This window comes from Amycolatopsis sp. NPDC114478 (assembly GCF_055633805.1).
Window position 1 is genome coordinate 163,828 of the sequence record NZ_JBVKDO010000002.1, and the last position, 113,291, is coordinate 277,118.

Annotated in this window: 103 protein-coding genes, 1 tRNA gene and 4 pseudogenes (2 of these 108 only partly in view); 68 read left to right on the plus strand and 40 right to left on the minus strand. The window is 72.5% G+C overall.

Annotated elements, in window-relative coordinates; all coding sequences use genetic code 11:
• On the minus strand, positions 1–484 hold the beginning of the coding sequence (locus tag ACZ7OH_RS05435) for a carbohydrate ABC transporter permease (protein ID WP_470279733.1). Its footprint begins 506 nt before the window's first position; only the first 484 of its 990 coding nucleotides appear in the window; its start codon is at positions 482–484; its stop codon lies off the left edge, out of view.
• A 4-nt stretch (positions 485–488) separates the two neighbouring features.
• Complete coding sequence (locus ACZ7OH_RS05440; RefSeq protein ID WP_470279734.1) at positions 489–1,787, minus strand: ABC transporter substrate-binding protein; 1,299 nt, start codon at positions 1,785–1,787, stop codon at positions 489–491.
• 250 nt (positions 1,788–2,037) lie between these two features.
• Between ACZ7OH_RS05440 and ACZ7OH_RS05445 the strand changes: the two genes are divergently transcribed.
• The 4 genes from ACZ7OH_RS05445 (at position 2,038) to ACZ7OH_RS05460 (ending at position 9,685) form a co-directional block, all read left to right on the plus strand.
• Positions 2,038–3,033 carry a LacI family DNA-binding transcriptional regulator gene (locus tag ACZ7OH_RS05445; RefSeq protein ID WP_470280310.1) on the plus strand — a complete coding sequence of 332 codons (996 nt, stop codon included), beginning with the start codon at positions 2,038–2,040 and terminating at the stop codon, positions 3,031–3,033.
• A 353-nt stretch (positions 3,034–3,386) separates the two neighbouring features.
• Positions 3,387–6,314 carry a glycoside hydrolase family 48 protein gene (locus tag ACZ7OH_RS05450; RefSeq protein ID WP_470279735.1) on the plus strand — a complete coding sequence of 976 codons (2,928 nt, stop codon included), beginning with the start codon at positions 3,387–3,389 and terminating at the stop codon, positions 6,312–6,314.
• Between the two features lie 10 nt (positions 6,315–6,324).
• Positions 6,325–7,845 carry a cellulase family glycosylhydrolase gene (locus tag ACZ7OH_RS05455; protein WP_470279736.1) on the plus strand — a complete coding sequence of 507 codons (1,521 nt, stop codon included), beginning with the start codon at positions 6,325–6,327 and terminating at the stop codon, positions 7,843–7,845.
• Between the two features lie 31 nt (positions 7,846–7,876).
• Positions 7,877–9,685 carry a glycoside hydrolase family 6 protein gene (locus tag ACZ7OH_RS05460; protein ID WP_470279737.1) on the plus strand — a complete coding sequence of 603 codons (1,809 nt, stop codon included), beginning with the start codon at positions 7,877–7,879 and terminating at the stop codon, positions 9,683–9,685.
• Positions 9,686–9,739: 54 nt separating this feature from the next.
• On the opposite strand, the gene ACZ7OH_RS05465 is transcribed toward ACZ7OH_RS05460, so the two are convergent.
• Positions 9,740–10,264: a GNAT family N-acetyltransferase gene (locus tag ACZ7OH_RS05465; protein ID WP_470279738.1), complete on the minus strand. Its 525-nt coding sequence runs from the start codon at positions 10,262–10,264 to the stop codon at positions 9,740–9,742.
• A gap of 274 nt (positions 10,265–10,538) precedes the next feature.
• Complete coding sequence (locus tag ACZ7OH_RS05470; RefSeq protein WP_470279739.1) at positions 10,539–11,810, minus strand: ABC transporter substrate-binding protein; 1,272 nt, start codon at positions 11,808–11,810, stop codon at positions 10,539–10,541.
• A 116-nt stretch (positions 11,811–11,926) separates the two neighbouring features.
• Here ACZ7OH_RS05470 and ACZ7OH_RS05475 point away from each other — a divergent pair.
• A pseudogene (locus ACZ7OH_RS05475) lies at positions 11,927–13,624 on the plus strand (LacI family DNA-binding transcriptional regulator).
• A 23-nt stretch (positions 13,625–13,647) separates the two neighbouring features.
• Here ACZ7OH_RS05475 and ACZ7OH_RS05480 read toward each other — a convergent pair.
• Positions 13,648–14,676 (minus strand): lytic polysaccharide monooxygenase auxiliary activity family 9 protein, encoded by a 1,029-nt coding sequence (locus tag ACZ7OH_RS05480; RefSeq protein WP_470279740.1) that lies wholly within the window; start codon positions 14,674–14,676, stop codon positions 13,648–13,650.
• Positions 14,677–14,866: 190 nt separating this feature from the next.
• Between ACZ7OH_RS05480 and ACZ7OH_RS05485 the strand changes: the two genes are divergently transcribed.
• The gene (locus ACZ7OH_RS05485; RefSeq protein WP_470279741.1) at positions 14,867–16,060 is read left to right on the plus strand and encodes an AGE family epimerase/isomerase; all 1,194 of its coding nucleotides are present in this window, start codon (positions 14,867–14,869) and stop codon (positions 16,058–16,060) included.
• A 31-nt stretch (positions 16,061–16,091) separates the two neighbouring features.
• Positions 16,092–17,087, plus strand: a complete 996-nt coding sequence (gene mgrA / locus ACZ7OH_RS05490; RefSeq protein WP_470279742.1) for an L-glyceraldehyde 3-phosphate reductase — start codon at positions 16,092–16,094, stop codon at positions 17,085–17,087.
• Here mgrA and ACZ7OH_RS05495 read toward each other — a convergent pair.
• Positions 17,084–18,223: a cellulose-binding domain-containing protein gene (locus ACZ7OH_RS05495; protein ID WP_470279743.1), complete on the minus strand. Its 1,140-nt coding sequence runs from the start codon at positions 18,221–18,223 to the stop codon at positions 17,084–17,086. The genes mgrA and ACZ7OH_RS05495 overlap by 4 nt on opposite strands.
• A gap of 424 nt (positions 18,224–18,647) precedes the next feature.
• On the opposite strand from ACZ7OH_RS05495, the gene ACZ7OH_RS05500 reads away from it, so the two are divergent.
• Positions 18,648–20,147 carry a cellulase family glycosylhydrolase gene (locus ACZ7OH_RS05500; protein ID WP_470279744.1) on the plus strand — a complete coding sequence of 500 codons (1,500 nt, stop codon included), beginning with the start codon at positions 18,648–18,650 and terminating at the stop codon, positions 20,145–20,147.
• A gap of 60 nt (positions 20,148–20,207) precedes the next feature.
• On the opposite strand, the gene ACZ7OH_RS05505 is transcribed toward ACZ7OH_RS05500, so the two are convergent.
• On the minus strand, positions 20,208–22,916 hold the full coding sequence (locus ACZ7OH_RS05505) for a cellulose binding domain-containing protein (RefSeq protein WP_470279745.1): 2,709 nt from the start codon (positions 22,914–22,916) through the stop codon (positions 20,208–20,210).
• 345 nt (positions 22,917–23,261) lie between these two features.
• On the opposite strand from ACZ7OH_RS05505, the gene ACZ7OH_RS05510 reads away from it, so the two are divergent.
• Positions 23,262–24,647 carry a sugar porter family MFS transporter gene (locus tag ACZ7OH_RS05510; RefSeq protein ID WP_470279746.1) on the plus strand — a complete coding sequence of 462 codons (1,386 nt, stop codon included), beginning with the start codon at positions 23,262–23,264 and terminating at the stop codon, positions 24,645–24,647.
• Between the two features lie 98 nt (positions 24,648–24,745).
• The gene (locus ACZ7OH_RS05515; protein WP_470279747.1) at positions 24,746–25,930 is read left to right on the plus strand and encodes a GNAT family N-acetyltransferase; all 1,185 of its coding nucleotides are present in this window, start codon (positions 24,746–24,748) and stop codon (positions 25,928–25,930) included.
• 7 nt (positions 25,931–25,937) lie between these two features.
• Here ACZ7OH_RS05515 and ACZ7OH_RS05520 read toward each other — a convergent pair whose 3' ends face one another.
• A complete protein-coding gene (locus tag ACZ7OH_RS05520; RefSeq protein ID WP_470279748.1) occupies positions 25,938–26,792 on the minus strand; it encodes a TIGR03619 family F420-dependent LLM class oxidoreductase in 855 nt (284 codons plus the stop codon).
• 300 nt (positions 26,793–27,092) lie between these two features.
• Here ACZ7OH_RS05520 and metH point away from each other — a divergent pair, with 300 nt between their 5' ends.
• The gene (metH, locus tag ACZ7OH_RS05525) at positions 27,093–30,722 is read left to right on the plus strand and encodes a methionine synthase (RefSeq protein ID WP_470279749.1); all 3,630 of its coding nucleotides are present in this window, start codon (positions 27,093–27,095) and stop codon (positions 30,720–30,722) included.
• Here the strand turns inward: metH and ACZ7OH_RS05530 are convergent.
• Positions 30,704–31,861 (minus strand): FAD-dependent monooxygenase, encoded by a 1,158-nt coding sequence (locus tag ACZ7OH_RS05530; RefSeq protein ID WP_470279750.1) that lies wholly within the window; start codon positions 31,859–31,861, stop codon positions 30,704–30,706. The genes metH and ACZ7OH_RS05530 overlap by 19 nt on opposite strands.
• A gap of 200 nt (positions 31,862–32,061) precedes the next feature.
• On the opposite strand from ACZ7OH_RS05530, the gene ACZ7OH_RS05535 reads away from it, so the two are divergent.
• The gene (locus ACZ7OH_RS05535; RefSeq protein ID WP_470279751.1) at positions 32,062–33,945 is read left to right on the plus strand and encodes a hypothetical protein; all 1,884 of its coding nucleotides are present in this window, start codon (positions 32,062–32,064) and stop codon (positions 33,943–33,945) included.
• A gap of 4 nt (positions 33,946–33,949) precedes the next feature.
• Here the strand turns inward: ACZ7OH_RS05535 and ACZ7OH_RS05540 are convergent, their stop codons facing one another.
• The gene (locus ACZ7OH_RS05540) at positions 33,950–35,356 is read right to left on the minus strand and encodes a PI-PLC domain-containing protein (RefSeq protein WP_470279752.1); all 1,407 of its coding nucleotides are present in this window, start codon (positions 35,354–35,356) and stop codon (positions 33,950–33,952) included.
• A 129-nt stretch (positions 35,357–35,485) separates the two neighbouring features.
• Here ACZ7OH_RS05540 and ACZ7OH_RS05545 point away from each other — a divergent pair, with 129 nt between their 5' ends.
• The 15 genes and pseudogenes from ACZ7OH_RS05545 (at position 35,486) to ACZ7OH_RS05615 (ending at position 51,483) form a co-directional block, all read left to right on the plus strand.
• Positions 35,486–35,917 (plus strand): LppU/SCO3897 family protein, encoded by a 432-nt coding sequence (locus ACZ7OH_RS05545; RefSeq protein ID WP_470279753.1) that lies wholly within the window; start codon positions 35,486–35,488, stop codon positions 35,915–35,917.
• A 4-nt stretch (positions 35,918–35,921) separates the two neighbouring features.
• Positions 35,922–36,527 carry a hypothetical protein gene (locus tag ACZ7OH_RS05550; protein WP_470279754.1) on the plus strand — a complete coding sequence of 202 codons (606 nt, stop codon included), beginning with the start codon at positions 35,922–35,924 and terminating at the stop codon, positions 36,525–36,527.
• A 201-nt stretch (positions 36,528–36,728) separates the two neighbouring features.
• Positions 36,729–39,293, plus strand: a complete 2,565-nt coding sequence (locus ACZ7OH_RS05555; protein WP_470279755.1) for an AAA family ATPase — start codon at positions 36,729–36,731, stop codon at positions 39,291–39,293.
• A 129-nt stretch (positions 39,294–39,422) separates the two neighbouring features.
• Positions 39,423–40,706 carry a glycoprotein gene (locus ACZ7OH_RS05560; protein ID WP_470279756.1) on the plus strand — a complete coding sequence of 428 codons (1,284 nt, stop codon included), beginning with the start codon at positions 39,423–39,425 and terminating at the stop codon, positions 40,704–40,706.
• Positions 40,707–40,759: 53 nt separating this feature from the next.
• Complete coding sequence (locus ACZ7OH_RS05565; protein ID WP_470279757.1) at positions 40,760–42,613, plus strand: dynamin family protein; 1,854 nt, start codon at positions 40,760–40,762, stop codon at positions 42,611–42,613.
• A complete protein-coding gene (locus ACZ7OH_RS05570; RefSeq protein WP_470279758.1) occupies positions 42,610–44,085 on the plus strand; it encodes a dynamin family protein in 1,476 nt (491 codons plus the stop codon). The genes ACZ7OH_RS05565 and ACZ7OH_RS05570 overlap by 4 nt, the downstream gene beginning before the upstream one ends.
• Positions 44,082–45,311, plus strand: a complete 1,230-nt coding sequence (locus ACZ7OH_RS05575) for a hypothetical protein (RefSeq protein WP_470279759.1) — start codon at positions 44,082–44,084, stop codon at positions 45,309–45,311. Before ACZ7OH_RS05570 ends, ACZ7OH_RS05575 begins: the two co-directional genes overlap by 4 nt.
• Positions 45,312–45,313: 2 nt before the next feature.
• On the plus strand, positions 45,314–46,873 hold the full coding sequence (locus ACZ7OH_RS05580) for an Hsp70 family protein (protein WP_470279760.1): 1,560 nt from the start codon (positions 45,314–45,316) through the stop codon (positions 46,871–46,873).
• Positions 46,874–46,909: 36 nt separating this feature from the next.
• Positions 46,910–47,233: a divalent-cation tolerance protein CutA gene (cutA, locus tag ACZ7OH_RS05585; RefSeq protein WP_470279761.1), complete on the plus strand. Its 324-nt coding sequence runs from the start codon at positions 46,910–46,912 to the stop codon at positions 47,231–47,233.
• Positions 47,234–47,243: 10 nt separating this feature from the next.
• Positions 47,244–47,943: pseudogene (locus ACZ7OH_RS05590) on the plus strand (RraA family protein).
• Positions 47,944–48,008: 65 nt separating this feature from the next.
• Positions 48,009–48,473, plus strand: coding sequence for a DUF6292 family protein (locus tag ACZ7OH_RS05595; protein WP_470279762.1), 465 nt, complete (start codon positions 48,009–48,011; stop codon positions 48,471–48,473).
• 45 nt (positions 48,474–48,518) lie between these two features.
• Entirely contained in the window at positions 48,519–49,163 is a 645-nt protein-coding gene (locus ACZ7OH_RS05600; protein WP_470279763.1) for a response regulator, read from the plus strand.
• A 72-nt stretch (positions 49,164–49,235) separates the two neighbouring features.
• Positions 49,236–49,634, plus strand: coding sequence for an ATP-binding protein (locus ACZ7OH_RS05605; RefSeq protein ID WP_400909323.1), 399 nt, complete (start codon positions 49,236–49,238; stop codon positions 49,632–49,634).
• A 41-nt stretch (positions 49,635–49,675) separates the two neighbouring features.
• Positions 49,676–51,112 (plus strand): PAS domain-containing sensor histidine kinase, encoded by a 1,437-nt coding sequence (locus ACZ7OH_RS05610; protein ID WP_470279764.1) that lies wholly within the window; start codon positions 49,676–49,678, stop codon positions 51,110–51,112.
• Entirely contained in the window at positions 51,109–51,483 is a 375-nt protein-coding gene (locus ACZ7OH_RS05615) for a response regulator (protein WP_400909327.1), read from the plus strand. The genes ACZ7OH_RS05610 and ACZ7OH_RS05615 overlap by 4 nt, the downstream gene beginning before the upstream one ends.
• 4 nt (positions 51,484–51,487) lie before the next feature.
• On the opposite strand, the gene ACZ7OH_RS05620 is transcribed toward ACZ7OH_RS05615, so the two are convergent.
• Positions 51,488–51,877 carry an STAS domain-containing protein gene (locus ACZ7OH_RS05620; RefSeq protein ID WP_470279765.1) on the minus strand — a complete coding sequence of 130 codons (390 nt, stop codon included), beginning with the start codon at positions 51,875–51,877 and terminating at the stop codon, positions 51,488–51,490.
• Positions 51,878–52,142: 265 nt separating this feature from the next.
• Between ACZ7OH_RS05620 and ACZ7OH_RS05625 the strand changes: the two genes are divergently transcribed.
• The 3 genes from ACZ7OH_RS05625 (at position 52,143) to ACZ7OH_RS05635 (ending at position 55,506) form a co-directional block, all read left to right on the plus strand.
• Positions 52,143–52,451, plus strand: a complete 309-nt coding sequence (locus ACZ7OH_RS05625) for a DUF4326 domain-containing protein (protein WP_470279766.1) — start codon at positions 52,143–52,145, stop codon at positions 52,449–52,451.
• A gap of 130 nt (positions 52,452–52,581) precedes the next feature.
• Positions 52,582–55,065 carry a tetratricopeptide repeat protein gene (locus tag ACZ7OH_RS05630; RefSeq protein WP_470279767.1) on the plus strand — a complete coding sequence of 828 codons (2,484 nt, stop codon included), beginning with the start codon at positions 52,582–52,584 and terminating at the stop codon, positions 55,063–55,065.
• A 9-nt stretch (positions 55,066–55,074) separates the two neighbouring features.
• Positions 55,075–55,506 (plus strand): hypothetical protein, encoded by a 432-nt coding sequence (locus ACZ7OH_RS05635; RefSeq protein ID WP_470279768.1) that lies wholly within the window; start codon positions 55,075–55,077, stop codon positions 55,504–55,506.
• Positions 55,507–55,613: 107 nt separating this feature from the next.
• Here the strand turns inward: ACZ7OH_RS05635 and ACZ7OH_RS05640 are convergent, their stop codons facing one another.
• A complete protein-coding gene (locus tag ACZ7OH_RS05640) occupies positions 55,614–57,059 on the minus strand; it encodes a phenylacetate--CoA ligase family protein (RefSeq protein WP_470279769.1) in 1,446 nt (481 codons plus the stop codon).
• Positions 57,060–57,087: 28 nt separating this feature from the next.
• Between ACZ7OH_RS05640 and ACZ7OH_RS05645 the strand changes: the two genes are divergently transcribed.
• From ACZ7OH_RS05645 to ACZ7OH_RS05655, 3 genes are all read left to right on the plus strand, one after another.
• Complete coding sequence (locus tag ACZ7OH_RS05645; protein ID WP_470279770.1) at positions 57,088–57,576, plus strand: MarR family winged helix-turn-helix transcriptional regulator; 489 nt, start codon at positions 57,088–57,090, stop codon at positions 57,574–57,576.
• A 219-nt stretch (positions 57,577–57,795) separates the two neighbouring features.
• On the plus strand, positions 57,796–58,677 hold the full coding sequence (locus tag ACZ7OH_RS05650) for a hypothetical protein (RefSeq protein ID WP_470279771.1): 882 nt from the start codon (positions 57,796–57,798) through the stop codon (positions 58,675–58,677).
• Positions 58,678–58,773: 96 nt separating this feature from the next.
• Positions 58,774–59,079, plus strand: a complete 306-nt coding sequence (locus ACZ7OH_RS05655) for a DUF1883 domain-containing protein (protein WP_400909343.1) — start codon at positions 58,774–58,776, stop codon at positions 59,077–59,079.
• Here the strand turns inward: ACZ7OH_RS05655 and ACZ7OH_RS05660 are convergent.
• Entirely contained in the window at positions 59,048–60,643 is a 1,596-nt protein-coding gene (locus tag ACZ7OH_RS05660) for an amidohydrolase (protein WP_470279772.1), read from the minus strand. The genes ACZ7OH_RS05655 and ACZ7OH_RS05660 overlap by 32 nt on opposite strands.
• A gap of 49 nt (positions 60,644–60,692) precedes the next feature.
• On the opposite strand from ACZ7OH_RS05660, the gene ACZ7OH_RS05665 reads away from it, so the two are divergent.
• The 6 genes from ACZ7OH_RS05665 to ACZ7OH_RS05690 all read left to right on the plus strand — a co-directional run bounded on the left by ACZ7OH_RS05665 (position 60,693) and on the right by ACZ7OH_RS05690 (position 67,060).
• The gene (locus ACZ7OH_RS05665) at positions 60,693–61,169 is read left to right on the plus strand and encodes an MSMEG_6728 family protein (RefSeq protein WP_470280311.1); all 477 of its coding nucleotides are present in this window, start codon (positions 60,693–60,695) and stop codon (positions 61,167–61,169) included.
• A gap of 152 nt (positions 61,170–61,321) precedes the next feature.
• On the plus strand, positions 61,322–63,871 hold the full coding sequence (locus ACZ7OH_RS05670; RefSeq protein ID WP_470279773.1) for a glutaminase domain-containing protein: 2,550 nt from the start codon (positions 61,322–61,324) through the stop codon (positions 63,869–63,871).
• Between the two features lie 22 nt (positions 63,872–63,893).
• The gene (locus tag ACZ7OH_RS05675) at positions 63,894–65,036 is read left to right on the plus strand and encodes a type III PLP-dependent enzyme (protein ID WP_470279774.1); all 1,143 of its coding nucleotides are present in this window, start codon (positions 63,894–63,896) and stop codon (positions 65,034–65,036) included.
• Positions 65,029–65,388 (plus strand): adenosylmethionine decarboxylase, encoded by a 360-nt coding sequence (gene speD, locus ACZ7OH_RS05680; protein WP_364466869.1) that lies wholly within the window; start codon positions 65,029–65,031, stop codon positions 65,386–65,388. Before ACZ7OH_RS05675 ends, speD begins: the two co-directional genes overlap by 8 nt.
• A complete protein-coding gene (locus tag ACZ7OH_RS05685; RefSeq protein ID WP_470279775.1) occupies positions 65,388–66,251 on the plus strand; it encodes a spermidine synthase in 864 nt (287 codons plus the stop codon). Before speD ends, ACZ7OH_RS05685 begins: the two co-directional genes overlap by 1 nt.
• Positions 66,252–66,433: 182 nt before the next feature.
• On the plus strand, positions 66,434–67,060 hold the full coding sequence (locus ACZ7OH_RS05690; RefSeq protein WP_470279776.1) for a DUF4360 domain-containing protein: 627 nt from the start codon (positions 66,434–66,436) through the stop codon (positions 67,058–67,060).
• Between the two features lie 55 nt (positions 67,061–67,115).
• On the opposite strand, the gene ACZ7OH_RS05695 is transcribed toward ACZ7OH_RS05690, so the two are convergent.
• From ACZ7OH_RS05695 to ACZ7OH_RS05705, 3 genes are all read right to left on the minus strand, one after another.
• A complete protein-coding gene (locus ACZ7OH_RS05695) occupies positions 67,116–67,535 on the minus strand; it encodes a hypothetical protein (RefSeq protein ID WP_470279777.1) in 420 nt (139 codons plus the stop codon).
• A gap of 147 nt (positions 67,536–67,682) precedes the next feature.
• Positions 67,683–67,808, minus strand: a complete 126-nt coding sequence (locus ACZ7OH_RS05700; protein WP_470279778.1) for a hypothetical protein — start codon at positions 67,806–67,808, stop codon at positions 67,683–67,685.
• A 124-nt stretch (positions 67,809–67,932) separates the two neighbouring features.
• Positions 67,933–68,385: a MarR family winged helix-turn-helix transcriptional regulator gene (locus ACZ7OH_RS05705; protein WP_470279779.1), complete on the minus strand. Its 453-nt coding sequence runs from the start codon at positions 68,383–68,385 to the stop codon at positions 67,933–67,935.
• Positions 68,386–68,459: 74 nt separating this feature from the next.
• Between ACZ7OH_RS05705 and ACZ7OH_RS05710 the strand changes: the two genes are divergently transcribed.
• On the plus strand, positions 68,460–70,514 hold the full coding sequence (locus ACZ7OH_RS05710) for an MMPL family transporter (protein WP_470279780.1): 2,055 nt from the start codon (positions 68,460–68,462) through the stop codon (positions 70,512–70,514).
• On the opposite strand, the gene ACZ7OH_RS05715 is transcribed toward ACZ7OH_RS05710, so the two are convergent.
• On the minus strand, positions 70,495–70,842 hold the full coding sequence (locus ACZ7OH_RS05715; protein ID WP_470279781.1) for a MerR family transcriptional regulator: 348 nt from the start codon (positions 70,840–70,842) through the stop codon (positions 70,495–70,497). The genes ACZ7OH_RS05710 and ACZ7OH_RS05715 overlap by 20 nt on opposite strands.
• Positions 70,843–70,857: 15 nt before the next feature.
• On the opposite strand from ACZ7OH_RS05715, the gene ACZ7OH_RS05720 reads away from it, so the two are divergent.
• Complete coding sequence (locus tag ACZ7OH_RS05720; protein ID WP_470279782.1) at positions 70,858–71,622, plus strand: MBL fold metallo-hydrolase; 765 nt, start codon at positions 70,858–70,860, stop codon at positions 71,620–71,622.
• Here ACZ7OH_RS05720 and ACZ7OH_RS05725 read toward each other — a convergent pair.
• The 7 genes from ACZ7OH_RS05725 to ACZ7OH_RS05755 form a co-directional block, all read right to left on the minus strand.
• Complete coding sequence (locus tag ACZ7OH_RS05725) at positions 71,619–71,966, minus strand: STAS domain-containing protein (RefSeq protein WP_470279783.1); 348 nt, start codon at positions 71,964–71,966, stop codon at positions 71,619–71,621. The two genes, ACZ7OH_RS05720 and ACZ7OH_RS05725, sit on opposite strands and share 4 nt — an antisense overlap.
• A complete protein-coding gene (locus ACZ7OH_RS05730; RefSeq protein ID WP_470279784.1) occupies positions 71,963–73,033 on the minus strand; it encodes a cobalamin B12-binding domain-containing protein in 1,071 nt (356 codons plus the stop codon). Before ACZ7OH_RS05730 ends, ACZ7OH_RS05725 begins: the two co-directional genes overlap by 4 nt.
• Positions 73,030–74,661, minus strand: a complete 1,632-nt coding sequence (locus ACZ7OH_RS05735; protein WP_470279785.1) for a PP2C family protein-serine/threonine phosphatase — start codon at positions 74,659–74,661, stop codon at positions 73,030–73,032. Before ACZ7OH_RS05735 ends, ACZ7OH_RS05730 begins: the two co-directional genes overlap by 4 nt.
• On the minus strand, positions 74,654–75,049 hold the full coding sequence (locus ACZ7OH_RS05740; protein ID WP_400909373.1) for an ATP-binding protein: 396 nt from the start codon (positions 75,047–75,049) through the stop codon (positions 74,654–74,656). Before ACZ7OH_RS05740 ends, ACZ7OH_RS05735 begins: the two co-directional genes overlap by 8 nt.
• A 92-nt stretch (positions 75,050–75,141) precedes the next feature.
• A complete protein-coding gene (locus tag ACZ7OH_RS05745) occupies positions 75,142–75,528 on the minus strand; it encodes an STAS domain-containing protein (protein ID WP_470279786.1) in 387 nt (128 codons plus the stop codon).
• A gap of 101 nt (positions 75,529–75,629) precedes the next feature.
• The gene (locus ACZ7OH_RS05750) at positions 75,630–76,799 is read right to left on the minus strand and encodes a VanZ family protein (protein WP_470279787.1); all 1,170 of its coding nucleotides are present in this window, start codon (positions 76,797–76,799) and stop codon (positions 75,630–75,632) included.
• Positions 76,800–76,990: 191 nt separating this feature from the next.
• Entirely contained in the window at positions 76,991–77,185 is a 195-nt protein-coding gene (locus ACZ7OH_RS05755; protein WP_364466844.1) for an antitoxin, read from the minus strand.
• Between the two features lie 203 nt (positions 77,186–77,388).
• Here ACZ7OH_RS05755 and ACZ7OH_RS05760 point away from each other — a divergent pair, with 203 nt between their 5' ends.
• The 5 genes from ACZ7OH_RS05760 to ACZ7OH_RS05780 all read left to right on the plus strand — a co-directional run bounded on the left by ACZ7OH_RS05760 (position 77,389) and on the right by ACZ7OH_RS05780 (position 82,282).
• Positions 77,389–78,309 (plus strand): NmrA/HSCARG family protein, encoded by a 921-nt coding sequence (locus ACZ7OH_RS05760; protein WP_470279788.1) that lies wholly within the window; start codon positions 77,389–77,391, stop codon positions 78,307–78,309.
• A complete protein-coding gene (locus ACZ7OH_RS05765; RefSeq protein ID WP_470279789.1) occupies positions 78,306–78,707 on the plus strand; it encodes a PPOX class F420-dependent oxidoreductase in 402 nt (133 codons plus the stop codon). Before ACZ7OH_RS05760 ends, ACZ7OH_RS05765 begins: the two co-directional genes overlap by 4 nt.
• A gap of 93 nt (positions 78,708–78,800) precedes the next feature.
• Positions 78,801–80,483, plus strand: a complete 1,683-nt coding sequence (locus ACZ7OH_RS05770) for a sulfatase-like hydrolase/transferase (protein ID WP_470279790.1) — start codon at positions 78,801–78,803, stop codon at positions 80,481–80,483.
• A gap of 110 nt (positions 80,484–80,593) precedes the next feature.
• A complete protein-coding gene (locus ACZ7OH_RS05775) occupies positions 80,594–81,787 on the plus strand; it encodes a GGDEF domain-containing protein (RefSeq protein ID WP_470279791.1) in 1,194 nt (397 codons plus the stop codon).
• Positions 81,788–81,952: 165 nt separating this feature from the next.
• Positions 81,953–82,282, plus strand: coding sequence for a hypothetical protein (locus ACZ7OH_RS05780; RefSeq protein WP_470279792.1), 330 nt, complete (start codon positions 81,953–81,955; stop codon positions 82,280–82,282).
• A 358-nt stretch (positions 82,283–82,640) separates the two neighbouring features.
• Here ACZ7OH_RS05780 and ACZ7OH_RS05785 read toward each other — a convergent pair.
• Positions 82,641–82,883 (minus strand): annotated as a pseudogene (locus tag ACZ7OH_RS05785) (hypothetical protein); the annotation flags it as partial.
• Positions 82,884–83,214: 331 nt separating this feature from the next.
• On the opposite strand from ACZ7OH_RS05785, the gene ACZ7OH_RS05790 reads away from it, so the two are divergent.
• The gene (locus tag ACZ7OH_RS05790; RefSeq protein ID WP_470279793.1) at positions 83,215–84,336 is read left to right on the plus strand and encodes a S1 family peptidase; all 1,122 of its coding nucleotides are present in this window, start codon (positions 83,215–83,217) and stop codon (positions 84,334–84,336) included.
• A gap of 100 nt (positions 84,337–84,436) precedes the next feature.
• On the plus strand, positions 84,437–84,979 hold the full coding sequence (locus ACZ7OH_RS05795; protein ID WP_470279794.1) for a dihydrofolate reductase family protein: 543 nt from the start codon (positions 84,437–84,439) through the stop codon (positions 84,977–84,979).
• On the opposite strand, the gene ACZ7OH_RS05800 is transcribed toward ACZ7OH_RS05795, so the two are convergent.
• The 3 genes from ACZ7OH_RS05800 to ACZ7OH_RS05810 form a co-directional block, all read right to left on the minus strand.
• On the minus strand, positions 84,976–85,566 hold the full coding sequence (locus ACZ7OH_RS05800; protein WP_470279795.1) for a TetR/AcrR family transcriptional regulator: 591 nt from the start codon (positions 85,564–85,566) through the stop codon (positions 84,976–84,978). The genes ACZ7OH_RS05795 and ACZ7OH_RS05800 overlap by 4 nt on opposite strands.
• A 4-nt stretch (positions 85,567–85,570) precedes the next feature.
• Positions 85,571–86,440: an alpha/beta fold hydrolase gene (locus ACZ7OH_RS05805; RefSeq protein WP_470279796.1), complete on the minus strand. Its 870-nt coding sequence runs from the start codon at positions 86,438–86,440 to the stop codon at positions 85,571–85,573.
• 508 nt (positions 86,441–86,948) lie between these two features.
• Entirely contained in the window at positions 86,949–87,311 is a 363-nt protein-coding gene (locus ACZ7OH_RS05810; RefSeq protein WP_470279797.1) for a YybH family protein, read from the minus strand.
• On the opposite strand from ACZ7OH_RS05810, the gene ACZ7OH_RS05815 reads away from it, so the two are divergent.
• Both ACZ7OH_RS05815 and ACZ7OH_RS05820 read left to right on the plus strand, forming a co-directional pair.
• Positions 87,306–87,986 carry a TetR/AcrR family transcriptional regulator gene (locus ACZ7OH_RS05815; RefSeq protein WP_470279798.1) on the plus strand — a complete coding sequence of 227 codons (681 nt, stop codon included), beginning with the start codon at positions 87,306–87,308 and terminating at the stop codon, positions 87,984–87,986. The genes ACZ7OH_RS05810 and ACZ7OH_RS05815 overlap by 6 nt on opposite strands.
• Positions 87,987–88,020: 34 nt before the next feature.
• A complete protein-coding gene (locus ACZ7OH_RS05820; RefSeq protein WP_470279799.1) occupies positions 88,021–88,527 on the plus strand; it encodes a VOC family protein in 507 nt (168 codons plus the stop codon).
• On the opposite strand, the gene ACZ7OH_RS05825 is transcribed toward ACZ7OH_RS05820, so the two are convergent.
• Positions 88,524–88,952 carry a DoxX family protein gene (locus ACZ7OH_RS05825; RefSeq protein ID WP_470279800.1) on the minus strand — a complete coding sequence of 143 codons (429 nt, stop codon included), beginning with the start codon at positions 88,950–88,952 and terminating at the stop codon, positions 88,524–88,526. The genes ACZ7OH_RS05820 and ACZ7OH_RS05825 overlap by 4 nt on opposite strands.
• A gap of 278 nt (positions 88,953–89,230) precedes the next feature.
• Entirely contained in the window at positions 89,231–89,761 is a 531-nt protein-coding gene (locus tag ACZ7OH_RS05830; protein ID WP_470279801.1) for a hypothetical protein, read from the minus strand.
• A gap of 120 nt (positions 89,762–89,881) precedes the next feature.
• Between ACZ7OH_RS05830 and ACZ7OH_RS05835 the strand changes: the two genes are divergently transcribed.
• The 8 genes from ACZ7OH_RS05835 to ACZ7OH_RS05870 all read left to right on the plus strand — a co-directional run bounded on the left by ACZ7OH_RS05835 (position 89,882) and on the right by ACZ7OH_RS05870 (position 96,256).
• The gene (locus tag ACZ7OH_RS05835) at positions 89,882–90,571 is read left to right on the plus strand and encodes a TetR/AcrR family transcriptional regulator (RefSeq protein WP_470279802.1); all 690 of its coding nucleotides are present in this window, start codon (positions 89,882–89,884) and stop codon (positions 90,569–90,571) included.
• Positions 90,568–91,668: an FAD-dependent oxidoreductase gene (locus ACZ7OH_RS05840; RefSeq protein WP_470279803.1), complete on the plus strand. Its 1,101-nt coding sequence runs from the start codon at positions 90,568–90,570 to the stop codon at positions 91,666–91,668. Before ACZ7OH_RS05835 ends, ACZ7OH_RS05840 begins: the two co-directional genes overlap by 4 nt.
• 11 nt (positions 91,669–91,679) lie before the next feature.
• Positions 91,680–92,378 carry an alpha/beta fold hydrolase gene (locus ACZ7OH_RS05845; RefSeq protein ID WP_470279804.1) on the plus strand — a complete coding sequence of 233 codons (699 nt, stop codon included), beginning with the start codon at positions 91,680–91,682 and terminating at the stop codon, positions 92,376–92,378.
• Between the two features lie 24 nt (positions 92,379–92,402).
• The gene (locus ACZ7OH_RS05850) at positions 92,403–93,653 is read left to right on the plus strand and encodes a PucR family transcriptional regulator (protein WP_470279805.1); all 1,251 of its coding nucleotides are present in this window, start codon (positions 92,403–92,405) and stop codon (positions 93,651–93,653) included.
• A gap of 103 nt (positions 93,654–93,756) precedes the next feature.
• A complete protein-coding gene (locus ACZ7OH_RS05855) occupies positions 93,757–93,990 on the plus strand; it encodes a hypothetical protein (protein WP_470280312.1) in 234 nt (77 codons plus the stop codon).
• A 30-nt stretch (positions 93,991–94,020) separates the two neighbouring features.
• Positions 94,021–94,653 carry an NAD(P)H-dependent oxidoreductase gene (locus ACZ7OH_RS05860; protein WP_470279806.1) on the plus strand — a complete coding sequence of 211 codons (633 nt, stop codon included), beginning with the start codon at positions 94,021–94,023 and terminating at the stop codon, positions 94,651–94,653.
• 141 nt (positions 94,654–94,794) lie between these two features.
• The gene (locus ACZ7OH_RS05865) at positions 94,795–94,935 is read left to right on the plus strand and encodes a hypothetical protein (protein ID WP_470279807.1); all 141 of its coding nucleotides are present in this window, start codon (positions 94,795–94,797) and stop codon (positions 94,933–94,935) included.
• A gap of 1 nt (position 94,936) precedes the next feature.
• A complete protein-coding gene (locus ACZ7OH_RS05870; protein ID WP_470279808.1) occupies positions 94,937–96,256 on the plus strand; it encodes a MiaB/RimO family radical SAM methylthiotransferase in 1,320 nt (439 codons plus the stop codon).
• Here the strand turns inward: ACZ7OH_RS05870 and bla are convergent.
• Entirely contained in the window at positions 96,240–97,142 is a 903-nt protein-coding gene (gene bla / locus ACZ7OH_RS05875) for a class A beta-lactamase (RefSeq protein WP_470279809.1), read from the minus strand. The genes ACZ7OH_RS05870 and bla overlap by 17 nt on opposite strands.
• Before the next feature lie 101 nt (positions 97,143–97,243).
• Between bla and ACZ7OH_RS05880 the strand changes: the two genes are divergently transcribed.
• From ACZ7OH_RS05880 to ACZ7OH_RS05890, 3 genes are read left to right on the plus strand one after another with little or no spacing between them, the layout of a single operon-like run.
• The gene (locus ACZ7OH_RS05880; protein WP_470279810.1) at positions 97,244–98,116 is read left to right on the plus strand and encodes a LysR family transcriptional regulator; all 873 of its coding nucleotides are present in this window, start codon (positions 97,244–97,246) and stop codon (positions 98,114–98,116) included.
• Complete coding sequence (locus ACZ7OH_RS05885) at positions 98,113–99,015, plus strand: serine hydrolase (RefSeq protein WP_470279811.1); 903 nt, start codon at positions 98,113–98,115, stop codon at positions 99,013–99,015. The genes ACZ7OH_RS05880 and ACZ7OH_RS05885 overlap by 4 nt, the downstream gene beginning before the upstream one ends.
• 42 nt (positions 99,016–99,057) lie before the next feature.
• Positions 99,058–99,390 (plus strand): antibiotic biosynthesis monooxygenase family protein, encoded by a 333-nt coding sequence (locus ACZ7OH_RS05890; RefSeq protein ID WP_470279812.1) that lies wholly within the window; start codon positions 99,058–99,060, stop codon positions 99,388–99,390.
• 19 nt (positions 99,391–99,409) lie between these two features.
• Here ACZ7OH_RS05890 and ACZ7OH_RS05895 read toward each other — a convergent pair.
• A pseudogene (locus ACZ7OH_RS05895) lies at positions 99,410–99,586 on the minus strand (RidA family protein); the annotation flags it as partial.
• A 77-nt stretch (positions 99,587–99,663) separates the two neighbouring features.
• Positions 99,664–100,230, minus strand: coding sequence for an isochorismatase family protein (locus tag ACZ7OH_RS05900; protein WP_470279813.1), 567 nt, complete (start codon positions 100,228–100,230; stop codon positions 99,664–99,666).
• Between the two features lie 55 nt (positions 100,231–100,285).
• On the opposite strand from ACZ7OH_RS05900, the gene ACZ7OH_RS05905 reads away from it, so the two are divergent.
• Complete coding sequence (locus ACZ7OH_RS05905; protein WP_470279814.1) at positions 100,286–100,567, plus strand: hypothetical protein; 282 nt, start codon at positions 100,286–100,288, stop codon at positions 100,565–100,567.
• Here the strand turns inward: ACZ7OH_RS05905 and ACZ7OH_RS05910 are convergent.
• Together ACZ7OH_RS05910 and selD are read right to left on the minus strand one after the other, a co-directional pair.
• On the minus strand, positions 100,564–100,776 hold the full coding sequence (locus ACZ7OH_RS05910; RefSeq protein WP_400909435.1) for a DUF2795 domain-containing protein: 213 nt from the start codon (positions 100,774–100,776) through the stop codon (positions 100,564–100,566). The two genes, ACZ7OH_RS05905 and ACZ7OH_RS05910, sit on opposite strands and share 4 nt — an antisense overlap.
• 34 nt (positions 100,777–100,810) lie before the next feature.
• Positions 100,811–101,803 carry a selenide, water dikinase SelD gene (gene selD / locus ACZ7OH_RS05915; protein WP_470279815.1) on the minus strand — a complete coding sequence of 331 codons (993 nt, stop codon included), beginning with the start codon at positions 101,801–101,803 and terminating at the stop codon, positions 100,811–100,813.
• 54 nt (positions 101,804–101,857) lie between these two features.
• On the opposite strand from selD, the gene ACZ7OH_RS05920 reads away from it, so the two are divergent.
• The 6 genes from ACZ7OH_RS05920 (at position 101,858) to nrfD (ending at position 109,968) form a co-directional block, all read left to right on the plus strand.
• Positions 101,858–101,952 (plus strand) — tRNA-Sec (locus ACZ7OH_RS05920).
• The gene (gene selA / locus ACZ7OH_RS05925) at positions 101,952–103,235 is read left to right on the plus strand and encodes an L-seryl-tRNA(Sec) selenium transferase (RefSeq protein WP_470279816.1); all 1,284 of its coding nucleotides are present in this window, start codon (positions 101,952–101,954) and stop codon (positions 103,233–103,235) included. The genes ACZ7OH_RS05920 and selA overlap by 1 nt, the downstream gene beginning before the upstream one ends.
• Positions 103,226–104,941 carry a selenocysteine-specific translation elongation factor gene (gene selB / locus ACZ7OH_RS05930; RefSeq protein WP_470279817.1) on the plus strand — a complete coding sequence of 572 codons (1,716 nt, stop codon included), beginning with the start codon at positions 103,226–103,228 and terminating at the stop codon, positions 104,939–104,941. Before selA ends, selB begins: the two co-directional genes overlap by 10 nt.
• A gap of 38 nt (positions 104,942–104,979) precedes the next feature.
• Positions 104,980–108,207: a formate dehydrogenase gene (fdh, locus tag ACZ7OH_RS05935; RefSeq protein ID WP_470279818.1), complete on the plus strand. Its 3,228-nt coding sequence runs from the start codon at positions 104,980–104,982 to the stop codon at positions 108,205–108,207.
• Positions 108,200–109,045 (plus strand): 4Fe-4S dicluster domain-containing protein, encoded by an 846-nt coding sequence (locus ACZ7OH_RS05940; protein WP_470279819.1) that lies wholly within the window; start codon positions 108,200–108,202, stop codon positions 109,043–109,045. The genes fdh and ACZ7OH_RS05940 overlap by 8 nt, the downstream gene beginning before the upstream one ends.
• Complete coding sequence (gene nrfD, locus ACZ7OH_RS05945; protein WP_470279820.1) at positions 109,042–109,968, plus strand: NrfD/PsrC family molybdoenzyme membrane anchor subunit; 927 nt, start codon at positions 109,042–109,044, stop codon at positions 109,966–109,968. Before ACZ7OH_RS05940 ends, nrfD begins: the two co-directional genes overlap by 4 nt.
• 55 nt (positions 109,969–110,023) lie before the next feature.
• On the opposite strand, the gene ACZ7OH_RS05950 is transcribed toward nrfD, so the two are convergent.
• The 5 genes from ACZ7OH_RS05950 to ACZ7OH_RS05970 all read right to left on the minus strand — a co-directional run.
• Positions 110,024–110,206, minus strand: coding sequence for a CsbD family protein (locus ACZ7OH_RS05950; protein WP_470279821.1), 183 nt, complete (start codon positions 110,204–110,206; stop codon positions 110,024–110,026).
• Positions 110,207–110,299: 93 nt separating this feature from the next.
• The gene (locus tag ACZ7OH_RS05955; protein WP_470279822.1) at positions 110,300–112,090 is read right to left on the minus strand and encodes a complex I subunit 5 family protein; all 1,791 of its coding nucleotides are present in this window, start codon (positions 112,088–112,090) and stop codon (positions 110,300–110,302) included.
• Positions 112,091–112,094: 4 nt separating this feature from the next.
• Positions 112,095–112,448: a sodium:proton antiporter gene (locus ACZ7OH_RS05960; RefSeq protein ID WP_400909451.1), complete on the minus strand. Its 354-nt coding sequence runs from the start codon at positions 112,446–112,448 to the stop codon at positions 112,095–112,097.
• Complete coding sequence (locus ACZ7OH_RS05965; protein WP_470279823.1) at positions 112,445–113,179, minus strand: MnhB domain-containing protein; 735 nt, start codon at positions 113,177–113,179, stop codon at positions 112,445–112,447. The genes ACZ7OH_RS05960 and ACZ7OH_RS05965 overlap by 4 nt, the downstream gene beginning before the upstream one ends.
• Positions 113,176–113,291, minus strand: partial view of a Na(+)/H(+) antiporter subunit B gene (locus ACZ7OH_RS05970; protein WP_470279824.1) — the final stretch only. The gene runs 121 nt beyond the window's last position; 116 of the gene's 237 nt are visible here — the last part of the coding sequence; its start codon lies off the right edge, out of view — the gene reads right to left on this strand; the stop codon is at positions 113,176–113,178. Before ACZ7OH_RS05970 ends, ACZ7OH_RS05965 begins: the two co-directional genes overlap by 4 nt.

Genomic DNA, 113,291 nt, shown 5'->3' on the forward strand with positions numbered 1-113,291 from the left:
CGTTGATCAACCCGTACTTGGGGCCGAACAGGTTGGCGAAGATGATGCCGATCGCCACGAGGCTGGCCGCGTAGGGCAGCAGGATGCCGACGCGCCAGCCCGTCGCGCCGCGCAGGCGGGCACCGAGCAGCGCCGCCAGCATGACCGCCATGATGATCTGCGGGACGCTGGAGAGCAGGAAGATGCTGACCGTGTTGGTCAGCGCGTTCCAGAACTGGGTGTCCGCGAAGAGGTCCTTGTAGTTGTCGAGGCCGATGAAGTCGGGGTCGTCGGACCCGGCCTTCCACTTGAACAGCGAGACGTACGCGGTGTACAGCAGCGGGAAGAGCCCGACGATGCCGAACACGATGAAGAACGGCGCGACGTAGAGGTACGGCGATACCTTGACGTCCCACCGGCTCAGCTTGTGCCGGAAGGTGGGCCGGGGAGACGTTCGCTCCCCGGCCTTGCTCCCTTCCGGCGCGACTTTGTCGAGGACGGTCATGAGGTCAGCGGGTGATCTTCTTCGCCGAGTCGACCAGTTGCTGCCAGCCGTCCGCCGCCGACTTGCCCTGTTCGACCGCCTGCAGTGCCGGGCTGGCGGCGTTCTCCTGGATCTGGCCGTCACCGGGGCCCTTGTACTGCGGCTTCTGGACCTTCTTGGCCTGCTCGGCGAACAGCTCGCCGACCTTCGCGCCGCCGAAGTAGGCGTCGGTCTGGCTCAGCAGGGCGGGGTCGGTCAGCGCCTTGACCTGGCTCGGGAACGTGCCCTTGGCCTGGAACGCCTTGATCTGCTGCTCCGGCGCGGTCAGCCAGGCCGCGAGCTCGGCGGCCTCCTTCGGGTGCTTCGACTGCGTCGGCACGGTCAGGTACGAGCCGCCCCAGTTGCCGCCGCCGCCGGGGAAGGCCGCGGTGACCGCCCACTTGTTCGCGTTCTCCGGGCCGGCCTGCTCCTTGATCACGCCGAGCATCCAGGCCGGGCACACCTTCGTGGCGAACGCGCCCTGCTTGAAGCCGGTGTTCCACTCGTTGCTGAACGCGGTGAGCTTGGCCGACTCGCCCTTGGCGACGGCGTCGGTGACCTTGGTCCAGGCGTCCTTGATGCCCTGGTTGTTTTCGACGGCGAGCTTGTCGTCGCTGCCGATGTAGCCCTGGGGGAGCTGGTTGACCATGGCGTTGAAGTTCTGCGAGGCCGAGTCGAACCAGGCCTTCTTGGTCTTGGCGGCGTAGTCGGCGCCGGCCTGGAAGTAGCTGTCCCAGGTGGCGAACAGCGGCTTGACGGCCTCGGGGTCGGTCGGCAGCCCGGCCGCGGCGAACATGTCCTTGCGGTAGCACATCGCCAGCGGGCCGATGTCGGTCCCGTAGCCGATGACCTTGCCGTCCTTGGTCTTCGCGGCGTCGTACTTCCAGCTCAGCCAGCGGTCGGGGGAGGCGTCGGCGGGGCCGATCTTGCTCAGGTCGTTGAACTTCGAGCCCTTGTCGAGGACGTCGGACAGGTGGCCCTCTTCTACCGCGGTGACGTCGGCGAGGCCGGAGCCCGCGGCCAGCTTGGTGATGAGGTCCTGGTGGTAGGGCCCGCCCTGGCCGGTCTTGCGGTGGGTGATCTTGATGTTCGGGTGCAGCCGCTCGTACTCCGGGATGAGTGCCTCGTAGCCGAACTCGGTGAACGTCGCCAGCGTCAGGTCCACGTGCTCGTTGGGGGCGGCCGCCGGCGGGGTTTGGTCACCGCCGCTGCCGCAGGCCGTGGCGCCGAGCGCCGTCATCGTGATGCCCAGTGCGAGGACCAGGCCGTTCCGGATCGTTCTCACGTGTTCAACCACCTTGTTGACGGGAATGAGCGCTCTCACTGCTGGGAGCCCGACTGGGAGCGCTCCCAGGTGTCGCAGAGTCTGCTGGGGGCCTTCACCGGTGTCAAGGGGTCGTAACCGGAGTGTTTCCTGCGAGGAGCGCTCCCGGACGTGCGAGGGCGTGAACGTTAAGCTGAGGCGGTCAGGGTGGTAGCGGGTGATTGAGGGCGGTGCCGTGGGGCCTCGAGCAGGGGATGAAGAACGGCCGACGCTGGAGGACGTCGCGGCGTTCGCCGGCGTGTCGCGGTCGACGGCGTCGCGGGCGTTGAACGACGACGCGTACGTCAGCGCGGCGGCGCGCGAGAAGGTCCTCGCCGCGGCCCGCGACCTGGGCTACTCCCCGAACCAGGCGGCTCGGTCGCTGGTCACGCGCCGCACCGGGGCCGTTGCGGTGGTGCTGTCGGAGCCGGAGTCGCGGCTGCTCGACGACCCGTACCGCGCCGCCGTCATGCGGGCCGGCTACCGGGAGCTCGCCGACGTCGGCCGCCAGATGGTGCTCATCTTCAGCGACATCCGCGAGGACCTGAGCCGGACGGTCCGCTTCCTCGAAGGCGGCCACGTCGACGGCGCGCTCGTGTTCGCGCCGCACCGCGCCGACCCGCTGCCCAAGGCGCTGCGGCTGCTGCGCATCCCGGTGGTGTTCGGCGGCCAGGCGGCCGGCATCCGGCGCGGGGTGCACGTCGTCGACTTCGACAACGAGGGCGGCGCCCGGCTGGCGGTCGAGCACCTGGTCGCGGCCGGGCGGCGGCGGATCGCCACGATCTCCGGCCCGCAGGACCAGAGCGCCCCGATCGACCGGCTCGCCGGCTGGCGCAAGACCCTGCTCGACGCCGGGCTCGACCCCGCCGACCTGGCCGAAGAAGCCGACTTCACGCTGTCGGGTGGCGCGAACGCGATGTCGGCGCTGCTGAACCGGCACCCCGACCTCGACGCGGTGTTCGTCGCCAGCGACATGATGGCGGTGGGCGCCTTGCGGACGCTGGACTCGGCGGGCCGCCGCATCCCCGAGGACGTCGCGGTGGTCAGCTTCGACGACAACGCCACCCTGGCCCCGGCGATGGACCCGCCGCTGACGTCGGTCCACCAGGACCCGCGCGAGCAGGTCCACGCGATGGTCGAGACGCTGATGCAGCTGCTCGACGACCAGAGCCTGAAGCCGCGGCAGCACATCCTGCCGGTCTCGCTGGCGGTCCGCGCCTCGAGCTGATCTCCGTCCCGCCGGCCCTCCGAGCACGCGTGCTCGGAGGGCCGGTGTGTTCCCGGGTGCCGATGGCCGGGAGCGCTCCCCGTTCAGATCTACGCGTTCGGCGCTAAACGGTGTTTCCCCGGCACTGCGCGTGACCATTTCGCTGGGCCGTTCGAGTGAATGGCCGACGATCGGCGGCGGCTGTTCAGGAGCGTTCAGCGAGCGCTCGTGCGCCGGGTGCGCCGATGTGACGTTCGCGGCCGCGGTGTCCTTCTGACTCGATTCTTTACATCCAGGTTTCCGGCTGGCTACCGTCTGCGCCTGGAAGCGCTCCCAGATCGCTGGCTCCCTACGGACAAAGGAGTTCCGCAGCCATGCGTTCCTCTCCCCGAATGCGCCGGTTGCGCGGCCGCACCCTGGCCCTGGCCTCGGCCACGGTCGCGGTCGCCGCCGCGCTGGTCGCCCCACCGCCCGCGCTCGGCGCGGACATCGCCTGCTCCGTCACCTACACCACCAACGACTGGGACACCGGGTTCACCGCCAACGTCTCGCTGCGCAACGACGGCGCGCCGCTCGACAGCTGGAAGGTCGGCTGGACCTTCCTCGACGGCCAGAAGGTCCAGCAGGGCTGGAGCGCCACCTTCGCCCAGTCCGGCGCCGCGGTCACCGCCACGAACCTCTCCTACAACGGCCACCTCGACACCGGCGCGAGCACGTCGTTCGGCTTCAACGGCTCCAAGGGCTCCGCCAATCGCCCACCGACCGACTTCTCCGTCAACGGCAGCGCCTGCACCGGCGCCAACAAGGCCCCGACGGTCACCCTGACCTCGCCCACGTCCAGCGGGACGTACTACGCCCCGGCGACGATCCCGCTCGCCGCGACGGCGGCCGACAGCGACGGCACGATCAGCAAGGTCGAGTTCTACGCCGGCGACACGCTGCTGGCCACCGACACGGCCGCGCCGTTCGAGGGCAACTGGGGCAACGTCCCGGCCGGGACGTACTCGATCACGGCCAAGGCCTACGACAACAAGAACGCCTCGACGACGTCGGCCCCGGTCAGCGTCAAGGTGCTGGCCGGCCCGACGATCGTCGCCTCGCCGGCGACGGCGCAGGTCAAGCAGGGCGGTACGACGACGTTCGCCGTCAGCCTCGCCGGGGCGCCGACCGCCCCGGTGACCGTCGACGTGGCGAGGACCGCGGGGAGCACCGACCTCACCGCCAGTCCCACGAGCCTCACCTTCTCGACGACGAACTGGAACACCCCGCAGAACATCACGGTGAAGAGCGCCGACAACGGGGGAGACCTGGGCAGCGCGACCTTCACCGCGAGCAGCGGCGGCTACACCGCCGCGACCGTGACGGTCAACGAGATCTCGTCGTCCACATCGGACTACCAGCTCGCGTTCCTGACGCAGTACAACAAGATCAAGGACCCGAACAACGGCTACTTCCGCAAGTTCGGGAACATCCTGGTGCCCTACCACTCGATCGAGACGCTGATCGTCGAGGCCCCGGACCACGGCCACGAGACGACGTCGGAGGCGTTCAGCTACTACCTGTGGCTGGAAGCGTCCTACGGGCGGATCACCGGTGACTGGGCCCCGTTCAACCAGGCCTGGACGTCGATCGAGACGTACGCGATCCCGTCGGCGGCCGACCAGCCCGGAAACTCCGGCTACAACGCGAGCAAGCCGGCGACCTACGCGGCCGAGTACCCGAGTCCGAAGCAGTACCCGTCGCAGCTGCAGTCCGGCGTTCCGGTCGGGGCCGACCCGATCGCGGCGGAGCTGAAGGCGGCTTACGGCTCGGCGGACGTCTACGGCATGCACTGGCTACTCGACGTGGACAACATCTACAAGTTCGGCCACTGCGAGGACGGCACGAACACCGCGCCGGCGTTCATCAACACCTTCCAGCGCGGCTCGCAGGAGTCGGTCTGGGAGACGGTCACCCAGCCCAGTTGCGACCTCCTGAAGTTCGGCGGCAAGAACGGCTACCTCGACCTGTTCACCGGCGACTCGTCGTACGCGAAGCAGTGGAAGTACACCGACGCGCCCGACGCGGACGCCCGCGCCGTGCAGGTGGCCTTCCAGGCCGAGAAGTGGGCCGGCGCGCAGGGCAAGAGCGCCGACGTCGCGGCCGTCGTCAAGAAGGCGTCGAAGATGGGCGACTACCTGCGGTACTCCCTGTTCGACAAGTACTTCAAGAAGATCGGCAACTGCGTCGGCGCGTCGAGCTGCGCCGCGGGCACCGGCAAGGACAGCGAGCACTACCTCATCTCGTGGTACTACGCGTGGGGCGGCTCGATGGACTCGTCCAGCGCCTGGGCGTGGCGGATCGGGGACGGCGCGGCCCACCAGGGCTACCAGAACCCCCTCGCGGCGTACGCGCTGTCGACCGACCCGGGCCTGAAGGTCACCTCGGCCACCGGCGCGACCGACTGGGCGAACAGCCTCAGCCGGCAGATGGAGTTCCTGCAGTGGCTCCAGTCGTCCGAAGGCGGCCTCGCCGGCGGCGCGACCAACAGCTGGGACGGCCAGTACGGCACCCCGCCGTCCGGGACACCGACGTTCTACGGGATGTTCTACGACCAGCAGCCGGTCTGGCACGACCCGCCGAGCAACCAGTGGTTCGGCTTCCAGACCTGGGGCATGGAACGGATCGCCGAGTACTACCAGGCGACCGGCGACGCCCGCGCCAAGAAGATCCTCGACAAGTGGGTGCCCTGGGCGATCGCGAACACCACGGTCGGGGCCGGCGGGAGCTTCCAGATCCCGTCCGACCTGACCTGGAGCGGCGCGCCGGACACCTGGAACGCCACCAGCCCGGGCTCGAACACCGGCCTGCACGTCGCGGTGAAGAACTACAGCCAGGACGTCGGGGTCGCGGCCTCGCTGGCCAAGACGCTGCTGTACTACGCGTCCGGGTCGAGCAACGCCCAGGCCAAGACGGTCGGCGAGCAGCTCTTGACGGCGCTGTCGGCGAACGCGGACAGCAAGGGCATCGCGGTGCCGGAGACGCGGTCGGACTACAACCGCTTCGACGACACCTACAACGCCACCACCGACCAGGGGCTGTACGTGCCCAACGGCTGGAGCGGCACCATGCCGAACGGCGACGCGATCAACTCGAGCTCGACGTTCCTGTCCATCCGGTCGTTCTACAAGAGCGACCCGCAGTGGCCGAAGGTCCAGTCCTACCTGGACGGTGGCGCCGCGCCGACGTTCACCTACCACCGGTTCTGGGCGCAGTCGGAGATCGCCACGGCGTTCGCCGCGCACGTCGCCCTGTTCGGCTGAAAGGCACTCGATGAAGCGACTGCTCGCACTGGCGGTCGCCGCACTGGTCGGGGGCGCCGTTCTCACGGCGTCCCCGGCCACCGCGGCCCCCGCTGCTTCGGGAACCGGCACCGGGTACTGGCACGCGTCCGGTTCCCAGCTCGTCGACGCCACCGGCGCGCCGGTCCGGATGACCGGCGTGAACTGGTTCGGCGCCGAGACCGGCAACTACTCGCCGCACGGCCTGTGGAGCCGCAACTACAAGGACATGCTCGACCAGATGGCGGGCCTCGGCTACAACACGCTGCGGCTGCCGTACTCCAACCAGCTCTTCGACCCCGGCGTCAAGCCGAACAGCATCGACGCCGTCCAGAACCCGGACCTGCAGGGGCTTTCCGGCCTGCAGGTGCTCGACAAGATCATCGCCTACGCCGGGACCAAGGGCATGCGCGTGATCCTCGACCAGCACCGGCCGGACTCCGGTGCGCAGTCCCCGCTCTGGTACACCAGCGCCTACCCCGAGAGCCGGTGGCTGTCGGACTGGACGATGCTCGCCCAGCACTACAAGGGCAACCCGACGGTGATCGGTGCCGACCTGCACAACGAGCCCCACTCGATCCAGGGTGGCGGCGGCGCGTGCTGGGGCTGCGGCGACACCGCGACCGACTGGCGGCTGGCCGCCGAACGCGGCGGCAACGCCGTCCTCGCGGCCAACCCCGACTGGCTGGTCATCGTCGAGGGCGTCGACTGCGTCAGCGGCACCGGCGACCCGCAGTGCGGCTGGTGGGGCGGCAACCTCTCCGGCGCGCGGCAGTTCCCGGTGCGACTGTCCAAACCGGACAAGCTGGTGTACTCGGCGCACGAGTACGCGACGTCGGTGTTCGCCCAGCCGTGGTTCTCCGACCCGTCGTTCCCGGCGAACCTGCCCGCGCTGTGGGACCACTTCTTCGGCTACCTGCAGAAGCAGAACATCGCGCCGGTGCTGCTCGGGGAGTTCGGCACCACCCTCGCCGACCCGCGCGACAAGACCTGGCTGCAGGAGCTGATGAAGTACGCCGGCACCGGCGCGACCGGGATGAGCTTCACGTACTGGTCGTGGAACCCCAACTCCGGCGACACCGGCGGCATCCTCAACGACGACTGGACGACGGTCAACCAGGCCAAGCAGTCGATCCTGCAGCCCTACCTGATCCCGCCGGTGGGCTCCGGTGGCGGGACGACCGACCCGCCGCCCGCGGTGAGCTGCGCGGTCACCTACCACGTCGACAACACGTGGCAGGGCGGGTTCGTCGCCTCGGTGACGCTCAAGAACACCGGCACCTCGCCGCTGAAGACCTGGGCGCTCGGCTGGACCGTGCCGTCCGGGGTGCAGATCACCGGCGGCTGGGGCGCGACCGTCACCCAGACCGGGCAGCAGGCGAGCGCCAAGGCGCCGTCGTGGGCGCCCGACCTCGCCGGCGGCGCCTCGACGTCGATCGGCTTCCAGGCGACCGGCGCCTCGACCGGCACTCCCGGCGGCTTCGCCGTCGGCGCGACCGCCTGCACCACCTGACCCACCCACCGAACACGAAGGAGCACACTCGATGAAGAGTGAATTCTGGTCCCCGAGGAGGAAGTCACGGCTCGCCGTGGCGTCCTCGCTGACGGCCGCGGCCGTCGTCTCGGGGCTCCTGGTGGCCGGCGGCAGCCCGGCGACCGCCGCCACGGGCTGCAAGGTCACCTACACCGTCAACCAGTGGGACACCGGGTTCACCGCGAACATCGCGGTGACCAACCTCGGCGACGCCGTCTCGAGCTGGGACGTCCAGTGGGACTTCGCCGGCAACCAGCAGGTGAAGCAGGGCTGGAGCGCCACGTTCAGCCAGTCCGGCAAGCACGTGAGCGCGAAGAACCCGTCGTGGGGCGGCGCGCTCGGGTCGAACGCGACGGCCAGCTTCGGCTTCAACGGCTCGTACTCCGGGACGAACGCCGTCCCCGCGTCGTTCACGCTGAACGGCGTCGTCTGCGACGGAAGCACGGGCGGCCCGTCCACCACGCCGACGACCCCGACCACGCCGACCACGCCGACCACGCCCACGACCCCGACGGGCCCGACCACGACGCCCCCGCCGGGGACGCACGTGGACAACCCGTACGCCGGCGCGAAGGGGTACGTGAACCCGGACTGGTCGTCGGAGGTGTCCACCGCGGCCGCGGCCAAGGGCGGCACGCTCGGCGCCCAGATGGCCAAGGTGGCGAACACGTCCACGGCCGTCTGGCTCGACCGGATCGCCGCGATCGACGGCACGTCGAGCGCCCGCGGCCTGCGCGGTCACCTCGACGCGGCGCTGGCCCAGGTGAGCGGCGGGACGCCGGTGACGATCCAGATCGTCGTCTACGACCTGCCCAACCGCGACTGCGCGGCGCTGGCGTCCAACGGCGAGCTGCAGGCCGGCTCGAACGGCCTGGCCCGCTACAAGAGCGAGTACATCGACCCGATCGCCTCGATCCTGTCCGACGCGAAGTACGCGCCGCTGCGGGTCGTGGCGGTCGTCGAACCCGACTCGCTGCCCAACCTGATCACCAACACCGCGACGGCCAAGTGCGCCGAAGCGCAGTCCACCGGGGCCTACACCCAGGGCATCCAGTACGCGCTGAACAAGCTGCACGCGATCTCCAACGTCTACAACTACCTGGACATCGCGCACTCGGCGTGGCTGGGCTGGGACAGCAACTTCGGCCCGTTCGTCAACCTGGTCAAGCAGGTGCTGCAGGGCACGACGGCGGGGGTGAACAGCATCGACGGCTTCATCAGCGACACGGCGAACTACACCCCGCTGACCGAGCCGAACCTGCCGGACCCGAACCTGACCGTCGGCGGGCAGCAGCTCAAGTCGGCGACGTTCTACCAGTGGAACCCGTACTTCGCGGAGGTTCCGTTCGCGACGGCGATGTACAACGCGTTCGTCGCCGCGGGCCTGCCGAGCGGGATCGGCATGCTGGTCGACACCTCGCGCAACGGCTGGGGCGGCGCGGCCCGGCCGACCGGCGCGTCAGGGTCCACTGTGGACAGCTACGTCAACTCCGGCCGCATCGACCGGCGGCTGCACCGCGGCAACTGGTGCAACCAGAGCGGAGCCGGGCTGGGCGTGCGGCCGACGGTGTCGCCGGCGGCGCACTTCGACGCCTACGTCTGGATCAAGCCGCCGGGTGAGTCCGACGGCGCGAGCTCGCAGATCCCGAACGACGAAGGCAAGGGTTTCGACCAGATGTGCGACCCGACCTTCCACGGCAGCTCGCAGGCCAACGGCGGCAACCTGACCGGCGCCCTGCCGAACTCGCCGCTGTCCGGCAAGTGGTTCGAGGCCCAGTTCGAAGAGCTGGTCCAAAACGCGTACCCGCCGGTGTCCTAGCAAGACTCTCGGGCCGGGCGGTGCCGCGCAGCCGCCGTCCGGCCCGGGTCTCCATCAGAGGTCTTTGCGGAAGGACAGCCGGTCCAGCCCGGGCCCGTCGTAGTCGGGCTGGACCGGAAGTCCGTCGACCTCCTTCGGACCGGGCTCGGTGACGAACCCCATCCGGGTGTGGAAGGCGTGCGACGCCTTGTTCACCGGCGAGGTGATGGCGCGGACGACCTCCCGGCCGTTCGCGCGGCTGTAGGCGAAGAAGCGTTCGTACAGCGCGGCGCCGAGGCCCTTGCCGCGCTCGGCGGGGTCGACGCCGACGAAGTGGATGTAGCTCTCGGCCGGCCGGGACGGCGAGAGGAACCCGATCAGGAACGCGGCGATCCCGCGGTCCGCGGTCACCAGGAAGCTGCTGCCGGTGAAGTGCTGGAACATCAGCTTCGGCAGCAGCAGCGCCCGCTGGCGGGAGCCCTCGTCGCCACCGAGCCCACTCCACCAGCGGTCGAGCACGGCGAGGACGGGCAGGTGGTCGTCCGGGCCGGGGTGGCGGACGGGGTGGCCGAGGAGCGGGGAGAGGTCCGGAGTCGTCACCCGGCCAGGGTGCCGGAGCGGAGTGGGTCGCGCGACCGGGTTTCGGGTGGGCTGCAGCGCCGACCGGCTCGTGCGCTACCGGTCGGCTCGCGCACCGCGGCCGGGCGTTTGCGCACTACCGACCGGAGCTTGCCGACAGCCACCCCCGCGCCGGGACCGTCCACTCCAGAGCGACCCCCCGGCGGCGGCTACACCATCGACAGGAGTTCGCCGGGTGTCCCTCCGCACAGGCAATCCGCTCCGCCCGGCCGTCCACTCCGGACCGGCCCGGCCGTCACGGCACCACGCGGTGCACCCCGATCAGCACCTGCTGCCAGACCGCGGCCGGGTCGGCGCCGTGCTCGACCGACTTGAGCGCCGGCGCGACCACCGTCTCCTGGATCTTGCCGTCACCCGGGCCCTTGTACTGCGGCTTCCCGACCTTCTGCGCCTGGGCGACGAAGACCTGCCCGCTCAGCGCGCCGCCGAAGTAGCCGTTCATCTCGCTGAGCAGGTCGGGCGAGGTGAAGGCGTCCACCTGGCTGGGGAAGGTCCCGCTCACCCGGAACGCGTGCAGCTGCTGCTCGGGCGCGGTCAGCCAGGCGGCCAGCGCCGCGGCCTCCCGCTGGTGCGGGCTCGCGGCCGGGACCGTCAGGTAGGAGCCGCCCCAGTTGCCGCCGCCGTCCGGGAACGCGTCGGTGATCGCCCACTTGCCCGCGTTGCCGAGCCCCGCCTGCTGCTCGATGACGCCCAGCATCCACGCGGGACAGACCTTCGTCGCGAAGGCGCCCAGGCGCAGGCCGTTGTTGCCGTCGTCGGCGAAGGCGGTGAGCCCGGCCGACTGCCCCTGCTTGACCGCGGTCGTGACCTGGTCCCACGCGGCGCGCAGCGCGGTGTTCGTCCCGAGCGTCGGGTGGTCGTCGCGGTCGAGGTAGCCGACCGGCAGCTGGTTGACCATCGCGTTGAAGTTCTGCGCCGCGGAGTCGAACCAGGCCTTGCCCTTCGAGCGCTTGACGTACCGTTCGCCGGCCGCGAAGTAGCTGTCCCAGGTCGCGAACATCGTCTTCACCGAGCCGGGGTCGGTCGGCAGCCCGGCGGCCTCGAGGAGGTCCTTGCGGTAGCACATGGCCAGCGGGCCGATGTCCGTGCCGTAGCCGACGAGCTTGCCGTCCTTGCTGCGCCCGGCTTCGTACTTCCACTCCAGCCAGCGGCCGGGCTTCACGTCGGGCGGCCCGATCTCGGCGAGGTCGGCGAACTTCCCGGACTGCGCGAGGACGTCGGCGAGGTGGCCCTCCTCGACGGCCTGGACGTCGGCGAGCCCCTGTCCGCTTTGGAGCTTGTCCAGCAGGTCCTGGTGGTACGGTCCGCCCTGCTCGGTCCGGACCTGGGTGACGGTGATCCCGGGGTGGGTGAACTCGTAGCCGGGGATCAGGTCGTCGTAGCCGAACTCGCCGAACGTCGCGAGCGTCAGCGTGATGCGCTCGGGCGTACCGGGGCCGCAGCCGCCGGCCAAGACGAGCAGGACGACGGCGACGGCGACGGCGAGCCGTCTTCGGATGGATCTCATGCGCACTCCTCACCCCTTCGTGATTGGGAGCGCTCCCGGACGGAGTCTCGGTTCCGGGTGCGGCGGGTGTCAAGGTGCGCGACGGCGGGTGTCCGCGCGGACACGGAAGGGGTGCGATGAAGCGTCCGACGATCACCGACATCGCGCGGGAGGCCGGCGTCTCCAAGGGCGCGGTGTCCTACGCGCTCAACGGCCGGCCGGGAGTGTCCGAGGAGACCCGCCACCGGATCACGCGCATCGCCCGCGAGCTGGGCTGGTCGCCGAGCAGCGCGGCGCGCGCTTTGTCCGGCGGACGTTCCGGGACGATCGGCCTGGTGCTCGACGGGCCGTCGGAGGTGTTCTTCCCGGCGTTGCTCGACGGGTTTTCCCAGGAGCTGCTGCTGAGGGTCGCGGCCGGCCCCGACGCGGCGCTGGCGGTCTACCGCCGCTGGCGGGCAGAGCGCAAGGTGGACGGCGTCCTGCTGACCGGCCCGGACTGCGCACCGGAGCTGGCACGGATCGGCCTGCCGGCGGTGGTACTCGGCGGCCCGGGAGGCCTGCCGGAGGCCCCCTCGGTCCGGGTGGACGACCGGGCGGGAGCGGCGGAGGCGTTGGAGTACTTGGCGGCGCTGGGTCACCGGCACGTGGTCCGGATCCCGGGAGCGGCGGCGTTCGCGGACCCGGGGGAGAGGGAGGAAGCGTTCACGACGGTTGCGCGCCGGCTGGGGTTGGCTGAGGCGCGGCCTGCGGGGCCAGGGGACGTGGGGGCGGCACGGTGCGGTGGTGGTCGGGGCGGGGAAGGTCCGGCGCATCGCGGTGGAGCCGGATGGGCTGGAGTTTCGGCCGGCGGGGTGCAAGGCACCGGTTCCGCGGGCCACGGTAGCGGCGGGTCGCAGGACTCCGGTTCCTCGTACCGCGGTAGTGCTGGGCCGGCCGCCGGCGTAGAGGGCCGGGGTTCGGCGCATCACGGCGCCGGGTGGCCTGGAGCTTCGGGCGCCGGAGTCCAAGGCGCCGGTTCCGCGGGCCACGGTAGCGGTGGGGCGCAGGACTCCGGTTCCGCGTACCGCGGTAGTGCTGGGACGGCTGCCGGCGTGGAGGGCCTGGGTGCGGCGCATCGTGGGGGCGCCGAGTGGGGCGGATCTCCGGGCGGCGGGGTGCAAGGCGCCGGTTCCGCGCGCGGCGGTGGTGCTGGGACGGCTGCCGGGCCGCAGGACTCCGGTTCCGCGTACCGCGGGAGCGCTGGGCCGGCTGGCGGGGTGCCGGGCGTGGGTCCGGCGCACCGCGGCGCCGGGCGGGCCGGATCTCCGGGCGGCGGCATGCAAAACCCCGGTTCCGTGCGCCGAGGCACTGCGGCTCCGCTCGGCGACTGGGCCGACGATCCCTGGCGCCCCGGCGTCTGGCCCGGCCGGATCCACAGCTCGGACCCGGCCGAGCGCGGCCGGCCCGGCATGTGGTCAGTCAATCCCGAGCCCCGAAACCGTCCCCTCACCCTCCCCACCGAACCCTCGGCCGAGGCCGTCCGCCGGGTCCTCCTCTCCGATCCCCGGCCCACCGCCCTCCTCTGCGACACCGACTCCCTCGCCGTCGCCGCGCTCGTCGCCGCGCGGGAGCTCGGCCTCTCCGTTCCCGGGGACCTCTCCGTCGTCTCCTGAAACGACTCCGACCTCTGCCGGCTCGTGCGGCCCACCCTCTCCGCCGTCCGGCGCCCGCTCGCCGAGCTCGGGGCGCTCGCCGCGTCGATGTTGCGGGACCTCGTCGGCGGGGAGGACGTCGGGGACGTCTGCGCCTCGCGGCCGCGGCTGGTCACGCGCGGCAGCACCGGTCCCGTCCGCTGACGGGGCCGGTGCCGCGCTACGCCTCAGCTGCCCTGGCAGGTCACCGACGGCTGGGCCGGGTTCGTCCCCGGCGCGTTCACCACCAACCCGAACGTGGTGGACCCGTCCGGGGCGACGCGGCCGTTCCAGTCGGCGTTGCGGACCGTCACCACCGAACCCGACTGGCTCAGCGTCCCGTTCCAGACGCTGCCGATCGTCTGGCCCGACGGCAGCGTCCAGCCCGCCTGCCAGCCGTTGTAGGCCGCGGTGCCGTGGTTCATCACCGTCACCGTCGCCTGGTAGCCGCCGCTCCAGGCGTTCGTCACCTCGTACATCGCCATGCACGAGCCGGCCGGCGGGGGCGGGCTCGTGGGGGCCGTCGGCGTGGTCGTCGGGGTGCCCGGCTGGTGCACCCCGGTGACCTCGCCGTGCCCGCCGTCGAACGTCACGTCCGAGCAGCCGTAGAACGTCTCGGCGCTGTCGGAGCGCTTCCACACCGAATAGATGATGTGCCGCCCGGACTTGTTCGCCGGCAGCGCGCCGGTCCACTTGTACTGCCCGTCGACCGTGCCGACCTGGCCGGTCACCGCCGGGTGGTCCACCGTCAGGAACGGCTGGTCCTCCAGGGAGTCCCAGGTGAGCGGCTTCGACGGGTCCCAGCCGTCCTTCGTCACGTACGTGTAGAACCAGCCCGGGTGCGCGGCCCACGCGTTGTACGAGAAGTCGAACGACGCCCCGGCCGTCAGGTGCGTCAGCGGCCAGTCGCCGACCTGGTCGAAGCCGGCGTAGTTCGGGTTGCCGCCCGAACACAGCTTGCCGTCGTCGATGAACCCGCGCGTGCGGCCGGCGCCGTCGGAGCGCAGCACAGCGAACCAGTTGTACAGCGAGTTGGCGCCGCTGGTGGCCACCGCGGCCGCGCAGGCCGGGTTCTGCGGGACGATCTGGCCGGTCGAGCTGAGGCCGTCCTGCCAGCACAGGAACGTCCGGCTGCCCGGTTTCATCATGGCGCCGTGCGCTTCGGCGGTGCCCGTGTTCAGCAGGACGGCGGTCAAGCTCGCCAGCAGCACGGTCACGGCGGCGAGGATCGTACTTCGTCTCCTGGTCACGTCAGTCCCTTCGTCGGGTAGCGTGCGTCGAAGACTGGGAGCGCTCTCACGATCAGGATACGCGGCGGTGGTCACTTCCGGAACATCCCGCGGTGACCGGGGCCGGTGCCTTGGCCTACCTTGACGCAAGGCCGTCGATCACCGAGAAAGGCAGAGAGTGGACATTCCCTCATCGGTTCCCGCGTGGGTGCGCGCCGAGCCCGCTCGTCTGCTCGGTTTCGCCACCCGCGCGGCCCATCCCGGCGGCGGCTTCGCCTGGCTCGACGACGGCGGCCACCCGGTGCTCGACCGGCCCGTCGAAACGTGGATCACCTGCCGGATGACGCACGTCTTCGCGCTGGCGCGGCTCCAGGGCGCCGACACCGGAGAACAGGTCGCCCACGGCGTCGACGCGCTGACCGGCCTCCTGCACGATCCGGACCACGGCGGCTGGTACGCGACGACAACGTTGTCAGAGAAGCGCGCGTATGAGCACGCCTTCGTCGTCCTCGCCGCCTCGAGCGCGGTGGCCGCCGGCGCCGAGGGCGCGCGTCCGCTGCTGGCCGACGCCCTCGACGTCGTCGAACGCCGGTTCTGGGAGCCGGGCCCCGGCCGGGTCGCCGACGTCTGGGACCGCGGCTGGACGCACCTGGAGGACTACCGCGGGGCCAACGCCAACATGCACACCGTCGAGGCGTTCCTGGCCGCGGCCGACGTCACCGGCGACCGGGTCTGGGCCGATCGCGCACTGTCCATTGTGGAGCACCTGGTGCACGGCGAGGCCCGCGCGCACGGCTGGCTGCTCCCGGAGCACTACGACGCCGGCTGGCACGTCCGCCTGGACCACAACCGCGACGAACCCGCCCACCCGTTCCGGCCCTTCGGCGCCACGATCGGTCACCTCTTCGAGTGGGCGCGGCTGGCCGTCCACCTCAAGCGCGCGCTCGGGACCGGCGCGCCGGAGTGGCTGCTGCCGGACGCGGAAGCCCTGTTCGCGACCGCGGTCCGCCACGGCTGGGCCGTCGACGGGCGGCCGGGATTCGTCTACACCACCGACTTCGCCGGGACGCCGGTCGTGCGCACCCGCCTGCACTGGGTCGTGGCGGAGGCGATCGCCGCCGCGTGGACGCTGCACCAGGAGACCGGCGAGGCGGCCTACCTCGACCGCTTCCGCGAGTGGTGCGACCACGCCGAAGCGTGCTTCGCCGACCGTGAGCGCGGTTCGTGGCACCACGAGCTGGACGCGGAGAACCGCCCCGCGGCGGCGGTCTGGGCCGGCAAGCCGGACATCTACCACGCCTACCAGGCGACGCTCCTGCCCGCGTTGCCGCCCGCCGCGTCGTTCGCCGGCGCGCTGATCACCCGCCGCTAGACTGCGCGGACCCCAGCCGACGAGGAGAACCATGTCGCCTTACGCCGCCGCCGAAGAACGGTACGCGGACATGCCCTACCGGCGCGCCGGGCGCAGCGGGCTGAAGCTGCCCGCCGTGTCGCTCGGGCTGTGGCACAACTTCGGGGACGACAAGCCCCTCGACGTCCAGCGCGCGGTGCTGCGCCGGGCGTTCGACCTCGGGGTGACGCACTTCGACCTCGCCAACAACTACGGCCCGCCGCCGGGCGCGGCCGAGGCGAACTTCGGCAAGCACTACGCCGCCGACTTCCGCCCGTACCGCGACGAGATCCTCGTGTCGTCGAAGGCCGGCTACCTGATGTGGGACGGCCCGTACGGTGAGTGGGGCTCGCGCAAGAACCTCCTGGCCAGCCTGGACCAGAGCCTCGCGCGCACGGGCCTGGACCACTTCGACGTCTTCTACTCCCACCGCCCCGACCCCGAGACGCCGATCGAGGAGACGATGGGCGCGCTCGACACCGCGGTCCGCTCCGGCAAGGCGCTCTACGCGGGCATCTCGAACTACTCACCCGAGCAGACGACGGCCGCACTGGCCGCGCTGAAGGAGCTCGGCACGCCGCTGCTGATCCACCAGCCGTCGTACTCGATCCTGAACCGCTGGGTCGAGGACGGCCTGCTGGACACCCTGGACGAGCACGGCGTCGGCTCGATCGCGTACTCACCGCTGAGCCAGGGTCTGCTGACCGACCGCTACCTCGACGGCGTCCCCGCCGACTCGCGGGCCGCCGGCGCCAGCCCGTTCCTCACGACGGACCGCCTCACCGAGGAGACCCTCTCCACGATCCGGGCGCTGAACGAACTCGCGAAGCGGCGCGGCCAGACCCTGGCCCAGCTGGCCATCGCCTGGGTGCTGCGCCGCGGCCGCGTCACCTCCGCGCTGATCGGCGCCAGTAGCGTGGCGCAGCTGGAGAACACCGTCGCGGCGACGAAGAACCTCGAGTTCACCGACGACGAGCTGGCCGAGATCGACCGGATCGTCGCGGGCTAGCAGCCGATCCTCGCGGAGCCCAGGGCGACGTCGTCGAACCACAGCGTGTCGGCGTCCCCGCCGTAGCTTTCCCAGCCCAGCCGGAAGTCGGTGACGGCCGGGTGCCACGCCCGCGCGAGCCACTGCTGGTCGACGTCGGGCGTGGGGACGCCGTCGACGACGAGCCCGGGCACCGCGGCGGAGCCTAGCCACGTCCGCAGCTGCCCGGCGGCGCCGTCGATCGCGAACTCGAAGCAGGACCAGGTGCCGGTCGGCAGCGGGACGCTCTGGGCGACGCCGGCCGGGCTCTGCGCGGGCAGCGTCGCGTCGTCGGACTCGCGGTTCCACTGCAGGGCCTGGTTCTGCCCGCCGGCCCGCAGGTCGCGGCCGCCGTCCGCGGCGTCGCGCAGGGCCAGGAACGTGACGTGCCCGGTGGGCAGCGCGGTGGTGTGCCGGACCCAGAACCGGCCGTACAGCACGCCGGAGCCGGGCACGCTCGTCCCGAAGAAGGCGTGGTTGCAGTAGCCGCCCCCGCCGGCGACCTTCACCGAGCGAGTGCCGGAGTGCGCGACCGCCGTGTCGACGGTGACCGTGCCGGTGCCCTGGCAGTTCGCCGCGCCGACGGTCCAGCGGCCGGCCGGCGCGGCGCCGGTCTGCTGCTCGAAGTCGTCGCAGACCGCCGCGTTCGCGCACCCGGCGGGTGGCGGCATGGACGTCGTGGTGGTGGGCGTCACCGGGGTCGTGGTCGCCGGGGGAGTGGTGGTGTCCCCGCACGCGACGCCGTTGAGGGCGAAGTCCGTGGGGTCGGGGCCGGTCGAGGTGCCTTGGAGGCCGAAGGAGACGGTGCCGCCCGCGGGCAGCGAAGCGTTGTAGGGCAGGCTTTCCGCGGTCACGGCGGTGCCGGACTGCCGCACGGTGGCGTTCCAGGCGGAGGTGACGGACTGGCTGCCGGCGTAGTGCCAGGTGAGCGTCCAGGACGAGAGCGCGGTGGCGCCGTTGGTCACGGTGATCTCGGCGGTGAAACCGGTCTGCCACTGATTGACGCGGTAGCCGACCGAACAGGCCGGGGCCGCGGTGGCCGGGCCGGCGGCGACGACCGCCGTGGTGCCCGCGGCGGCGAGGCAGACTCCGGCGAGGGCGGCGGCGAACCTGTGCATCGGGGCCTCCCGGGACGCGGACAGGGGCGCCGTGGCTCGCACCACAGCGCCCCTGGGTGGTGGCCGCGTTCGGTTGAGGCGACCTGGCATGGGAGCGCTTCCAGCCGCCGGAAAGGTAACCCCGGTGTGTCGTCGTTGTAAAGCGCGACCCGGACGCGAGCCGATCCGGTGGTCGGTTTTCCGCGATCTGCCCGGCGGCCGCCGCGAACTGAACGCTCCTGAACGGCCGAAGCCCTTGGGTGGCAACGACTCCCCATAGTCGCGCTGCGCCATCGGCGGGCGTCCTCTCATGCCGCCGTTCGAGTGGAATCCGGGAATCCACGCCGAAGATCGCCGCGGGGTTTACAGCGCCGCGAAGAGCCGGGTACTGTCCACCGCTGCTGGGAGCGCTCTCATGGATTGTCCTGTACCGAGGGAGTGATCGATGCGTTCCGGACCAGCACTGCTCGGCGCCTTCAGCGCGCTCGCCGTCGTCGGCGCGACGACCGCGTTCACGCTCGGCACGCCTTCGCCCGCCGCGGCGGCGACGGCCTGCGAAGTGGGCTACACGGTGAACGACTGGGGAAGCGGTTTCACCGCGAACCTCACCTTGAAGAACCTCGGGACGGCGCCGCTGTCCGGGTGGCGGATCAGCTACACCTACACCGGGAACCAGCGGCTGCAGCAGGGCTGGAACGCCACCTGGGCGCAGTCCGGGGCGACCGTCACGGTCAGCCCGGCCACCTGGAACGGCACGATCGCCCCGAACGCGTCGATCAGCGCCGGCGCGAACTTCGCCTACAGCGGGGCGAACGCGGCGCCGGCGTCGTTCAGCGTCAACGGCGAACCCTGCGGCGGCATCCAGCCGCCGACGACCACACCCACCACGCCGCCGCCGACGACCACCACCACGCCCACACCGCCGCCCGGCGGTGCGCCGCAACTCCACGTCTCCGGCAACCGGCTGACCGACGCCGCGGGCACCGCCGTGACGCTGCGCGGGGTCAACCGCTCCGGCGGCGAGTTCGCGTGCGTGCAGGGCAACGGCCTCTTCGACGGCCCGATGGACGCGGCGTCGGTCGCTGCCATCAAGAGCTGGCGCGCCAACGTCGTGCGCGTGCCCTTCAACGAGGACTGCTGGCTCGGCTTGTCCGATGTGGACCCGCGGTACGCCGGGGCCACCTACCGCGCGGCCATCAAGTCCTATGTGGACCTGCTGCACCAGAACGGCCTGGTCGCGATCCTCGACCTGCACTGGACCCACGGTGTCTACACCGGAAACTCCTCGGCGTGCAGCGACGTCAACGCCACCTGCCAGAAGCCGATGACCGACAGCGAGCACTCGGTCGACCTGTGGACGTCGGTCGCGAACACGTTCAAGGGCGACAACGCGACGATCCTCGACCTGTTCAACGAGCCCTACCTCGACCGCGCGGTCTCCGGGTCGGCGCAGGCGTGGACGTGCTGGCGTGACGGCGGTTCGGCGTGTTCCGGCATCGGCTACCCGGTGGCCGGGATGCAGGCGCTGGTGAACGCGGTCCGCGCGACCGGCGCCACGAACGTCGTCATGCTCGGCGGCCTCGCCTACTCCAACGACCTGACCGGCTGGCTGCAGTACAAGCCGAGCGACCCGGCGGGCAACCTGGTCGCGTCCTGGCACTCGTACAACTTCAACACGTGCAGCTCGTCGTCGTGCTGGGACAGCCAGCTCGCGCCGGTCGCCGCGGCCGTCCCGCTGGTGGCCGGGGAAATCGGCGAGAACGACTGCGCGAGCGGGTACGTCACCGGCCTGATGGACTGGCTCGACCGGCACCAGGCGTCCTACCTCGGCTGGACCTGGAACACCTGGAACTGCAGCACGGGCCCGGCGCTCATCACCTCCTACGACGGCACCCCGACGGCGTTCGGCGCGGGCATCCGCGCGCACTTCCTCGCCGCCGGCTGACGGGACCGGTGGTGAGGCGGGGCGGCGGATTCCCTCCGCCGCCCCGTTCCCGTCCCGCCGTCAGGACGTGGTGCAGGCGTTGCCGTCGAGGCTGATCGTGGCGGGCTTCCCGTTGGTGGCGCCGGAGGTGCCGGTGAAGCCGAACTCGGAGCTGCCACCCGCCGGGATCGTCTTGTTCCACCCCGCGTCCACCGCCGAGACCGCCGCGCCCGTCTGCGTCACCTGGGCGTTCCAGGCCTGCGTGACGCGCTGGCCGTCGGCGAAGGACCAGGTGACCGTCCAGCCGGTCACCGGCGCGGTCCCGGTGTTGCCCACCTTCACGTCGGCCTGGAAACCGCCCTGCCACTGGTTCGTCACCGTGTAGGCCGCGGTGCACGACGACGACGGCACCGGCGTGGTCGTGGTCGTGGTCGTCGGCGGCGGGGCAGTGGTGGTCGTGGAAGCCGGCGGCGGCTGGTCACCGCCGGACTCGCCCACGATCACGCCTCGCCCGTTCGTGCCCACGTACACCCGGCCGTACACCCGCGGATCGCCGCTCAGCGCCGCCCCGATGTTGCCGTACTGGTGCTGGTCGTCGTTGATCCGCGTCCACGACGCCCCGGAGTCGTCCGACCGGAAGATCCCGCGCACCCCGCCGATCTTCGCGATGGTGTATAACGTCGGATACGTCCGGCCGGAAGCGGCTTTGCCGAACCCGATGTTGTCGGCTTCGGCGACCCCGGTCAGTTTCGTGAAGGACGCTCCGGAGTCGGTGGAGTGCCAGAGCCCGTACGCCGACCCGGATCCGCCGGCCAGCCAGACGTCCCCGGCCGCGCCCGGCAGCGCCTTGAAGTGCACCGATCCGCTCGGCAGCCCGGTGGCCGCGGTGACGGTGAACGTCGCGCCGCCGTCGGTGCTGACGTAGAACTTCCCCGCGGCGAACCCGTAGAACCGCTTCGGGTCCACCCGGTCGGACTCGACGACCGCGCCGGCGGGGATGCCGGCCGACGCCGTCCACGACGAACCGAACCCGACCGAGTAGCTGACGCCCGTGCCGTCCGGGCTCCACACGAACCGGCTGCCGTCGGCGGCCGCGGCCACCGTCCCGCCGCTCGCGCCGCCGCCCGGTTCGGCGCCCTGGAACCAGTTCTTGCCGCCGTCGGTGGAGAAGGCGACGCGGTTGTCGTTCGGCCGGGCACCACGGTCGAGGGTGCCGACGCGCACGATCGTCGCCGGGGTCAGCTCGGCGTAGTCGAGGCTGGTGGTCGTCGTGAACACCGGCGAGGTGAACATCGTCGCCGGGACGGCGTCGAGACTGTCGTGCCGGAACCCGCCGATGTCGCCCAGCCCGGAGAGCAGTGGCGCGCCCGACGGCGGGCTGATCAGGTCCAGCACGGCGGTTTCCTCCAGGCCGCCGACGACCGGCTTGAGCGTGATCTTGCCGCCGCTGTCCCACTTGGTGAGGTCGGACGTGCCGTAGATGGTCGCGCCGGTGCCGTAGAGCAGGTGGTTCGAGTCGAACGGGTCGATCTCGACCGACTCGGTCATCCAGCCGAGCTTCGGCGACGGCACCGGGGGCGCGGGCTGGGTGCCGAAGGTCAGCCACGGCACCGAGGAGATGTCCTGGGTGTACCGCAGCGACCGGTCGGGGTAGCTGGTGAAGTCCCAGATCCGGGTCCAGGTGGCGCCGCCGTCGGTGCTGCGGAAGAAGATGACGTCCGGCCACCACGACACCTGCGTCGCGACCATCAGCGTGTTCGGGTGCTGCCGGTCGATCGTCAGGCCGCTGTAGCCGAAGTAGTCGTCCGTGCTGTCGGACGGGATCGGGCTGATCCGCGTCCACGCGCCGGTCTTCGTGGCGTACTTCCAGACGTCGCCCTTCGCGCCGTCGTAGGGGCCGCCGGTGTCGCTGGTCGCGAGGTAGAGGTAACCACCGACCGGGTCGAGGACGCCCTTGTGCGCGAGGAAACCGGTGGGCTGGCCGGCCAGCCGCGCCCACGTCGCGCCGCCGTCGGTGCTGCGGTAGACGGTGTTCGCCTTGTCCGCGACGCCGACGTAGATGGTCTGCGTGGTGCTGCCGCGGGTGCCGGTCGACGGGTCGAACGTCACCCAGGTGACGCCTTCGTTGTCGCTGGAGTAGCCGGTCGTGTCGCCGGGATCGGGCGCGTAGTTCCCGGGGTTGGGGAACGCGGTCACCTTCGCCCACGTGACGCCGGAGTCCGTGCTGCGCCAGAGCCCGTTGCCGCTGGGCGCGCCGAGGTAGAGGACGCTGTCGCGGTTCGGGTCGATCGCGAGCCGCTCGCCCATGCCGCGGCCGGGCATGTTGCCGCCGAGCTTGAACGGCAGCGCCGAGGCCTGCCACGTCGCGCCGCGGTCGGCCGAACGCAGGATCGCACCGGTGTTCGGGTCCCAGCTGTTGGTGTACATCCCCGTCGCGGCGTAGACGCGGTTCGGGTCGACCGGGTCGGTGGCCAGGCTGACCACGCCGTTGTGGCCCCAGTCGGTCCAGCCGACCGAGTCCAGCAGCGAGACCCAGTGCCCGGTGGCCGGGTTCCAGCGGTACGCGCCGCCGATGTCGGTGCGGGCGTAGGCGAGGCCCGGTTCGGCCTGGTTGAAGACGATGCCGGGGACGAACCCGCCGCCGCCGATCTCCGCGTTGCGCCACGTGTACGGCGCGGGAGCGGCGGGAGACGCGGGCGCGCCGGCGGTGATCGCGACGGCGATCGGTGTCAGCGCGGCCAGCGCGTACGCGAGAAATTGTCTCGGTGATCGGGAACGTGTGCTTCGCACGTTTGCCTCCATGCGTCGGGCGATAGGAGGCTGGGAGCGCTTCCGAAAACCGTAAGCCAGGTCTGCGACCAGGTCAAACCCTTCGACGATTTCGCCCGCGCGATCCGTCCACAGTGGATTTCGTGAACCGGCGGAACCGGCCGGCCGTGTCCATTGTGTACCGGGTTCACGGCCGGAAAGGAGGGTGCGGCGGACGGAGCAACGTTGTGCGCCAACCGGTATCACATATGTGAACGACGATCAGGTTTCTGAATCGTTATCAAGAACTGTCTTGCCCGGTTTTTTCGGGCGTGTGAGTGTGGTGGCCGCTGGCTGGACTGGACCTACGAAAGAGGCGACCCGGCAATGACGCAGACAGCCCCGGCGCGGCAGATCAGCCGAACCACCCTGTACTTCTTCGGCGCGCTCGGCGGCATCCTCTTCGGCTACGACCTCGGCGTGATTTCCGGGGTGCTCCCGTTCATCGGGAAACTCTGGGCACTGACGAGCTGGGACAAGGGCGTGATCACCGCCAGCCTGTCGGTCGGTGCCATCGTCGGCGCGCTGTTCTCCAGCCGCACCAACGAAGCGCTCGGCCGCCGCCGCACGATCCAGGTCGCCGCGGCGATCGTCATCGTGGGCACGCTGGCGGCGACGTTCTCGCCGACGTTCGCGCTGCTGGTGATCTCACGGCTGATCATCGGCCTCGGCATCGGCCTGTCGTCCTCGACGGTGCCGACGTACCTCTCCGAGCTGGCGCCGGCGCGGCTGCGTGGCGCGATGGGTGCGCTGAACCAGATCTTCATCGTGCTCGGCATCCTGATCGCGTTCCTGGTCAGCTACTGGCTCGGCCCGGTATCGGCGTGGCGGTGGATGTTCGCCGGTGCCATCGTGCCGGCGGCGATCCTGCTCGTCGGCCTGCTGTTCCTGCCGGAAACCCCGCGCTGGCTGGTGAAGAACGGCCGTGAAGAGGAAGCCCGGCAGGTGCTCGCGAGCGCGCACGGCAACTCCGTGAACCTCGACGAGGAGATCGCGACCATCAACGAGGTCATCCGGCTCGACACCGAGGACAAGCCGCGGGTGCGCGACCTGTTCTCCGGCTTCGTCCGGCCGATGCTCGTGGTGGCGCTGCTGCTCGCGATCGGCCAGCAGTTCAGCGGCGTCAACGCGATCAACGCGTACTTCCCGACGATGCTGATCGGCCTCGGCTTCGCGACGCAGGCCGCGCTGCTGTCCGGCGTGCTGCTGGGCGTCACGAAGTTCCTGTTCACCGCCTGGGTCGTGTTCGTGGTGGACCGCTGGGGCCGCAAGCCGCTGCTGCTCATCGGCAACGTGATCATGGTGATCACGCTGGTGGCGGCCGGGCTCGTGGTGCTGAACGTCCACGACACCGGCACGCGCGGCATCCTGATGCTGGTGATGATGGTGCTCTACCTGGTCGGCTACGAGCTCGGCTGGGGCGCGGTCGTCTGGGTGATGATGTCCGAGGTGTTCCCGCTGAAGTACCGGGCGACGGGCATGGGCGTCAGCAGCGTCGTCCTCTGGGCCGCGACCGGCATCGTGAGCGCGGTGTTCCCGATCATCTCCGACCCGAAGTCGCTCGGCATCGGCGGTTCGATGTTCCTGTTCGCCGGCATCAACGTGGTGCTGTTCGTGCTCACCAAGTGGCTCGTGCCGGAGACCAAGGGGCGCTCGCTCGAGCAGATCGAGCTCGACCTCCGGGCGCGGCAGGGGGTCGCGGCCAAGAGCTGACCCGGGGGGTCTCGCGCGGCGGGGTACGGCGCTGGTGCGCCGGGCCCCGCCGCGTTATTCGTTTGCCCGGGGGCGGTCCGGCGCTGCACTGTGCCCCGATGGAGATCCGCGCCACGACCGAGCAGGACCGCGACGCCTTCGTCGACACGCTTTTCGCCGCCTTCGGGCGCTTCCCCGCGGAAGGCGACCGGGTCTGGTCGGCGTTGGAGCTGGACCGCGGCTTGTTCGCCGTGACGCCGGCAGGCCGGCCCGTCGGCACCTCGGCCGTCTACTCCTTCGAGCTGACGCTGCCAGGGGAGGTCGTCGTCCCGGCCGGGGGCGTGACCGCCGTCGGCGTCCTGCCCTCGCACCGGCGTCGAGGCGCGCTGACCGCGATGATGCGGCGTCAGCTCGCCGACGCGCGGGCGCGCGGGGAGTTCCTGTCCGTGCTGCTGGCCAGCGAGGCCGTCATCTACCGCCGGTTCGGCTACGGGCCGGCGACCACCACGCACCGGCTGACGGTGCCGCGACGCCAGGCCGCCTTGCGCAGCACCGCCGTCCCGGCGGAGGGCTCGATCGAGGTGCTGCGGCGCGGCGAGTGCGGCGACCTCCTGGAGGAGGTCTACGACCGCTACCGCCGCGCCCGGCCGGGTGCGCTGTCCCGGCCGCCGCGCTGGTGGGCCCGCGGCGCGGGGCAGCCGCCGGTCTCCGCGGCCCCGCGGTACGTCGCCCTGCACCGCGACCCGGCCGGTGTCCCGGACGGGTACGCGACCTACCTGCTCGACGGCACGTTGACGGTCGACGAGACGATCGCCGCCGACGACGCCGTGGCGACGGCGCTGGCCCGCTTCCTGCTCGACCACGACCTGGCCACCCGCGTCGTGTTCAAGCAGTGCCCGCCGGACCACCCGTTGCGCTGGCAGCTCGCGGACTTCCGCGCGGCCGAGGTGAGCGACGAGACGGACTGGCTGTGGGTGCGCCTGCTCGACGTCCCCCGCGCGATGACGGCCCGCGGCTGGTCAGCGGACGGTGAGCTCGTCCTCGACGTCGAAGACCCGTTCCTCGGCGAGGATGGGCGTTATTCGCTGACGGTCCGCGAGGGCAAGGCCGAGTGCGTCCCGACGGACCGGGCCCCCGACCTGTCCCTCGACGTCAGCGACCTGGGCTCGGTGTACCTCGGCGGGGTCGCGCCGAGCACGCTGGCGCGGGCCGGGCACCTGCGCGTCCACCATCCGGACGCGGCCGCGCGCGCCGACGCGCTCTTCCGCGCCGAGCGCGCGCCGCACTGCCTGCACTGGTTCTGAGGAGCTCTCACAGGGTGACGGCGAGCCCGAGCTTCCCGGCCAGCCGCCCGATCCAGGCCTCGACCTCCTCGGGTGCGCGGTCGGGGAGCCCGAAGATCGTCTCCGTGACGCCGAGGGAATCCAGGTGCGCCAACCGGTCCGGGGCGGGGCGTTCGCCGAGCGCGCAGATCTGTGGCGCGCCCGACCGTCCCTCGGCGGACCAGATCTCCTTCAGCAGAGCCACGTGCCCGTCGAGGTCGCTGTCGGCCGGGGTGGTGATCCAGCCGTCGGCGTGGCGGGCGATCCAGCGGAACGTCTTCTCGGTCGGGCCCGCGCCGAGCAGCACCGGGATGTGCGCTTGGACCGGCTTCGGCCATGCCCAGCTCGGGCCGAACGAGACGAACTCCCCGGCGTAGGAGGCTTCTTCCTCCGTCCACAGTGCACTCATCGCTTCGAGGTACTCCCGCAGCGCGGTGCGGCGCCGGTTGCCCGGGACGCCGTGGTCGGTCAGCTCGTCGACGTTCCAGCCGAAGCCCGTCCCGAGCGTGACCCGCCCGCCGGACAGGTGGTCGAGGCTCGCGATCGTCTTGGCGAGGGTGATCGGGTCGCTCTCCACGGGCAGGGCCACCGCCGTGGACAGCCGGATCCGCGACGTCACCGCGGCCGCCGTCGCCAGCGCGACCCACGGGTCGAGAGTGCGGCTGTAGCGGTCGTCGGGCAGGGACGCGTCGCCGGTGCGCGGGTGCGGGGACTCGCGTTTCACCGGGATGTGCGTGTGCTCGGGCACGTAGAAGGTGGCGAACCCCGCGGCCTCCGCGGCGCGCGCGGCGGACGCCGGGATGATGCCCCGGTCGCTGGTGAACAGCACGATTCCGTAGTCCACGGGAGGAGCGTATTAGAACGTGTTTCAGTTTTCAAGGAGGGCAGTCGATGAGGTGAGCGCCGCCGTCGCCGTGAGGAGGATCGATGGGCGGAGGTGCAGGGTGAACGCGGTGCTCCACTGTGGACGGTCACGGCCGGTGTCCCGGATCGTGGACGCCCGGCCCGACCGGGATGGCCAGCCGGGGGCCGGTTCCACTATCCTGGTCCACGGGCCGAGAGGCGCTGCAACGGACCGCCGGGTCCGCCACGCTCGACCCGCTTCACCTGACCAAGGGCGCCTCCCGACCGAGGGAGGCTGCCGGTGAACACCACGCATGAACCCGAAGCGCGTCTGCGTGAGCTGCTAGAACAGCGGGTGGCGGTCCTCGACGGTGCCTGGGGCACCATGCTGCAGGGCGCCGGGCTGACCCCGGCCGACTACCGCGGTGATCGCTTCGGCGACCACACCCACGACGTCACCGGCGACCCCGACCTGCTGAACCTCACCCGCCCGGACGTCATCCTCGACGTCCACCGCCAGTACCTCGCGGCCGGCGCGGACATCACCACGACGAACACCTTCACCGCCACCAGCATCGGCCAGGCCGACTACGGGCTGCAGGCGCACGTCCACGAGATGAACGTCCGCGGCGCGCAGCTGGCCCGCCAGGCCGCCGACGAGGCCGGCGGCAAGTTCGTCGCCGGGTCGATCGGGCCGCTGAACGTCACCCTCAGCCTGTCGCCCAAGGTCGACGACCCTGCGTACCGCGCGGTGTCGTTCGAGCAGGTCAAGGCCTCCTACGCGGAGCAGATCGCGGGGCTCGCCGAGGGTGGCGTCGACCTGCTGCTGATCGAGACGATCTTCGACACGCTCAACTGCAAGGCCGCGATCGCCGCCGCCCGCGAGGTGGCGCCGCACCTGCCGCTGTGGATCTCGGTCACCATCGTCGACCTGAGCGGCCGGACGCTCTCGGGCCAGACCGTCGAGGCGTTCTGGAGCTCGATCGAGCACGCGAAGCCGCTGGTCGTGGGCGTGAACTGCTCGCTGGGCGCGGAGGAGATGCGCCCGCACGTCGAGGAGCTGTCCCGGCTCGCCGACACCTACGTCGCCTGTCACCCGAACGCCGGATTGCCCAACGCGTTCGGCGGCTACGACCAGACGCCCGAGGAGACCGCCGGGCTGATCGGCGGGTTCGTCCGCGACGGCCTGGTCAACCTGGTCGGCGGCTGCTGCGGCACCAGCCCGGCCCACATCGCGAAGATCGCCGACGCCGCGAAGGGCGTCACGCCGCGCGAGGTACCCGCGCCGCGCACGCACACCCGGTTCAGCGGGCTGGAGCCGTTCGGCATCGGCGCCGACACCGGGTTCGTGATGATCGGCGAGCGCACCAACGTCACCGGCTCCAAGCGGTTCCGCCGGCTCATCGAGTCCGGCGACCACCAGGCCGCCGTCGACGTCGCGCTGGAGCAGGTCCGCGGCGGGGCCAACCTGCTCGACGTCAACATGGACGCCGACCTGCTCGAATCCGAGCAGGCGATGACGACCTTCCTCAACCTGATCGCCACCGAGCCCGAGGTCGCCCGGATCCCGGTGATGATCGACAGCTCCAAGTGGAGCGTGCTCGAGGCCGGGCTGCGCTGCCTGCAGGGCAAGGGCGTGGTCAACTCGATCAGCCTCAAGGAGGGCGAGGAGCCGTTCCTCGCCCAGGCCCGCACGATCCGCAATTACGGCGCCGGCGTCGTCGTGATGGCGTTCGACGAGCGGGGCCAGGCCGACACCGCCGACCGCAAGGTCGAGATCTGCGGCCGTGCGTACGACCTCTTGACGCAGGAGGCGGGCTTCGCGGGCGAGGACATCATCTTCGACCCGAACGTCCTGGCCGTCGCCACCGGCATCGCCGAGCACAACGGCTACGCGAAGGCGTTCATCGACGCGTTGCCCCGGATCAAGGAACGCTGTCCCGGCGTCCACATCTCCGGCGGCATCTCGAACCTGTCGTTCTCCTTCCGCGGCAACGACGTCGTCCGCGAGGCGATGCACTCGGCATTCCTGTTCCACGCCATGCAGGTCGGCCTGGACATGGGCATCGTCAACGCGGGCCAGCTCGCCGTCTACGAAGACATCCCGAAGGAGCTCCTCGAGCTGGTCGAGGACGTGCTGTTCGACCGCCGCGAGGACGCCACCGACCGGTTGGTGAGCTTCGCCGAGAACGTCAAGGGCAGCGGCACCAAGCGCGTCGTGGACCTCTCGTGGCGCGAAGGCACGGTCGGCGAGCGGCTGTCGCACGCGCTGGTGCACGGCATCGTCGACTACATCGAGGACGACACCGAAGAGGCGCGGCAGCAGCTGGCGCGGCCCCTCGACGTCATCGAGGGCCCGCTGATGGACGGCATGAAGATCGTCGGCGACCTGTTCGGCTCCGGCAAGATGTTCCTGCCGCAGGTCGTGAAGAGCGCCCGCGTGATGAAGCGGTCCGTCGCCTACCTCGAGCCGTTCATGGAGGCGGAGAAGGAGAAGGCGCGGCAGGAAGGCCGGCTCCCGTCGAAGGGCGGCCAGGGCAAGGTCGTGCTCGCCACGGTGAAGGGCGACGTCCACGACATCGGCAAGAACATCGTCGGGGTCGTGCTCGGCTGCAACAACTACGAGGTGATCGACCTCGGCGTGATGGTGCCCGCCGCGAAGATCCTCGACACCGCGGTCACCGAAGGCGCCGACGCCGTCGGGCTGTCCGGGCTGATCACGCCGTCGCTGGACGAGATGGTCGCGGTCGCGACCGAGATGCAGCGGCGCGGGCTGAAGCTGCCGCTGCTCATCGGCGGCGCGACGACGTCCCGCCAGCACACCGCGGTCAAGATCGCGCCCGCCTACGACAACGCGACGGTCCACGTGCTGGACGCCTCCCGCGTGGTCGGCGTGGTGTCCGACCTGCTCGACCCGGACCGCTCGATCGCGCTCGCCGAGAAGAACCGCGCCGACCAGGAGGTGCTGCGCGAGCAGCACGCGAGCAAGCAGCGCCGGCCGATGCTCACGCTCGAGCAGGCGCGGCTGAACCGCGAGCAGGTCGTGTTCGCCGACCTGCCGACCCCGCTGTTCACCGGCTCCCGCGTCGTCGAGCCGTCCATCGCCGAGCTGCGCGAGATGATCGACTGGCAGTTCCTGTTCCTGGCCTGGCAGCTCAAGGGCAAGTACCCGGCGATCCTGGACCAGCCGGTCGCCCGCGAGCTGTTCGACGACGCGAACACGCTGCTCGACCAGATCATCGCCGAAGGCAGCTTCACCGCGAAGGGCGCGTACGCGTTCTGGCCGGCGCACAGCGAGGGCGACGACATCCGGCTCGACGGCGAGTTCGCGCACGTCGGGTTCCCGATGCTGCGCCAGCAGACGTCGAAGCCGGAGGACCGCGCCAACCGCTGCCTCGCCGACTACATCGCCCCGGAAGGCGATCACCTCGGCGGGTTCGCGGTCGCGATCCACGGCGCCGAGAAGCTGGCGGCGAAGTACGAGGCCGAGCAGGACGACTACCGCGCGATCATGGTCAAGGCCCTGGCCGACCGGCTCGCCGAGGCCTTCGCCGAGCACATCCACCTGCGGGCCCGCCGCGACTGGTTCGAGCCGGACGCCGAGCCGGTGCTGGCCGACCTGCACGCGGAGCGCTTCCGCGGCATCCGCCCGGCGCTGGGCTATCCGGCCAGCCCCGACCACAGCCAGAAGCGCGAGCTGTTCGACCTGCTCGAAGCCGACCGGCTGGGCATGGACCTGACCGAGTCGTTCGCGATGACGCCGGCGGCGAGCGTGTCCGGGCTGATCTTCGCCCACCCGGACTCGCGGTACTTCACCGTCGGCCGGCTCGGCCGCGACCAGATCGAGGACTACGCGCGCCGCAAGGGCGTCGAGCGGGCCGAGGTCGAGCAGTGGCTGCGGCCGAACCTGGCCTACGAACCCGAGGCGTAGTCCGTCAGCTCGATGTCCGTGGCGAACTTGTCGGTCGCCTTGAGCATCAGGCCGAGCAGGAAGCGGGACCTGAACGTCCAGTCCCGCAGCTTGATCCGCAGCGGTGACGGCGGCGCGAGGAACGGGCCCGCGCTGCCGCGCTGCGAGATCTTGGCGTAGCCGCGGAACTGTTCCTCGTAGCGGGCGAAGGCGACGCGGTGGTCGCCGTCCGCGGCCAGCAGCTCACCCGCGAGCACGTACGCGCCGACGATCGCGAGGCCGGTGCCGAAGCCGCCGAGGGTGTTGCCGTAGGCGGCGTCGCCGAGCAGCACGACCCGGCCGCGCGAGTAGTGGTCGATCGTGACGCGGGCGAGCGAGTCCAGGTAGAACTCGCGGGCGTCGGGGAGCTTGGCGATCAGTTCGGGCACCCGCCAGCCGGCACCGCGGTAGGCCTCGGTCACCAGCTGCCGCTGCCGGTCGGTGTCGCCGCGGTCGTAGTCCAGCTCGGGCGAGGCGAAGACGAAGAACGCCGACGCCTTCGGCCCGCCGACCGCGGCCATCCGGCCGGGCTCGTTGTACATCACGGCCTCGCCGCCGCCGATCTGCTCGCCCAGCTCGGCGAGGGCGTAGTAGTGGCCGAGGAACCGGACGTAGTCGCGTTCGGGACCGAAGGCCAGCCGCCGGACGTTCGAGTGGATGCCGTCGGCGCCGACGACGAGGTCGAACCGGCGCGGCTCGGCGTGGGCGAAAGTGACGTCGACGCCGTCGGACGTCTCCGTCAGCGCCGTGATGGTGTCGCCGAAGAGGTACTCGCAGTGCGGCGCGGTGCGCTCGTACAGGAGGTCGCTCAGCTCGCCGCGGCGGATCTCGATGTCGCCGCCGGTGAACTCGCCCGGGATGACCGCCTGCGGCCGCCCGTCGGCGTCGATGATCGTCTGGTCGGTGCCGCCGGTCCGGCGGGCGAGGACGTCGTCGAGGATGCCCATCCGCTCCAGGACGGTCCGGTGGGTGGCGCCCTTGAAGTCGACGGCCTGACCGCCGGGGCGCACCGAAGGAGCGCGTTCGACGACGGTGACCGCATAGCCGTAGCGGGTCAGCCAGAGGGCGACGGCAGGGCCGGCGATGCTCGCACCGGAGATCAGGACGGACTTCTTTTTCATGCCGCCGAGCTTCGCTAGGACGGCTTACCGGTCCCTGGCGAAGCGCTGACGGCGGCCGTCGGCGACTGTCGCGAATGGACCGCGCGCGGACCGTGACGGCGGAAAATTCCCGGCCGCGCGCGGGGCTTTCCCGGCGGTTTTCGCACGTTGACCCCAGCCGGTCGCGCGGGCACCATTTCCCGGGGGAGAGGGGGCGGGCGATGCTGGACAGCGAAACGCGACCGGCGGCCACCGCGCTCGGCGAGCTGCTGCGCAACGGGGAGCGCGCACTCGAGGCCGACGGCGACCTGCGCGCCGGCCGGGAGTGGTTCGACCGGGCGTACCGCGCCGCGGAGGCCGGGTGCGACGGGCCGGGGATGGCGCGCGCCGCGCTGGGCCTGGCCGGTCTGTGGGTGCACGAACACCGGAGCGCGCCCGCGGCCGCGTTGCTGCAGGCGAGGCTGCGCAGCGCGCGGACCGCCGTCGACCCGGGGTCGTCGCTGGCTCTGCGGCTCAAGGCGCGTCTCGCGGGCGAAGCCGACTACGTGGCGGGGGAGAGCAACGAGATCCTCGCGGTGCTCGAAGAGGCCAAGCGCGCGGGCGACCCGGTCGCCTGGGCGGAGGCGGCGAGCCTCGCGCACCACTGCCTGCTCGGGCCCGACCACGGCGGCCAGCGCCGCGCGCTCGCGCAGGAGCTGATCACCGAGGGCTTCCGCACGGACCGCCGCAGCGACCTGCTGATGGGGATGCTCTGGCGCGCGGTCGACCTCTTCCTCGACGGCGACCCGCACGCCCAGCGCGGGCTCGCCGACCTGCGCGGCCTGCTGGCCGAGCGCGACCACCTCGCGGTCGGGTTCGTGCTCGACGCGATCGACGTCATGCTCAGCATCCGCGCCGGCCGCTTCGAGGAGGCCGAAGCCCGCGCGGCGGCCTGCGCGCTGCGGGGCGAGCAAGCCGGGGACGCCGACGCGATCGGCTGGTACACCGCGCAGCTCGGGGCGGTCCGGTGGTACCAGGGCCGCGTCGCGGAACTGCTGCCGATGCTGCGCGAGACGGTGCACTCGCCGACGCTGAGCGCGGTCGACAACGCGCTGATCGCCGGGCTGGCGGTCGCCGCCGCGGCCGCCGGCGACGAACGCGAGGCCGCCGGCGCGCTGGCCCGGCTGCGCGGCCGGGACCTGGCGCTGCTGCCGCGGTCGAGCAGCTGGCTCGTGTCGATGTACGGGATCGTCGAGTCCGCGTACCTGCTGTCGGACGTCGAATCGGCGTTGGCCGCGTACGCGCTTCTGACGCCCTTCGCGCGGCTGCCGATGACGGCCAGCCTCGGCGTCGCCTGCTTCGGTTCGGTGCAGCACGCGCTGGGCGTCGCGATGCTGACCGCGGGCGACAGCGGGCGCGCCACCGAGCACTTCCGGGCGGCGGTCCGCGACAACCTCGCGCTGGCGCACTGGCCGGCCGCGGCGCTGTCCCGCGCCCGGCTCGCGCAGGCGCTCGGCCCCGCGTCGGCCGAAGCCGCGCGGGAGCTGGCCGCGGCGACGCGGGAAGCGTCGCAGCTCGGGATGGTGCTGCCCGACTTCGCGGCGGGCGGGGTGAACCGGCGCGTCACGTGCCGCCGCCAGGGCAGCCACTGGCTCTTCGTCCTGGACGGGCGGTCCGCGCTGGTCGAGCACAGCGTCGGCATGGGTTACCTGGCGACGCTGCTGGACAACCCGGGCCACGAGCTGACCGCGGTCGAGCTGGCGCACGGCGTGGTCGCCGAGGTGACGTCGGCGCAGCCGGTGCTCGACCGGACGGCGACCGCGCACTACCGGCGCTGGCTCGCGAACCTCGAAGCCGAGCTCGACGAGCACGAGGCCAACCACGACGCGGGCCGCGCGGAGCAGGTCCGCACCGAGCGCGACTGGCTGCTGGGCGAGCTGTCGGCGGCCGCGGGGCTGGCCGGCCGCGTCCGCGAGTTCGCGGGCGCGGAGGAGAAGGCGCGGATCGCCGTGGGCAAGGCGATCCGCCGCGCGCTGACCCGGATCGCCGCGGCGGACGCGGTGATCGGCGACGTCCTGCGCGACGGCGTCCGCACCGGCATCCGCTGCAGCTACGACCCGGGATGAGCGCCTACTCGACCGCGCCGTTCTGGGTCAGCAAGGTCTGGTACCAGGCGTCGTACGGGTGGTTCGTCGCCGGGTAGTTCGCCAGCGGTGTGGTCGCGTCGCTCGAGGAGTCGAAGTCCCAGCCGCGGACCAGCTTGCCCGACTGGCGGGCCGAGGTGATGAACGCCGACTCCGTCGCGGGCGCCCCGTAGAACAGCGCGCCCTGCTGCAGCTCCGCACTGTCGCCCTTCTGGAACTCGTCGAACGCGACCTGCCGGTAGCGGATCCGGTCCCCGGTGACGCTCGCGGTGTCCACGCGCAGGGTGTTCGACGGCGTCGGGCCGTCCGCGCCCGTCCACACCTTGACGCGCAGAGTGCCGTCGGCAGCGGTGTCCTTGGCGTACCGCGCGTCCGACGTCTTGGCGTTGCCGGTCCACGTCACCGTCGTGCCCGCGAGGGTGCCGGTCCACGTCCAGTTCTGGCTGCTGCTCTGGCTCTGGTGGATCTCCCGCACGTGCGTCGCGTCGGTGAAGGCGACCGTCGGCTGGACGCCGTTGTCGTACTGGTGGCTGGCCTGCCAGGTGATCTCGCCGTCCGCGCCGAGCCTGCCGACGTGGTACCAGAGCGTCGAGGCGGTCTGCGACTGGTGGACTTCGACGAGGTCGCCGTTGTCGTTGAGCGCGACGGCGGGGGTCTGCCCGCTGTCGTACTTGCCGTGCCGCAGCCAGGTGACGCGGCCGTCGGCGCCGTAGGTCCCGGTCCAGTACCAAAGCGCGCCGCCGCCGGAGTCGTGCACCTCGACGACCTGGCCGCGCCCGTTGATCGCGATCGCCGGGTGGTACCCGACGTCGCGCTTGTACTCCGTGCGGCTGCCGCCGTCCCCGGACAGCAGGGGCAGCACGCGCCCGCGCAGCGCGTCCACGGTCGGCGAGCCGGCCGGGTAGTCCTGCGCCCGCAGCAGCCGGCTGCCGAAGACCGACTCCAGCTCCTGGTTGACCGCGGTCAGGTTGCCCGCCGCGAAGTTCGCGTTGTCGGTCAGGTCGTCCTTGAGGTCGAGCATGACGACGATCGGCGCGGCCGACGGGTGGGCCGCGGACCAGGTGTTCACCACCGACAGCCAGTCGCGCAGGTTGTCCGACGCCGGGTTGCCGCCGTTGTGGTCGACGGCGTCGCCGGGAGAGTTGTGGCCGACGCCGTAGTCGTGGTTCGTGGCGTAGCCGTTGTCGTGGATGTCGTACTCGATGAACCGGACGCCGTGGTCGAGCTGGTAGGCGATCGAGTTCTTCGCGCCGTCGACGCTGCCCGAATAGCTGTTGTGCGTCGCGCGGAAGACCGACGCGGTGAACGGCGGGCTCGCGGCTTCGGCGGTCCCGCCGGTCAGGAGCGCGGCGGTGGCCAGCGCTGAGACGGCCAGTGCGGGCAGTCGGGTCATCCTCGGGTCCTCGCGTCGGGGAACGGGGCGGTCCCATCCTGGCCCGCCGGCCCGAACGGCGGGTGGAACACCGTGGAACACGGGTGGAACGCCTAGCTGGGGACAGCTGGACATCGAGGGAGGAACGTCATGACCTACGCGGGAGGACCCCAGTTCCCGGAGCCGACCGGACCCGTGCCGCCGCAGGCCGGGGTGCCCGGGCCGCCGCCGGCCGCGCCGGCCGCGCCGAAGAAGTCGAAGCGGCGCCAGAAGATCGTGCTCACCGTGTTCCTGATCGTGGTCGCCGCGGTCCTCGCGCTGGTCTGGGTGGCCACCCGGTCGAACGGCGAGAACGCGCAGGTCGGCAACTGCGTCACCGAAAGCGGCGCGAACTACGTGAAGATCGTCGACTGCGGGACGCCCGAGGCGACGCTGAAGGTGGTCGCGCGGGTCGAGGGCAAGACGCAGATCGAGGCGCAGATCAGCGCGTGCACCCCGTACCCGGACGCCGACCAGGTGTTCTGGGAGGGCAAGGAGGGCGAGACCGGCGTCGTGCTCTGCCTGGCCAAGACCGGCAAGTAGCCCGATGACCGCCGGGAAGTTCTCGTTCACCGGCTCCGGCGAGATCGTGGTCCGCAGCGGCGGGCGGACGCTCGCCGCCGCGGGCGACGCGATCGTGATCGGCGACCGGGTCTTCCGGCTGGGGGAGGTGGACCGGGTCGCCTACGCCGCGGCGGCCCGGCCGCGCCAGGCCAGCTACGCGCTGGGCCTGGCCCGCGGCCCGGTGCGGAGCCGGTTCGTGTTCGACGCCTTCGGGGGCGAGGAGCTGGAGGACGCGCGCGAGACGTGGCGGCGGCTGGTCGAGCTGGTCGAGTCGGCGGCCTGCCCGCGGATCGCGCAGGCCGCGGTCGACGCGATCACCGCCGGCGCCACCGCCCGGTTCGGCGGGGGCGGGCACCGGCGGATCGACGCGGACGCGGAAGGACTGCGCCGGTGGCGGTGGTTCGCCCCGAAGGTGCCGTGGGCCGGCGTGCTCGGCACCGACCTGCGCGCCGGCCAGGTGCGCGTGTGGACCGGCGGCCCCGAACCGGAGCTCGTCACGGCCATGGCGGGGTGGAACGCGGTGGTCCTGCCGCGCGTCATAGGAATGATGGTGGCGCAGGAAAAAGAATCACCGGAAAACCGGGGATAACGGTATTTCCTCGATAGCCGGTAAACGCTCACGGAATGGGAGATCGACTGTCCGTTGTGCCGCATTCGCGGCACCGCTCGTCGATTTACGCCAAATCGCCGCGCGGATTCGGTACTCGACCGGGCCGGGCGTGCTCATTATCCGAGGAACGACTGTGCGCGGGCGCGGAAAGACCCGTGAGGGGTTGGGGAGGCAGTGGGTGTGGCGAACGACTGGCCGCTGGTGGGCCGCGAACAGGAACTGGCGTTCGCGCGCCGGGCACTGGCCGATCCCGAGGTGTGCGGGCTGCTGCTGACCGGCCGCGCCGGCGCCGGCAAGACGCGCCTGGCGAAGGTCCTGCTGGCCGAGCTGGCCGGTGGTGGCGCGCGCACGCACTGGGTGCGCGCGATGTCTTCGGCGTCGACGATCCCGTTCGGCGCGTTCGCCCACCTCCTGCCCGGCAGCGCGGACGGTTCGGGGGACCGCGCGCACCGGCTCAACCAGGTCGCCGGGCACCTCACCCGCGGCGCGGAGGGGCGACGGTTGGTGCTGTGCGTCGACGACGCGCACCTGCTCGACGACCTGTCCGCGACCCTGGTGCACCAGCTGGCCGCGACGGCGTCGGCGTTCGTGATCGTCATCGCGCCGCACGGCGTGAGCGTGCCCGACGCGGTGTTCGCGATGTGGAAGGACCGCGTCGCCGAGCGGCTGGACGTCGGCGAGCTGACGCGCCCGCAGACCACCGAGCTGATCACCGCCGTCCTGAACGGACGGCTCGACGACGGCGCGGAGCACCGCTTGTGGAGCCTGAGCCTGGGCAACCCGCTGTTCCTGCGCGAACTCGTGCAAGGCGGCCTCGACAGCGGCTCGCTGTCGGCCGAAGACGGCGTGTGGCGGTGGAGCGGGGCGCTCACGGCGTCCCCGCGGCTGGTCGAGCTGATCGAGACCCGCACCGACCGGGTCGACGCCGACGAGCGGCGGCTGCTGGAGCTGCTCGCCTTCGGGGAGCCGCTCGGCAGCGATCCGCTGGTGCGGCTCGGCGCCGCCCGCGTCCTCGCTTCGACCGAACAGGCCGGGCTGGTCGTGTCCGAACGGACCGGGCGGCGGCTGAACGTCCGGCTCGCGCACCCCCTCTACGCCGAGGTGATCCGCCGCCGGACGTCGCCGCTGCGCCAGCGCGACACCTACCGGATCCTCGCGCAGACCCTCGACCTCACCGGCGCGCGCCGAGCCGAGGACAAACCGCGGCTGGTGCGGTGGCGGCTCGCCGCCGGGTTGCCGACCGACCCGCAGCTCGTCCGGGCCGCGGCGGAGACGTTGCTGCGCAAGGACTTCCCACAGGCCGAGCAGCTGGCGGCCGAAGCCGCCCGGATGGGTGGCGGGTTCGGCGCGAAGTTCCTGCTCGCCCAGGTCCGGGTCGCCGGCGGCCGGCCCGCCGACGCGGACTCGCTGCTGTCCGAACTGGCGGGCGAAACGGTGTCCGACGCGCAGCACGCCCGCGTCGCGGCCACGCGGGCGCGGAACCTGGCGTTCGGCCTGAACCGGTTCGAGCAGGCTGCGGCGGTCTTGGACACCGCGGAGACGGCGGTGTCCGGGACCCAGGACGACCTCGTGACCGCCCGGGCGGCCCTTTTGGCGGCTTCCGGCTCGTCACGCGCGGCCCTGGAGCTGCTCGGGCCGGTGCTGGACCGCAACCGGCGCGGCGACGCGCTGCGGCTCGCGGCGCTGGTCGTCGCGGCCGGGGCGTTGGCGACGACCGGGCGGACCGAGGCGTGCCTCGGCGTCGTCGACGAAGGACTGGAGATCGCGGCGCGGATCTCGGACGCTTCCGCGCCCGGGGCGCGGGTCCGGCTGGAGCACGCGCGGATCGTCGCGCTGTGCCGGGCGGGCCGGCTCGAGGAGGCCGAAGACCTGGCCGGCGACGACTACCGCGACGCCGTCCGGGACCGGTGGGGCCCGGCGGTGGCGGGCGCGGCGGCGTCGCTCGGGACGGTCGCGCTCGCGTACGGCAACGTCCGCGGCGCGATCCGCTGGCTGCGGGAAGCCTTGGCGGCGGAGGCGCACGACCAGCCGTACGAGTTCCGCCCGGCGGTCGCGGCGGCGCTGGTCCGGGCGACGGCGATGAGCGGCCGGACCGCGGAGCCGCTCGGCGACTGGGACGGCGCGTGGGTCGCGGCGGCGCGGGGTGAGCCGTCGCGGGCCGCGGAGCTGGGCTCGGCCGCCGCTGCGGCCGCCCTGGCGGACGGCAGGCTCGCGGTCGCGGCCGAGATCCGCCACGACCTGCTCCGGTTCGGCGCCGACCCGGGGGAGATCCCGTCGGCGGGCGGAATGGCGGCGCTGTACTCGGCGCACGCGGCGGCGGGTTCGGACGCCCCGGCGTTGGACGCGGTGGCCTCGTCGTTCGCCGACGTCGGCGCGCGGTTGCTCGCGGCGGAGGTGTCGGCCCAGGCGGCGCGGGCGTACCGAGCCGAGGGCAAGAACGGCAGCGCGGCAACCTCGGCCCAGCGCGCGCGGGCGTGGCTGGCGTCCTGTGAGGACGCTGCGACGCCGGCCCTTTCGTTGCTGGAAACGCCCCTCGACCTGACGGTCCGGGAGCTGGAGATCGCCCGCCTGGTGGCGACGGGCTTGACGAGCCGGGCGGTGGCGGACCGGCTGGTGGTGTCGGTGCGAACGGTCGACAACGTGCTGCACGGGGTCTACGCGAAGCTGGGTATTTCCGGGCGCCGTGAGCTGGCTTCGGTGGTGGGGCCACTGGCATCGGGGAGTAGCCCCGGCGACGGTCCATAGGTAGATCGCGGCCGCGGGCGAGCGGAAGCCGAGTAGCCGCTACTCATGACCCGAAGGCCCGCCGGCCCAAGACTGGATGACAACGGAGGGGCACGGGCTTCACCGATCCGAATGTCAGGAGTGCACAGGATGACGACTTCATCGGGCGACGTTTTCCAGAACGAGCAGGCTTCCGGCGGCGACCAGTTCAACGAGCAGGCCGGCGCCGGGGGGCGTGGGGACATCTTCCAGAACGAACAGGGCCAGGGCCACGGCGGCAACCAGTTCAACGAGCAGGCCAGCAGCGGCGGTCGTGGGGACATCTTCCAGAACGAGCAGGGTTCCGGTGGTCACGGTGGGGACCAGTTCAACGAGCAGGCTGCGTCGGGCGGCCGCGGCGACATCTTCCAGAACGAGCAAGGCTCCGGCCGCGGCGGCAACCAGTTCAACGAGCAGGCGTCGGCCGGCCACCACAGCGACGTGTTCCAGAACGAGCAGGGCGCCGGCGGGCACGGTGGGGACCAGTTCAACGAGCAGGCCTCGACCGGTCGCGGCGTGGGAGACATCTTCCAGAACGAGCAGGGCCAGGGCCACGGGGGCAACCAGTTCAACGAGCAGGCCTCGTCGGGTGGCCGCGGTGACATCTTCCAGAACGAGCAGGGTTCCGGTGGCCACGGTGGGAACCAGTTCAACGAGCAGGCTAGCAGCGGCGGTCGTGGGGACATCTTCCAGAACGAGCAGGGCTCGGGCGGGCACGGTGGGAACCAGTTCAACGAGCAGGCCTCGTCGGGCGGCCGCGGCGACATCTTCCAGAACGAACAGGGCCAGGGCCACGGCGGCAACCAGTTCAACGAGCAGGCCAGCAGCGGCGGCCGTGGGGACATCTTCCAGAACGAGCAGGGTTCCGGTGGTCACGGTGGGAACCAGTTCAACGAGCAGGCCGGCTCGGGTGGCCACGGGAGCATCTTCCAGAACGAGCAGGGCTCGGGCGGTCACGGTGGCAACCAGTTCAACGAGCAGGCCGGCTCGGGTGGCCACGGGAGCATCTTCCAGAACGAGCAGGGCTCGGGCGGTCACGGTGGCAACCAGTTCAACGAGCAGGCCGGCTCGGGCGGTCACGGGAGCATCTTCCAGAACGAGCAGGGCTCGGGCGGTCACGGCGGGAACCAGTTCAACGAGCAGGCCGCCACGGGTGGCCACGGCAACATCTTCCAGAACGAGCAGGGCCAGGGCCACGGCGGCAACCAGTTCAACGAGCAGGCCAGCACCGGCGGCCACGGCAACATCTTCCAGAACGAGCAGGCCCACCACGGCCACGGCGGCGACCAGTTCAACGAGCAGGCGTCCACCGAGCACCACGAGCACGACCACCACGTCGACGAGCACCACCAGGACCACCACGTCGACCACCACCACGACGTCGACCACTACTGAGCCGGCGCGAGCAAGCAGGCGAACAGGCAGTTAGCAAGCAAGAGGGAGCGGTCATGCAGGAGCCGAGCGGCGGGGGGCGCATCGCCCTCGACACCCTCGACCTCGCCGTCAAGGGAGCGAAGGCCTACGGGCGGGACGATCTCGTCCAGCGCCTCACCGACGCCCGGCGCCTGCTGTCCGAACCGGACATCACCGTCTACGTCGTCGGGGAGTTCAAGCAGGGCAAGAGCTCGCTCATCAACGCCCTGCTGACCGCGAAGATCTGCCCGGTCGACGACGACATCGCGACCGCGGTGCCGACCGTCGTCCGCTACGCGCCGGAGTCCGGGGCTCTGGCGACCTACGAACCGGCCGACCCGTCGTCGCCGCCGTGGACCGAGCGGATCTCCCTCGAAGACCTGCCCACCCACGTCTCCGAAGCCGGGAACCCCGGCAACGTCCGGAAGCTCAAGTCGGTCACGGCGTCGATCAGCCGCCAGCTGCTCTCCGGCGGCCTGGCGCTGGTCGACACCCCCGGCGTCGGCGGGCTCGGCTCACTGCACAACGCCGTCACCGTCAGCTCGCTGCCGCGGGCGCACGCCGTCCTCTTCCTCTCCGACGCCTCCCAAGAGCTCACCGGCGCCGAACTGCGGTTCCTCCGGACGGTCAAAGAACTCTGCCCGAGCGTCTTCTTCGTCCTCACGAAGATCGACCTCTACCCCCAGTGGCGGCGCATCCTCGAGCTCAACGCCGGCCACCTCGAAGCGTGCGGGATCGCGATCGACACGATCGCCGTCTCCTCCGAGCTGCGCACCGTCGCGGCTCGCTCGGCCGACCAGGAGCTGAACGTCGAATCCGGCTTCCCGCAGCTGGTCAAGTGCCTGCAGGGCGTCGTCGGGGACGCCGAGCGGTCCGCGCTCAACGCCGTCGGCCTGCACGTCGGGTCCGCGGTCGGGCAGCTGCACGCGGCCCTGCGCGCCCGCCGCACCGCGCTCGCGCACCCCGAACAGTCCGCGGCGCTCGTCGCGGAGCTGAGCCGGGTCAACGACCGCGTCGACGCGCTGCGCAGCCAGTCCGCGAGGTGGCAGCAGCTGCTCTTCGACGGTTTCGCCGACATTTCGTCCGATGTGGACTACGACCTGCGCGCCCGCTCCCGCGGCGTGCTGCACGAGGCGGAAGAGGCCATCGAGGACGGCGACCCCGCCAAGAACTGGGACGAGTTCGAGAAGTGGCTGCGCCAGCGCCTCGCGAACGAAACCCTCGAGAACTACACCACCTTCGTCAAGGAGGCCCGCGGCCTCGCCTCCCGCGTCGCCGAGCACTTCGAGCTCGCCGAATCCCAAGCCGTGCTGCCGCGCGAAGTCCAGGCGCCGGTGAGGGTGGTCGAGGAGATCGACATCGACTCGTCGTTCACCGGCGTCAAGACCCGCGGGACCACCGGCATGGCCGCGTTCCAGAAGGCCTACAGCGGCTTCCTGATGTTCTCGATGCTCACGAAGATGGCCGCACTGGCCATTCCGACGCCCTTCGGCGTCGCCGCCGGCCTGCTCATGGGCCGTTCCGGCTTCCTCGACGAACGCAAGCGGCAGCTGGAGAAACGCCGCGGCCTGGCCAAGACCGCCGTGCGCCGGTTCGTCGACGAGTTCAACCTCCAGGTCGGCAAGGACTCCCGCGACGCGATGCGGACCGTCCAAAGAGAACTCCGCGACGCCTACAGCGCGCGCGTCGAAGAACTCCAGCGGTCCCTCACCGAAGCGCTGGCGAACGCCAAGAAAGCCGTCGTCGAGGACGACACCGAAGCGGCCGAGCTCAAACGGCTGGAGGCCGACATCGAAGCCCTCGAAGTGCTCGGCCGCCGCGCCGACGAGCTCACCCTGCGCAGCGCCCCCAAAGCCGCGCCCGCGCCGGTCCCGGCGGTGACGCGATGACCCCGCTCTACGTCCAGGTCCGCGGGTTCGTCGCCCGCGCGTGCGCCGGGTACGCCGGCACGCCGGCCGAGCCGCAGCTGCGGCAGATCGCCGGCCGGCTCGCCGAGCCGCTGCGCGTCGCCATCGCCGGCCGCGTCAAGGCCGGCAAGTCCACGCTGCTCAACGCGCTCGTCGGGCAGGAGCTCGCGGCGACCGACGCGGGGGAGTGCACCCGGGTCGTCACCTGGTACCGCAACGGCCCGACCTACCGGATCATGCTGCACCCGGTCCGCGGGATGCCGCGCCAGCTGCCGTTCGGCCGCCTGTCCGGCACGCTCGGCCTCGAGCTCGGCATGGCCCCCGACGACGTCGACCGGCTCGTCGTCGACTGGCCGTCGCCGGCCCTGCGCGCGATGACGCTGATCGACACGCCCGGGCTCGGCTCGGCGCGCTCGGCCGTCTCCGGCCGCACCGAGGCGGCGCTCGTCCCCGAGGGCGACGGCGTCGGCACCGCGGACGCCGTCGTGTACCTGATGCGGCACGTCCACGGCGACGACGTCCGGTTCCTCGACGCCTTCCACGACGACCCGGCGCAGCGCCGCCCGGTGAACACGATCGGCGTGCTGTCCAAGGCCGACGAGGTCGGGCACGCCCGCACCGACGCGCTCGACTCGGCGGAGAAGATCGCCGGCCGTTACGCCCGCGACCCGCGGGTGCGGGGGCTCTGCCAGACCGTCGTCCCGGTGGCCGGCCTGCTGGCCAGCTCCGCCGCGTCGCTCAAGGAATCCGAGTACCGCGCGTTCCGGGTGCTGGCCGCCGCCCCCGAAGCCGAGGTGACGCGACTGCTGACCTCAGCCGACCGGTTCGCCCGCGCGGAGTCCGAAGTGGACGTTCCGGCGGCCGCGCGCGCCGATCTGCTGGACCGCTACGGGCTCTTCGGCGTCCGGCTGGGCATCGAGCTGACCGCGGGCGGCCACGTGACCGGCGCGCGGGCGCTGTCGGGCGAGCTGCTGGCCCGCAGCGGCCTGCACCGGCTGCGGTCGCTGCTGACGTCCCAGTTCGCCGCGCGGGCCGACGTCCTCAAGGCGCGGTCGGCGCTGCAGGCGGTGGAACTGGTGCTGCGGGCCTACCCGGACCGCACCGGCGGGCTGCTGCACGAGTGGGAGCGGATCGTCGCCGGCGCGCACGAGTTCGCCGAGATCCAGCTGATCGACTCGATCCGGCTGGGGGTCGTGCTGTTCACCACCGACGAGGCCCGCGACGCGGAACGGCTGCTCGGCGCGGCCGGGGTGGACGTGCCGAGCCGCCTGGGCCTGCCGGAGGACGCGGGCCGCGGCGCGGTCCGGCAGGCGCTCGGCGCGCAGCTGCTGAGGTGGCAGCGGCGCGCCGAGCACCCCGCGTCCCCGCGCGACGTCCGCGAGGCCGCCCGCGTCCTGGTGCGCACCTGCGAAGGAATCCTGCTCAGCGAAGCCCGGGCGGAGGTCCTGTCGTGACCGAACAGCCGAAGCACAAGATCCGGAAGGCCGTCACAGCCGCGGCCGGCGCGGTCGCCTCGGAGGTGGCGGGCAACGTGCTTACGCCCGGATCGTCCGGATCATCCGGATCGCCGGGGTTGGCGAGCGCGCCCTCGCACCCCGAACCGGCCGCCGCGGAGACGGCGCACGCGGACACCGGCCACGAGTACGTGCCGCACGTCGAGACCAGCACCGTCACGCGCGGCGAGGACGGCTCGGTCGAGGCGCGGACCGGCACCGTCTGGCACCCGGAGACCGCCGCGGGCGCGCCGGTCCAAGACCTGCCCACCGTCGAGGAGTTCGAGCAGATCGACGTCCACGAGGACGAGTTCGGCAACTTCGTCATCGACGCCACCGAACGGTTCGTGGTGCACGACCACGGCCACGACCAGGTCTACGTCGACCACCAGCACGTCGTGGTGCCCGGGGACGGCACGCCGGGCGACACGGACATCGACGTCGTCCAGAACGCCGACGCCGTCGTCCACGAGAACCCGGACGGCACGATCAGCGTCGAGCACGGCGGTTCGCTGACCTACGAGCTCACACCCGACACCCCGGGCCACGGCGACATCGAGGTGTTCCAGGACGAATCGGTGACCCTCGACGAGGCGGCGAGCGGGCCGCCCGGGATCGCGGTCGGGATCAGCGTCGATGAGCAGGCGAAGGCCGACGACCCGTTCGGCGAACCCGCCGGGCCGGTGATCCACCAGACCGAGACAGTGGGCGACAAGGCCCGCGGCGCCGCCGTGACGACGTCGGTCACCGTTCCTGCGCCGCCCGCGGCACCGGTCGCCGTCACCATCGGCCGTGTGTCCACAGTGGACCCCCAGCCGGCCGCGGCGGAGACGGCCGCGCTGGCCGCGTCTTCGTCGCTGGCCGAGCACCCGCCGGCGAAGCACAGCTTCGCGACCGAGCCCGAGCCGAAGCACCACGACGCCGGCGAGGTCACCGGCTCCCGGGCGCACCCGGCGGAGCGGAAGCACCCGTTCGAGCCGCCGCGGCACCCCGAGCCGGAGCACCTGCCGGACACCGGCCACCTGCCGGGCGAACCGCCGCCGGAGCCGCCCGAAGCGACGCCGCCGGCGGAGCCGCCACCGGAGCACGAAGACCACCACGACCACCACCTCGCCGACCCGGACCCGGAGCAGGTCCCGGACGAGCACCCGACTTTTGACCACGCGCACGCGGATGGCGGAGGCTGACAATGGGCTACGGACTGGGCATCGACCTCGGCACGACCTTCACGGCCGCCGCCGTCGACAGCGCCGGCCACGTCGAAATGGTGTCGCTCGGCGACCGCACGGCGGCCATCCCGTCGGTGGTGCTGCTGCGGGCCGACGGCGGCGTGCTCGTGGGTGACGCCGCCAGCCGGCGCGCGGCCGTCGAGCCCGACCGCGTCGCGCGGGAGTTCAAGCGGCGCCTGGGCGACCCGACGCCGGTGCTGCTCGGCGGCGCGCCGCACTCGGTGGCGTCGCTGATGGCGCACCTGCTGGGGTACGTCGTGCGGACGGTCGCCGGGCAGCAGGGCGGCCGGCCCGACCGGATCACGCTGACGCACCCGGCGAACTGGGGGCCGTACAAGCGGGAGCTGTTCGAGCAGGTGCCGCGGCTGACCGGGATCGACCAGGTCGGCCTGATCACCGAGCCCGAAGCGGCGGCGGCGCACTACGCGGCGCAGGAACGCCTCGACGACGGCGCGGTCGTCGCGGTGTACGACCTGGGCGGGGGCACGTTCGACGCGACCGTGCTCCGCAAGCGGGGCAACGGGTTCGAGATCCTCGGTTCGCCGGAGGGCATCGAGGGGCTCGGCGGCGTGGACTTCGACGAGGCCGTGTTCGGGCACGTCGACCGGGCGCTGGACGGGAAGCTGTCGCAGATCGACCCGGACGACCCGGGCGCGGTGGCGGCGGTCGTGCGGCTGCGCCAGGAGTGCGTGCTGGCGAAGGAGGCGTTGTCGGCCGACACGGAGGCGGCGGTGCCGGTGCTGCTGCCGTCGGTGCAGACGGAGGTCCGGCTGACCCGCGGTGAGTTCGAGGAGATGATCCGCCCGTCGATCACCGCGACGATCGGGTCGCTGCACCGGGCGCTGCGGTCGGCGAACCTCCGCCCGGCGGACCTGGGGGCGGTCCTGCTGGTCGGCGGCTCGTCCCGGATCCCGCTGGTGTCCCAGCTGGTGTCGGCGGAGCTGGGCCGCCCGACGGCGGTGGACATCCACCCGAAGTACGGGGTGGCGCTCGGCGCGGCGGCGCTGGCGTCGGGCCGGTCGGGACTGGTGCAGGCGACGCGGGCCCAGCCGGTGCCGCCGCCGGTCCCGGTCCCGCGGGTGCCGGCACCCCGTCCCGAGACGCGCGAGCCGGCGACCCCGGGTTTCGGCGCGGGGGCACCGCCGCCGTCGCTCGGCCGGACCAAGTCCGACGCGAGCCCGGGCCGCCGGGCCTCGCGCCGCGGAGTGGTCGTGGGGCTGTGCGCGGTGGCGGTGGTGGCGATCGGCGGCGTGGCGGTGGCGGTGAGCAGTTCGGGCGGGAGCGGCTCGGGGAGCACCCCGCCGTCGTCGAGTCCGGCGACCGACACGCCGACGCTGGTGACGCTGCCGTCGCCCGAGGCTCCGGAGACGACGCACGCCACGGTGGCGGCGCCGCACACGAACCCGCCGGCGACGACCCGGCGCAAGACACCGCCGCGGACGACGACGCCGACGCGCACGACGACGCCGACGACGACCACGACCCCGCCGACCACGACGACCGCGGCGCCCACGACGTGATCCGCGCGGGCGCTCGCCGCCGGTAGCCTCGCGGACATGGCGGCAGAGCACGTGATCGTGACGTCCACGACAGACTCCGAGACCGCGGCCCGCGAGCTGGCCGCGAAGGCGATCGAAGAACGGCTGGGCGCCTGCGCGCAGGTCGTCGGGCCCGTGACCAGCGTCTACCGCTGGGACGGCGAGGTGCGGACCGACCGCGAGTGGCGCGTCGAGATCAAGACGACGGCCGGCCGGGTGCCCGCGCTGACCGAGCGCATCGGGCAGCTGCACGGCTACGACCTGCCGGAGGTGATCGCGACGCCGATCGTCGGTGGCAGCGCCGCCTACCTGTCCTGGCTCACCACCGAAACCGCTGGCTAGATTCGGGAGTATGGAAGACCTTCGCCAGCGTTTCGAGACCCTCACCACCGCCCACCTCGCGGACGCCTGCATCCGCGCCGGCCTCGCCGTGCGCTGCGCCCCGGCGCCGACGCGCGGTCGTGCCCGGCACCCGCCTGCTCGGCCCCGCGCTCCCGGCCCGGCACGTCGGCAGCGTCGACGTCTTCCTGGAGGCCCTCGAGCACGCGACCCCCGGTGACGTCCTGGTGGTCGACAACGGCGGCCGCCTCGACGAAAGCTGCGTCGGCGACCTGATGGTCCTGGAGGCGCGCGCCGCCGGGCTGGCCGGGGTCGTGATCTGGGGCCTGCACCGCGACACCGCCGACGTCCGCGCGATCGGGCTGCCGGTGTTCAGCCTCGGCTCGGTCCCCACCGGCCCGCTCAGCCTCGGCCCGCGCGTCGACGGCGGCCTCGACGAGGCGGTCGTCGGGTCCTGGCGCATCGGGCCGCGGGACCTGGTGGCCGGCGACGACGACGGCGTCGTCTTCCTCCCGCTGGACCGCGCGCCCGAGCTGTTCACCCTCGCCGAAGGCATCCGCGACACCGAACGCCGCCAGGCCGAGCGGATCCGGGCCGGCGAGCCGCTGCGGCAGCAGCTCCGCTTCGCCGATTTCCTCGCGGCGCGCGAAGCGGATCCGGCCCTGACCTTCCGCGCCCACCTGCGGGCCGTCGGCGGCGCGGTCGAGGAGTAATCCGGAAGTGTGATGTTCGCCCGACCGGGGTATCCGCGCGCAGCGGCGGCGCGGGAGGCGAAACCATGGACACCCTCATCGACTTCGGCAGGGACATCGAATACCACTTCGTCCGCGGCCTGCGGGCCTACCTCGCCCGGGTCGCCCGCGCCGTCGGTGTCGGGTTCGAGTCGTGTTCGCTCGACCTCGACGTCCCGACCTCCGGCTACGTGGCGCTCGACCGCGCGCTGCCGGACCAGCCGGGGCACGACCTGGCGCTGATCTGGGACGAGGTGCACGGCTGGTCGGTCGCCGTCGAGCCCGCGGGCGGCGGCGCACCGGAGGTGCTCGCCTACCTCGCCGGGCCCGAGGTCCTGCCGTCGCCGCGCGCGGTCGCGCGGTTCCTCGACCTGCTGTGGTCGGCCGGCCTGCCCGCCGGCTCGTGCCGCCCGCCGGTGTTCCGGACGGCCGGGCGCCACGAGGACCTCGTCGACTGGCTGCCGGTAACCGGCCCCGAGGGACTGCTGCGGCCGAGCTCGCCGGGCTGGTGACGCCTAGGATGGGTCCGCCCGTGTCCCGTCCACCGAGGGAACCCCGTGACCAGCGCCGAACCGAGTCCCGTCCGCGTCCTCCTCGTGGAAGACCACGACATGGTGGCCGAGGCACTGCAGCTGGCGCTCGACCGCGCCGACGGGATCACGGTGGTCGGCCGCGCCCGCTCCCGGGCCGAAGCCGTCCCCGACGCGCGGGAACACCGGCCGGACGTCGTCCTGCTCGACCGGCGCCTCTCCGACGGTGACGCCCTGGGCGTCATCGGGGAGCTGGGGGAGACCGGCGCGCGAGTCCTGGTCTTGACCGGCGACGCGACGCCGTCGGTCGCCGTGCAGGTGGCGAAGGCGGGCGGCGCCGGGCTCCTGCTCAAGTCGTCGCAGCTCGGCTTGCTGGAATCCGCGGTGCGCGACGTGGCCGCCGGCGGCATGGTCTTCGACCCCGAGCTGCTGCCCGAGATCTTCGACCGGCTCACCGGCCGGGCTCCCGCCCGCGGCGCGGACCTGACCGCGCGCGAACGCGAAACCCTCGACCTGCTCGCCGAAGGCGCCACCACCGAGAAGATCGGCGAGCGGCTCGGCGTCTCCCGCAACACCACGCGCAACCACGTCCAGCGCGTGCTGGAGAAGCTCGGCGCGCGCTCGAAGCTCGAAGCCGTCGCCGTGGCCCGCCGCGAGGGCCTGATCGGCTGATGCACCTGCACCAGTGACGCGGCCGGGGTTTGCATCTCGTGCCCCAGCGGGCCGCCCGGCACGCTGGACGCCGTGGACATCCCGGCACCGCTCACCGCCGAGTGCGCCCTGACCGATCCGGCGGGCGGCCTGGCCGTCGTGCGCCGGTTCGCGCGCCTCACGCTGACGGCCTGGGCCTGCGACTCCGTCGTGGACGACGCGCTGCTCCTGCTCACCGAGCTCGCCACCAACGCCCTCCAGCACGGCGCCGGCCGCCCGGTCCTCCGGCTGAGCGTCGGGGCCGGGCACGTGCGCATCGAGGTGTACGACGACGACCCGGCGCCGCCCGTGCGGCGCTCGCCCGGTGCCGACGGCGGCTGGGGCCTCGCCCTCGTCGAGCGGCTCTCGCTGGCCTGGGGGACCGCACGCCAAGGGCTGGGGAAGGTGGTCTGGTGTGCGCTGTCCGCGCCGTCGGCCGAACTCGCCGGCTGACGCGCCGTGCCGGCCGGGCGCCCATCCGGCAGAGTTGCCCCATGGACGACGACGGGCGCGGCGAGGACCGGTTCCGGCTGCTGGTGCGCAGCGTCCAGGACTACGCGATCTTCCTGCTCGATTCCGACGGCCGCATCGCGAGCTGGAACGCGGGCGCGGAGCGGATCAAGGGCTGGCCCGCGGAGGAGATCATCGGGCAGCACTTTTCGGTGTTCTACCCGGCGGACGACGTGGCGGCGGGGAAGCCGGCGTGGGAGCTGGAGGTCGCGGAGCGGGAGGGGCGGCTGGAGGACGAGGGGTGGCGGATCCGCAAGGACGGCACTCGGTTTTGGGCGAATGTGGTGATCACGGCGTTGTTCGACGAGCAGCACCGGCTGGCGGGGTTCGGGAAGGTCACCCGCGACGTTACCGAGCGCCGGACCGCCGAGGAGGCCCTGCGCCAGAGCGAGGAGCGGTTCCGGCTCCTGGTGCAGAACGTGCTCGACTACGGGATCTTCATGCTGGACCCGGGCGGGCACATCTCGAGCTGGAACGCCGGGGCCGAGCGGATCAAGGGCTGGTCCGCGGAGGAGATCGTCGGGCAGCACTTTTCGGTGTTCTACCCGCCGGAGGACGTGGCGGCGGGGAAGCCGGCGTGGGAGCTGGAGGTCGCGGAGCGGGAGGGGCGGCTGGAGGACGAGGGGTGGCGCGTCCGCAAGGACGGCACTCGGTTTTGGGCGAATGTGGTGATCACGGCGTTGTTCGACGAGCAGCACCGGCTGGCGGGGTTCGGGAAGGTCACGCGTGACATGACGGAGCGCCGCAACGCCGAGCAGGCCCTGCGCGAACGCCGCCGGCTCGTCGGCCACCTCGTCGACGCCCAGGAGGTCGAGCGGCGCCGGATCGCCTGGGACGTCCACGACGAGTCGATCCAGTCCATGGTCGCCGTCGGGATGCGCCTGCAGCTGCTCGCCTCCCGGCTGCCGGAGCCGCACGCGAGCGCCGTCACGGGCCTGGACGAGTCCGTGCAGGCCGCCATCGGCCGGCTGCGGGGCCTGGTGTCCCGGCTGCGGCCGCCGGAGCTCGACCGGCACGGCCTGGTGGAGGCGGTGTCCGGCTACGTCGATGACGTCGCGGGCCGCTGGGGGCTGGGGCACTCGGTGCGCGACGAGCTCACCGCCGAGCCGTCGCCGGAAGCCGCGATCACCGTGTACCGGATCTGCCAGGAAGCACTGAGCAACATCCACAAGCACGCCCGCGCCACCCGCGTCGACCTCCACCTGTCCACAGTGGACAACGGAACGTCCGTGCGGATCACCGACGACGGCGTCGGCATGACCGGCGAGGACGCCGCCGCGGGCCACTTCGGGATGGTCGAGATGTACGAACGGGCCGAAGCGGCGCACGGCTGGCTGTCGGTGACGAGCACGCCCGGCCGCGGCACGGTCGTCGAGTTCTGGCTGCCGATGCTGCCCGACGTGGCGGGACTGGAACCGTGACCGAGGTGCGGGTGCTGATCTCCGACGACGACGAGATGATCCGCGCCGTCCTCAAGGAGGTGCTCGACGCCGAGGCCGACATCGCGGTGGTCGCGGTCGCCGAAGACGCCGACGAGGCGATCCGGCTGGCCGAGCACCACCGGCCCGCGGTGGCGGTCCTCGACGTCCGGATGCCGGGCGGTGGCGGGGCCCGGGCGGCGCGCGAGATCGCCCGGTGCAGCCCGGACACGGCCATCCTCGCCTTCTCCGCCTACGCCGACCGGGCCTCGATGGCCGGCCTGGCCGCGGCGGGCGTCACCGAGTACCTGGTGAAGGGCGTGCCGAACGTGAAGATCGTCGAGGCCGTCCGGCGGCTGGGGCGGGCGTCGTGAGCGGTCAGCCGACCGGCCGGGGGCTCATCACCCCGTAGAAGTCCATCGGCAGCACCGTGAACAGCCGCCGCACCGCCCGCGAATCCCCGGGCTCCACCGTGAGGCGCGCGCCGGCGGCGTCGGCGAGGAGCTGGGCGCGCAGCAGCGAGTTCAGCCCGGCGACGGAGATGAACGTGACGCCGGAGAGGTCGACGACGACCTCCTCGACCTGGCTGCGGATGCGGGTCCGCAGCAGCTCGTCGAGCCGGCGGGCGGTGTTCAGGTCGACCTCGCCGCTCACCCGGACGAGGACGGTGCGCGGGGCGGGGCGCGAAACGCGCAGGGTCATACGGCCGGCGTCGACCCAGCCGGGGGAAGTGAGCTCGTGGTCGGCCGAGCGAGGTTCGGGAACCATCGCGGCACACCCTTTCGTCAGGCAGCGGGGGCGGACCGGACGTGAGGGCGGATGGGCGCCGATCGAGGCAGCCTGCCGGCCCGGGCGCGGAACGTCCGGCAGCGGCTGACGGCTCAACCGTGAGCCCTCAGCATAGTGCACATGCACTAGATGGACCACCTCGGCGCACTCCGCCGGCCGGACGGCGACCCACGCGGCGACGCCACCGGCCGGCTGGCGCCCCCGGGCCGGGCCCGCCAGGCTGGCCACCGAGGAAGGAGCGCGCATGCCCACCACCGTCGTCAACCTCAAGGGCCACCGCGACGACCCGGAGTACGCCGACGTCGTCTACGTCGGGCGGCCGATGCACCGGGGCGGCTGGCACCTCGCCGGGTCGCAGCTCGCCAGCCCCTTCCGGCCCGGCCCGGACGGCACCCGCGAGGAGGTCCTCGCCAAGTACCGCGAGCACCTGCTGGCGCGGCCGGATCTGCTCGCGCTCCTGCCGGACCTGCGCGGAAAGCGGCTGGGGTGCTGGTGCGTCCCCGAGCTCTGTCACGCCCAGGTGATCGCCGAGATCGCGGATCACGGGCCGTAACGAACCCCACCCCCTCCGCGAGTAACCTGGCGACACGAGGGGGTGATCGACGGTGTCCGCGCGACGACTCGGAGGCTTCGATCAAGCGGAACTTCCGGCGGCTCACCGGATCCGGTGGTGGGTCGCGGCGGTGGCGGCGGGGCTCGTCGCCACCGGGTTCGCCGTGGTGCCGTACCTGCCGTTCTTCCAGAGCTGGACGTTCGTGCGGGACCCGAAGGTCGCGAGCGTCATCACCTGGACCGTGCTGCAGACGTCCGTCGTGGCCGTCTCCGCGGTGCTGACGCTCTACTTCATCGGCCGGGCCCGCCTCGAAGCCGCCGCCTTCCGCGCGAACCAGATCGACATCCGGCTCTTCGCCGACGAACGCCCCGAAGGCAGCCACGACCGCGAGATCGACTCCGCGGTCGAGCTGACCGCCGCGTTCAAGCGGATCCTCAACGACTCGCGGCTCTACACGCCGACGCCGGTACCCGGGGTGGGGAGCTCCTACGACTTCATCCAGATCGTCGAGCACGCCGGCGACGCCGCGGAAGGCTGGTGGAAGGCCGCCACCAAGCTGGTCCGGCTTGCGCAGCCGCCCGCCGCGTTCACCGTCACCGGGACGGTCCGGCCCGGCAACAGCACCGGCCGCTACCAGCTCATCCTCGAGCTCGTCCGCGTCCCGCGGTTCGCCGCGAGCCCGCTGGTGATCGAGGACGAGAACTGGCCGCGCGTGCTGCACCGCGCGGCCAACGCGGTCGCCGCGCTCGTCATCCCGCGCAGCGCCTACGTCCGCACGAACATCCACTGGGCCGCCTGGCGGGGCGCGAAGATCCCGTACGAGCTGTTCGACGCCTACCAGCGCGCCAACCACTTCATCACCCACCGCCGCTACGACGAAGCCCTCGCCGAGTACTACCGCGCGGTGAGCCTCGACCCGTCGAACGTCTACATCAGACTCGAGATCGCCGCCCTGCAGGAGCAGCTCGACCTGCACCTGGACGCGCTCGCGACCTACGACGACGTGATCACCGTGTGCAGCCGGGGCCACCCGGCGCTGGCCCGCTGGTGGATCGGCCCGGACTTCGCGCGCCAGCCGCGGCACGCGGGCCGCGGCCGCGGCGTCGCGCTGCTGATCGCCCGCTACCGGCACGCGCTCGTCCTCGGCCACGGCGACTCGGTGGCGGGCTCGTGGTGGGTGCGGCGCACGACGGCGGGCGCGCCCGACGACGCGCGGGCGTTGCGCCGGGCCGAGCTGCGGACGGCGCTGGAGCTGCGCTTCCGCCGGTACGTCGAGCTCGACGTGCGGGTGCGGCCGTACGCGATCCCGCCGGAGAAACGCCTCGAACTGCACCGTCGCGTGCTGAAGGTGCCGGTCGAGGAGATCGTCGTCCACGAGGCCACGCCCGAGCGGCTGACGGAGTACAACCAGCGCGCCGCCGAGATGCGCTCGTACCTCGGCGCGCTGTCGCAGTACGAGATCGAACGGCTCATCGCGGACTACCGCCGGTTCGGCAGGCGCTGGCGCAGCAGCTGGCACCAGCTGACGAACCGCGCGCTGGACCTGTCCCTGGTCTGGGCGGTGGTGCGGCGCGCGATGGCCGACGTCGAGCCGGTGACCGGCGCGGTTCCGGTGCCCCAGCCGGCCTACCCGGCCAGCCGCGTGCGCCTGGCCGACGTCTGCCCGGACCGGCGCTGGCCGCCGGATCCCCAAGCCCTCGACGACACCGTCGAAGCCGCGGGCCCGCGCAAGTCGTGGGAAGAGTGCTACAACGCGGCGAGCGTGTACGCCGTGGCGATGCTCGAAGTGGGCCCGCGGGGTGAGCGCGACCTCCGCGACCGCGCGCGCAACCCGCGTCTGGTCGGCGAAGCGCGGGACGAAGTGGCCCGCCGCGCCGTCCGCGAGCTCTACCACGCCGCGACGATCAGCCACAGCGGCCGGCTGCCGGAGCGCCGGTCGTGGGTGATGGGGGAGGACCCCGACCTCGTCGCGCTGCGCGGGCACGAGCTGTTCCGGGTGTTCGAGATGGTGACGTTCTCCCCGGACCGCGCGGCGCCGCTGCGACCGCAGCGCGCGCACGTCTGGGAACAGGTCAGCTACGTCCGGCGCCTCGTCGGCGAGATCGCCGCCTGCCGCGCGCACTTCTGGCGCGCCCGGGCCGCCGAAGCCGGACCGGACGACCGGACGCTCGACCGCTGGCGCTCGGCCGACCGCGACGCGTGGCGGAAGCTGGCCGAGCTCGCGACCGGCAAGCAGGACTGGTACACGCGCTACCAGGCGATCCGCGCGTTCCGCGCGTGGTCGGCCGACTCGGGCTACCCGGGCGCGATCGAGGGGTTCCCGCTGTACAGCGAAGAACGGCTGCACGCTCAGCTGCGCGGCGCGGCCGGCCCGCGCGGGAAGACGGGGCTGGACGCGAACATCGTCGTGCGCGAGTACGTCCGGTTGTGCGACCAGCGGCTCGACCAGCTGGCCGCGGACATCGCGGAACTGGCCGAGCCGTCCCCGGTGACGGGCTTCGCGGCGTGCGCCGACCTGTGGACGGCGCTGAGCGCGTGGTTCGACGACGACATCGCGGACGGCTCCTCGGCCGACGAGCGGCGCGAGCGGTTCCGCAAGCTCGCCCGGCCGTAGGGTGGCCCGGTGCGGGCGAGGTTGCGGACACTCCGCGTCGGGGAGCGGACTTACACGTGGCTGGCCACGATCGGCCAGGTCGCGGGCGACGGCGTCGATGTCCACCGCTGCATCAGGGTGCGCGTGTGGGGTGCTGGGAAGAACGGCCGCGCCCTGGAGGCCGACTTGCTTTCGAAGGCCACGAGCGTGGGCTGGACCCCGGCCGCGACGGACGGCTCCTACCCGGCGCCGGCCGGCGTCCGGCGCCTCGTCGAGCACGCGCTGACCCTGGGCTGGGACCCCGCCGCGGTGGGCGGGACCTTCCGGCTCACCGAAGACGACGGGCTGGAGCTGCCGGGCTTCCTGATCACCGATCGGGTGCGCGACCCCTGCGCGCCGGACCCGACCGCGCGGGTCATCCGGGCGTCCGAGGCTGCTGCTTCAGAACTCGATCAGCGTTGATCCTGGGACGGGCGCGAGTGACGGAAACTCCCGGTGTCCGGCACCCGATCGCCCGTCTTTGCGGCACCGGGATTGCAGCCAGGACCGAGCGTACCCGCCAAATCGCCTCATGAGCGCCGCGTGTAGCGGTGCTTGACCCCGACCGGGAAGTACTCCGGGTCGCCCGCCGGGCGCAGCACGACGTCCGGCCGCTGGCGCTCGGCCGGGACGTAGTGCGCGAACTCGCTGTTGAGCCGGCGCAGCTCGTCGCGCACCGCGTCGGCGATCGCCGCGGCGTCGGCCGTCGCGCCCGGGGCCGTCTCGACCGTGATCCGCAGGCGGCGGTCGCGGTCCTCGTCCTCGACCGACTCGATGACGAACTTGCCCGTGACCGTGTCGCTGATGCCCGGCCGCTCCAAGCCGACCGTCACGTTCTCCGGGTAGACGTTCGCGCCGAAGAACGACACCGTGAACAGCGACCGGCCGAACACGTACACGAACGGCAGCTGCGGCCCGGGCGGCGGCGTGAAGCCGTGGCGGGCGCAGAAGTCCAGCAGCTCGGCGTGCGGCAGGACCCCGCCGTCGTCGGCGATGTGGTAGCGGATCAACGGGATCCCGCCGTCGCCGGTGAAGACGAGCGTGCCCTCGTGCACCTCGAAGAAGCGGCTCGCCGGGTCGTACTGCACCAGCGTCGGGAGCCGGGCGTCGCCGAAGACTTCGCGCGCCGGCTCGGGGCGGTCGGCGAAGAAGCGGCGGATGCTTGCCGACAGCGGCGTTTCGGTGCCGAGGACCCCGGCGTCGGCCGTCCCGTACAGCGAGGCGACGTCCCGCACCGGGTCGGCCACGCCGGCCCGCCGGGCCACCAGCTCGCGCCACTGCTCGCTGAAAACCTCGCCGGCCAGCACCAGCTTGATCGCGTACGCGGGCCAGTCGACACCCTCGGCGACGCCGGTGTCGACGACGTCCTTGACGAACGGCGGGTAGCCCAGCAGCACGACCTGCTCGAAGTGCGGCGCCAGTTCGGGGAGCACGCGCAGGATCTCGGCCTTGTTGTTGCCCGGCGCCACGACGGTGATCGGACAGCCCTTGGTCGCGAGATGGCGCACGCACGCCGTGGTGAAGAGGCCGCCGACCCACGTGCCGAGCGGGAAGCAGACGACGGCGAGGGTGCGGCGCCGGTCGGCTTCGAAGGCGTCCACCAGGACCGTTTCGAACCGGCGGGCGACGTGCAGCTCGTCTTCGAGGGCACGCGGCCAGATCGTCGGGTGGCCACTGGAGCCGGAGGAGACGGCGATCATGTCGAGCCCGTCGAACGTGCCGCCGCGGCACAGCTCGGGCAGCGGGTACTTCCGGTGGTAGCCGTCCTTGTCGAGCAGCGGCAGCGTCCGGAAGTCGGCCATCGTCCGGATGTTCCCGGGCGCGACGCCGTGCTCACGGAGGAACTTCCGGTACGCGGGCACGGTTTCCGCGGTCCGGCGGAAGAGGCCGAGGACGTGGTCGGCGGCCGGTGGCTCGGGCGGCCCGAAGAAGGTGTCGAACGCCTGCCGCACGCGGGTCTGCCGGCCGAGGTCCATGATCGGAGCATAGCGGCGGGCACGTGTCATGATGTGCGGCGTGAGCACGTCCGCGGAGCAGGAGCCCGCCGGCTCGCCGTTGACCCTCTACCTGGTCAAACGGCTCGAGCTGGCGATCAGGGCCCTGCTGGACGACGCGCTCCGGCCGGTCGGGCTCACGACGTTGCAGTACACGGCGCTGACGGTGCTGGAGGCCAGCGGCCCGCTGTCGTCGGCGCAGCTGGCCCGGCGGTCGTTCCTGCGCCCGCAGACGATGCACGAGATGGTGCTGGCCCTGGAGAAGCGCGGCCTGATCGCGCGGACGCCCAAGCCGGACAACCGCCGCGTCCTGCTGGCCGGCTTGACGGACGCGGGCCTCGCCCTGCTGGCCGGCTGCGCCCCGGCGGTGGCGGAGGTGGAGGGCGCGTTGCTGGCGGAGCTGAGCCCGGCCCAGCGCGCGACGTTCCGCGAGGGGCTCCGGCACGGGGTGCTCGCGCTGGGTGCCCTGTCGTCCCAGCGGCGTTCTCAGGAAGGCTGATTCCGCGCGGCCTGCTACCGGGGTACTGGTGACGGCCAAGTGGCGGAGGTGTTCGGGCTTGCGGATAGGCCGGTCGAGTGGTCGCCGAAGAGGGCGCGTTGCCCGGGTGTGGGAAGGGGCGTTGAGGGGTAAGTCCCAGACCTGCTTTCCGCACTTGGAGGTTCGCCGACCGTGACCAGGGCTCGCGACAAGGGTGGCGTGAGAACCACTGCCCGACGCGTGCTGGTGGTCGTCGCAGCGGCGGCCGGGTTGTGGCTGGTGTCTTGGTTGTTGTCAGGGCACGCCGAGGCTGCGGGCCGGGACGCGGATCCGCTCGGCGCGGTGGTGGCTGGAGTGCTGGGGGAGCCGCCGTCCGGTGGCGGCGGTCCGGTGGCTGATCCGGTTTCGCACGCGGTCGCGCCGGTAACGGAAGCTGTGGCCAAGCCGGCGTCGCAGGTTGTCGCGCCCGTGACCCAGCCGGTTTCGCAACTGGTGCGCCGCGCCGCGCCGGTGGTGCGTTCACTCGAGCCGGTCCTCGAACCCGTCTCCCAGGTCGTGCGTGCCGTGGCGCCCGTGGTCGAGCCGATCCTCGCGCCCGGCGATCGGGTCATTCGCGCTGCGGGACCCGTGCTCGACCCGGTCGGGCAAGCCGTCGAGCCCGTTGTGCGCCCGATCGAACCGGTCAGCGGAACCGTCGTCACCCCCGTCGGTGACCCAGCCGCCAAGCCACCTGCCAAGACCCGGGCCACCAAACTGCTGCTCGAGACCCCGGCTCTCCAGGCGAAAACCCAGCCACCGGCGGCAAAACCCGAGCTGCCACCGACCGAACCGCAGACCACCGCGACACCGGCCGCCCATGCCCAGCCCTGCACCCGCACCGACGCGGGTCTCGCCGCGAAAGCCCAGGCCACAAAACACATCGCGGCGCCCACGCCCGGCCCCTCCCCGGCGCCGAGGACCCCGGCGGTTCCCGCCGACGCCGCCTGCGGGTCGGCTCCCACCATCCCGCCCGCCTTCCTGACCCCCGACCTCGGACCCCGGGCGACCCCGGCGTTCACGCGGTCGCACGGGCACTTCGTGCCGCTCTGGCGGCCCTGCAAGCCCGGTACCGGCCCCGGCTGATCACGCCCCGATCAACCTCGCCGTCGCGGTGCGCGGCGTGTTCCGCGCTGCCCGCGACCAGTCACCACCACCACCCATGCGTGAAAAGGGGCGAAAATGGAAGCGAATGTGTTCGATCTCGGGAAAGTGCGAAGAGACTCGGTGGTCACCATCCGGCTGGACGCGATGGCCAACGTCAGGCTCCTGACGAAGGTCAACTTCCAGGCCTACCGGCGCCGGCAGTACTACCGGATGCATGGCGGGGTGGCCACCGCACCGATGTTCAAGATCCACATCCCGGCCAACGCGCACTGGTTCCTCGTGCTCGACGTCGAAGGCCTGGAGAACCTGCCGCTGCGGCCCCGGGTGAGCGTCGAACCGGAGCCCGCCGTCATGGCTCGTGGACGCACCGGCCCCCGGTGAACGTCATCGCGACCTTCGCGGCCCCGATCTCCCGGTCGGGGCCCGCGAAGGGGTCGCGGTCGAGCACCACCAGGTCGGCGCGGTGGCCGGGCCGGATCACGCCTGTGTCGTCGAGGTGGTTGACGTAGGCCGAACCAGCTGTGTACGCGGTGATCGCCGCGGCCAGGCCGATCCGCTGGTCCGGCAGGAACGCGGGGACGTCCTCGCCGTACGGGACCCGGTTGACCGCGACGTGGATGCCCTGCAGCGGGTCGGGGCTGCTCACCGGCCAGTCGCTGCCGGCGGCCAGGGTGGCCCCGGCCTGCAGTAGGGCGCCGAACGGGTACTGCCACGCCGCCCGTTCGGCGCCGAGGAAGGGGATGGTCAGCTCGTCCATCTGAGGTTCGTGCACGGCCCACAGCGGCTGGATCGTCGCCGTCGCGCCGAGCCGCCCGAACCGCGGGACGTCGTCGGGGTGCACCACCTGCAGGTGCGCGAGGTGGTGGCGCCGGCCGGTGCCGTTCGCCGCGCGGGCGGCTTCGACGGCGTCGAGCGCGTCGCGCACCGCGCGGTCGCCGAGCGCGTGGAAGTGCACCTGGAAGCCGTGCGCGTCCAGGAGCGTCACGTACTCGCGCAACGCCACCGCGTCGACGAAGCTCAGTCCACGGTGTCCGGTGCCCAGGTACGGGCCGAGCATGGCCGCGGTGTGGTTCTCGGCGACGCCGTCCAGCATGATCTTGACTGTCTCGGCGCGGAACCCGCTGCGGCGCAACGACTCCCGGCGCTCGAGGAGCTCCGGGAGCTGTTCCGCGCCGCGGGCGCGGTCCCACCAGAGCGCGCCGGTGACGCGGGCGGTCAGCAGCCCGCGTTCCGACGCGGTCGCGTACGCCCGCGACGGGTCCGGCATGCCGCCGTACTCGCCGAGCAGCGCGTCCTGCCACGCGGTGACGCCGAGCGAGTGCAGCAGCCGCTGCGCCCGCAGCAGCCCGGCGAGCTCGTCGACCTCCGTGACCGGCGGCAGCAGCCGGGTGACCAGGTCCATCGCGCCCTCCTGCAGGACGCCGGTGGGGCCGTCGGCGTCCTGCTCGACGCGGCCGTCCGGCGGGTCCGGGGTGTCCGCGGTGATGCCGGCGCGGGCGAGCGCGGCGCTGTTCAGCCAGGCGCCGTGGTGGTCGCGGTTGACCAGGACGACCGGCCGGTCCGCGACGACGGCGTCGAGCAGCCGGCGGTGGGGGAGGCCGCCCGCGAAGGTGTCCAGGGACCAGCCGCTGCCGGTGAGCCACTCGAGCGGTGGGTTCGCCCGCGCGTACGCGGCGACAGCGTCGAGGCAGCTCACAACGCTGGTGGCGCCGGTGAGGTCGCACTTGCCGAGCTCGACCCCGCCGCCGACGGCGTGGATGTGCGCGTCCTGGAACCCGGGCAGCAGCAGGCGCCCGCGCAGGTCGACGACCTCGGTGCGCGGGCCGAGGTGCGGGGCCGGGTCGGCGCCGACGGCGGTGATCCGGTCGCCGCGGACGGCCGCGAACCCGGCCCGGCCGCCGGCCGTGAGCACGGGGCCACCGGTGAAGACGAGGTCGGCGTGCATGTCCTCGATCTTCCCGCATCGACGGGCCGGCGCGGGGTACCCGGCCGGGATGCAGACGTTCCTGCCGTGTGCCGACTTCACCGCCAGCGCCCGCGCGCTCGACCGCCGCCGGCTGGGCAAGCAGCGCGTCGAGACGCTCCAGGTGCTGCGCGCGCTCGTGGTCCCGGGCTACGGCTGGCGCCACCACCCGGCGGCGAAGATGTGGACGGGGTACGAGGAGGCGCTGACGCGCTACGGCCTCGAGGTGTGCGCGGTGTGGTGCGCGCTGGGCGCGGCGGACACGTGCGCGGTGAAGCTTTCCGACGAGTTCGCGCACGCGATCGGCCGCACGGCGGTCCGCACCCAGACCGAACTCACGGCCACCGGCGACCTGCCGCCCTGGCTGGGCGACGAAGCCCTGCACCGCAGCCACCGGTCCGCACTGGTGCGGAAGGACCCAGAGCACTACGCCGCGCGGTTCCCGGGGGTGCCGGACGACCCGCCGTACGTCTGGCCGGCGTCGGACCGGCCGCCGCGCACCGCCTGAGCGGAGCCCGCCGGCCGGAATCCGCACCGGACCTGCGCGTCGAGTGGTCCGTCAACCCATCACCACACCGACCAACGGCGGATTTACAACGTTGTACCAACGATGTAAAAGTTATCCCCGCACGAGCTCGCCCGCCGTGGAAGGGGCCACCGATGTCCTCCCGAGAACGCGCTCACCTGACCCGCCGGGACCTGCTCCGGCTCGCCGGAGGCACGACCGCCGCCGTCGCCGCCGCGCTGTGGCTGCCCGGCACCGCGGCCGCCGCGGGCACCTTCAGCCCGATCCGGCCGCCCGCCACCCCGCTCCTCGTCCGTTCGCCCTACCTGTCCACCTGGCAGCCCGCCGACAACCTCGCCGGCACCTGGTCGAGCTTCTGGACCGGGCACATCACCGCCCTGTGCGGCCTCGCCCGCATCGACGGCGCCGCGTACGTCTTCGCCGGTCAGCCCGCCCTGCCCGCCGGGCCGGCGCTCACGCCGATGACGCAGGTCAGCCTGCAGGTCACGGGCACGCGCTCGACCTACGTCCTCACCGGCGGCGGCGTGAACCTCACCGTCACGTTCTTCTCGCCCGTCGACCCGGCGAACCTGCAGCGCCAGTGCGTGCCCTTCGGTTACGTGACCATCCAGGCCACCAGCGCCGACGGCCGCGCGCACGCCGTCGACCTGCACTTCGACACCTCCGCCGAGTGGGTGCACGGCGACACGTCCACGCCGGTCACCTGGACCCAGCAGCAGTCGGGCGGTTACACCCTGCTCAGCTGCACCCCGGCGAGCCCGGGCGTCCTGCAGGAGAACGGCGACCAGGCGAGCTGGGGCCGGCTCGTGCTCGCCGCGCCGACGTCCGGGACCAGCTGGCAGATCGGGCAGGACACCGTCGTGCGCGCCGCCTCGGCGGGCCAGGGCGCTTTGCCCAACACCAGCGACACCGCCCAGCCGCGCGCGATCAACGACCGCTGGCCGGTGCTGGCCTTCAACAAGGACCTCGGCACGATCCCGGCCGGCGGCACGTCGGCCCCCTTCACGCTGTCGATCGGGCACGTCCGCACGCCCGCCGTCCGCTACCTGGGCACCCAGCTGAACCCCTGGTGGACGCACTACTGGGGCAGCTGGCCGGACATGGCCGTCTGGTTCGGCAACGACTACGCGGCCGCGCTGTCCGCCGCGACGGCGATCGACCAGCGCCTGCACGACGACGCCGTCGCCGCGGCCGGTGGCGGCACCACCGGTGAGCACTACGCCGGGATCTGCGCGCTGGCGCTGCGCCAGGCCTTCGGTGGCACCGAACTCGTCGACCGCGGCGGCGCGCCGTGGGGCTTCCTCAAGGAGATCTCCTCCAACGGCAACATGTCCACAGTGGACGTCACCTACCCGGCGTTCCCGGCCTACCTCTACCTGTCCCCGGCCTACCTGCGCTTGGTCCTGGAGCCGTTGCTGGACTACGCCGAGCGCGGCGGCTGGCCGATGCAGTTCGCCGAGCACGACCTCGGCACCCACTACCCGGACGCGACCGGCCACAACGACGGCAACGAGGAGAGCATGCCGGTCGAGGAGTCGGCCAACCTGCTGATCATGGCGGCCGCGCTGGTCCAGCGGCTGCCGTCGGCGGACGGCGTCGCCTTCGCGACCACCCACTACCGGATCCTTCGGCAGTGGGCCGAGTACCTGATCGGCAACACCCTCGACCCCGGCTTCCAGAACCAGACCGACGACTTCACCGGCTTCATCGCCCACAGCGCCAACCTCGCGCTGAAGGGCATCATCGGGGTCGGCGCGATGGGCGTCATCGCCGCCGCGACCGGCAACACCGCCGACGTCCAGCGCTACCGCTCGACGTCCCGCAGCTACATCAGCCAGTGGGTGACGCTCGCCCAGGACTCGTCGAACCAGCACCTCAAGCTCGCCTACGACCAGGCCGGCACGTGGAGCCTGAAGTACAACGGCTTCGCCGACCGCGTGCTCGGCCTCGACCTGGTCCCGCTCGGCGTCGCGGCACAGGAGGCGGCCTGGTACCAGGGCCACGTCGGCGCCCACGGCGTCGTACTCGACCCGCGCAACGACTACACGAAGGCCGACTGGGAACTGTGGACCGCGGCCTGGCTCACCGACCAGCCGAACATCCGGAACTCGCTGGTCGAAGGCGTCTACAGCTACGCGAACGTGACGCCGCAGCGGGTGCCGTTCAGCGACTGGTACGTCGTGGCCGACGCCACCCAGCGCGGCTTCCAGGCCCGCCCGGTGGCCGGCGGCTACCTGGCCCTGCTGACGCGCCCGACGCCGTCGGCCACGGTCTGGCGGAAGCTGCAGAACCAGCGGTCGGGCAAGGTGCTCGCCGTATCGAACATGTCGCTGGCCGACACCGCCGAAGTGACCCAGTGGTCGGACAACGGCACGGCCGACCACCTCTGGGCGGTGGTCGACAACGGTGACGGGACCGTCCGGATCGTCAACCGCAACAGCGGCAAGGTCCTTGCGGTGCACGACCAGAGCCTCGACAACGGCGCCCACGTCCAGCAGTTCCAGGACAACGGCACCCCCGACCACAACTGGCGGATCGTCGACGCGGGCGGCGGCTGGTCGAAGCTCGTCAACGTCCGCAGCGGCAAGGTGATGGCGGTCGACCAGCAGTCCACCGCGGACGGCGCCCAGGTGATCCAGTGGGACGACAACGGGACACCGGACCACCTGTGGCGGTTCGTCTGACGCGGTTTGCGACACTGGCGCCGTGTGCGCCGACCCCCTCCGCCGGTTCCTCGACGAACGGGATCCGCCGACCCCGTGCCTCGTCGTCGACACCGACGCCGTCGCGGCCCGGGCGCGCGAGGTCCGGGCGGCGTTCCCGGACGCGCTGATCCGGTACGCGGTCAAGGCCAACCCGGCGCCGCCGGTGCTCGACGCGCTGGTGGCGGCCGGGCTCGGCTTCGACGTCGCCGGGCCCGCCGAGCTCGCGCTGTGCCTGGAGCGCGGCGCGGACCCGGCTGACCTCGCCTACGGCAACCCGATCAAGAAACCCCGGGACATCGCGTACGCCTTCGAACGCGGCGTCCGCGAGTTCACTTCGGACGCCGCGGCCGACGTCGACCACCTGGCCGCGCACGCGCCCGGCTCGGCCGTGTCGATCCGGGTGCTGCTCGACGCGCCCGACTCGGTGACGCCGTTCGGCCGGAAGTTCGGCTGCGAGCCGGCCGAGGCCCTCGACCTCGTGTTGCGGGCGGCCGCGCGCGGGCTGCGGCCGGGCATCGCCTTCCACGTCGGGTCGCAGCAGCCGGACGCCGGCGCGTGGGAGATCGGCATCGCCACGGCGGCGAAGCTGTTCGCCGAGGCCGCGGCGCAGGGCGTCGCGATGACGCGGCTCAACCTGGGCGGCGGCTTCGCGACCGCCCACCGGACCGCGGTGCCCGCGCTGGCCGCGTACGCGGCGAGGATCGCTACGGCGCTCGACACGTATTTCCCCGGTGAGCGGCCCGAGCTGATGCTGGAGCCGGGCCGGGTCCTCGTCGCCGACGCGGGACTGCTTCGCGCCGAGGTCGTGCTGGTCGCGCACCGCGGCGAGCGGCGCTGGGTGTACCTCGACATCGGCCGCTACAACGGGCTCGCCGAAGCCGAGAACGAGGCGATCGCCTACCGGTTCGAGCCGGTGGCGGCGCACGACGGGCCGAGCGGGCCGGTGGTGCTCGCCGGGCCGACCTGCGACGGCGACGACGTCCTGTACCAGCGGACGCCGTACGAGCTGCCGCTGTCGCTGACCACCGGCGACCGGCTCGACCTGCCGGGCACCGGCGCCTACACCGCGAGCTACGCGTCGGTCGGCTTCAACGGGATCGAGCCGCTGCGCACCCACTGCGTCGGGCGGTGGGGCGATGCCTGAGATCGGCCGGTTCACCGGGCGCCACGTGCTCGCCGAGCTGCACGGAGTCGACCCGGGCCTGCTCAACGACGCGGCTCGCCTCGGCGAACTGCTGCGGGCGGCGGTGACGGAGGCGGGTGCGACGGTCGTCGACGTCGTGGCCAAGCGGTTCGTGCCGCAGGGGGCCACGGTGATCGCGCTGCTCGCCGAGTCGCACGCGTCGGTGCACACCTACCCCGAGCACGGCTCGCTGTTCGCCGACGTCTTCACCTGCGGCTCGCGGGCCGACCCCGAGCACGCGCTGCGGCTGCTGGCGAAATCGCTGGACGCCGCTTCGGTCCACCTGTCCGTCCTGCACCGGGGAGAACGCTGATGCCCCTGATCCACGAACCGGTCGGCGCCGGGCTCACCCGCGTCTGGGAGGTCGGCGAGGTGCGCTTCCACGAGCGCACGCCGTACCAGGAGGTGCTGATCGGGACGACCGCGCAGGGCATTTCCCTGTTCTGCGACGGGGAACGGCAGAGCACCGAAGCGAGCCAGCTCGTCTACCACGAGGCACTGATGGTGCCCGCGCTCCTGCTGGCCGAGCGGGTACGGCGGGTGCTGATCATCGGGTCGAGCGAGGGCGTCGCCTCCGAGCTGGCGGTCGCCGCGGGCGCCACGCTCGTCGACCACGTCGACATCGACGAGCGGGCCGTGCGGGCCTGCGCCGAGCACCTGCCCTACGGCTACACGACCGCGGACCTCGCCCGCGGCACCGGGCCGATCCGGGTGTCCTGTGAGGACGGCTGGGCGTTCCTCGCCGCGGCCGAAGCCCGCGGCGACACCTACGACGTCGTCGTGATCGACCTCCCCGACGAGAACACCGACCCGGACGCGCAGCACAACCGCTTGTACGGCACGGACTTCCTCGGCCGCTGCGCTCGCGTCCTCGCGCCCGGCGGCGTGGTGACCTGCCAGGCGGGCTGCCCGACCCTGTGGCGCAACGAAACGCTGCTCGCGGCGTGGCGGCGGTTCCGCGAGGTGTTCGGGACGGTCCTGTACTTCGGTTCCGACGAGCACGAGTGGGCGTTCCTGACCGGCCGCGCCGACGTCGTCGACGACCCGGGCGCGCTGGTGGCGCGGCGGTTCGCGGAGCGGGGGAGCGGCGCGGCCACGCTGGACGCCGAAGCGCTGCTCGGCGGCACGACTCCGCCGTACTCGCTCCGGCACGCCAGTGGTCCGGACCAGTCGTGACCGATGATTGTCCGACATAAGCGAGTATTGAAGCGATAAAATGCGGGAAATGGATTTCCCGCACTCCGCGTTGTCGTGTTACTCCGTTCAGTGGCCGTCGAAAAGGTTGCGATCGCGCTACGATCCGTTCCGCGCGCGATCATCGTGATCAAAAGGCATCGTGGCCCATTTGGAGGAGCGTCATGCTCGGTATGTTGGTCGTAGCCGGAATGGTTCTGTCCGCCCTCGCCGCACCCGTCGATTCCCCGGCGACGTCGGCTCCGGCCGAAAAGATCACGCTCGACGTCAAGACGATCAACGGGTCGGGCTGCCCGGCGGGCACGGCCACGGCGACGGCCGACGTCGCGTCCGACAACACGTCGTTCACGGTGCACTACACGAACTTCACCGCCAAGGCCGGCGGTGGCGCGTCCGCGCTCGACGCCCGGAAGAACTGCCAGATCAACGTGCTCGTCCATGTACCGCAAGGGTTCACGTACGCGATCGCCGAAGCCGACTACCGCGGTTTCGCGCACATCGAGAGCGGAGCGAGCGCGCTCGAGCAAGCCAACTACTACTTCACGGGCACGGCGCCGACCGCGCGGGTCCGGCACACCTTCCCCGGCCCGTTCCACGGCGTGTGGCGCGCGACGGACACCACCGACGTGGCGGCGCTCGTGTTCGCCCCGTGCGGTGAAGACCGCAACCTGAACATCAATGCGGAACTGCGTGCGGACGCGGGTACGGCCGAGGGAACGAGTTACATCGAAATGGATTCCGAACACGCGAGCGTGGACACGATTTACCACTTCGCGTGGAAGACCTGCTGAATTGCGGGAAATGGCCCGCTCATCGGAACCAGGCCGGTGAGCGGGCCGCTTCGCGTTAGACGTGGGTGACCAGGAGTGTCACTCCCGCTTCGCCGCCGCAGTCGACGAAGACCGGCCCGACGCCGTTGCCGATGTGCTGCGCCACGTTCGCCTTGGCGACGAAGTGGTCCGGCCCGGCGTCGACGATCCGGATGTTCTCCAGCGCCGGGTGCTCCGGGAAGCCGCCGAGGACGGACTTCAGGCCGGTGCCCCCGCCGCAGCTGCCGGTGATGGTCACTTCCTGGCCGCGGTGCGTGGTCGGGTTCGGCGTCACCTCGACGGTGGCTCGCGCTCCCTTGGGTGGCTGGGTGGTCATGGTCCCCTCCGTGGTCCCCGCGGCCGCCGACGTGCCGCCGGCGATCCCGATGGTCACCGCCGTGACGAGCCCGGCCGCCGCGGCCAGCCCGGTCACCGTGCGGGTGGTCCTGCTGCGCATGGTGTTCTCCTCCCTGGATCCGGGGTTCGCCGGATCTGCTTCGTCAGTCGCCGCGGGACGGGCCCGGGGTTCTCGGCGAAGGGGAGTGAGACGTGGATCACAGTCGGCAGGGAGCCGCTCGCACGTCCACAGGGGACGGAGGGGCCGCTAGTCGAGCGCGCCCGCGGCCGGCAGCTCGGCCGGTTCGCCCTTGGCGGCGGGGGCCAGCGTGCATCGTCGTTCGAACCGCTCCATCAGGACGGTAGCGATCAGGAGGGCCACTGGGGTGCTCACCGCGATCCACATGCCAGAAGAGCTACCCAGGCCCGCCGGAGATGAATCGCCGCGATGACGGCGGCGGGGCCCGCTGGTGGCTGTCGAAAGCCCGCTGATCGGGGCCTGGCCTGGGCGGAGCCGGTCAGGTCACCGGTTGGTCTCGATCCGCCGCGGACAGCCGGGTGATCACCTGCAGCAACCCGGCCCGGAACGCGGCGTCCTCGGCGAGGTCGCCGAGCACCGCGGGCTCGGCCCGCACCGCCCGTTCGTGGACCGCGCGCCCGCGGGCCGTCAGCCGGGTGACGTGCCGCCGGGCGTCCGCCGGGTCCGGGGTGCGCGTGACGAACCCCGCCTTGGCCAGCCGGTCGAGGGTGCGGCTGATCGTCTGGTCGGTCACCTGGCAGCGCTGGGCCAGCGTCCGCTGGGGGAGCGGCCCGTCGCGCAAGGTGTGCAGCGCGATCAGCCCCGCGTGGGTGAGCCCCAGGTCGTCGAGCACCGCCGCCCAGCGGTGCTCGACCAGGCGTGCCGCCACGGCCAGGAGCCGGCCGGTCGGCCACGTGCTCAGGTCGGGTTCGGGGGTTGTGCTCACCGTCACTCCGGGTCGTCGTGCAGAATGTTCAGCTTGCTGAACAATTGGGCGTGTTCGCCCTCGAAAGGACCTTAGCGACCATGAACGACAAGCCGCGCCGGCTCCGCTGGCTGATCCCCGCCCTCCTGGTGGTCGCCTGGCTCGGGCTGGGCGGGTTCGGCGGCCCGTTCGCCGGGAAGCTGGGCGAAGTCGCGAAGAACGACAACGCCGCCTTCCTGCCGCGTTCGGCCGAGGCCACCGAGGTCTCCGACGAGCAGAAGGCCTTCAGCCCGCGCCAGGTGCTGCCCGCGACCGTCGTCGCCGAGCGCACCACCGGCCTGACCGCCGAAGACCGCCGGTTCCTCGACGCCAAGGCCCGGGAGCTGGGCACCGTGCCCGGTGTCGTCGGCCCGCTCGGGCAACCCGAGAAGGCGCCGCGCGACGACCAGGCCGTGCAGCTGGCCGTCCCGATCCTCGCCGGCGGCAACCCCGCCGACGTCGTCAAGGAGGTCCGCGCGAAGCTGACCGGCGCGCCGGCGGGGCTCACCGTGCTGGTCACCGGGCCCGCCGGGCAGATCGCGGACCTGGTGACGGCCTTCGGCGGCATCGACGGCATCCTGCTGCTCGTCGCCGGCGGGGTCGTCGCGCTGATCCTCATCGTCGTCTACCGGAGCCCGCTGCTGCCGTTCCTCGTGCTGCTGTCGGCGGTGTTCGCGCTCGGGCTGGCCAGCCTCGTCGTCTACCTGCTGGCGAAGAACGACGTCCTCGCGCTCAACGGGCAGAGCCAGGGCATCCTCTCGATCCTCGTGTTCGGCGCGGCGACCGACTACGCGCTGCTGACCGTCGCCCGGTTCCGGGAACAGCTGCGGGACACGCCGAGCCGCTTCGACGCGCTGAAACTCGCGTGGCGCGCGACGCTCGAACCGATCACCGCCTCCGCCGGCACGGTCATCCTCGGGGTGCTGTGCCTGCTGTTCAGCGACCTGAACTCGAACAAGGGCCTCGGGCCCGTCGCGGCGATCGGCATCGGTGCCGCGCTGCTGGCGTCCACCACGTTCCTGCCCGCCGTGCTGGCGCTGTGCGGTCGCGGCGCGTTCTGGCCGTTCAAGCCGGCGCTCGGCTCGCCGCACCCCGAGACGTCCGGGATCTGGGGTCGCGTGGCCGGGCTGGTCGGCCGCCGCCCGCGCGCGGTGTGGGTGGTGACGGCGCTCGTCCTCGGCGTGGGTGTCGCGTTCCTGCCGCAGCTCAAGGCGTCCGGCACCGCGCAGTCCGACGTCTTCCTGACCCAGGTCGAATCCGGCACCGGGCAGGACATCCTCGGCAAGCACTTCCCGGGCGGCCTCGGTGCGCCCGCCATCACGATCGCCGACGCGGACGCGGTGCCCGCGGTGCTCAAGGCGTCCACAATGGACGGTGTGGCGCAGTCCGTGCCGCTGCCCGAGGTGGTGAACGGCCGCGTTCAGATCCTTTCGGTGCTGAACGACCCGGCCGACTCCGAGGCGGCGGTCGCGACGGTCGGGCGGCTGCGGGACGCCGTGCACGCGGTCCCCGGCGCGAACGCGAAGGTCGGCGGCCCGACGGCAATCCAGCTCGACACGCAGAAGACCTCGGAGCACGACCGCGCGCTGATCATCCCGATCGTGCTGCTGGTCATCTTCCTGGTGCTGGCCCTGCTTCTGCGGTCCCTGCTCGCCCCGCTGCTGCTGATCGCGACCGTGGTGCTCTCGTTCGCCGCGACGATGGGCGTGTCCGCCGTGGTGTTCAACCACATCCTGGACTTCCCGGGCGCGGACCCGGTGGTGCCGCTGTTCGGGTTCGTCTTCCTGGTGGCGCTGGGCATCGACTACAACATCTTCCTGATGACGCGGGTCCGCGAAGAGGCGCTGACCCGGGGCACGCGCGAAGGGACGCTGCGCGGGCTGTCGCTGACCGGCGGCGTGATCACGTCGGCGGGCGTGGTGCTCGCCGCGACGTTCTCGGCGCTCGCGGTGATCCCGATCCTGTTCCTCGCCCAGATCGCGTTCATCGTCGCGTTCGGCGTCCTGCTGGACACGTTCCTGGTGCGGTCGCTGCTGGTACCCGCGCTGACGGTCGACGTCGGGCGCCGCGTCTGGTGGCCGTCGAAGCTGGCGAAGGCTACGAAATCGCCCGCTTGAAGTCCGGGCACTCGACGAGCGGTACGTGGTCGCAGCCGGCCGCGTGCCGCAGGCTGTCGCGCATCCGCGACAGTCTGCCGATCGTGTCGTCCAGCTCGGTCGCCTTGGCCGCCATCCGCTCGCGCAGCGCGTCGTCGCTCGGGGTCGCCACCAGGAACCGGGCGATCTCCGCGATCGTGAACCCCGCTCCGCGGGCGCAGGCGATCAGGTCGAGGCGGCCCAGGACGTCCGGGTGGTAGGTGCGGCGCAGGCCGTTGCGGCCGGCCGGTTCGACGAGCCCGCGCTTCTCGTAGAACCGCAGGGCCGAGGGCGCCAGCCCGGACTTCAACTCAACTGCGGGTCCGTGCGGCAGATCGAAGCTCCCGGCCTGCCGCCCGCGCCCGCGGTCAACCACTGCCTGCTCGCCGAAACCGACCACGACGGTCTCGTCCTCGTCGAAACCGGCCTCGGCCTCGACGACGTCCGCGACCCCGCCGCCACCCTGGGCGGCGACTGGGTGACGATGGCCCAGCCACTGCTGGCCGAAGACGAGACCGCCGTCCGCCAGGTCGCCCGGCTCGGCTTCGCGCCCGAAGACGTGCGGCACGTCGTCGTCACGCACCTCGACGTCGACCACTGCGGCGGCCTGCCCGACTTCCCGGCCGCGCGGGTCCACGTCCTGGCCGCCGAGCGGGATGCCGCGCTGGCCGAAGCGCCGAGCTTCCGCTACCGGCCCGCGCACTGGGCGCACGAGCCGGAGTGGGAGACCTACGAGCCGCCCTCCGGCGACGACTGGTTCGGCTTCGCGTCGGTGCAGCTCAGGGGCGTGCGCGCGGACATCCGGCTGGTCCCTCTCGGCGGGCACACCGCGGGCCACGCCGGGGTCGCCGTCCACGACGGCTCGCGGTGGCTGCTGCACTGCGGCGACGCGTACTACTACCACCGGGAGCTCGAGGCGGCCCCGATGCCGCACCCGGTCCTCGACGTCGTCCAGACCCGCTCGGAAATCCACCACGACCTGCGCCTGGGCACGCAGGCGCGGCTGCGCGAGCTCGTCCGCGGCCACGGCGACGAGGTGACGGTCTTCAGCGCCCACGACCCGTGGGAGCTGGCCCGCCTGCGCGCCTAGGAGTCGAGCCGGGCGCGGGACTGCCGGGTTTCGCCGGTCAAATAGTCCGTCGTGCCGGTGAGGGCCAGCAGCCGGTCCAGCGACGCCGGCCGGTTGTCCAGGTGCAGCCGGGCGCCCGCGCCCGTCACCGCGCGGTGCACCAGCAGCAGGGTCGACAGCCCGGAGGAGTCGCAGAAGGCGATCCCGGCGCAGTCGAGCCGCACGTCCCGGACGCCCGGGAGGCCGGCCAGCCGGTCGGTGACCAGCCGCAGCAGCGACCCGGCCGTGGCGAACTCGAGCGGGCCCGTGATCGTGACGCGGGCCGGTTCGCCGTCCGGCGCAGCCCACGTGCAGGTCAACGTCATGCCGGGACCGCCGATCCGGCGGCCGGGCCCGCCACGTGCGTGCGTGCCGCGCGGAGCAGGCCGGTGGCCCGCGGGAAGTCGCGCAGCTCCGCCTCGAGCAGCTCGAGGGCGGGGACCAGGGAGGCGGCCGGGACGCCACGCGCGGTGAGGATGCCGGCCGTCCAGCTCAGAAAGCCGGTGAACAGCTCCTCGTCGCCGACGTACAGCGCGGTCGCCAGGAACTCGACGATGTGCGCGAGGTCCTCGGCGGTGTGCTGGCGCTGCAGGTCGGTGTAGGTCCGCATGGCCGGGACGCGCTCCTCCAGCCCGGCCAGCACGGCCTTGACCAGCCGAGCCGCGCTGCGGCTGACCAATGTGTACTCCTGGTCGGCCAGGTGCGGCAGGTCGTCGAGCGGCTGGTGCCCGGCGTGCGGGCGGGGGAGCGGCTCGGTCAGCCGGTCGGCCGCCGTGCGCGCGTCCGGCGCCCACGCCTCGGCGCCGAGCAGCCGGGCGTACCGGCCGTCGGGCCCGAACGCGGCACCCCCGGCGATGACCGGCGTCGCGGCCGCCTGGCACGCGGTGATCGTGGCGTGCGCGGTCGGCAGCCGGGTCGCGATCGACCCGGACAGCGCGACGGCGTCCGGCCCGGTGCGGTGCAGGTGGGCCACCAGGTGCGGGGCGGGCACCTGTGCGCCGAGGTAGTCGACGCGGAAGCCGCGCAGCCGCAGCACCTCGGCGAGAAGCCGGGCGGGCATCGCGTGCCACTCGCCGTCGACGCAGGCGACGGTGATCCGGCCGAGGTGCGGCTCCGGCCGCTTCAGCACGTACCCGAAGGTCGCGATGACGCGGTCGTTGATCGCGGTCGCCGCGTGCTCCTGCGCCACGGTCAGGCGGTTGGCCGCCCACTCCTGCCCGACCTTGCGCTGGACCGCGCCGATCACGTCGAGCAGCAGGCTCTCCGGGTCGGCGCCGGCCCCGAGCGCCTGGACCACGACGTCACCGGCGGCGTACTCGTCGCCGGTCGTGACGGCGTCCCAGAGCCGTTCGGCGTGCTCGGCCACCCCGGGCGCGCGGGTGGGGGTGCTCATGCCGTGTACCTCCCGCGACCGTGGCCGCCGACCGCGGCCAGGTGCTGGCCGCGCGGCGCGGTGATCGCCAGGACGGCCATGTCGTCGTGGGCGCCGCGGCCGATCCACTGCGACGCCAGCATCTGGATCCGCTCGACGACGGCGTCGGCGGGCATGTTCGAGCACTCGGTGAGGGACTGCCGGAGCCGGTCCTCGCCGAACATCGCGTCCCCGAGCGGGCCGCCGCGCGCCTCGACGATCCCGTCGGTGTAGAGCAAGCACGTCTCGCCGGGGTCGAGCGTGACGTCCGTGCCGGACGACTCGATCTCGGGCAGCACGCCGATCAGGCTCCCGTGGGTGTCGGCCTCCTCGACCCGGCCGTCGGCCCGGACGATCAGGGGCGGCGGGTGGCCGGCGCAGGTGACCCGCAGCCGGACGGTGGCGCCCTCGCGGCGCGCCGAGGCGAGCACGAGTGTGACGAACCGGGCGTTCCGGCCGTCGGCGAGCGTGCGGTTCAGCAGCTTCAGCAGCCGCTCGTGGTCGTCGGCCATCGGCAGCAGGGCGCGCAGCGTGGTGCGGATCTTGCCGGTCAGCACCGCGGCCTCGAGGCCCTTGCCGCAGACGTCGCCGAGCACGGCCAGCGACCCGTCGCCCCCGGTGGTGACCGCCGAGTGCACGTCGTAGAAGTCGCCGCCGATGCGCTCGCCGTCGCGGGCCGGGCGGTAGCGGCCGGCGAACTCGACCCCGCCCAGCTGCTCGAGCGTCGGCGGGAGCAGCTCGCGCATGAGCGTGTCGGTGATCGACGCCTGCAGCGCGAACACACGCGCCGCCGACATCGCCGCGCCGGCCCGCGCCGCGAACAGCCGCGCGAAGAGCTCTTCGGAGTCGGTGAACGACGCCCGGTCGCCGCGGCGGAGCAGCACCAGCGCGCCGGCGGGGACGCCGTGACCGGGCAGCGGCGTGACGACGATCGAGCCGACCGGGCCGAAGCCCGCCGGCAGCACCCAGCCGGGCGCCGCGGCCGGGTCGAGCCAGCGCGACGGCACCGGCGGGAAGCCCTGCAGCGCCTCACCGAGGCCGGGCAGCTCGTCCGGGTCGATCTCCAGCAGGGACCGCGTCGGTTCCCCGTCGCGCACGCACGTGACGGCCGGGTAGCTCCCGCCGGTGGTGGGCGCCACGACCAGAGCGGCGTCGGCGAGGTGCTGCGCGGCGAGCCGGGCGGCGACCTCCATGCAGCGGTCCAGGTTGAGCGAGCCGAGCAGTGCGGCGGAGGCGTCGCTGAGGAACGCGGTGCGCTCCCGCTCGCGGGCGAGGGAGTCCCGGGCCGCGCAGGCGTCGGTCTCGTCGACCAGCCACCAGGTGACGGACTCGCCGTGCCGGATCGGGTGGGCCGCGAAGGACCGATCGCCGACGTCGCCGCGGACGACCTCGTCGCCGTGGTGGTCGTCGTGGGCGCCGGCCAGCCAGCCCGCCGCGGTCTCGGCGAGCCGGCGGCCGGGCCCGGCCGCGGGGAAGAGCGTGCGGGCGGCCTCGTTGAGGGCGAGGACGACCCCGGTGGTGTCGGCGCAGACGGCCGCCACGGGCGCGGCCGCCCAGCCCAGGTCGCCGGTGTCCGGGACGGCCGGCGCGGTGCGCGCCGGGTCAGCCACGCGCACCCGCGGGGTCGTCGGTGGTCAGCTCGGCCCACAGCGTCTTGCCGCTGGGCCGGCGCAGCTGGCCCCAGGCCGCCGCGCAGCGCTCCACCAGCAGGAGCCCGCGGCCGCCCTGGTCGGACGGTGTCCGGCGGCGGGCGGGTTCGCCGCCGCCGTCGTCGACCTCGATCCGCAGCTTCGCGGCGCCGGGCAGCAGGCGCACGTGGTAGGGCGCGCGGCCGTGGCGCAGCGCGTTCGAAGTGAGTTCGTCGACCACCATCACCGCGGTGCTGACCACGTTCGCCGGGAGCTCCCGCAGGACCGTGCGGACCCAGTGGCGGACCTTGGCCAGCTCGGTGAGCTCGGCGGTGATGCCGAGCTCGTGCCGGATCGGTCTCCGGTTCACGTCCGCCTCCTTCGCCGCGCCGGGCTTCGGGGAGAACCCTGCCCCTTCTTCATGCCCGGATCCGGGCCCGCCGACACGGGTATCGGAGGAGGTCATGCTTCTTCGGCCCAGGAAGCGCGGACCGCGGCGACGCTCGGGTGCACCGGCATGACGTCGCCGAGGCCGAGCAGTTCGATCGGCCGGAGCACGGCGGGCACGGTCGTCACGACCGCCAGCCGGCCGCCCGCCCCACGCAGCCGGCTGCCCAGCAGCAGCAGGACCTGCAGGCAGCTGGAGTCGCAGTACTCGACGTCGGCCATGTCCAGCACGACGTGGTCGGCGCCCGGCTCGGCCGGCAGCGCTTCGGCCAGCTTCGCGGAAACCGCGAAGTCGAACTCACCGCGCAGGGTGATGATCAGCGGGTCCCCGCCTTCGCCGACGTCGAGCGACCAGCCGTCACCGGAGTACCGCTGCCGAGGCCGCGTTGCGTCGGTCGTCATGCAGGCTCCAGGATGGGGGATCGGGAACGCGGGCTGGCGGCTCAACCTGCTTCCGACGCAATCTACCAGCGCCACCGGGCCCGGGCAGCCCGGTGCCCCGGTCACCGTCCTTTGAGGACTTCCTCCCGCCGGGCCGGTTCGGGGGCCGCGCCGGGCTCCGGAACGTCCGGCACGATGGCCGTGTTGACCGTCCGCGTCAGCCGTTCGTAGGGCGCCCGGTGCTCGCCGTCGAGCAGCACGGCCAGCGGCGTCCAGACGCCCACGACGAACACCGACGCGGCCAGCGCGACCGGCAGGAGCAGCCGCTCGGGGTGGCTGCCGAGGTCCCAGTGGTCCAGGTCCAGCACCAGCCACGTCAGCCACAGCGGGGAGAGCAGGATGCCGTTGCGGACGAGCAGCGCGATCGGCCCGGCCCGGCGCCGGCCGCGGCGCACCACGCGCAGCAGCATCGCCCGCTTCCCGGGTGTCGACCCGGTCACCGCGGGCAGCACCACGAACCAGACGAGGGCGAGGATGACGACCGGTGTGTCGCGGTGGGTCAGGTCCTCGCCGAACAGCGTGAGCAGGCCGAACAGGAAGCCGAGCAGCGCGGCGAACCCGAGCAGGTCGGTGGCCAGCGCGAAGAGCCGCCGGGTGAACGTGACCTTCGCGGCGTAGCGGCGCCGGTCGTGCTCCGGCTCGGGCGAGGGCAGCAGGCGCCCGAGCGGCCCGGCGACGAGCCAGCCCACGACGACGCCGGCGGTGTTGAGGATCAGGTCGTCGACGCTGAAGAGCCGGTACGGGCACGGGTAGACGAACCACAGGCCGGTCAGCTGCGTCAGTTCGAAGAACAGGGAGACGCCGAAGCCGATCAGCGTCGCGGGCACGAGCCGCATCCGCTGCGCGTAGCGGACGTAGAACCCCAGCGGCGCCAGCATCACGACGTTGAGCGCGGTGGTCCAGACCGCCGGGTTGTGCAGTAGCGCGCCGGGGCTCCAGTGCCCCCGGGCGCGCTGGGACACGACTTCGACGAAGTAGAAGGGCCGCAACTGCGGAGAACTCGCGTAGGTGTGCCCCGCGCAGTACGCCGAGTCGGCGGGCAGTGGCAGCACCGTCTGCATCGCGATCGCCAGCAGGTAGAAGAGGAACGTGTAGAAGACGAACGTCGGCCAGCCGCCGGCCCGGCCGCGCCGGCGGTAGCTGACGAACGCGGCGGGCAGCATGACGGCCAGCACTAGGAACGGGAAGAGGATCAGGGCCGTCCGGACGGGGACGAGGTAGGTGGCGACCACGGAGCCGGTGGTACCCAGCCGGACGGGGAACGAAGCGTGCTTCCCCCGGACGGCTGGGCGCGCACCGGATCGGGCTCAGCGCGCCCCGGGTCCGGACACCGTGGCCGGCGCGGCGGGGAGGCCGGGTCGCGGCCCCCCGCTGCGCCGGCTGATCTCCGCACCCGGCGCCGCGGGGCGCGGCCGGGCCGGGCTCACTGCGGGGGCGCGTCCTGCTGCCCGCCGCCCTGGTTGTGCAGGTAGTCCTTCACCTTCTCGGAGCCCTGGTCGATCTTGTCGGCGTGCTCGCCGAACCGCTGCTTGGCGGCGTCGGCGGCCTTGTCCACGCCCTGGTCGGCCTGGTCCGGGTGCTTGCCGAGCGCTTCCTTGGCCTTGTCGAACAGGTTCATCGGTGCCTCCGTTCGGAATCCGATCTTCGGACACCCCGAGGAGAACACCGGCGCAACCGGCTCGCAACCGAATGGCCGCATTCCCTCACCTGTCGTGGGTATTACCGCCCCTTTCCCGGGTGAAAGCTCTTCGACGGGGTTTGGAACCGGCGTGTCCGGGTAGCGGCCGATTCCTTTCCGGCGCGGGCCCGGTCGGTAAGGGCATGAGCACTTCCCTGAAAGAGAAACGCGTGGTCGCCGTCGTCGGCGCCACCGGGCGGCAGGGCGGCGGGCTGGTCCGCTCGATCGCCGCGGACCCCGACGGTGCCTTCACCGTCCGGGCCATCACGCGCGACGCGGGTTCGCCGCGCGCGAAGGAACTGGCCGGGCTGGGCGCCGAAGTCGTGGCCGCGGACCTCGACGACCCCGCGTCCGTCGAGGCGGCTTTCACCGGCGCGTACGGCGCTTTCTGCGTCACCGCGGCGCAGGAACACCCACCGGAACGGGAAACCGCGCACGCCGCCACGATGGCCGCGGCGGCCCGGGCCGCCGGCGTCGGGCACGTGGTGTGGTCGACGTTCGAGGACACCCGGACGTTCGTCGCGCCCGGTGACGAGCGGATGCCGGTGCTGCCCGGCGGTTACCTGGTCCCGCACTACGACGCCAAGGGCGCGGCCGACGCGGAGTTCGATGCCGCGTCGACGACCTTCCTGCGCACGGCGTTCTACTGGGAGAACTTCTTCGACGGCGGCCCGCGCCGCGGCGAAGACGGAGTTCTCACCTTGGCCCTGCCGCTGGGTTCGGCGCGGCTGCCCGGCATCGCGGTGGCGGACATCGGCCACTGCGCCCACGCGATCCTCCGGCGTCCGGAGCTGGCGGGGAAAACGGTGAGCATCACCGGCGAAAACCTCACCGGTGCCGAGCTCGCGGCCGCGTTCGCCACATTCCTCGGCGAACCGGTGCGGTTCCAGGACGTCCCCGCGAGCGTCTTTCCCGCCGAATTGGGCAACATGTTCCGGTTCACCCAGGACTTCGAAGCCGCGTACGCGGGTGCGCGCGATCCGGCCGCGGTCCGCGACCTCCACCCCGGCCTGCTGACCTTCCGGCAGTGGCTGGCCGAAACCCCGGAAAGGACGTTCCGATGACCCTGTCCCTCACCGAAGCCGCCCGCGAGGTGCTCGACGGGCCGCACACGGCCGTGCTCGCCACTTCGAACGCCGACGGCCGGCCGCAGTCGTCGGTGATCTTCGTCAAGCGCGACGGCGACACCGTCGTCTTCAGCACCATCAAGGGGCGGCTGAAGACCCGGAACATGGAACGCGACCCGCGGGTCAGCCTGCTGGTGTCGGCCCACCCCGGCCGGTGGGTCGAGCTCCGGGGGACCGTCGAGATCGCCGACGATCCGGAAAAGGTGCTGCTGCACGAAATGTACGACCGGTACATGGGCGGGAATACGCCACCGCCCGAGCCGGACGCGCAGCGGGTGATCGTCCGGATCGTCCCGGAAAGGCAGTACGACTGGCCGCCGAAGGAGGCCGCTTGAACCAGCCGGGGCCCCAGGCCGTATACCGGGTGAGGATCGCCGGTCCCGCCGCACGGGCCGGGCGGTCACCGCCGCGATCGACGTGAGGCCCGCATGTTTGGAAAGCCCGTCCCGGCCACCCCGGCCGCCGTACCCCTGCCCGACTTCGGGTTGCCCCGGACCGGGCGGCGGCACGCCGTCTCCGGGGTGGTCGTGACCGCGCTCGCCGCGCTGCTGGTGCTGTTCGCGCTGCTGTCCCCGGACGACCTGACGTCCTTCTCGGCCGAAGCGCTGGTGCGGGTGCCGGTCGAGGGGGTCGTCGTCGCCGCGTTGCTGCTGGTCCTGCCGCCGCGGCCGCGGCGGGTCGTCGCGGTGCTCACCGGGCTGGTGCTCGGGCTGCTCGTCGTGCTGAAGGCGCTGGACACGGGCTTCTACGCGACGCTGGAGAAGCCCTTCGACCCGGTCTACGACTGGAGCTTCTTCAGTGCCGGGGTCGAGTTCCTCGCCGGGCAGATCGGCGAAGCGGGCGCGATCACCGCGCTCGTCGGCGCCGGGGTGCTCGTGGTCGCCGTCGTGGTGCTGATGGTGCTGGCGATGCTGCGGCTGAGCCGGATCGCCGCCGGGCGCCGGACCGGCGCGACGCGGGTGGTGGCGGTGCTCGGCGTGGTCTGGATCGTCTGCTCGGTGCTGGGGGTCGAGATCGCGCCGGGGCAGCCGGTCGCCGCGCAGAGCGCCGCCGCCCTCGCCTACGGCGACCTGCGCCAGGTCGGTGCCGACCTGCGCGAGCAGCGTCCGTTCGGCGAGGTCGCCGCCGAGGACGCGTTCCGCACCACCCCCGGCGACCAGCTGCTCACCGGCCTGCGCGGCAAGAACGTCGTGCTCACCTTCGTCGAGAGCTACGGCCGGATCGCGCTCGACGACCCCGCCATCGCCCCGAAGATCGGCGCCACGCTCGACGCCGGCACGGCCGAGCTGCGCGCGGCGGGCATCGGCGCCAAGAGCGCGTTCTTGTCCTCCTCGACGTTCGGCGGCGGGAGCTGGCTCGCCCACTCCACCGTCGAGTCCGGCATGTGGATCGACAACCAGCAGCGGTACAACAAGCTCCTCGACAGCGACCGGCTGACCCTCGGCGGCGCCTTCCAGAAGGCGGGCTGGAAGACCGTCTGGGACGTCCCGGCGCACACGAAGGACTGGCCGGAGGGACAGCGGTTCTACCACCCGGACGCCTACTACGACTTCCGGAACATCGGGTACAAGGGACCCGGGTACGCCTACGCCACGATGCCCGACCAGTACACGTTCTCGATGCTGCAGCGCAACGAGCTCTCGAAGAGCGCGGACAAGCCCGTGATGGCCGAGGTGGACCTCGTCTCCAGCCACGCGCCGTGGTCGCCGCGGCCCTGGCTGGTGGACTGGAACCAGGTCGGCGACGGCTCGGTCTTCGCGCCGCAGCCGGCCGCGGGCGAGGCACCGGAGTCGGTCTGGAAGGACCCGGCGAAGATCCGCGACGCCTACCGCGACGCCACCGACTACTCGCTGAAGACGCTGATCTCGTTCATGCAGCACTACGGCGACGACAACACCGTCCTGGTGTTCCTCGGCGACCACCAGCCGCCGGTCGTCACGCCGCAGGGAGCGGTGCACGACGTGCCGATCACGATCGTCGCCAAGGACCCGAAGGTGCTGGACCGGATCTCCGGCTGGGGCTGGACGGACGGCCTGCACCCGGCCGCGCAAGCGCCGGTCTGGAAGATGGACTCCTTCCGGGACCGCTTCCTGACCGCGTTCGCCCACTGACCGTCCACTGAGGACACTCCGTCCGGTGGCTTCCGGGGACGCGCCCGGTGCGCCTATCCTGGAGCCGCCGGGCGGGGGAGCCCGGCCGATCCACGGACACGGGAGGGTAAGTGGATCAGCAGGGGGAGTCTCGTTTCGCGTACCGCGGTGCGCCGCCCGGGGTCGTGCCCTACTACCTGGCGATCGAGGCCGGCGCCGTCGCGCTGCTGGTCCTGGCCGTGCCCTCGACGAAACCGGCCCCGCGGGAGTGGCTCTTCTTCGCCGTCCTGCTCGCGTCGGCGGTCGTGCAGACCGAGCTGTCGGCGAAGGCCGAGCGGATGCGCCGGTTCCTGTCCCGGAACCCGCACGTCAGCGTCGCCTCAGTGTGGTACTTCGCCGGGGCGCTCGTGCTGCCGCCGGTCCTGGCCGCCGTCCTCGCGGTGGTGGTCTACGGCCACCTCTGGGGACGCACGGCGGGCGGGGTGCCGGGCAGCAGGCTGTACCGGGCGACGTGCTCGGCCGCCACGCTCGTGGTCACCGTCTTCGCCGCCGGGGCCGTCGCCGGCGTGGCCGGGCCGATCGCGTCCGGCCTGACGCTGGGCCTGGTCAACACGCTGCTCGTGATGGTCGGGTTCAAGCTCCACGAGCCGGGCCGCCCGTTCCTGTCCTTGGCGGGATCGGTGTCGGAGAACCTGCTGGACGCGGCGACGCTGTGCCTCGGCATCGTGGCGGCGGCGCTGCTGCCGGCGCGGCCGTGGCTGGTCCCGCTATTGGTACTGCCGGTCGTGCTGCTGCACCGCGGCGAGCTCGGGCGGCGGCTGGAACTGCAGGCCCGCGACCCCAAGACCGGGCTGCTGACCAGCGGGGAGTGGCGGGCGCGGGCCGAGGCCGAGCTGAGCCGGGCGGCGCGCGCCGGCGGCGACTGCGGGATCCTGATGCTCGACCTCGATCACTTCAAGCGCGTCAACGACACCTACGGGCACCTGGCGGGCGACGACGTCCTGCGGGCGGTGGCCGACGCGGTCCGGGGCGAGGTGCGGGTCTACGACTCGGTCGGCCGGTTCGGCGGGGAGGAGTTCGTCGTGCTGCTGCCGGGCATCGGGCAGGTCCACTCCGTCGCGGTCGCCGAACGGATCCGCGACGCGGTGGCGGGGCTGGCCGTCGCGGCGGCGGACGGGACGCGGATCGCCGGGCTCTCGGTGTCGATCGGGGTGGCGGTGCACCCGGCCGCGGGCCGCGCGGTGGACGAGGTGCTGGGCGCCGCGGACAAGGCCGTTTACGCGGCGAAGAACGCCGGCCGCGATCGGGTTTGCGTCAGCCGTTGAGGAATTGCGGCCCCGCCCGCCATCCGTCCAGGGTCGCGGGCTAGCCCGGATGGAGCAGCGTGGTGACTTTCCGCTGCGCGCATTCACTGGCCCGATGAATTGCCGGTAATTCTTCCGCGCTTCTACGCTTCATAACGTCGGGTTTCTCCGCGTTGAGGAGTGTGCATGCGAAGGAAATTGGCGGTTCTCGGGGTCGCTGTGTTTTCGTTGTTCGGGTTGTCGGTCGTGCCCGCGGCCGCGGCCGGCGGCGACTTCGCGCCACCCGGCTGTTTCGGCGAGCGCTACGGAACCCTCTTCGGCGAAGGCGTTTCGGTGAGCTGCTTCCCCGGTGAGGGCTACGGGTACCGCGTGATCGCGCAGTGCGCGAACGGCAGCGCGTTCTGGTTCGTGGCCGGCGATTTCGTGCCGTACGGATTCGGTCCGGCGGTGGCGGAATGTTCGGGCGCGCTGCTGGTCCCGGCGCGGGTGGTGGCCTACCGGGTCGACGAAATCTGATTCGCGCGCAGAACCGTCCGGTCGCCCATTCCCGGGTGGCCGGACGGAGCCCTGTCCGCGTTTCACGAGGTGCGGCGGTCGTCCATCGCGTCGCGGTCCCAGTCGATTCCGAGCCCGGGCGTTTCCGGGGGGATCGCTCGCAGCTGGGGGATGTGCTCGACGTACCGGCCGTTCGGCAGACGTCGACGGTGAAGGCTTCGGCCATGTGGGCGACCTTGATCCACGGCGGAGCCGGGCGTGCCCGCTGACGTCGTCGGCCGGCCTCGGCGGCCGTCATCGACTGGTTCGCGTCCACCATGAGGTCCAGCCGCGGCCCGACCGCCTCGCGGACCACGGTGAGCCACTCGAGGTCGTCGGGCTAGCCGATCTTCACCTTGACCCCGTCCCGCCCGGCGAGTGAGGTGATGGCGCCGACGCTCGTCGCCCGCGTGGCGGCGAAGAGGTCCCGCCACAGCGCTCCGGCCAGCCGCGAGTCCCGGCCGAGGAGCCGGGAGAGCAGGTGGTCCCGCAGCAGGACGACGGAGCTGCCGCAGGTGCCGATCGTGTAGGAGCAGCCGAGGCCGGTGTTCCCGTCGGCGGTGGTGAGCTCGACGAAGACGGTCTCCTGCGAGGTGAACGCCTGTCAACGGGCTCTCGGGGGGACGGTCATGCACGTCTGCTGCCCCGCAGACTCTGGTTCCCCCCGCGCCCGGCACCCGCGTGCTGTACTTGGTCCAGACCTTCGTCGGCGCGGACGGGAGACACCGGTTCGCGCTTCTCTCGCGCGCCCGAAACCTCTGTCTCGCAACGCATCCATGTCCAGAGTCCGCAATGGACAGTTGTTCGCCTCCGCGAATTCCGGACAGAAGACCGGACATTTCTGGACCACTCCCGCGACCACCCGCACACTCGGCCCACGGTGTGTTTCTTTCCCCCTGCCCGAAGGAGACCTCATGCGTCGAAGAATCGCCCTCGCCCTCGGCGGCGCCGCCGTCCTGACCGCGTCACTCGCGTCCTCCTCGCTCAGCCCGGCCGTCGCGTCGCCCGGGTTGATCGCCGCCATGCAACGGGACTTCGGCCTGACCGCCACCCAGGCCGAAACCCGGCTCGGCCAGGAGGTCACCGCGGCACGCGTGATGCCGGCCGCCCAGAAGGCCGCCGGTGCCGCGTTCGGGGGTGCCTGGTTCGATCCCGCGCTCGGCAAGCTCGTCGTCGGCGTGACCGACCCGGCCGCGGCGAACGCCGTCCGGCAGGCCGGTGCCGAAGCCGCGCCGGCCAAGGTAAGCGCCGCCAAGCTCGACGCCGCGAAAGCCGCGATCGACGCCTCCGCCAAGGCGAACCCCGCGCCGGCGGCGGTCAGCGGCTGGCGCACCGACCCGCGCGCCGGCAGCGTCGTCGTCACCCTGCGGCCGGGCGCGCACGGCGCCGACGTCGACGCCTTCCTCGCGAAAGCCCGCGAGGCCGGCCCGGTCACCGTCGCGACCACCCCGGCCGCCGAGCCGTTCTCGGCCGGCACCGTCGGCGGCGACCCGTACTACATCAACGGCAACACGCGCTGCTCGATCGGCTTCTCCGTGCAGGGCGGCTTCGTCAGCGCCGGGCACTGCGGTGGCGTCGGCAGCTCGGTGGTCGGCTGGGACGGCTCGGCGATGGGCACCTTCGCCGGCTCCTCCTTCCCCGGCAACGACTACTCGTTCATCCGCATCGGCAACGGCTGGTGGACCGCGCCGGTCGTGCTCGGCTGGGGCACGGTGAGCGACGCGCTCGTCCGCGGCTCGTGGGTCGCGCCCGTCGGGACGTCGGTGTGCCGTTCGGGCTCGACGACGCACTGGCACTGCGGCGTCGTCGAAGGGCTCAACGAGACAGTCAACTACTCCCAAGGCGCCGTCTACCAGGTCACCCGCACCAACGTCTGCGCCGAACCCGGTGACTCCGGCGGCTCGTTCATCACGGGCGACCAGGCCCAGGGCGTCACCTCCGGCGGCTGGGGCAACTGCAGCTCCGGCGGCGAGACGTGGTTCCAGCCGGTGAACGAGATCCTGCAGACCTACGGCCTGTCCCTCGTCACGGCGTAGGAAAAATCTCCGGCGGCGGCCGATGAATCCGGCGGCCGCCGCCGGTAGGTACCGGTGAGGCCGCGCCACCAGGGCGTGGCGAAGACCACCGGGAGCAGTCATGAGCGTGATCGTCGTCGAGTTCCTCACCCTGGACGGCGTCGTCGAGGACCCGGACGGCTCCGGCGGCACGGCCACCGGCGGCTGGGCCTTCCGGCACGGCCCGGAGGCCGTGGCAGGGGACAAGTTCCGGCTCGGGACGCTGCTGGAGACCGGCGTCCTCCTGTTCGGCCGGACGACGTGGGAGCTGTTCGCGAAGCTGTGGCCGGGCCGCTCGGGTGAGTTCCCCGACCGCCTCAACGCCGCGGCGAAGCTGGTCGCCTCGCGGACCCTTCAGGACGTGTCCGCGTGGCAGAACTCCGTGCTGCTGCAGGGAGATCTCGCCGACGTCGTCGAGCGCGAGGAGCGGGACGTGATCGTCATCGGGTCCGTCGGGATCGCGCAGACCCTCGCCCGCCACGGCCTCGTCGACGAGTACCGCGTGCTCGTCTTCCCGAGTGTCGCCGGCGCGGGCCGCCGGCTCTTCGAAACCCCCGCGGACCTCGATCTCGTGTCGACCACGCAGGTCGGGCCCGCGATCCTCAGCACCTACCGGACGCGCTAGGTCCGCAGGAGGCTCGCGAGCCAGCCGCCGAGGACCTGCTGGACCTCGGCGCGGGTCCGCGCCGGGTCGTCCGCCGCGGCGATCATCCGGGCCGCCTCCATCACCGCGCTGAGCACGAGCTGGGCCAGGGCCCGGACGGGCATTTCGACGATCAGCCCGTCCGCCCTGGCCTGCTCGAGCACGGCGACGATCAGGCCGAGGCCGTACTCCGCCTCGATCTCGCGCCAGACCTCCCAGCCGAGCACCGCGGGCGCGTCGGTGAGGGAGATGCGGCGGACCTCCTCGCGCAGGCACGCGTCGAGGAAGACGCCGAGGCCCTGCAGCATGCCGGTCAGCGGGTCCGCGCCGTCGGCGAACGCGGCCTGGACCTCGTCGGTCAGTTCGCGTTCCAGCTCTTCGACGACGGCGCGGAACAGACCCTGCTTGTCGGCGTAGTGGTGGTACAGCGCGCCGCGGGTGACGCCGGCGGCGCGGGTGATCTCGTCCGCCGGGACGGCCTGGTAGCCGCGGGCGGCGAACAGTTCGCGCGCGGCGGCGACCAGTGCGGCCTTGGTGCCGGCGGAACGGTCCTGCTGGGTACGTCGCACCCGCCTAATCTGCCATGACGCCCGCGAACTCGACGATGTGCCCGGCCAGCGCGGCGGGCTGGTCTTCGGAGATGAACGTGTAGGTGTCCGCGATCTCGACGAGCTTCGCGTCCGGCAGCAGCGCGGCGAGCCGGTGGGCCAGCCGGAGCGGGAAGAGCTTGTCCTCGGTGGCCCACGCGAGCAGCACGGGACGGTCGAAGGTGCGCAGTGCCTCGGCGGCGGCGAGGGTGTGGCGCGGGTGCACGTCCCGCAGCAGCTTGCGCAGGTCGCGGCGCACCCCGGCCGACTTCCGCAGCTTCCCGAGGTAGGCCTGCGCGACGGCGTCCGGCAGCGGCCGCTTGGTCACCCAGCCGAAGAGCAGCGGCAGCGGGTACAGCGCTTTGATCCGGAGCAACTGGCCGAGCACCGCCATCGACCCGGGGATCCGCGCGATCGGCGGCAGCGCCTTGAAGATGGGCGGGAAGAAGTATTCGAAGCAGTCGGACGGCGTGAGCACGACCCGCCCGACCCGCTCCGGCCGGCGGCTGAGCATGATCTGCGTCAGCGCTCCGCCGGTGTCGTTCGCGACGAGCGTGACGTCCCGCAGGTCGAGCGCCTCGAGGAAGTCGGCGATGAGGTCGGCGGCGCCGGTGGGGGAGAGGTCGGCGTCCGCGCGCATGGGGAGGTCGTGCGCGCCGAGAGGCAAGTCCGGGGCGAGGCACCGGAAGCCAGCCGCGGCGACGTCCGGCACCACCTTCCGCCAGAGTTCCGCGTTCGTCAGCACGCCGTGAACGAACACCACGGGGGCGCCCTCGCCCCGCTCGAAGTACCGCACCTCGCCGGCCGGCAGCCGGATCCGGCGTTCCTGGCCCAAGGATTCGCTGCGTATCGTCATGTGCAGCAGAGTACATACATGGTGTATGTATGTAAATGAGTCCGGGATTGATGGGGGCGAAGGGGCGCTTGCGGCTGGTGGTGGTGGGCAGGCTCGGCCGGCCGAGCCGACGCTGCCCGGGCTTGGGGAAGGGGCGCTGGGTCGGACGGCCGACCGCCTCGCGGCTCGGTGGGAGCGGCCGGTTTTTGGTGGCCGGGTGCGCCGAGACTGCCTGCGGCCCGGCGGAAGGGGGGCCGACTCGCGCAGCCGCTCGCGCCGAGGGCTGCCCACTGCTCGAACCCGCGCTGCCAGGCCGGCTGGTCGTCGCAAGTCGCCTGCGCGGCTCGAGGGGTTAGTCGCGGTGATGCCCCGGGACTTGGCTTCGGGGAAAGGTCGGATCCGGGGGCATCACCGCCCGCGGGACAGCTGACACGGTGTCCTGCGGTGGACTCACCCTACGAACCTCCGGCGCGCCTGACCAGGGCCTCGATGCGGTGTCGAAGGTTTGTCGCCCGGTCGGTCACCGGACCTACCGAGAGTGGAGCGGCGCGGGTTCGTCCGGTGGCCGGTCGCCGTGGCGGTGGACGATCCTCCATTCGCCCTCTTCGCGTCGGTACACGTGGGTCACGCGCAGGGTGTACGTCGCCGGTTTTCCGTTGAGCGTCACGGTGTTGTGCTGGTAGCCGATCGTGTAGGCGAGGTCTCCGCTGGCGCCGGCCGCGACGACTTCGAAGCGGTACTCGCGGGAGTCGGAGAACTGCGCGGCGACGCGGCGGAAGGCGTCGCTCACGTCGGCCCAGCCGGTGCGGATCGGCAGCCAGGCGCCGAAAAGGCTGACCGGGTCGGCCTTCGGCCACAGTGCGGTGCGGGGTCCGGCGTCCCCGTTGTGCATGGCCCGTTCGGCGGCGGTCTCCCGCGGCAGCAGAGCGAGCCGGTCAAGAGGCGGTACGACTCGAGCCGCCGGCCGGAGCAGGCGCGGGAGAACCGGCGGCGCATCCTGGCCGCCGCGCACGACCTGTTCGTCACGAAGGGTTACGGCCGGACGACCATCGCCGACGTCGCCGCCGAGGCGGGCGTGGCGCCGGAGACCGTCTACTCGGCGTTCAAGAACAAGCCGGCGCTGCTGCACCGGACCTGGGACGTGACCGTCGGCGGGGACGACGAGGACGTCCCGATGCTGGACCGGCCGGAGCTGCGGACCCTCTTCGCCGAGCCTGACCTGCGCACCCGGCTCACCGCGTTCGCGGTCTTCAACACCGCCGCCATGCGCCGGACCGCGCGGCTGCACCTCGCCGTGCGCGGCGCGGCGGCGAGCGACCCCGCGGCGGCGGCGATGCTCACCGAGATCGACCGGCAGCGGCTGGAGAGCATGGGCGGGCACGCGCGCGAAGCCGCGGCCACCGGGCAGCTGGCCGTCTCCGAAGAGGAGTCTCGCGACGTGCCGTTCTCCACGACGGACGGGACGCTGTGGCACCACCTCGTCGAGGAGCGCGGGTGGTCCGACGAGCGGTACGCGGCCTGGCTCGGCCGGCTTTGGGTGGCGTCGTTCGTGCTACCCTTCGGTTGAAACTTCAACCGATTTCCGCGCACGGGGGCCGTCGATGTCGATCTTCCGTCTGAACCACGCCGTGCTGTACGTCCGGAACGTCGCCGAAAGCGTCGCGTTCTACCGGGACGTGCTGGGCTTCGACTACATCGAGGGCGGCGACGTCCACCGCGGCGCGGCCTTCCTGCGCGCGCCCGGCTCGACCAACGACCACGACCTCGGCCTGTTCGAGCTCGGTTCGCACGCCGCCGACTCGGGCGCGGGGGAGACGTCGGTCGGGCTGTACCACCTGGCGTGGGAGGTCGACACGCTCGGCGACCTCGAGCGGCTCGCCGGCCGCCTCGCCGAGGCCGGCGCGCTGGTCGGCTCGTCCGACCACGGAACCACGAAGTCGTTGTACGCCAAGGATCCCAGCGGGCTCGAGTTCGAGGTCGTCTGGATCATCCCGCGCGATCTGCTGACCGAAGAGGACCGGGCGAAGAGCGGGCCGCTCGACCTCGCGCGGGAGCTGGCGAAGTACGGTCCCGACGCGCGCAGTGGCGTCGGGATCTCGCGCCCCTAGGCCGTGACGCGGGTCCGCGCCGGTTCCGACGAGGTCCGGTGCAGGGCCGGCAGGTTGCCCAGGGCGAACCGGCCCGGGCCGACGAACGCCACGGCCAGCAGGCCCCAGCAGAACAGCGCCGCCGCCTCGCCGCCGTTCTGGATCGGGAGCAGGCCGGTCGGCAGGTGCACGGTGAAGTACGCGAAGGCCATCGAGCCGGAGCCGACCACCGCGGCCGCGCGGGTGCCGAGGCCGACGCAGACCAGGACGCCGCAGACGAGCTGGATGACGGCGGCCCACCACCCGGGCCACGCCCCGACGGCGGCGGGTGCCTTCGCACCGAGCACGCCGAAGAGCGTTTTCACGCCGTGGCAGGCGAACAGGAAGCCGATCACGATCCGGTAGAGCCCGATGACGTGGTCGCGGGCCGGGTCCAAGCGGTGCACGGGCGCCTCCGGGCGGCATCGGGCCGGCCGGTGGTTGCGGCCGGCCGGTGCGGATTCGGTGGAATCAGATATACCGCTCGTGAGAAGTTGACACACCCCCCGAAAGTTGCTTAACCGGTTTTCCGAATGAAGTGCGGAACCGGGGTTGACACAGTGGTCTGGACCTCTGTCTCGCCTTGTGGTAGAACGGGAACCGCCGTATGGGTGATCTTCGCAAAGTGGTCCAGACCAGCTTGTCGAGTGGTCTGTGTTTCGCGATTGTTTCCGATTCTTTTCGATTATCGGTGCGGTAGGGCCCGCTGGGCTTCGCCGATCAGCTCGGCCACCCGCGGCGCGTCCGCGATCGCGTACAGGTCCGGCACGAACGGCGCCCAAGTGCCGGCTTGCGGTCTGTTGGCCAGCTGCCAGCGGGTCCACCGGCTCGTGCCGAAGGTGATCGTCCCGATGCCCCGCTCGTCGGCTTCGACCCGCGGTGGACCGAGCCGGCTGAACCGCACCCAGCGGTACTCGGCCCCGGTCGGCCACTGCGCCGCGAAGATGATCCGCTGATCGGTGACGAGATAGATGGTCGCGAAGGCGCGGGCGCGGCGGATCCGCAGGTGTGGGAGCGTCGTGGAGAACAGAATCGTCGTGGTGATGGGCAAGCCGACGAACGCTTCGATCGAGTCGTACACGGCGATCCACGTGCCGAAGACGCCGAACACCGCGACCGTGCCCAGCAGCAAGGTGAAGTGCTCCGGAAACCAGCGTTGCGGACGCTCCGGTCTGCCTGACCACAGCAACCGTTCACCGTTCTGAAGTGGATGCATGACGTCCTCCCCGGTGTCGCCGCGTACACGCGTGAAAGGGCTGCGAGGTTGTGACGGAGCCCGCACGAACATGTTCGTCCCGAATGTGCTCGTAACGAACATGTTCGCTACAGTGGGGCCATGGCTCCGGAAAGCACCTACAACCGCCGGGAACGACCGGCGAAGCCGGCGTTGTCCCGCGAAGGGATCGTGGCGACGGCCGTCGCCGTCATGCGCGCCGAAGGCGTCGAGCGCGTCACCATGCGACGGCTCGCCAAGGAGCTGGACACCGGCCCCGCGTCGCTCTACGTGTACGTCAAGGACACCGAAGAACTGCACGCCGCTGTCCTCGACGAACTGCTCGCCGAGGTCCGGCTCGACGGCGCGGGGGACTGGCGTGAACGGCTCTGGGCCGTGCTGGACTCCTACCGGTCGGTCCTGTTCGCGCACCCGAGCCTGGCCCGCGTCGCGCTGGTGACCCGGCTGAGCGGGCCGCACTACCTGGAGCTCGTCGAGGCGGTGCTCGCGCTGCTCGACGAGGGGGGCATGGCGCCGGGGCAGGCCGCCTGGGCGGTCGACATCCTGCTGCTGACCGCCACGGCGACCGCCGTCGAGCACGGCAGCCGCCGGGAGAAACCGGGGGCCGCGCACGAGCACGACGTCCTGGTCGAGTCCGTGGCCACCGCTTCGCCGGACACCCACCCGCACATCGCCGCGCTGGCCGCCGACCTGGTGTCCGGTTCGGGCCCCACCCGCTCGCGGTGGGCGTTCGACGCGCTGCTCAACGGCGCGCTCGCCACCCCGCGCTCCGAACCCGAGGAGACCCGATGACCCGGATCGCCATCGTCGGCGGTGGCCTCGGCGGCCTCACGCTGGCCCGCGTCCTGCACACCCGCGGGATCGCGTCGACCGTCTACGAGCTGGACGCGTCGCCGACCGCCCGCGACCAGGGCGGCACGCTCGACCTGCACGAAGAATCCGGGCAGCGCGCCCTCGCCGAAGCCGGCCTGACCGAGCGGTTCCGGGCGATCGCGCGCGAAGAGGGCGAGGCGCTGCGCATCCTCGACCGCCACGGCGTCGTCCGGTTCGAAGAGGCCGCCGACGCCGCCGGCGGCACGCGGCCCGAGGTCGATCGCGGCGCGCTCAAGCGGATCCTGGTCGAGTCGCTGCCCGACGGCGTCGTCCGGTGGGGCACCAAGGTGACCGCGGTGGACGCCGGCCGCCTCACCCTGGCCACCGGCGAGGTTGTCGAGGCCGAGCTGGTCGTCGGCGCGGACGGGGCCTGGTCCAAGGTCCGGCCGCTGCTGTCGGCCGCCGTGCCGGGCTACTCGGGACTGTCGTTCGTGGAAGCTCATCTGTCCGATGTGGACACCCGAGACCCGGCCGCCGGCGCGCTCGTCGGCCCGGGTTCGATGTTCGCGCTGTCCGACGGCCTCGGCCTGATCGCCCAGCGCAACGGCGGCGGCCGCATCCGCGTGTACGCCGCGGTCAAGAACGACGACCCGGCGGCGGTCACGGAGCTGGCCGACCGCGACCGGCTGCTCGACGTCTTCGCGGGCTTCGACGCCGGGTTGCGGGCCCTCCTCGAGGACAGCGACGACCCGCTGATCCCGCGTCCGATCCACGCGCTGCCGGTCGGCCATCGCTGGGCCCGCGTGCCGGGGGTGACCTTGCTCGGCGACGCCGCGCACGTGATGTCGCCGTTCGCGGGGGAGGGCGCGAACCTCGCCATGCTCGACGCCGCCGAGCTGGCCCTCGCACTCGCCGCGCACGACGACGTCGAAAGCGCTCTCTCGGCGTACGAAGCCGAGCTGTTCCCGCGAGCGGAAGAAGCCGCCCGCGAGTCGGCGGACAACCTCGAAGCCTGCTTCCGGCCGGACGCGCCCGCCGCGATGGTCGAGCAGATGCTGGCCCACACGCACTCCTGAAAGGACACATGATGACCCGGACACTGCGTCCCCACCCGGGACTGGACATCCCCCTCGTCGACACCGGCAGCGGCGACCGCACGGTGCTCGTCCTGCACGGCGGCGCCGGCCCGCGGGGCGTCGAGCCGATCGTCGAGCACTTCGCGCCGCACGCCCGGGTGCTCGCGCCGACCCACCCCGGGTGGGCGGGCACGCCGCGCCCGGACTGGTTCTCCGGCGTCGACGACCTCGCCGTGACCTACCTCGACCTGCTGGACGACGAGGACGCCCGCGACGTCCTGGTGGTCGCGAGCTCGTTCGGCGGCTGGGTCGCGTCCGAAATGGCCGTCCGCGACCGCGGCCGGCGGATCGGCGAGCTGGTCGTGCTCGACGGCATCGGCCCGGACGTCGAGGGCCACGCCATCAGCCTGCCGCAGCCGCCGCCCGGCGCGCCGGGACCGGACCCCGCCGACATGGCGGCGCTGCGGGACTACGCCGGGCCGCGGATCGCCGACCCGAAGCTGCTGCGCCGGCTCGCCCGGGTGCGGATCCCGGCGCTGCTGATCTGGGGCGAGGACGACGTCGTCGTGCCGCCGGAGTTCGGCAAGGCCTACGCCGCCGCGTTCGCCGACGCGCGGTTCGAGGTCGTCGCCGGTGCCGGGCACGTGCCGCACGTTCAGGCTCCGGCCGAAACGTTCGCCTTGATCGACGAGTTCGCCGGACGAGCTTGATCGTCCACCCCGTAGAGTAGCTCCATGGTGGACGAAGAAGTCGTCTCGGACCGCATCCGCCAGATCGCCGCTACCCTCGCGGACCGGGCGGTCGAGCTGGCCGGGGAGCTGGTCCAGCTGTACGCGGCCGACCTGCCGCAGCTGGTCAACGACGACGAGCGCATGGTGAGCCTGCTGTCGGCGAGCGTCTACCAGAACATCGAGACCGCGCTGCAGATCTTCCAGCACGGCATCGACCCCGCCAACGTCGAGCCGCCGGCCGCGGCCGTGGAGTACGCGCGCCGGCTGGCGCAGCGCGGCACCCCGGTGTTCGACCTGATCCTCGCCTACGACCTCGGGCAGGCCGCGATGCTCGACTACGGGTTCCAGGAGTGCACCCGGCTCGTCGACGACGCGGCCCTGCTCGGGGCCATGATGCGCCGGCTGCTCAAGGTCGCCTACGAGTTCATCACCCGGGTGGTGCGCCAGCTCGTGGGCGTCTACCAGGACGAACGCGACAAGTGGCTGCTCAACCGGAGTGCCGCGCGGGCGGCGAAGGTGCTGGACCTGCTAAGCGAGAACGGCGGGCCGGCCGACGTCGACGCGGCCGAGGCCGTCATCGGCTACCGGTTGCGCGGCACGCACGTCGGGATGGTCGTCTGGCACGCGTCCGAGGCGCACGACGTGCTGTCGCTGCTGGAGTCGGTCGCGGGCGCGGTGCTGGAACGCGCCGGCGGGGCGGGGCGGCCGCTGTTCGTGCCCCGCGACGAGGCCGGCGCCTGGGCGTGGCTCCCGGTCGCGGGGGTCCGCCGCGAGCACCTCGACGCGGTGCTCGCCGAGGCCGACCCCGGCGTGCGCGTGACGGTCGGCGACCCCGGCACCGGCGTCGCCGGCTTCCGCGACACCCACCAGCAGGCCCGCCGGGTGCACGCGCTGGCGCTGGCCGCCGGCGAGCACTGCGACCGCGTGCTGACCTTCCGGGAGGTCGGCACGGTGGCGCTGATGACCACCGACCTCAACGCGGCCCGGCTGTGGGTCGCGAGCACGCTCGGGCCGCTCAGCGCCGACGACGAGAACTGCGGGCGGCTGCGCGACACCCTGCGCGTGTTCCTCGCCTCCGGCGGCAGCTACACCGCGGCCGCGGGCGAGCTGACGATGCACAAGAACTCGGTGCAGTACCGCGTCCGCAAGGCGCAGGAGCTGCTGCCGCGCGAGCTCGAGGAGAGCCGCCTGGACGTCGAGCTGGCCTTGAACCTGAGCCACCGCCTGGGCGCGGCGGTGCTGTCGCCGGCCTGACTTTGGTATCCCGGACCACCGGCGGCGAAGATCGTTGGTGCGCGGGCACGAAGCCGGGATGAGCCGTTCGGCCTACCTTTCGGCTATGGGTGAGAACGGTGGGATGCTCGCATTGGTGCGGCTACGCCGAGGCGTCGTCGGCGAGAGCAGACGCGTCTGCCACCTGATCCCCGTTCCGGCCGCCGGCCAGGTGCCCGACCGGCTGACCGCGTTGTGCGGCGAAGCGATCTTCCCCGGCGACGCCGAAGTGCTCGACGGGCTGCGCGGGATGCCGTGCCACCGCTGCCTGATGGAGAACGCGCCTTCGGGGCCGGGCCTGCTGGCGAACGCGGGCTGAGCCGCCGGGCCGCCGTGGCAAGCTGATGCGGTGATCGACGACGAGTCCCGGCCGGTGGTCGTCCTGCTGGCCCACCCTCGGCCGGGGAGTTTCAACCACGCGCTCGCCGAAAGGGTCCGGGACGCGCTGACCCGCGCCGGGCGGCCGGTGCGCTTCCACGACCTGTACGCCGAGGGCTTCGACCCGGTGCTGACCGCCGAAGAGGCCTACACCAGCGGGACCCGGGCGGAGGAGTTCCTCGCCGCCGAACTGGACCCGCTGGTGCGCCGCCACCGCGAAGAGCTGCGGGACGCGGGCGGGCTGGTCGCGATTCACCCGAACTGGTGGGGCAAGCCGCCCGCCATCCTCAGCGGCTGGCTCGACCGGATCCTCGTCCCCGGCGTGGCGTACCGCCTCGACGACGCCGGCGGCGCGCCGGAGTCGCTGCTCTCGCTGCGCCGGCTGCTCGTGGTGAACACCTCCGACACCACCGCGGAGCGCGAGCGGACGCTCTTCGGCGACCCGCTCGACGCGATCTGGAAGCGCTGTCTCGCGCCCTACCTCGGCGAGCCCGAGGTGCGTCGGCTCGTCCTGCGCGTCGTCGCGGACGCCGGCGAGCGGCAGCGGGCCGGGTGGCTCGACGACGTCGAAACCGAGGTCCGGCAGCTGTTCGGTGGTCACTGACCGGTTCCGGCCACTTCCGGTGAAGACCTTGAGCGGGGTTCGCGGCGCGCGGAAACCGCACCGGAGGCACCGGCCGGCCGGCAGTGGGGCACGTGCGTCGGGGTCCACGAAGCCGGCGACCAGCGCCGCAAGGTGGCCCGGGTGCTGCTCGCCAGCGGCATGATGATCACCGCCTACCTGCCGTTGAACGCCGTCGCGCCCGCGGTCGACGCGCCCGTGCTGGTGCAGACCCGCGCGATCGGCGACGAAGGCCGCGGCCGGGGCGACGTCGTCGCCTACTGACGTGCGCACCGTCTCGCTGGTCACCCTGGGCTGCGCGCGCAACGAGGTCGCCGAACCCGGCGCCGAAGCCGACGTCGTCGTGGTGAACACCTGCGGGTTCATCGAAGCGGCGAAGAAGGAGTCAATCGACACGGTCCTCGCCGAGTCCGGCAAGGGCGCGAAGGTCGTCGCCGTCGGCTGCCTGGCCGAGCGCTACGGCCGCGAGCGCGCCGACGCGCTCCCGGAGGCCGACGCCGTCCTGTCGTTCGACGACTACCCGGAGATCGGCGACCGCATCGAGGACGTCCTGCACGGCCGGACCCGGTCCGCGCACACCCCGCGCGACCGGCGGACGCTGCTGCCGATCACGCCGGTCCAGCGGCCGTCCGCCGCGGTCGCCCACGTGCCGGGCGACGGGCCGGCCAGCGGCCCGCGGGTGCTGCGCCACCGGCTCGGCGGCGGCCCGGTCGCGCCGCTGAAACTGGCGTCGGGCTGCGACCGGCGTTGCACGTTCTGCGCGATCCCGAGCTTCCGCGGCGCGTTCGTCTCGCGGCCGCCCGCCGAGGTCCTCGCCGAAGCCGAGTGGCTGGCGAGCCACGGCGTCCGGGAGCTCGTGCTGGTCAGCGAGAACTCGACGTCGTACGGCAAGGACCTCGGCGACCTGCAGGCGCTGGAAAAACTGCTGCCGAAGCTCGCTGGCGTCGCCGACCGCGTCCGGGTCAGCTACCTGCAGCCCGCCGAGCTGCGGCCGTCCCTCGTCGAGGTGATCGCCGGGACACCGGGGGTCGCGCCGTACTTCGACCTGTCGTTCCAGCACGCGAGCGGGCCGGTGCTCCGCCGGATGCGCCGGTTCGGCGACCGCGAGCGGTTCCTGCAGCTGCTCGGGCGGATCCGGGCGCTGGCGCCGGACGCGGGGGTGCGCTCGAACTTCATCGCCGGGTTCCCCGGCGAGACCGACGCGGACTTCGCCGAGCTGAAGCGGTTCCTGGAGCAGGCCCGGCTGGACGCGGCCGGGGTGTTCGGCTACTCGGACGAGGACGGCACCGAGGCCGCCGGCCTGCCGGACAAGGTGCCGGCCCCGGTGCTCGCCCAGCGCGTCGAGGAGCTGTCGCTGCTCGCCGACGAGGTCGTCTCCCACCGCGCGGAGGAGCGGATCGGCAGTGTCGTCGAGGTGCTCGTCGGCACCGGCGGCCACGGCTGGGCAGCGCACCAGGGGCCCGAGGTCGACGGGCGCGTGACGTTCCCGGAAGCGGCGCCGGAACCGGGGTCGCTCGTCCGGGCGGAGGTCTTCGGCACCCACGGCGTCGACCTGCGGGCGCGCGTCCTCACCGAAGAGCGCTGAACGCGAGTTTCGCCGCCTCGGCGATCAGCCGGTCGTCGTGGTCGGCGTGCTCGGTCTTCTTGTCGGACATCACCACCAGCACGATCGGCGCGCGCCCCGGCGGCCAGACGACGGCGATGTCGTTGCGCGTCGCGTAGCCGCCGGTGCCCGTCTTGTCGGCGACCGCCCAGCCCGCGGGCGTGCCCGCCCGGATCACCGCCGCGCCGGTCTGGTTGGCGCGCATCATGTCCGTCAGGATCTGCCGCTTCTCCGGCGGCAGCGCGTCCCCGAGGGTGAAGGCGCGCAGGCTCGTGGCCATCGCGCGCGGGGTGCTGGTGTCCCGGATGTCGCCCGGCGCGAGGTCGTTGAGGCCGGGTTCGATCCGGTCGACGTGCGTGGTCGTGTCGCCGATCCCGCGCAATGCGGCGGCGAGCCCCTGCGGTCCGCCCAGCTCGCGGAACAGCAGGTTCGCGGCGGTGTTGTCGCTGTAGCGCAGGGCCGCGTCCATCGCGTCGCGCAGGGAAATGCCGGTCTCGACGTGCTTCTCGGTGACCGGGGAGTTCTCCTGCAGGTCGGCCCGGGTGTACTTCAGCACCTTCGCCAGTCCGTCGACACTCGTGCGCTGGAGGACGGCGGCCGACGAGAACGCCTTGTGCGTCGAGGCGTAGCCGAAGCGTTCGTCGGCGCGGTGGGCGAGTTCGCGGCCGGAGCCGGTGTCCACGGCGTACACGCCGAGGCGCGCGTCGAACTCCCGCTCCAGCGGCGCGAAGTCGGCCTGCGGGCCGGCGGCGGTGCTCGACGGCGCCGGTGCGGCCGGAGCCGGCGCGGGCGCTTCGGCGACGCAGGCGGTGAGCGAAACGAGGACCAGCGCGGCGAGCGCGGTCCGCTGGACGTGGGGCAACGGCACAGGACACCCTTTCCGATCTTGACGACCTCCGCAGTCTCACCGGCTTCGCTCATGCTGTCCAAGACGGAAACTCGCGGTTCCATGCCGGAATCGCATAGAGTGTGGTCGTGGACCTGGTCGGTGGCTGCAGAGCGTTCGTGAGCGTGAGCGAAGCGGGGAGCTTCACGGCGGGCGCGGCGGTCGCGCGCATCCCGCAGCCGGTCGCGAGCCGGCGGATCGCGGCGCTCGAACGGCACTTCGGGGAGCGGCTCTTCGACCGCTCGACCCGGCGAGCGCGGCTGACGCCGTTCGGCCGGGACGTGCTGCCGTCGGCGAAACGGCTGGTGCAGCTGGCCGACACGCTCGAACACGACGTGCGGCGCGCGCGGCTGCGGCCGGTGCGCGTGGCCGTCCCGGACACGTGCGGCGTGCGCGAACTGGCGGAGCTCGCCGCCGAGGCCCGGGCGCTGGAGGTCCACCTCGAGTTCCGCGTCGCGCCGCCGGGGGAGCGGGCCGAGCTCGTCCGCGCCCAGGAGGTGCGGGCGGCGCTCGTCGCGGTCCCGGCCGACGAGGGAGTGTGGTCGGTTCCGCTGGGCCTGGCCGGGGTGGTCGCCCCGAAGGCGCGGGTCGTGCACCTGGAGACGTTGCGGGCCGGGCGGTCCGGCGGCCCGCGCCGGCGCGTGTGGATCCAGCCGGAGGACGACGTCCCGCACGTCCGCGATCCGCTGCTGCGGGCGCGGGACGCCGTGGGGCTGCCGCCCGCCCAGGTCGAGGTGGCCGGCTCGCTGACCGCGGCGGCCGCGGCGGTGTTCGGATCGGCGGACCTGCTGCTGTGCTCGCGGGCGCAGGCTTCGGAGCTGCGGCTGCATTGGCGGCCGGTCGGCGAGGTCGCGCTGGCGCGCGGGTTCGCCGTCGCGGCCGCGCTGGGTGAGGACGCCGGCCGGCTGCATGGTCTAGCCGCCGCCGTCGGACGCTGCCTGGGAGCCGAGGAATGACCGCGGAGGCGCTGGTCCGGCAGCTGCGAGCCGAGCTCGACGACGGCGGGCTGCGCGGGTCGTTCCTGGTTCGCGACCTGCGGTCCGGGCACGAACTGGGCATCGACCCGGACCGGGTGTACCCGATCGCGTCCCTGGTCAAGGTCCCGCTGGCGGCGGCGACCCTGGAGCGCATCCGCCGCGGCGAGCTGGACGGCGCGACGCAGCTGGAAGTCGCGCCCGGCGGCGTCACGACGCCCGGGCCGATCGGGCTGACCCGGTTCCGCCACCCGGCGCGGATCGCCGTCGACGACCTGCTGTACCTGAGCACGGCGCTGAGCGACGGTGTGGCGGCCGACGTCCTCTTCGGCCTGACCCCGCCGGCCGAGATCATGCGGACGCTGAACGGGTGGGGGCTGTCCGGGATCGCCGTGCGGCACCTGGTGGCGGACCTCGTCGACACCCCGGCGGAGCGCTTGGACGCGGGCGAGGTGGACCTGGCGCACGCGCTGGCGATCGGCGCGGGCACGGCGGGCCGGGGGCATCGGCTGGCCCAGCTGGACGTGACGCGCGCGAACGCGGCGTCGGCGCGGGCGGTGCTGGAGCTGCTGCAGGCGTTGTGGACGCCGTCCCGCATCGACCCGGCGGTGGCGGCGGGCGTGCGAGAGCTGATGGCGCACAACGTGATCGGCCACCGGCTGACCCCGGACTTCGCCTCGGACGCGGCCCGCTGGTCGTCGAAAACGGGGACGCTGCTGAACCTGCGCCACGAGGCGGGAGTGGTCGAGCACGCGGACGGAAGGGCGTTCGGCGTGGTGGCGCTGACGGAGTCGCGGGTCCCGGCGGTCCTCCAGCCGGAGGCGGACGTGCTGATGGCCCGGGTGGCCCGCGCGCTGCGAGATCATCTGCGCGGAGCATGAAATCCGGTTGGGCTTCCGGCGGGGCGGACTTAGGCTCCGCCGGTGTCCTTCACCAGACCGGAGCCGCTGTACTACGCGGTGATCATCAGCAGCAAGCTCGACGCGGGCAACCTCGACGGCTACGCGGAAATGGACGCGCGGATGGGCGAACTCGGCGGCGTCCAGCCGGGCTACCTGGGGCGCGAGTCCCGGACGGACGCCGACGGCCGTGAGCTGACGGTCCTGTACTACCGCGACGCCGAGTCGATCTCCCGCTGGCAGCGCCACCCGGAGCACCTCGAGGCGCAGCGGCGCGGGCGCGAGCAGTGGTACGCGGATTACCACATCGAGGTGGCCAAAGTGGAGCGCGCGTACGGCTTCGAGCGGCCGACGTAGCTCGAAGCCGTACGTCCTGGGCGACCGCCGTGCCCTCCAGCTCGACGAGCCGGCCGGGGATGGCCGGCCGCGTCAGGCCGAGCATGGTCGTCGCCGGTGCCACCCGGCGGCGCCGACCTGAGCGGCCAGCACGCCGTAGTGCGAAGAGCCCGTCGACGTCGGTGGTGTAGACGTTGCGCCGGACGAGGTTCGCCAAGGGCTCGAGGCGAGAGCCGGGCGCGCCAGTTCGACAGGCGTCGAGCCGCTCACTCAACCTCCCCCGCCCGGCCAACCTCAAGCCGAAGCCGTGACCCCGAAGTCCACCTCCGCGGTCTTCACCGTCCCCGCGGTCCGGCCCGGAGCGGTCTGGAACGACCAATACAAATTGGTATGAGCGATGACCTCCCCGGGAGCCGGAGCCCCATACGCCGACAGGTCCTCCGTCGTGTGCGCGTCCGCCACCAAGGTCGCGTCGTAACCCCGGGTGAACGCCCCGTGCAACGTCGACCGGATGCAAGCGTCCGTCTGCGCGCCGGCCACCACCAGCCGCCCCACGCCCAGTGAAGACAGCACCGGCTCCAAGTCCGTGTCCTCGAACGAGTCCCCGTACTCCTTGTGCACCAAGGCTTCAGCCTCGTCCCGCACCAGTTCCGGCACGTACTCCCACACCGCACTCCCGCGCGGCAGCTCGTCGCTCGTGTGCTGCACCCACACGACCGGAACCCCGCCCTCCCGCGCCTTCTCCACCAGCGCCACGATGTTCGCGAGGACCGCCGCGCGGTCGTGGGCCTCCTTCATGACGCCGTTCTGGACGTCGACCACGAGCAGGGCGGTGCGGGGGCGATCCGGCAATGTCGTCATGCGGGCCACCTTAACCGCGGGCACCGACAGTTTTCCGCACGTAGCATGACCCGCCATGGACTACGGGATGCTGCTGCTCGGGATCGTCCTGCTCGTCGCGGTCGTCGGGCTGAGCTCCTCGACCACCGAACGCAGGCTCAGCCGCCGGCTCGACCGGATGGAACGGAAGCTGGACGCCATCGTCGCGCAGCTCGGCGTGACCGTCGAAGAGCCCGGGCTCGCCGAGGTCACCGCCCTGCTGCGCGAAGGCAAGAAGATCCAGGCCATCAAGGTCTACCGCGAGAACACCGGCGCGGACCTCAAGGAAGCCCGCGACGCCGTGGAGCGGCTCGCTTAAGGCGCTCCGCCGATGTGCTTGGCCGACACCGCCTCCCACACGGCGTCGAAGTTCTCGTACCGGTCGCCTTCGGCGAGCCCGCCGAGCGAGCCGAGCACGGAGTCGCCGCCGCCCGCCGCGGCCGCGCGCCGCAGGAGCTCGTCGCGGCCGCACGGGTAGTCGGTCTCGGCCAGGTGCTGTTCGAGGCTGGAACGGTCCGGTGCAGGCATGATCCCCGCGTACCCGCCTCGGCCGGCCCGAAACTCAGCCCACGACGATCGTGTGGTCCCCGCGCGCCACGAGCTCCCCGATCACCGGATGTCCCGGCAGCTCCCCGGCGACCAGCAGCCCGCCGGACGTCTGCGCGTCGGCCAGCAGGAGTGCCTCGTCGGAAGAAATCCGGGACACGTCTACGTGCAGGCCCACCCAGTCGAGGTTCCGGCGGGTGCCGCCGCTGACGTACCCGTCGCGCAGCGCCTCGCGCGCCCCGTCGAGGTAGGGCACCGCCGCCGGGTCGATCCGGGCCGTCACCCCGCTGGCCCGGGCCAGCTTGTGCAGGTGGCCGAGCAGCCCGAAGCCGGTGACGTCGGTGGCGCAGACGGCCCCGGCGGCGAGCGCGGCGCGGGCCGCGACGTCGTTCAACGTCGTCATGAGGTCGATCGCCTGCGCGAACCGTTCGCCCGTCGCCTTGTGCCGCGAGTTCAGCACGCCGACGCCGAGCGGCTTGGTCAACGTCAGCGGCACGCCCGCGCGGCCAGCGTCGTTGCGCAGCAGCCGCGAAGGATCCGCGACACCGGTGACGGCCAGCCCGTACTTCGGCTCCGGGTCGTCGATGCTGTGCCCGCCGGCCAGGTGACAGCCCGCCTTGCCGCAGACGTCGAGGCCGCCGCGCAGCACCTCGGCCGCGAGCTCGAACGGCAGCGTCTCCCGCGGCCAGCCGAGCAGGTTGACCGCGACCACCGGTGTGCCGCCCATGGCGTAGACGTCGGACAGCGCGTTGGCCGCGGCGATCCGCCCCCAGTCGTAGGCGTCGTCGACGACCGGCGTGAAGAAGTCCGTGGTCGCGATCAGCGCGGTCGACCCGGAGATCCGGACCGCGGCCGCGTCGTCGCCGGTGTCGAGGCCGACGAGCAGCTCGCCGACGGGGTCGGCGGGGGAGCTCCCGGTCAGGCCGCGGACGGCCTCCTCGAGCTCGCCGGGCGGGATCTTGCACGCGCAGCCGCCCCCGTGCGCGTACTGCGTCAGCCGGTACTCCACCGGTTCATCGTGCCCGCCGGCCGCGGAGTTGGCAGGATGGGCGCCATGGTGCAGGGAGGCGTATCCGGCCTGGTGACCGGCACGGTCTTCAAAACCGTTGAGTGGCAGGTCCTGCCGCTGGCGGGTTCGATTCCCGTCCGCCTCCGCCATGCCTGACCCCCGCCGCGCGATCCCGCGGACGGACGCGGTCCTGGCCGAGCCCCGCGTCGCCAAGGCGGCGGGGACGCTCGGGCGCGACTTGGTCAAAGCTGTGGTCACCGAAGTTCAGCAGGCGGCCCGAAACGGCGAGGTCGCCCCTGGTGACGTCGTCGACGTCGTGCTCACGCGGCTCCCGGCGAGCGCGGCGTCGCTGCGGCCGGTGGTGAACGCGACCGGCGTCGTCGTGCACACCAACCTCGGCCGGGCCCCGCTGTCCGCGGCCGCGCTGGACGCCCTGGTGGCAGCCGGCGGCGCCACCGACGTCGAGTTCGACCTGGCGACCGGCGAGCGAGCCCGGCGCGGCCGCGGTGCCCTCGCGGCGCTCGCCGCCGCCGTCCCGGACGCCGCCGCGGTGCACGTCGTCAACAACAACGCGGCCGCCTTGCTGCTCTGCGCGCTCACCCTCGCCCCGGGCCGCGAGATCGTCGTCAGCCGGGGCGAGCTGGTCGAGATCGGGGACGGCTTCCGCATCCCCGATCTGCTGGCGTCGACCGGCGCCCGGCTGCGCGAAGTCGGCACCACCAACCGGACCACCGCGGGTGACTACGCCGAGGCGATCGGCCCCGACACCGGGTTCGTCCTCAAGGTGCACCCGTCGAACTACCGCGTCACCGGCTTCACCTCCGAGGTGGCGCTCGGCGAGCTGGCCGGGCTCGGCGTGCCCGTCGTCGCCGACATCGGGTCCGGCCTGCTGACCCCGCACCCGCTCCTGCCGGACGAACCGGACGCCGCGACCGCACTGCGCGCCGGTGCCACGGTTGTCACGGCCAGCGGCGACAAGCTGCTCGGCGGCCCGCAGGCCGGTCTCCTGTTCGGTGCCGCCGACGTCGTCGAACGGCTGCGGCGGCACCCCGCCGCGCGGGCCCTGCGCGTCGACAAGCTCACCCTGGCCGCCCTCGAAGCGACGCTGCGCGGGCCGCGGCCGCCGGTGCCGGAGGCTCTCGACGCGTCCGTCGAGAGTCTCCGGCACCGGGCGGAAGCCCTGGTGCGGGCCTGGGAAGGCGTCGACGCCCGGGTCGTCCCGTCGGTCGCGGCCGTCGGCGGTGGGGGAGCGCCGGGCGTCGAGCTGCCCAGCGTCGCGGTGAGCCTGCCCGCCCGGTACGCCGTCGCGCTGCGGACCGGCGAGCCCGCGGTCGTCGGCCGCGTCGAACGCGACCGGTGCCTGCTCGACCTGCGGGCCGTGCGGCCGGAAGAGGACGCGAAGCTGCGGGAAGCCGTCCGCCGATGCGGGTGATCGTCACCGCCGGGCACGTCGACCACGGCAAGTCGACGCTGGTGCGCCGGCTGACCGGGATGGAGCCGGACCGCTGGGCCGAGGAACGCCGCCGCGGCCTCACCATCGACCTCGGCTTCGCCTGGACGCGGATCGGCGCGGAAGACGTCGCGTTCGTCGACGTGCCGGGCCACGAGCGGTTCGTGCCGAACATGCTCGCGGGCGCCGGGCCCGCGCCGGCGGTGCTGTTCGTGGTCGCGGCCGACGAGGGCTGGATGCCGCAGTCGGCCGAGCACCTCGCCGCGCTCGACGCGTTCGGCGTCCGGCGCGGCCTGCTCGTCGTCACGAAGGCCGACCGGGCCGATCCGGCGGCGGCGACCGCGGCGGCGCTGAACGAAATCGCGGCGACGTCGCTGGGCGCGGTGCCGAGCGTCGCCGTCAGCGGGAAGACGGGCGCGGGTTTCGCCGAGCTGCGCACGGCGATCGGGACCCTGACCGAGGGGTTGCCGACGCCCGATCCGGACGCCGATGTCCGGTTGTGGATCGACCGGGCGTTCACCGTTTCGGGGGCCGGCACGGTCGTCACGGGCACCCTCGCGGCCGGGACGATCGCGGTCGGCGACGAGCTGGTGCTCGGGGACGCGCGGGTGAAGGTCCGCGGCCTGCAGGCACTCGGGAAGTCCCACGACCGGGTGACGGCGGTGGCCCGGGTGGCGGTGAACCTGCGCGGCACGGCCCGGACCGACGTGCGCCGCGGCGACGTCCTGCTCACGCCGGGCCGGTGGCACGCGACGGCCGAGTTCGACGTCCGGCTGCGCGGCGCGGACGTCCACCGGAACCTGGTGCTGCACTTCGGCACGGCGGCGGTGCCGGTGCGCGTCCGTCCACTCGGGACGGACACCGCGCGGCTCACCACGGCGGCCGCGCTGCCGCTGCGCGTGGGCGACCGGGGGCTGCTGCGCGACCCCGGCGAGCACCGGATCGCCGCCGGGTTCGACGTGCTCGACGTCCGGCCGCCGTCGTTGGCCCGCCGGGGCGCGGCGCGGGCCCGCGGCGAGGAGCTGGCGGACCCGGACCTGGCCCGGACCTACCTGCGCCGCAACGGTTTCGTGCCGGCGCCGGACTTCGCGGCGATGGGCCTGCCGGAGACGGGCGACCGGATGGGGGACTGGTTCGCCGACCCGGCGCGCGTCGCCGGGCTGCGCGCCGAGGCCGCGGCGATCGTCCGGGGCTGGGACGCCCTGGCCGCGGGCGTGCCGGTGGAAGCGCTGCGGCAGCGGCTCGGGCTGCCCGCGCCGGAGCTGGTCGCTCCGCTGCTGGCGGGCACGGGGTTCGAGGTCACCGGCGGGCTCGTGCGCCGGCCCGGCGCGGGACTCGCCCCGGCCGTCGAGAAGGCGCTGGAAACGGTGGTGAAACGGCTCGCCGAGCACCCGTTCCGCGCCCCGGAAGCGGACGAGCTGCGCGCGCTGGGCCTGGGCCGCCGCGAGCTAGCGGCGGCGGTCCGGCTCGGCCGGCTGACGGCGGTCGCCGACGGCGTCGTGCTCGGCCCGGACGCCGAGGAGCGGGCGGTGGCCGAGCTGCGCGGGCTGCCCCGGCCGTTCACGGTTTCGGAGGCCCGCCGGGCGCTGGACAGCACGCGGCGGGTGATGATCCCGCTGCTGGAACGCCTCGACGCGGCGGCCCTGACCGAGCCGTTGGGCGACGGAACCCGAAGGGTGCGCGGTTAGAGCTGCGAACCGCGGGTATCGCTACTACCGTGCGAGGTATGAGCGTGCGTCGGTGGATCGAGGGCTGGCCGGTGTACCGGCAGCTGACCGGTCCGGATCGCACTGCCCGCGCCGCGGCGGCCAAATCGGACGGTTCGGAAAAATGGCACGCCCGCACCGAAGACGCCGACAAAGTGGTCAAGTCCGTCTGCCCGTTCTGCGCCGTCGGCTGCGGCCAGAAGGTCTACGTCAAGGACGGCCGCGTCACGCAGATCGAAGGCGATCCCGACTCGCCCATCTCGCGCGGCCGGCTGTGCCCGAAGGGGTCGGCCAGCAAGCAGCTCGTGACCAGCCCGAGCCGCGTCACCGAGGTCCTCTACCGGCGCCCGTACGGCACCGACTGGGAGCGCCTGCCCCTCGACAAGGCGATGGACATGATCGCCGACCGGGTCCTGAAGACCCGCGACGAGACGTGGCAGGACGCCGACGACCAGGGTCGCAAGCTCAACCGCACGCTTGGCTTCGCCAGCCTGGGCGGCGCGACGCTGGACAACGAAGAGAACTACCTGATGAAGAAGCTGTACACCGCGCTCGGCGCGATACAGATCGAAAACCAGGCCCGTATTTGACACTCCGCCACGGTTCCCGGTCTGGGGACCTCCTTCGGTCGTGGAGGCGCCACGACGTTCCAGCAAGACCTCGCCAACGCCGACTGCATCGTCATCCAGGGCTCGAACATGGCCGAGTGCCACCCGGTCGGGTTCCAGTGGGTGATGGAGGCGAAGGCCCGGGGCGCGAAGATCATCCACGTCGACCCGCGGTTCACCCGCACCAGCGCGGTTTCGCACGTCCACGCGGCGTTGCGCGCCGGCTCGGACATCGCGTTCCTCGGCGGCCTGATCAACTACGTCCTGAGCAACGACAAGGACTTCCGGGAGTACGTGCTCGCCTACACCAACGCGGCCGCCATCCTGCGTGAGGACTTCGAGGACACCGAAGACCTCGACGGCGTCTTCTCCGGTTACGACCCGGAGAAGCGCAAGTACGACATGTCGTCGTGGGAGTACGAGGGCTCGCCGACCGTGCCCGCGGCCGGCTCCGCCGATGCCGAGCAGCCGGGCGAACCCGGTTCCGGGTCGCACCACAGCGGCGAGGCGCACCAGCAGTCGGCCCGCGCCGACACCTACGGCAGCGGCGGCGCGGCGATCAGCGCCAAGCCGAAGACCGACGAGACGCTGCAGCACCCGCGGTGCGTCTACCAGGTGCTCAAGCGCCACTTCGCCCGCTACACGCCCGAGATGGTCGCCGACGTCTGCGGCCTGCCCGTCGAGCAGTTCCGGGAGATCGCCGATGCGGTCACCGCGAACTCCGGCCGCGACCGGACGACGGCGTGGGTGTACTCGGTCGGCTGGACGCACCACACGGTCGGCGCGCAGTACATCCGCACGGCGTCGATCCTGCAGACCCTGCTCGGCAACATCGGCCGCCCCGGCGGCGGCATCCTCGCGCTGCGGGGCCACGCCAGCATCCAGGGCTCCACCGACATCCCGACGCTGTTCAACCTGCTGCCCGGCTACATCCCGATGCCGCACGCGCACCAGCACCAGAACCTCGACGACTTCGTCGCGGCAGACGCGGGCAAGACCGGGTTCTGGGGCAACATGCGCTCCTACACCGTGAGCCTGCTCAAGTCCTACTGGGGCGATGCGGCCCAGCCGCACAACGACTTCCGCTTCGACTACCTGCCGCGCCTGACCGGCGACCACGGCACGTACGCGACCGTGCAGAAGCAGATCGAGGGGGAGTGCAAGGGCTACTTCCTGGTCGGGGAGAACCCGGCGGTCGGCTCGGCCAACGGCAAGTTCCAGCGGCTCGGCCTGGCCAACCTCGACTGGCTCGTCGTCCGCGACCTGCAGATGATCGAGAGCGCGACGTTCTGGAAGGACGGCCCCGAGGTCGAGACCGGCGAGCTGAAGCCGGAGGAGATCGGCACCGAGGTGTTCTTCCTGCCCGCCGCCGCGCACACCGAGAAGGACGGCAGCTTCACCAACACCCAGCGCCTGCTGCAGTGGCACCACAAAGCCGTCGAACCGCCCGGGGACGCCCGCAGCGACCTCTGGTTCTACTACCACCTGGGCCGGATCATCCGGGAACGCGTCGGTGACGACCCGCGCGACGCGCCGATCCGCGACCTGACCTGGAGCTACCCCGTCGAGGGACCGACGGACGACCCGAGCGCGGAGTCCGTGCTCGCCGAGATCAACGGCCACGGCCCGGACGGCCCGCTCTCGGCGTACACGCAGCTGAAGGACGACGGCTCGACCGCGTGCGGCTGCTGGATCTACTGCGGCGTCCGCGCCGGCGGGAAGAACCAGGCCGCGAACCGGCAGCCGGGCAGCGAGCAGGACTGGGTCGCCAAGGGCTGGGCCTGGGCGTGGCCGGCGAACCGGCGGATCCTCTACAACCGCGCGTCGGCCGACCCGGACGGCAAGCCGTGGAGCGAACGGAAGAAGCTGCTCAGCTGGGACGCCGAGCAGGGCAAGTGGGTCGGCCCGGACGTCCCGGACTTCGAACCCACCAAGGCACCGGACTACGTACCGCCCGAAGGCGCGAAGGCGCAGGACGCGCTGGGCGGCCGCGACCCCTTCATCATGCAGACCGACGGGAAGGCGTGGCTCTACGTCCCGGCCGGCCTGGCCGACGGCCCGCTGCCCACCCACTACGAGCCGTTCGAAAGCCCGGTCGAGAACGCGCTGTACAGCCAGCAGGAGTCGCCGACGCGCCAGACCCTGGACAGCCCGTCGAACCCCTACAACCCGGCGCGCAGCACGGTCTACCCGTACGTGTTCACCACCTACCGGCTCACCGAGCACCACACGGCCGGCGGCATGAGCCGGACGCTGCCCTACCTCTCGGAGCTGCAGCCGGAGTTCTTCTGCGAGGTCTCGCCGGCGCTCGCGGCCGAACGCGGCCTGGAGAACGGCGGCTGGGCGACGATCATCTCGGCACGCACGGCGATCGAGGCCCGCGTGCTCGTGACCGACCGCGTCAAACCGCTCAAGGTCCGCGGCCGGACCATCCACCAGGTCGGCCTGCCCTACCACTGGGGCCCGAACGGCCTGTCCCGCGGTGACGCGGCGAACGACCTGCTGTCGGTCGTGATGGACCCGAACGTGCACATCCAGGAGTCGAAGGCGGCCACCTGTGACATCCGGCCGGGACGGCGCCCGCGCGGCGCGGCGCTGCCCGAGTTCGTGGACGAGTACCGGAGGCGAGCCGATGGCTGAGTACGGCACCCAGCCCCGGATGGGGTTCTTCACCGACACGTCGGTGTGCATCGGCTGCAAGGCCTGCGAAGTGGCGTGCAAGGAGTGGAACGGCGTGCCCGACCGCGGCGAGCTCGACCTGCTCGGCTCGTCCTACGACAACACCGGCGCGCTGGGCTCGAACACCTGGCGGCACGTCGCGTTCGTCGAACAACCCAAGCCCGCTGCCCCGGCACCGTCCACTGTGGACCTCGGGATGCCGGACGTCGGCGCGCCGGGGCAGGAGGAGCCCGGCGTGCGCTGGCTGATGTCGAGCGACGTCTGCAAGCACTGCACGCATGCGGCCTGCCTCGACGTCTGCCCGACCGGCTCGCTGTTCCGCACCGAGTTCGGCACCGTCGTCGTGCAGCAGGACATCTGCAACGGCTGCGGCTACTGCGTCCCGGCGTGCCCGTACGGCGTCATCGAAAAGCGGGAGAGCGACGGCCGCGCGTTCAAGTGCACCCTCTGCTACGACCGGCTCGGCGCGGGCATGGAACCGGCCTGCGCCAAGGCGTGCCCGACCGACTCGATCCAGTTCGGCGAACTCGACGAGCTGCGTGAACGAGCCGACGAGCGCGTGCGGACGCTGCACGACTCCGGGGTGCCCGAGGCCCGGCTCTACGGCCGCGACCCGGACGAGGGCGTCGGCGGCGACGGCGCGTTCTTCCTGCTGCTGGACGAACCCGAGGTGTACGGGCTGCCGCCGGACCCGGTCGTCACGACCCGGGACCTGCCGGCGATGTGGAAGCGGGCCGCGGTGACGGCGGCCGGCGTGGCCGCGGTCGTCGCGATGTCGTTCCTGGGACGGCGCCGGTGAGCCCGCGCCGCGAACCGACGATGGTCGAGCCCGCCGAGTTCAAGTCCTACTACGGCCGGCCGATCCTGAAGGAGCCGGCCTGGAAGCAGCCGGACGTGCCGCTGTACCTGTTCCTGGGCGGGGCGGCGGGCGCGTCGGCGACGATGGCGGCCCTCGCCGACGTCACCGGACGCCCGGGCCTGGCCCGCGTCGGCAGGCTGGTCGCGTCGGGCGGTTCGCTCGCGAGTGTCGTGGCGCTGGTCCACGACCTGGGGAGGCCGACGCGGTTCCTGCACATGTTGCGGGTGCTCAAGCCGACGTCGCCGCTCTCTGTGGGTTCCTGGATCCTGTCCCCGTTCTCAGGGCTGGCCGCGGTGGCGGCGGCGTCCGAGGTGACCGGGAAGCTGCCGTTGATCGGCAGGCTGGCGGGGGTGGGCGCGGGCGTGCTCGGCCCGGCGATGTGCACGTACACGGCGGTGCTGCTCGCCGACACGGCGACGCCGTCGTGGCACGAAGCCCACGGGACGCTCCCGGTGCTGTTCGCGGGTAGCGCGCTGACGAGCGGCGCGGGCGCGGCCCTGCTGGCGGCGCCCGCCGGCGAAGTCGGCCCAGCGATCCGGGCGGGGCTGGTGGGGGCCGCCGCGGAGCTGGTGGCCGAGCGCCACCTGGAGACCGGGCTGGGCCTGGTGTCCGAGCCGTACCGGACGGGTCGCGCGGGAAAGCTGCTCAAGGCGGCGAAGGCGTTGACGGCGGCGGGCGCGGGCCTTTCCCTGCTGGCGAGCCGGAACCGGGCCGCGGGCGTGCTGGCGGGCGCGGCTTACCTGGCGTCGGGACTGTGCACGCGGTTCGGCGTCTACGCCGCCGGGGTCGCGTCCGCAAAGGACCCGAAGTACGTGGTGATCCCGCAGCGGGAGCGGCTCGCGCGCCGGTCCGAAGAGCGCTGAAACGAGAACTGCCGCACCCCGGAAACCCGGGGTGCGGCAGCGGCAGGGCTAGCGGTCAGTCCTTGTCCTTGACGCCCTTGACGGCGTCCTTGATCTTCTCGCCGGCCTGCTTGAGCGAACCCTTGGCCTGGTCGGCCTTGCCCTCGGCCTGCCACTGCTCGTTGCCCGTGGCGTCGCCGACGGCTTCCTTCGCCCGGCCCTTGAGCTCTTCGCCCTTGTTCTCGATCTTGTCGTTCATCGGGTGCACCTTCCGTCGCGGCGACATTTCCGGATCGGCCAGTCGCCAAAAGGGCCTTGTCTCCGGGTTACCCGGTACGCGGCCGCATACACATCAGATCCAGATGATCGCGGTGAGGACCGTCACGCCCACCAGCAGCCAGGCGACGTAGTCCCCGACGTGCCCGGAATGCCCCCGGTGCAGCGCGTCCAGCGCCGTGCGGACCGGCCGAGGCCAGGACGGGAGCCGGTGGGGCCAGAGGGCCGCCGCGGCGATGCCGAGGGCCAGCAGCACCGTGATGCCGCCGAACAGCAGGCCGGACGACGTCCATCCGGCCGTCACCGGCGGGAGTGACCCGGGCGAGCCGACGGCGGGCAGGACGTCGTGCAGGTACCCCGCGCGGTCCGCCTCCTGCCGCCCGGCGGTCACGGCGACGTCACCCAGCCAGGGGACCGCGAGCGCGGCGGCCAGCACCGCGACGATCGCGGCGGTCATCGTCGCCGGCGTGCGCTCGATGCGGCGCCCCGTCTCGGGCTCCTCGTCGGTGCCCGGGGTGCGGTCGCCGTCGTCGCGGCGCGGGCGCCGGCCGCGTCCGAAGTAGACACCGAGGCCGGCCCGCAGCACCGCACCCGCCGTCACGGCGGTGACGAGGACGAAGACCGCCACGAGCCAGCCGTAGCCGGTCTTCTCGAGCGCGTGCTCGGCGACGTTCTTGCCGAACGCGATGCCGAACGGCGGCAGCCCGGCCAGGACCAGGCCCGCCAGCAGGAAGAGCCCGCCTTCGAGCCGGGAATGCCGGCACTTGCCGAACAGCTCGTCCTCGTCGACGCTGCCGTAGCGGTCCTTGAGCACGCCGACGAGCAGGAACAGCGTCGCCTTGGCGCCCGCGTGCCCGGCCACCGCCAGCAGGAACCCGGTGCTCGCCGTGCCGTCCGCGGCGGCCAGTCCACAGAGGAACAACCCGGTGTGCGCGATCGTCGAGTAGGCCAGCAGCCGTTTCAGGTGCCGCTGGGTGAAGCACAGGATCGCCCCGAGCACCGCGCTCGCGATCCCGAGCACCAGCAGCACCCGAGCGAACGCGCCGTCGTCGAGCACGCCGCCGAACACCGTGCGCCGCACCCGCAGCACGCCGTAGGCGCCCAGCTCGACCATGACGCCGGAGAAGAGAACGCACACCGGCGTCGGCGCGACCGCGTGCGCGTCGGCGAGCCAGAAGTGGAACGGCACCGCGGCCGCCTTGACCAGCAGCCCGGTGCAGACGAGCACGAACGCGGCGAGCACCAGCGCGTCCGCGGGTTTCCCGTCGAGGGCCACGCCGAGCTGCGCCAGCCCGAGCTGCCCGCCGCGCGCGTAGAGCAGGCCGATGCCCATCAGTGTGAAGTACGCGCCGAGGGAGTTCACCACGCCGAAGGTGAGCGCGCCCTGGACGGAGTCGGCCTCCTCGACGCGGTACCCGGTCAGCGCGTAGGCGACGCCGCTCATCAGCTCGAAGAAGACGAACAGGGTGAACAGGTCCCCGGTGAGCAGGAAGCCGAGCATGCCGGTAAGGAACAGCAGCATCATCGCGTGGTAGCGGGCTTCGACCGCCTCGAAGTAGCGCCAGCTGTAGACCAGGGCGCACGTCGTCAGGAACGACGCCAGCAGCGCCAGCGTCGTGTTGAGGCCGTCGGCGGCCAGGACGATGCCCAGCGAACGGGCGCCGTCCGGCTGGTGCCCGCCCAGCCAGACCACCACCCGGCCGTGCTGGACGGCAGCGAGCAGCAGCGCGGTCAGCACCGTTGCGGTCAGCGCCGCCGCGGTCGCGAGGCCGTCGGCGACCACCCGCGGCAGCTTGACGCCCAGGCCGAGCAGCACGCACGCGGCCAGCAGCGGCAGCGCGACGACGAGGGACGGGAGGGCGGACATCGCCTCAGCCGCGCAGGGCGCGCAGCTCGTCGGGATCGACCGTCCCGTGCCGCTTGGAGATCTGGATGGTCAGGCCGAGCAGCAGCGCGGTGATCGTCGCCGACACGACGATGTCGGTCAGCGTCATCGCCTGCACCATCGGGTCGACCACCGGCTGGCGCTGGTCCTGGACGACGATCGGCGCGCCGGCCTGGTCCTGGTAGCCGATGCCGAGCAGCAGCACGTACGTCCCGGCCTGCGCCACCGAGAGCGAGACGACGGTGTGCACGAGGTGCCGGCTGCGCACGATCCCCACCGCGCCGATCAGCAGCAGCCACCCGGCCACGCAGTAGCAGGCCATCCCGGCGACCCCGGTCACGAGTCCTCCTCCCGGATCAGTCCCTGGCCGAGGAACTGGGCCAGCAGCACGACGAGCCCGGCGGCGACCTCGATCCCGACCAGGACGCTCAGCACCGGCACCGTGCCCGCCGACAGCAGCGAGCCGAACTCGCCCTTGGGCAGGATGTTGGCCAGGAACGCGCCACCGGCGACCAGGCCGGCGAGCCCGGTGACTACGTACAGGCCGGTCGACGCCGCCTCGGCGTACTCGCACCAGTCGATCGGGCGCAGCCGCGCGAGCGCGGGGTAGCTGCCGGAGATGTAGAGCAGGTGCCAGCCGGTCGCGAGCACCACGCCGCCCTGGAAGCCGCCGCCGGGGGTGAGGTGGCCGTGCGCGACGACGTCGAGGCCCAGCAGCAGGGTCACCGGCAGCAGCAGGTAGCCGGCCAGCTTGACCACCGGCATGACGTACCCGCGCTGCGGTTCGATGCGCTGACGTTCCTCTTTGGACGGTTGCAGCAGCGACAGCGCGCCGACGACCGCAGCGGCGACGATGGTCTCCTCGCCGAGGGTGTCGAGCGCGCGCAGGTCGAAGTTGATCGACGACACGAGGTTCGGCGACATCCGCGCGATGGCCGCGGGCAGCGCGAGGTCGCGGTAGACGTGCAGGGCGCCGCCGAACGCGGGCATCCGCAGGAAGGCCGTCACGAGCAGGACGGCGACGCCGAGCGCGCCGGCCGCGCACAGCCACGTCCGGGCCCGCAGCGTCATCGCCCGCCCACCTTCCGGATGGTGAGCAGCACGAGCAGCGGCACCACGGCCGACCCGACGGCCAGCTCCGAGAGCGCGACGTCCGGCGCCTGGAGCACCACGAACAGCAGCG

Coding starts and splice junctions, on each gene's coding strand:
- ACZ7OH_RS05495 (WP_470279743.1), bottom strand. CDS start 18,223: ATGCACAGGTTCGCCGCCGCCCTCGCCGGAGTCTGCCTCGCCGCCGCG.
- ACZ7OH_RS05780 (WP_470279792.1), top strand. CDS start 81,953: ATGCGAAGGAAATTGGCGGTTCTCGGGGTCGCTGTGTTTTCGTTGTTC.
- ACZ7OH_RS05835 (WP_470279802.1), top strand. CDS start 89,882: ATGGCTCCGGAAAGCACCTACAACCGCCGGGAACGACCGGCGAAGCCG.
- ACZ7OH_RS05560 (WP_470279756.1), top strand. CDS start 39,423: ATGACGACTTCATCGGGCGACGTTTTCCAGAACGAGCAGGCTTCCGGC.
- ACZ7OH_RS05685 (WP_470279775.1), top strand. CDS start 65,388: ATGCCCCTGATCCACGAACCGGTCGGCGCCGGGCTCACCCGCGTCTGG.
- ACZ7OH_RS05565 (WP_470279757.1), top strand. CDS start 40,760: ATGCAGGAGCCGAGCGGCGGGGGGCGCATCGCCCTCGACACCCTCGAC.
- ACZ7OH_RS05695 (WP_470279777.1), bottom strand. CDS start 67,535: ATGCGCAGCAGGACCACCCGCACGGTGACCGGGCTGGCCGCGGCGGCC.
- ACZ7OH_RS05580 (WP_470279760.1), top strand. CDS start 45,314: ATGGGCTACGGACTGGGCATCGACCTCGGCACGACCTTCACGGCCGCC.
- ACZ7OH_RS05595 (WP_470279762.1), top strand. CDS start 48,009: ATGGACACCCTCATCGACTTCGGCAGGGACATCGAATACCACTTCGTC.
- ACZ7OH_RS05655 (WP_400909343.1), top strand. CDS start 58,774: ATGGAAGCGAATGTGTTCGATCTCGGGAAAGTGCGAAGAGACTCGGTG.
- ACZ7OH_RS05730 (WP_470279784.1), bottom strand. CDS start 73,033: ATGAGCACCCCCACCCGCGCGCCCGGGGTGGCCGAGCACGCCGAACGG.
- selB (WP_470279817.1), top strand. CDS start 103,226: ATGCGGGTGATCGTCACCGCCGGGCACGTCGACCACGGCAAGTCGACG.
- speD (WP_364466869.1), top strand. CDS start 65,029: ATGCCTGAGATCGGCCGGTTCACCGGGCGCCACGTGCTCGCCGAGCTG.
- ACZ7OH_RS05840 (WP_470279803.1), top strand. CDS start 90,568: ATGACCCGGATCGCCATCGTCGGCGGTGGCCTCGGCGGCCTCACGCTG.
- ACZ7OH_RS05570 (WP_470279758.1), top strand. CDS start 42,610: ATGACCCCGCTCTACGTCCAGGTCCGCGGGTTCGTCGCCCGCGCGTGC.
- ACZ7OH_RS05955 (WP_470279822.1), bottom strand. CDS start 112,090: ATGTCCGCCCTCCCGTCCCTCGTCGTCGCGCTGCCGCTGCTGGCCGCG.
- ACZ7OH_RS05690 (WP_470279776.1), top strand. CDS start 66,434: ATGCTCGGTATGTTGGTCGTAGCCGGAATGGTTCTGTCCGCCCTCGCC.
- ACZ7OH_RS05850 (WP_470279805.1), top strand. CDS start 92,403: ATGGTGGACGAAGAAGTCGTCTCGGACCGCATCCGCCAGATCGCCGCT.
- ACZ7OH_RS05845 (WP_470279804.1), top strand. CDS start 91,680: ATGACCCGGACACTGCGTCCCCACCCGGGACTGGACATCCCCCTCGTC.
- ACZ7OH_RS05910 (WP_400909435.1), bottom strand. CDS start 100,776: ATGCCTGCACCGGACCGTTCCAGCCTCGAACAGCACCTGGCCGAGACC.
- ACZ7OH_RS05470 (WP_470279739.1), bottom strand. CDS start 11,810: ATGAGATCCATCCGAAGACGGCTCGCCGTCGCCGTCGCCGTCGTCCTG.
- ACZ7OH_RS05550 (WP_470279754.1), top strand. CDS start 35,922: ATGACCGCCGGGAAGTTCTCGTTCACCGGCTCCGGCGAGATCGTGGTC.
- ACZ7OH_RS05670 (WP_470279773.1), top strand. CDS start 61,322: ATGTCCTCCCGAGAACGCGCTCACCTGACCCGCCGGGACCTGCTCCGG.
- ACZ7OH_RS05545 (WP_470279753.1), top strand. CDS start 35,486: ATGACCTACGCGGGAGGACCCCAGTTCCCGGAGCCGACCGGACCCGTG.
- ACZ7OH_RS05450 (WP_470279735.1), top strand. CDS start 3,387: ATGCGTTCCTCTCCCCGAATGCGCCGGTTGCGCGGCCGCACCCTGGCC.
- ACZ7OH_RS05460 (WP_470279737.1), top strand. CDS start 7,877: ATGAAGAGTGAATTCTGGTCCCCGAGGAGGAAGTCACGGCTCGCCGTG.
- cutA (WP_470279761.1), top strand. CDS start 46,910: ATGGCGGCAGAGCACGTGATCGTGACGTCCACGACAGACTCCGAGACC.
- ACZ7OH_RS05790 (WP_470279793.1), top strand. CDS start 83,215: ATGCGTCGAAGAATCGCCCTCGCCCTCGGCGGCGCCGCCGTCCTGACC.
- ACZ7OH_RS05510 (WP_470279746.1), top strand. CDS start 23,262: ATGACGCAGACAGCCCCGGCGCGGCAGATCAGCCGAACCACCCTGTAC.
- ACZ7OH_RS05660 (WP_470279772.1), bottom strand. CDS start 60,643: ATGCACGCCGACCTCGTCTTCACCGGTGGCCCCGTGCTCACGGCCGGC.
- ACZ7OH_RS05725 (WP_470279783.1), bottom strand. CDS start 71,966: ATGACGTTGACCTGCACGTGGGCTGCGCCGGACGGCGAACCGGCCCGC.
- selA (WP_470279816.1), top strand. CDS start 101,952: ATGCCTGACCCCCGCCGCGCGATCCCGCGGACGGACGCGGTCCTGGCC.
- ACZ7OH_RS05755 (WP_364466844.1), bottom strand. CDS start 77,185: ATGAACCTGTTCGACAAGGCCAAGGAAGCGCTCGGCAAGCACCCGGAC.
- ACZ7OH_RS05760 (WP_470279788.1), top strand. CDS start 77,389: ATGAGCACTTCCCTGAAAGAGAAACGCGTGGTCGCCGTCGTCGGCGCC.
- ACZ7OH_RS05625 (WP_470279766.1), top strand. CDS start 52,143: ATGCCCACCACCGTCGTCAACCTCAAGGGCCACCGCGACGACCCGGAG.
- ACZ7OH_RS05885 (WP_470279811.1), top strand. CDS start 98,113: ATGACCGCGGAGGCGCTGGTCCGGCAGCTGCGAGCCGAGCTCGACGAC.
- mgrA (WP_470279742.1), top strand. CDS start 16,092: ATGTCGCCTTACGCCGCCGCCGAAGAACGGTACGCGGACATGCCCTAC.
- ACZ7OH_RS05950 (WP_470279821.1), bottom strand. CDS start 110,206: ATGAACGACAAGATCGAGAACAAGGGCGAAGAGCTCAAGGGCCGGGCG.
- ACZ7OH_RS05540 (WP_470279752.1), bottom strand. CDS start 35,356: ATGACCCGACTGCCCGCACTGGCCGTCTCAGCGCTGGCCACCGCCGCG.
- ACZ7OH_RS05805 (WP_470279796.1), bottom strand. CDS start 86,440: ATGACGATACGCAGCGAATCCTTGGGCCAGGAACGCCGGATCCGGCTG.
- ACZ7OH_RS05620 (WP_470279765.1), bottom strand. CDS start 51,877: ATGGTTCCCGAACCTCGCTCGGCCGACCACGAGCTCACTTCCCCCGGC.
- ACZ7OH_RS05770 (WP_470279790.1), top strand. CDS start 78,801: ATGTTTGGAAAGCCCGTCCCGGCCACCCCGGCCGCCGTACCCCTGCCC.
- ACZ7OH_RS05645 (WP_470279770.1), top strand. CDS start 57,088: ATGATGTGCGGCGTGAGCACGTCCGCGGAGCAGGAGCCCGCCGGCTCG.
- ACZ7OH_RS05855 (WP_470280312.1), top strand. CDS start 93,757: ATGCTCGCATTGGTGCGGCTACGCCGAGGCGTCGTCGGCGAGAGCAGA.
- ACZ7OH_RS05900 (WP_470279813.1), bottom strand. CDS start 100,230: ATGACGACATTGCCGGATCGCCCCCGCACCGCCCTGCTCGTGGTCGAC.
- ACZ7OH_RS05820 (WP_470279799.1), top strand. CDS start 88,021: ATGTCGATCTTCCGTCTGAACCACGCCGTGCTGTACGTCCGGAACGTC.
- ACZ7OH_RS05710 (WP_470279780.1), top strand. CDS start 68,460: ATGAACGACAAGCCGCGCCGGCTCCGCTGGCTGATCCCCGCCCTCCTG.
- ACZ7OH_RS05500 (WP_470279744.1), top strand. CDS start 18,648: ATGCGTTCCGGACCAGCACTGCTCGGCGCCTTCAGCGCGCTCGCCGTC.
- ACZ7OH_RS05830 (WP_470279801.1), bottom strand. CDS start 89,761: ATGCATCCACTTCAGAACGGTGAACGGTTGCTGTGGTCAGGCAGACCG.
- ACZ7OH_RS05940 (WP_470279819.1), top strand. CDS start 108,200: ATGGCTGAGTACGGCACCCAGCCCCGGATGGGGTTCTTCACCGACACG.
- ACZ7OH_RS05795 (WP_470279794.1), top strand. CDS start 84,437: ATGAGCGTGATCGTCGTCGAGTTCCTCACCCTGGACGGCGTCGTCGAG.
- ACZ7OH_RS05610 (WP_470279764.1), top strand. CDS start 49,676: ATGGACGACGACGGGCGCGGCGAGGACCGGTTCCGGCTGCTGGTGCGC.
- ACZ7OH_RS05640 (WP_470279769.1), bottom strand. CDS start 57,059: ATGGACCTCGGCCGGCAGACCCGCGTGCGGCAGGCGTTCGACACCTTC.
- ACZ7OH_RS05765 (WP_470279789.1), top strand. CDS start 78,306: ATGACCCTGTCCCTCACCGAAGCCGCCCGCGAGGTGCTCGACGGGCCG.
- ACZ7OH_RS05515 (WP_470279747.1), top strand. CDS start 24,746: ATGGAGATCCGCGCCACGACCGAGCAGGACCGCGACGCCTTCGTCGAC.
- ACZ7OH_RS05745 (WP_470279786.1), bottom strand. CDS start 75,528: ATGACGACCGACGCAACGCGGCCTCGGCAGCGGTACTCCGGTGACGGC.
- ACZ7OH_RS05810 (WP_470279797.1), bottom strand. CDS start 87,311: ATGCACAACGGGGACGCCGGACCCCGCACCGCACTGTGGCCGAAGGCC.
- ACZ7OH_RS05665 (WP_470280311.1), top strand. CDS start 60,693: ATGCAGACGTTCCTGCCGTGTGCCGACTTCACCGCCAGCGCCCGCGCG.
- ACZ7OH_RS05905 (WP_470279814.1), top strand. CDS start 100,286: ATGGACTACGGGATGCTGCTGCTCGGGATCGTCCTGCTCGTCGCGGTC.
- ACZ7OH_RS05455 (WP_470279736.1), top strand. CDS start 6,325: ATGAAGCGACTGCTCGCACTGGCGGTCGCCGCACTGGTCGGGGGCGCC.
- ACZ7OH_RS05965 (WP_470279823.1), bottom strand. CDS start 113,179: ATGACGCTGCGGGCCCGGACGTGGCTGTGCGCGGCCGGCGCGCTCGGC.
- ACZ7OH_RS05530 (WP_470279750.1), bottom strand. CDS start 31,861: ATGAAAAAGAAGTCCGTCCTGATCTCCGGTGCGAGCATCGCCGGCCCT.
- ACZ7OH_RS05535 (WP_470279751.1), top strand. CDS start 32,062: ATGCTGGACAGCGAAACGCGACCGGCGGCCACCGCGCTCGGCGAGCTG.